This window comes from Tepidicella xavieri (assembly GCF_004363315.1).
In the GTDB taxonomy this organism is placed as follows: domain Bacteria; phylum Pseudomonadota; class Gammaproteobacteria; order Burkholderiales; family Burkholderiaceae_C; genus Tepidicella; species Tepidicella xavieri.
The window spans coordinates 57,672-173,014 of the sequence record NZ_SNYL01000006.1; the positions used below are offsets into that span (position 1 = coordinate 57,672).

Sequence of the window (115,343 nt, forward strand, 5' to 3'; positions counted from 1 at the left end):
CCATGTCGATGTCGCTCGGCCGGCTGGCAATGCCTTCCTCCAGAATGTGCGCCGCCTCGTTGACCAGCGCATACACCAGGCGCTGCACGATTTCCTCGTCTGCAATCTGACGCGGGGTGATGCCCAGCGCCTGGCGATGCCGCTCGATCATCTCGACCACCACCGGGCTGGGAATGGCATCGCGCTTGCCGGGGGCGTAGTCGTACCAGCCGGCGCCGGTTTTCTGCCCAAAACGCCCCATCTCGCACAGCAAATCGGCCGTCTTGCTGTAGCGCAGATGGGGTTTTTCCACATAGCGGCGCTTGCGAATGGCCCAGCCAATGTCGTTGCCGGCCAGGTCGCCCATGCGGAATGGCCCCATGGCAAAGCCGAACTTCTCGATCGCCTGATCGACTTGCTGAGGCGTACACCCCTCTTCCAGCAAAAACCCGGCTTGGCGGCTGTACTGCTCGATCATGCGGTTGCCGATGAAGCCATCGCACACCCCAGCGACCACGCAAGTCTTCTTGATCTTCTTGCCGATGGCCATCACGGTGGCCAGCACATCCTTGGCGGTTTTCTCGCCACGCACCACTTCCAGCAGCTTCATCACATTGGCCGGGCTGAAGAAGTGCATCCCCACCACGTCCTGCGGGCGCTGGGTGAATGCGGCAATCTTGTTCACATCCAGCGTGGAGGTGTTGGTGGCCAGGATGGCGCCGGGCTTGATCACCGCATCGAGTTGCCTGAACACCTGCTCTTTCACCCCTATCTCCTCAAACACCGCTTCGATCACCAGGTCGGCGTCGGCAATGTCCTGATACTTCAAGGTGGTGGAGAGCAGCGCCATGCGCTGCTCGTAGATGTCCTGCTTGAGCTTGCCTTTGGCCACCTGGGCTTCGTAGTTCTTGCGGATGGTGGCCAGCCCGCGGTCCAACGCCTCCTGCTTCATTTCCAGGATCGTGACCGGAATGCCCGCATTGAGGAAGTTCATGCTGATGCCGCCACCCATGGTGCCAGCACCGATGACGGCCACCTTCGCCACCGTGCGTTGCGGGGTGTCGGCCGGCACATCCGGGATTTTGCTGGCCGCCCGCTCGGCCACGAACAGGTGGCGCAGCGCCATGCACTCCGGGGTCATCATCAGGTTGACGAAGGTCTCGCGCTCATAGGCCATGCCCTCATCAAACTTTTTCTTCGTGGCGGCTTCCACCGCGTCCACGCATTTGACCGGCGCCGGAAAGTGCTTCGCCATGCCGCGAACCATGTTGCGGGCAAACTGGAAGTAGCCGTCGCCCTGGGGGTGCTTGCAGGGCAGGTCGCGCAACCGCGGCAGCGGCTCGCCTGCGGCGTGCTTGGCCGCCGCCTCCCGGGCCAGCGCCAGGGCCTCATCCATCAGGCTGTCGGCGCTGGCCGCCAGCTTGTCAAAGAGCTTTTGGCCGGGAATCTGGGCCAGCAACTCGCTTTTCACCGGCTCACCGCTGACGATGAGGTTGAGCGCCGGCTCCACGCCAATGGCGCGGGGCAGCCGCTGCGTCCCACCCGCGCCCGGAATCAAGCCGAGCTTGACCTCCGGCAGGGCCACGCTGGCGCCGGGCGCGGTAATCCGGTAATGGCACCCCAGCGACAGTTCCAGCCCTCCCCCCATCACCACGGTGTGCAACGCGGCCACGACAGGCTTGGGCGAGGCTTCCAGCGCGTTGATCACGCTGATGAGGTTGGGGTCCTGATAGGCTTTGGGGGAGCCGAACTCCTTGATGTCGGCGCCGCTGGAAAACGCCTTGCCGGCCCCGGTGATCACGATGGCCCGCACGGCGGCGTCTTCGATGGCTTGCTCCAGCGCCCGCGCAATCCCCTGGCGGGTGCTCAGCCCCAGACCGTTCATGGGCGGGTTGTCGAGGGTGATGACGGCCACGTCGCCGTGGACCTGGTAATGCGCGGTCATGCGGTCTCCTTGTCTGACTGAAAGCCAATGAACGGCCACAAAAAGAACGACCGTTCGTGTTATTGCATTGTAGGAAGTCTGCCGCGCATGAGCCCGGCCGTCTGTCACCTGTTTGTCTCGGGGCAGCGGCTTGCGCGCGCCGGGTCAGACCTCCAGCCACTCCTTGCGCACATAGGGGTTGGCTTTGAGCGCGGCGGGGGTGTCGTCGAACACGATGCTGCCGTGCCCCATCACCAGCGCGCGGTCTGAGATGTTCAGAGCAATCGTGAGCTTTTGCTCGATCAGCAGCACCGAGACGCCCTTTTCTTTGAGCTTCTGCAGAAAATCGGCCACCTGCTCGACGATCTTCGGCGCCAGCCCTTCCGTGGGCTCATCGATAATGATGAGCTCCGGGTCGCCCATGAGGGTGCGGCAAAGGGTCAGCATCTGCTGCTCCCCCCCCGACATGACGCCAGCCTCGGTATGCTGGCGCTCCTTGAGGCGGGGAAACATGGCATACATGTCGTCAAAACTCCAGCGGCTGCCTTTGCCCCGCCCTTTCTGCCCCAGCATCAGGTTCTGGTGCACCGTCAGCTTGGGGAAGATTTCCCGGTTTTCCGGCACATAGCCGATGCCCAGATGGGCGATCTCGAAAGGCTTCATGCCGCGAATCGGCCGGCCTTTCCAACGAATCTCGCCTTCCGAATCGACCAACCCCATGATGGCTTTGGCCGTGGTGGAGCGCCCCGATCCGTTGCGCCCGAGCAAAGCCACGATTTCGCCTTGGGCCACCTTGAAGTGCACCCCGTGCAGGACGTGGCTCTTGCCGTAGTAGGCGTGCAGGTTGTTGATGTCCAGCATGTCTGTCGTCCGTTTTCGTTCAATGCGCCGCACCCGCTGCCTGCTCCTCGGCCAGCACCGAGCCCAGGTAGGCTTCCTGCACGCGCTGGTTCGCCCGCACGGCTTCGGGGGTGTCGTAGGCAATCACCTCGCCATAGACCACGACGGCGATCTTGTCGGCCAAGCCAAACACCACCCCCATGTCGTGTTCCACCGTCAACAGCGTCTTGCCCACCGTCACTTCACGGATGAGCTCGATAAACCGCTTGGTCTCGCTCTTGCTCATGCCGGCGGTGGGTTCATCCAGCAGCACCACATTGGCCCCGCCTGCAATGGTGATGCCAATTTCCAGCGCCCGCTGTTCGGCATAGGTCAGGTTCATGGCCAGCGTGTCACGCTTCTTGTCCAGCCGGATCATCTCCAGCAGCTCTTCGGCCCGCTCATTGGCGTCGTCCAGATCGGCCAGAAATTTGAAAAAGGTGTACTTGTAGCCCAGACTCCACAGCACCCCGCAGCGCAGATTCTCGAACACGCTGAGCTTGGGGAAGATGTTGGTGATCTGGAAGCTGCGCGACAACCCCAGCCGGTTGATCTCGAACGGCTTCTTGCCATCGATGCGCTGGCCGTTGAGCCACACTTCGCCGGAAGTTGGCGCAAAGCGCCCGCTGATGAGGTTGAACAGCGTGGACTTGCCCGCCCCATTGGGGCCGATGATGGCCACTCGCTCGCCGGCCTGAACCGCCAGATTGGCTCCCCGGATGATCTCCGTCTTGCCAAAGCTCTTGCGCAGGTCCTTGAGTTCCAGAACGTAAGGCGTGCTCATCAGGTGGTCTCCCGGCGTTTGATCTCTTTTTCGATATAGGTCTGGATCTCGGCCCACTGGCGGCGGAAATGGTGCCGCGTCAGCTCGAACAACCCCAGGCCCGTCAGCGCCACGAACACCGAGCCGAACCAGCTCGACGTCTCACGGGCATTGAGCGTCACGCCCAGGAACCGCACCTCATCGCCCAGCGCCGTATTGAGCTGCAGGTGGTACACCATCTCGATCATGGCCCCAGCGCCCACGAGGAAGACCAGCGCCGTGGTGCCCAACGCCAGATAGCTCACCCACAACTCCCGCAGGCGGCCAAACATGGCCACGCGCAGGTTCATCATGATCAGGCTGGCAATGCCGCCTGGGGCATACATCACCATGAACAAGAAGATCAAGCCCAGATACAGCAGCCAGGCTTTGGTGATTTCCGAAAACAGGACGAAGGCCAGCACCATCAGCACCCCGCCGATGATGGGGCCGAAGAAGAACGTGGCCCCGCCCAGGAACGTGAACAGCAGGTAGCCACCGGAGCGGATCGGCCCGACCACTTCGGCCGTCACGATCTCGAACTGAATGGCAGCCAGTCCCCCGGCGATGCCGGCAAAGAACCCGGCAATCATGAACACCAGATAACGCACCATCTGCGTGTTGTAGCCAATGAACTCCACCCGCTCCGGGTTATCGCGCACGGCATTGATGATGCGCCCCAGCGGCGTGCGGGTGAAGGCATACATCAGCGCCACCGAGATGAAGGTGTACACCGCAATCAGGTAGTACACCTGGATGTTGGGCCCGTACGTGATGCCCAGGAAAGGCTCTCCCACCACCCGGTCGGCCGAAATGCCCGCCTCCCCCCCAAAGAAGTCGGAGAACATCAGCGACATGGCAAACACCAACTCGCCGATCCCCAAGGTGATCATCGCGAAGGGGGTGCCGGCCTTCTTCGTCGTCACATAGCCAAACAACATGGCAAAAAACAGCCCGGCCAGCCCACCCACGAGCGGAATCAGGCTCACCGGCAAGGACATCAGGCCGTCAGAGACGCGCAGCAGCGTGTGAATGGCCACGTAGGAGCCCAGCCCGGTATAGACCGCATGCCCGAAGCTCAGCATCCCCCCTTGGCCGAGCAGCATGTTGTACGACAGGCAGGCGATGATGGCGATGCCCATCTGCGCCAACATGCTGATGGACAAATTGCTGTCGAACACCTGAGGCGCGAAGATCAGCACCAACGCGAACAGCGACCAGATGATCCAGCGCCCGACGTTGTACGGCTTGAAACTGTAGTAAGCGGTAGTCATAGGTGTGCAGCCTCAGGTTTCACGGTTGCCCAGCAGCCCCCTGGGGCGGAAAATCAGGATCAGCACGAGGAACAGATACGGCAGGATGGGCGCGACCTGGGAAATCGTCAGGCGCAACAGATCGTTCTGCCGCGCCGCATCCGACAGCTCGATGCCCATGTTCGAGAGCACGCTGGCCAGTGAGTGGTCCAGCACCACCGCGAAGGTCTGCACCACGCCAATGATGAGCGAAGCCAGGAAAGCGCCCGACAAAGAACCCAATCCGCCCACCACCACCACCACGAAAATCAGCGAACCCAGCGTCAGCGCCATCGCCGGTTCCGTGACGAACGTGCTGCCGCCAATCACTCCGGCCAGCCCCGCCAGGGCCGTGCCCGCGCCAAACACCAGCATGAACACGCGCGGCACGTTGTGGCCCAGCGCCTCCACCATTTCAGGGTGCGTGAGCGCCGCCTGGATCACCATCCCCACCCGCGTGCGGGTGATGAGCAACCACAAGCTGACCAGCATCACCACCGCCACCAGCATCATGAATGCGCGAGTGGCGGGAAAGTAGGAGCACACGGTGCCGGTGGCCGCGCTGCACAAATCGGCCGGCGCGCGGCCCCACATGAAGCCCATGGTGTCATCGGCGTAATGCAGCAGGGTGAACGCCGAGCCCTGCAGGATCTCCGCAGGCCGGAATTCCACAGCCGAACGCCCCCAGATGAGCTGCACCAATTCCAGGATGATGTAAGACAGGCCAAAGGTGATCAGCAGTTCCGGCACGTGCCCGTACTTGTGCACCTTGCGCAGGCTGGTGCGCTCGAATGCCGCCCCCATCAGACCGACCAGGATGGGCGCCACGAGCAGGGCCACCCAGAAGCCGGCCACCTGGGCAATCGAATACCCCAGGTACGCCCCCACCATGTAGAAGCTGGCGTGGGCGAAGTTCAGCACACCCATCATGCTGAAGATGAGCGTGAGGCCCGAACTGAGCATGAACAGCAGCAGGCCGTAACTCAGCCCGTTCAGCATGGAGATGATGAAAAATTCCAGCGTCACATCGTTTCTGGCCAAAGCCAGCCTCTTGAGACAACAGTCCAGCCCCGCCAGCCATTAGATGGCACCGCGATCAGGGGCTGGGTTGAAAAACCGGGGCCCGGCACGCATAGGGCCCCGGTGTGTCAGGGTCGCGCAGGCAGCGTCAGCCCGGGCGCCGCATCTGGCAGCTGGTCGGCGTGCTGGCCACGTAGGCAGGGAATTCACGCACCGGCACCAGGGTCATCCCGGTGTTCTCCGGGCTGTACGGGTGTTTGGCGTCCACTTTCTGCCAGCGGGTCAGGTACAGGGGTTGCTGCAATTGGTGATCCGTGCGGCGCATTTCCACTTCGCCGTTGTAGCCCTGGAACTTCAAGCCGGAAAGGGCATGCGCCACCTTCACCGGATCGGTGCTCTTGGCGTTGGCCATGGCCTGCGCAAGCCCCTTGTAGATGTTCACCACGGACCCAGTGTAGAAGTCATCGTTGAAGCGCTGCTTGAACTCGGCCATCCATTTGTCCATCTGGCCGCCCATGTTGTAGTGGTTGTAACCCACCTGGTACACCCGGCCTTCGGCCTGGGTACCCAGCGCGGTCGGGGTACCCGTCACGCCCGCGTAGTAAGTGAAGAAGCGCACATTCAAACCGGCCTCATTGGCGGCACGCACCAGCAGGGAGAGGTCGGAGCCCCAGTTGCCAGTGATCACCGTATCAGCACCCGAGGCGCGAATCTTGGCGACATAGGGCGCAAAATCACGAACTTGGGCCAGCGGATGCAGGTCTTCGCCCACGATCTCGATGTCGGGGCGCTTGCGCTTGAGGCTTTCCTTGGCGTACTTTGCCACCTGATGGCCATGGGAGTAGTTCTGGTTGATCAGGAACACCTTCTTGATGGTCGGATCGTCCTTCATGAAGGCGGTCATTGCTTCGATCTTCATGGAGGTGTCGGCATCGAAGCGGAAGTGCCAGAAGCTGCATTTGCTGTTGGTGAAGTCAGGGTCCACAGCAGAATGGTTCAGGAACACCACCTCCTTGCCAGGGTTGCGGCTGTTGTGGCGGTTGAGCGCGTCGATCAGGGCACCGGCCACCGAAGAGCCGTTGCCCTGCGTGATGTAGCGAACACCCTGATCGATCGCGGCCTGCAGAGCCGTGAGGCTTTCGGCGGGACTGAGCTTGTTGTCGAAGCCTATCACCTCGAACTTGACTCCAGCGGGGTTGGCATCGCCACTCAATTTTTCTGCGAAGAACTGGAAACTGCGCAGCTGGTTGGTGCCCACCGGGGCCATGAGGCCCGACAGTGGGTCGATCCAGGCAATCTTCACCGTTTCGCCCTTCTGGGCGAACGCCGTGAAGGCGCAGGTCAGCATGGCAGCACCGGTCAGGGCTTTGATCATGAGTTTCATCGGTTTGTCTCCTTGGGGTGGTGGAACGTACAAAGCTTACTGGGGACTTGCAAACACGCTCTCAGGGATAGCCCTAGCCCCTATCGCCTGAGTGACTGCGCGGCCCGGCATCACAGCCCCGGCAGCCGGTAATCGGCCAGCTGCTCACGCAGCTTGACCTTCTGCATCTTGCCAGTGGCGCCCAGCGGAATGGATTCCACGAACACCACGTCATCTGGAATCTGCCACTTGGCGATCTTGCCTTCATAGAAAGCCAGCAATTCCTCGCGGGTCACCTCCTGGCCGGGTTTCTTGACCACGACCACGATGGGGCGTTCATCCCACTTGGGGTGCTTCACCCCAATACAGGCCGCCATCAACACGGCGGGATGCGCCATGGCGATGTTCTCCACGTCGATGGAACTGATCCACTCCCCACCGGACTTGATCACGTCCTTGCTGCGGTCGGTGATCTGCATGAAGCCGTCGGCATCGATGGTGGCGACGTCGCCCGTCGGGAACCAGCCATCGATCAGCGGCGGCTTGCCCTCGCCCTTGTAGTAGTCGCGAATGATCCAGGGGCCCTTGACCAGCAAATCCCCCGAAGACTTGCCGTCCCAGGGCAGCTCCCGCCCTTCGGCATCCACCACCTTCATGTCGATGCCGAAGATCGCACGCCCCTGCTTGAGGCGGATTTTCATCTGCTCCTCGGGCGGCAGCAGCAAGTGCTTGTTCTTCAATGTGCACAGCGTGCCCAGCGGGCTCATCTCGGTCATGCCCCAGGCGTGGAGCACTTCCACGTCATACTGTTCGCGGAAGGCCGTGATCATGGCCGGCGGGCACGCGGAGCCGCCGATCACGGTGCGCGTCAGATGCGGCAGCTTCAGCCCGTTTTGCGCCATGTGGGTCAGCAGCATCTGCCACACCGTGGGCACGCCGGCCGCGAAGGTCACGCGCTCGCCATCCAGCAGTTCGTAGATGGACTTGCCGTCCATGGCCGGGCCGGGGAACACCAGCTTGCACCCCACCGCGCAGGCCGAATAGGGAATGCCCCAGGCATTGACATGGAACATCGGCACCACAGGCAGCACGCAATCGCGCGCGCTCAGGCACATCACGTCCGGCAGCGCCGCGGCATAGGCATGCAGAATGGTGGATTTGTGGCTGTACAGCGCGGCCTTGGGGTTGCCGGTGGTGCCGCTGGTGTAGCACATGCTGGAGGCAGTTTCGTCGTCGAACCGGGGCCAGGCATAGGTGGCGGAATGCTTGCCAATGAGCGACTCGTAACTCACCAATCCGGCCAGCGTCTGGCCGTCGGTCACTTTGGCCAGGTGGGCATCGTCACACAGCGCCACCCAGTGCTTGACCGTGGGGCATTTGTCATGGATGGCCTTGACGATGGGCCAGAACGTCATATCAAAAAACAGGGCCTGGTCCTCGGCATGGTTCATGATCCAGGCGATCTGCTCTGGGATGAGCCGCGGGTTGATGGTGTGCAGCACACGGCCCGAGCCGCTGACGCCGAAGTACATTTCGAAATGGCGGTAGCCGTTCCACGCCAGCGAAGCCACCCGGTCGCCTTGGACCAATCCCATCGCGTCGAGCGCATGGGCCAACTGCCGGGCTCGGTTGGCCGCCTGCCGGTAGGTGGTGCGGTGAATATCGCCTTCGACGCGCCGCGACACGATTTCCACATCCCCATGGTGGCGGGCAGCGTGTTCGATGAGGTCTGAAATCAGCAAGGGCTGATCCTGCATCAAGCCGAGCATGAATAGTCTCCGTGGGTGGTTTTCAATCACTGGTCAACGCCCAACTATCTGGCGTTCCTGCATCTCTGGCATCATGGGAAACCCCGAAAGCGTGTTTGAATCTGTCGCAGAGCCGACATCTGTTTTCGCCGAGATCGATTGCCCATGCTGTTAGAGCCCCGTACGCCCGCCAGTGTGTTTCTGCACGCCCAGCCCTGGTTCGCTTGTATGTCCGCCGAGGAAAAAAACGAACTGCTCGACGCCATGGTGCTGCGCAAAGCCACCAAGGGAGAAATTCTGTTGGCCGAGGGGGAACCCATCGACGGCTGGTACGGCGTGCTCTCGGGCATGGCCAAGCTCCAGACCAAGGCCCCCGACGGGCGGCTCTCGGCCTTTCTGGGCGTGCCGGCCGGGGAATGGTTCGGCGAAGGCTCGGTGCTCAAAGAACCGGCCTGGCGCTACGACGTCATTGCCCTGCGCGACACCACGCTCATCGGCATGCCTTTGGCGCACTTCCAGCGCCTGTACCGGCACAGCCTGCCCTTTGCCCACTTCCTGATCGAGCGCCTGAACATGCGGCTGGGGCAAGCCATGACGGTCATCGAGTCCGGCCGCTTGCGCAGCCCGGACGAGCGCGTGGCCCAGTACCTGACGCACTTCTGCTGGTCCGGCGTGCGCAAGATCACGCTGTCGCAGGAAGACCTCGGCCATTTGGCCGGCCTGTCGCGGCAGACCATCAACCGCGTCCTCAAGCAGTTCGAGGCCCAAGGCTGGGTGTCGCTGGAGTTTGGGCGGGTGGAAATCCTGCAACCCCAGGCGCTGGAGCAACTGGCCAACCCTGTGGGGAACAGGGGCAACGATTCCGGATCACAATCCCACGAAGGATGAGGCGGGCACCAGACGGCTTGCCGTCCACGGCTTCTTGAGATTGTGCAGTGACGTTCCCTATCCAGAAAACAGACGCCGAATGGCGCGCCCTGCTGGCCACCAAAGGGGCCGAGCCCATGGCATATGAGGTCACGCGCCATGCCTACACCGAGCGGCCCTACACCGGCCGCTACGAGCAGGTCTGGGCCGACGGCAGCTACCACTGCATTTGCTGCGGCAACCGGCTGTTTGACAGCCAGACCAAGTTCGATGCCGGCTGCGGCTGGCCCAGCTTCTACGACGCCGCACCCGGCGCCATCGTCGAGCGCACCGACACCAGCCACGGCATGCGACGCGTCGAGACGCTGTGCAGCCAGTGCGGTGCCCACCTGGGGCACGTTTTCGACGACGGCCCCCAGCCCACCGGACTGCGTTACTGCACCAATTCCGCCGCCCTGGAGCTCAAGCCGCGATAATCCGGGGATGCGCCTTCTCATCGACTTCTTTCCCATCGCCCTGTTCGTCGTGGCCTATAAGATGCACGACATCTACGCCGCCACGGCCGTACTCATGGGCGCGACCGTGGTGCAAACGGGGCTGATCTACGCCATCGACCGTCGGCTGCAAACGCTGCAAAAAGTTACCCTGCTGCTGGTGCTCATCTTCGGCACGCTGACCCTGCTGTTGCAAGACGAGCGCTTCATCAAATGGAAGCCCACCGTCATGTACGCCAGCATGGCGCTGGTGCTGGGCGCGGCGTTGTGGATCTGGAAGAAAAACTTCCTGCAAATGTTGCTGAGCAGCCAGCTCAAGCTGCCCGATGGCGTCTGGGCGCGGCTGACCGTGGCGTGGGTGCTCTACTTCCTGTTCATGGCCGGCATCAATGCCTATGTGGCCGCCTATTTTTCCACCGAAGCCTGGGTCAACTTCAAACTGTGGGGCTACATCTTTCCCGTGATGTTCCTGATTGGCCAAGGCATTTACGTGGCCAAGCACCTCAAGGACGACCCCTCCACCGAAAAACCGTGACTGCCACCCCGCCCACCGCTGAAGCCCTCGAAGCCGCTTTGCGCCAGCGGCTGGCCCCCACCCGGCTCACCGTGCTGGACGAAAGCGCCGCCCACGCCGGTCATGCCGGCGCCAACGGGCTGGGCTATGGCACCCACTTCCGGGTGCGCATCGCCTCACCCCGTTTTGCCGGCCTGAGCCGGCTGGCCGCTCACCGGCTTGTGTATGATGCGCTGCAGGCGCACATCGATGCGGGGCTGCACGCCTTGGCCATCGAAATCGAACGCTGATTGGTCTTTTTCACACACCTCCCCATGAAACACCTGCTCACCGCCGTGGCCTTGGCCACCACCCTGGCTCTGCCCGCCTTCGCCCAAAACGTCGCCATCGTCAATGGCAAGCCCGTGCCCACCGCGCGGTTAGACAATCTGGTGCAACAGCTCGAACGCTCCGGCCGCCCGGTCGATGCCCAGATGCGCGAACAACTCAAGGAGGAGGTCATCCTGCGCGAAATCTTTGCCCAGGAAGCCGAAAAGCGCGGCATCAAAGCCTCCCCGGAATACCACTCCCAAGTGGAATTCGCCACCCAGACGATTCTGATTCGCGAGTTGTTCAACGACTATCAGCGCAAAAACCCCGTCACCGCCGCCGAGGTGAAGGCCGAGTACGACAAGTTCGTGGCCGCCAACAGCGGCCAGGAATACCGCTCTCGGCACATTCTCGTGGCCACCGAAGACGAGGCCAAAGCCATCATCGCCGACATCAAGCGCGGCGCCCGCTTTGAAGAATTGGCACGCACACGCTCCATCGACACCGGCTCCGGCCAGGCCGGCGGCGACCTGGACTGGGCCACCGCCGACGTGTTTGTGCCCGAGTTCTCTGAGGCCATGATCAAACTGGCCAAAGGCCAGATGACCGAGGCGCCCGTGCGCAGCCAGTTCGGCTGGCACATCATCCGCGTGGACGACATTCGCCAAGCCCAATTGCCGAGCCTGGAAGAACTGCGCCCGCAAATCGAGCAAACCTTGCAGCAGCAAAAACTGCTGGATTTCCAGGAAAACCTGCGCGCCAAGGCGCGGATTCAATAATTCAGCCGCCCCTGCTCCGCCCCTCGCCCTGAGGGGTTTGGAGCCAACAAAAAAGCCCAAGCGGATCGCTTGGGCTTTTGGCGTATCTGGTGGGTGATACATGGATCGAACATGTGACCCCTGCCGTGTGAAGGCAGTGCTCTACCGCTGAGCTAATCACCCGAAAGACTCTGATTATACACTGGAAACTCACCCCGGCGCCACCGCCCGCCACACCGTTTTGCCTTTGCTCGCTTTGTCCAGATCGGCCAGCACGGCTTCATGGGCCTGCAACTCCTGCTCGCTGGGCTTGAGCACCGGCAGCTCGAAGCGCGACACATCCACCGTGCGAAGCTCGGCCTGGGGCGTGCCAGGCGCATCCAGCTCGATGACCAGGGCGTCCTGCCCCCGGGTCATGTGGATGTAAACCTCGGCCAGCAGTTCGGCATCGAGCAAGGCGCCGTGCAAGGTGCGGCTGGAGTTGTCCACGCCCAGGCGATCGCACAGCGCGTCGAGCCCGTTGCGCTTGCCGGGGAACATCTCCTTGGCCATGACCAAGGTGTCGATCACGCCGCTGACGAGATCGCGCGTCTTGCCGTGCCCGAGCCGGCGGAACTCTTCGTCCAGAAAGCCCAGGTCGAACGGCGCGTTGTGAATGATGAGCTCGGCGCCGGCCAAATAGTCCAGCAAGTCGTTGGCCACATCGGCAAACTTGGGCTTGTCGGCCAGGAATTCGAGGGTGATGCCGTGCACCCGCAAGGCATCTTCGTGAATGTCGCGCTCGGGGTTGAGGTAGTAGTGCCGGTTGTTGCCCGTGAGCTTGCGGTTGAGCAGTTCCACACAACCGATCTCGATGATCCGGTCGCCATCCTGCGCAGACAGGCCCGTGGTCTCGGTATCCAGAACGATTTGACGCATGGCGTGAGCGGAATCAGTGATGCTCGCGGGCGTGGTTGATGGTGTAGCGCGGGATTTCGATGGTCAAGTCGGTGCTGCCCAGTCGCACCTGGCAGCTCAGCCGCGACTGCGGCTCCAGCCCCCAGGCTTTGTCGAGCAGGTCCTCCTCCTCTTCGCTGGCTTCGTTCAAGGTTTCGAAGCCTTGGCGCACGATCACGTGACAGGTGGTGCAGGCACAGCTCATGTCGCAGGCGTGCTCGATGTCGATGTCGTTGTCCAGCAGGGCCTCGCACAGGCTGGTGCCTGGCAGCGCTTGGATCTGGGCGCCTTCGGGGCAATACTCGGGATGCGGCAGGATGCGGATGGTGGGCATGGGCGGCTCAAAGCTCGTCGATATTGTGCCCGGCCAGGGCCCGGGCGATGCTGCGGTTCATGCGTCGGGCGGCGAATTCCTCCGCGCCTTTGGCCAGGGCTTGGGTGGCGGCTTCGATGGCCGCGGCATCCTCGCTGCCTTGGGTGTGCAGCACGGCTTCGATGAGGCCCTCGATGTCTGCGCGCTCGTCCGGGGAAAGCAGGTCGCCATCGGCTTGCAGGGCGGCTCGGGTGGCATCGGCCATGCGCTCGGCCTCGACCCGGGCTTCGACCAGGGCACGGGCCTGCATGTCTTGCGCGGCAGTGGCAAAGCTGTCTTGCAGCATGGCAGCGATCTGCTCATCGCTGAGGCCGTACGACGGCTTGACATCGATGCGGGCCTCCACCCCGGTGGTCTGTTCGCGCGCGCTGACGGTCAACAGTCCATCGGCATCGACGGTGAAAGTTACGCGGATGCGGGCCGCGCCCGCGGCCATCGGCGGAATGCCGCGCAGCTCGAAACGGGCCAGGCTGCGGCAATCGGCCACCAAATCGCGCTCGCCCTGCACCACGTGCAAGGCGAGCGCGGTCTGCCCGTCTTTGAACGTGGTGAAATCTTGCGCCATGGCGGTGGGGATGGTGGTGTTGCGCGGCACGATGCGCTCGACCAGCCCGCCCATGGTCTCGATGCCCAACGACAGCGGGATGACGTCGAGCAGCAGCAAGTCCCCCTCGGGGTTGTTGCCGGCCAGCTGGTTCGCCTGGATGGCCGCCCCCAGCGCCACCACCTCGTCCGGATTCAGGTTGACCAGCGGCGGCTGGCCGAACAACGCTTCGACGGCTCGCCGCACCACCGGCATGCGGGTAGAGCCCCCCACCAGCACCACCCCTTTGACATCGGCAGGCTGCAGCCGCGCATCGCGCAGCACCCGGCGCACGACGGCCACGGTGCGGTCGGTCAAAGCAGCTGTGGCCGCGGCGAAATCCGCACCGCTCACAGACCACTTCAGCAAGCGGCCCTGCACCTCGGCCTCAAACGGCACAGCGCCCTCTTCGGGCTGGGCAGACAGGGCCTCTTTGACGCGCCGCGCCTCGGCCAGCACCGCAGCCCGTTGCGTGGCAGGCAGTTCGGCCGCCTGCACCGGCCAGCCGGCGCGAGCAAGCAGCGCATCGGCCAAGGCGCGGTCGTAGTCGTCACCGCCCAGCGCCGAGTCGCCCCCGGTGGCCAGGACCTCGAAAACACCGCGGGTCAGCCGCAAGATGGACACGTCGAAAGTGCCACCGCCCAGGTCGTACACGGCATACACGCCTTCGGCGGCCTGATCCAGCCCGTAGGCGATGGCCGCCGCCGTGGGTTCGTTGATCAGGCGCAGCACATTCAACCCGGCCATCTGGGCGGCGTCTTTGGTGGCCTGGCGTTGGGCATCGTCGAAATAGGCCGGCACGGTGATGACCGCTCCATACACTTCGCTGTCAAAAGTGTCTTCGGCACGCTGGCGCAACACCGCCAGGATTTCGGCGCTGACCTCCACCGGCGACTTGTCGCCCGCCACCGTCCGCACGGCGGCCATGCCCGGCCCATCGACCACTTGATAGGGCAGCTTGTCGAGCACGCCTTGGGCGTCCAGGTCCTCGCGCTTGCGGCCCATCAAGCGCTTGACCGAGCTGATGGTGTTGAGCGGGTCATCGACCTGCGCGGCCAAGGCCTCATGGCCAATCTGGCGGCTGGGGCGAGCGCCCGGCGGCAAATAGCGCACCACGCTGGGCAGAATGACCCGGCCCTGGGCATCGGGCAGACATTCTGGCGAGCCGTGGCGCACAGCGGCCACGAGCGAGTGGGTGGTGCCCAAATCGATGCCGATGGCAATGCGCCGCTGATGCGGATCGGGGCTTTGGCCGGGTTCGGAAATTTGGAGTAGTGCCATGTATCGGGTTCAGAGCCGTTCCAGGCGATGGTACAGGTCTTCGGCAAAGCGCTCGACGAACATGAGGGCACGCACGTGGCTGACCGCGGCCTGGGCGTCTTGGCGCTGGTCGATGGCTTGGGCCAGGTCGGCCAGCAGCCGGTCACGGGTTTGACGCACATCGTCCAGCAGGGCTTGCACAGCGGCTTCGTCCGAGGCCTCGTCCAGCGCTTCGCGCCACTGCATTTGCTGCATGAGGAAGTCGGGCGGCATGGCGGTGTTGCTGTCGGCTCGCACCGGCACGCCATGCAGTTCGCACCAATAGGCGGCCCGCTTGATCGGGTCTTTGAGGCGGGCGTAAGCCTCGTTGACGCGCACCGACCATTGCATGGCCACCCGCTGGGCGGCTGCGCCCTGGGTGGCGAAGCGGTCGGGGTGCGTCTGGCGCTGAAGCTGCTTCCAGCGCTCGTCCAACGTGGCTCGGTCCAGCGCGAACCGCCGCGGCAGCCCCAGCAGGGCAAAATCGTCGGCTTGCAAAGACGGCACCGGCGATGCCACCGATGGCCCCGCCGCGGCCTCAGACACGGAAGGATTCGCCACAGCCGCAACGGTCGCGTTCGTTGGGGTTGTTGAACTTGAAGCCCTCATTGAGCCCTTCACGCACGAAGTCAAGCTGCGTGCCGTCCAGATAAGGCATGCTCTTGGGATCGACCAGGATCTTGATGCCGTGATCCTCGAAAACCAGGTCCTCGGGGGCCACTTCGTCCGCGTATTCGAGCTTGTAGGCCAAGCCCGAGCAGCCGGTGGTCTTGACCCCCAGGCGCACCCCTACCCCCTTGCCACGGCGGGCCAGGTATTTGCTGACGTGCTTGGCAGCGGCTTCGGTCACAGTGACGGGCATGGCGCTCACCTTGTGTCGATCTTCTCTGCCGCCTCAGTGCGCATGCTTGCGGCGGTAGTCTTCCACCGCTGCCTTGATGGCGTCTTCGGCCAGGATGGAGCAATGGATTTTCACGGGCGGCAGAGCCAGTTCTTCGGCAATCTGGCTGTTCTTGATCTGCGTGGCTTCATCCAGCGTCTTGCCCTTGACCCATTCCGTGACCAGGGAGCTCGATGCGATGGCCGAGCCACAGCCATAGGTCTTGAAGCGGGCATCTTCGATCAGCCCGGTTTCGGGGTTGACCTTGATTTGCAGCTTCATCACGTCGCCGCAAGCCGGCGCTCCCACCATGCCGGTGCCGACGGTGTCGTCGCCTTTGTCGAAGCTGCCGACGTTGCGGGGGTTTTCGTAGTGGTCGATGACTTTGTCGCTGTATGCCATGTCAGTACTCCTGTTCAGTGCGCCGCCCACTGGATGGTGGACAGATCGATGCCGTCTTTGTACATCTCCCACAAGGGCGAGAGTTCGCGCAGCTTGGCCACGTTGGCGCGGATCGATTCGATGGCGAAATCGATCTCCTGCTCGGTGGTCCATCGGCCGATCGTCATGCGCAAGCTGCTGTGGGCGAGTTCGTCGCTGCGCCCCAGGGCTCGCAGCACATAGCTGGGCTCCAGGCTGGCCGAGGTGCAGGCCGAACCACTGGAGACCGCCACCCCTTTGATGCCCATGATGAGCGATTCGCCTTCGACGAAATTGAAGCTCATGTTCAGGTTGTGAGGCACGCGACGGGTGGGATGCCCGTTGATGAACGACTGCTCGATGCTGGACAGCCCCGCCACCAAACGGTCGTGCAGCGCCTGAATGCGTGGCAATTCGGTGTGCATTTCGGCCTTCGCGATGGCATAGGCTTCCCCCATGCCCACGATTTGGTGGGTCGGCAGCGTGCCCGACCGCATCCCCCGTTCATGCCCGCCACCGTGCATTTGGGCCTCGATCCGCACCCGAGGCTTGCGCCGCACATACAGCGCGCCAATGCCTTTGGGGCCGTAGGTTTTGTGGCTGGTCAGGCTCATCAGATCCACCGGCAGTTGGCGCAAATCGATATCGACCCGCCCCGTGGCCTGGGCAGCGTCCACGTGGAAGATCACGCCCTTCTCGCGGCAGATGGCGCCAATGGCGGCAATGTCCTGGATGACGCCGATTTCATTGTTGACGAACATGACGCTGGCCAAAATCGTGTCGGGCCGGATGGCGTCGCGGAAAGCGTCGAGGTCCAACAGGCCATCGGGCTGCACATCCAGGTACGTCACCTCGAAGCCTTCGCGTTCCAGGTGGCGACAGGTATCGAGCACGGCCTTGTGCTCCGTTTTGACCGTGATGATGTGCTTGCCTTTGCCCTGGTAAAAATGGGCTGCGCCTTTGAGGGCCAGGTTGTCGGACTCGGTGGCCCCGCTGGTCCAGACGATCTCACGCGGATCGGCGCCGATGAGGTCAGCCACCTGCTCGCGCGCATGTTCCACGGCCTTTTCGGCCTCCCAGCCCCAGGCATGGCTGCGCGAGGCCGGATTGCCGAAATGCTCATAGAGCCACGGCACCATCTTTTCCACGACCCGGGGGTCGCAGGGGTTGGTGGCGCTGTAGTCCATGTAGATGGGGAAATGCGGGGTCATGGTCATGTCCGTTTCTCGTCTGGCATCAGGCCGTTGGCCGGCCGGGGATCATTTGGAATTGGCAACCGCGCCCAGCGCGAACACCGAATTGGGCGCATTCACCCGGATGGGCTTGACCACCGGCGTCGAGGAAATGGCCCGCTTGATGGTGGGCGCATTCTCCACCACCACCCCTTTGGCCAATTGCTCGTCCACCAGTTTCTGCAGCGTGATGGAATCCAGGAAATCCACCATTTTCGCGTTCAAAGCCGCCCACAACTCGTGGGTCATGCAGCGGGCGCCCTCGCCATGGCAATTCTCCTTGCCGCCACACTGGGTGGCATCGATGGGCTCATCCACCGACACGATGATGTCAGCCACGGTGATCTCCGAAGCCTTGCGGCTGAGGGTGTAGCCGCCACCCGGCCCACGGGTGGATTCCACCAGATCATGGCGGCGTAACTTGCCGAACAACTGCTCCAGGTACGACAGCGAAATGTGCTGCCGCTGGCTGATGGCCGCCAGCGTCACGGGGCCGCTGGACTGGCGCAACGCCAGATCAATCATTGCGGTGACGGCAAACCGTCCTTTGGTCGTGAGGCGCATCTCAAGCTCCTTCCAGGAATGATCAACATCGGACCCCGCCACGCAGGCCGCCCGGGACCACTCACCAGCACGGTCAATAACCAACTGTTTCAGTCGAGTATACCAAAAAACCGACTTTTCCAGTCAACCATGCCGGCCTTCAGTTTGTCCATGACAAATCAACGCGGCGCTTCCAACCCGGTTGAGGCCCAGTCAGGCTCGGCCGGGTGTTGCGTTGGAAACTTGAACTCTACGCCAGTTCCAGGATTGTTGGTGTAAAAGCGAATGTGGGCACCCAGTTTGGCCGCCCTCACCCGCAGATTGCCCAGACCACGTCCTTTATTTCCCCTTTCACCATCAGGGGTAAACCCGATGCCGTTGTCTTCGACATTTAAATAAACCGCCTGATCATCGGCGGCCGTCCGCACCACCACCTCTGTGGCCCGGGCGTGTTTGACCACGTTGGCAAAGATTTCCTGCATGCAGCGAAACAAGTGCATGATGCCGCGGGAATCCAGGGCGCTGAGGGCTGGCACTTCCTGCACGTCCCACACGAGTTGGATGCCAGCCGACTCCAGCGCCGGGGCAATCCGCTGCCGGAAAGTCCCCAAAATGGTGGGCAAGTCGCCTTCCATCGGCTCCAGGGAGTCCAGCGTCATGCGAAGCTCTTCCAGGGCGTGATGGATCATCGCCTCGACGGACTGGGCGTCCAGCGCCCCCCGGTGACTGCGCACCATGTTGAGGGTTTGCACCAGCTGACTGCCGAGGCCATCGTGCATGTCGCGCATCAGGCGACGACGCTCGCCTTCGACGGCGCGCTGCTGCTCGGAGACCCGCAGCTGCTCGAAGGCCTGGCGCAATTCGGCTTCGCGGCGCGCCACGATTTCGGCCAGCGACTGGTTGAGCCGGTGCACCTCCCGCGTGGACGCCGTCGCCCGCTGCACCAGCACCCAGCCCAAGGTGAACATCAGCGCAAGGCTGCCGATCGACATCCAACGAATGTCAGCGTCCCCGGGAAAGTTCAGCTGCAGGACCAGAAAGTCACGCACACCGGTGATGAGAGTGAACAGCGCCACAACGAGCACCAAGGTCTGATCCTGATTGAGGCGCCTTCCCCAACCGGTGCGCACCACCAGCATAGCGAGGCTCACCGCAGCCAGCAGGGCCAGCCCACCGGCCCAGATACGCGCAAAGGTGTAGTTTTCGGTGTAAAGCGCAGCCAGCAGCCACAGCGGCCCCGACACCAACAGAAAGTAAGCCAGCCAGCGCACCATTCGCATGCGCAGCCCGAACAGTTCTTCGATGAACAGGCAAAAAAAGGCGACATAGACATTGAATGCCACCCGATACACAAAGAAGTGCCAGGAGGGCGACAGGGGGGACTCCAGCATGAGCAGCAGCAGCAGCAGCCGCACCACATGCGCCAGCGAAGCCGCCGCCATGAGCAGAAACAGTCGCTCGCGCAACGCCCGCCACAGGAACACCGACATCAGCCCCATGAACACGGAGGCTATGGCCATCATCCAGCCGCCCATGACCTGCCAGACTTCGAGCACGCGATAGCGGTCGAACAGGCGGTCGTGGTCCCCGATCTGGAAGGGTGACAGGCCGCTGCGCTCCAGCGGCATGCCTTGCACTTCGATGATGAGCTCGTTGTCCTGTGGGCGGTCAGCCAGTAGGCCCGCGGGCAGCGGGATGTGGTAGGGGAACAGCCCCGACAGGATGGTGCGGTGCGGCGCAGCATACCAGCCCACGCTGTAGACCTCCTGCTGATTGAGCAGCACCCGGAACCGGGCATCCACACGGGGAAGCAGCAGGGCCAGACGCTGACCGTCACGGCGGTCATAGTCCAGCGCGGCGGGCCAGTCGAGCCGATAGGCCACGCGATGGCGCCACAAGTCCTCTTCGTCGTCGAGCACATGGGGCAAGCGGACCGTCTTGGGCGGAATGTCGGGCTGCCCCAGCACCGACACCTCAATTTCACCGATATTGACCGCTCCCGGCACGGCCGCCGGTCGCGAGACCCAGTACAGCGCCGCCAGCAGCGCCAACAGCAACAGCCCGACCCACACGTAATGGGGCCAATCTCGCCAGGCGGTGGGCCAACGCAGCGGCAGACCGGGCATCAGATCAGCCCTCGCTCCTGGGCCACCCGAACCACCTGCACCCGGGTATGGACAGCCAACTTCCGATAAAGATTCTTGATATGGGTGCTGACGGTGGCCGTGCCGATGCCCAGGCGATTGGCAATTTCCTTGTTCACATACCCCTGGGCCACGAGCTTGAGCACATCGGTTTCACGGTCCGACAGGGCAGGCAATTCGGTGGGTGGCAGCCCGGCCGAAGGGGTGCCGCCCCCCGCGCGGAACTGCTTGAGCAACAGGCGGGCAAGCAGCGGCGAAATGGGGGCGCCGCCCTCCTGAATTTGCTCGATGGCTTCGATCAACTCGGTTTCGCTGCACCCCTTGAGCACGTAGCCCGTGGCACCGGACTGCAGGGCATTGATCAAGCGCGACTCGTCACCAAAGACGGTGAACACCAGCAGTTCGGCATCTGGCCGGGTCACGGCGAGTTGGCGCAGCATGTCTTCGCCCCGGCCATCGGGCAGGCCCAGATCGACCAGAAACACGTCGGCGGTGCTCAGCGGCGCAGAAACCCGGGCATGGGAAAAGGTGTCGGAATGCCCGACGAGCCGCCAGTCGGGGCGCAGCCGCAGGGCACTTTCCACGAAGTGGAGAATGCTGCGATCGTCTTCAATGAGGTAAATGCGCGTGGGAACGGCCATGCGCGGATTTTCCGTCAAGCAGCCCCCTCGGCAACTCCCCCGAATGGGGGAGGCGGGTCACGCCGCCGGGCGCAGCGGAATCACGTTGTCGCCGCCATGCGCCCCCAGTACCCGGTCTTTGAGGCGGGCCAGTTGGTCGCGCACCCGGGCCGCCTGCTCGAATTCCAGGTTGCGCGCGTGCTCCAGCATCTGTTTTTCCAGGCGCTTGATTTCCCGCGCCAGGTCTTTTTCGCTCATGTCTTCCACTTCGGCCTGATGCTGACGCGCCAGTTCGAGGGTGCGGGCTTCGTCGCTGGCTTTTTCGCTGTACACGCCGTCGATCAGGTCCTTGATGCGCTTGACCACGCCTTTGGGCGTGATGCCATGGGCTTGGTTGAAGGCCAACTGCTTGGCGCGGCGCCGCTCGGTCTCGTCGATGGCTTTGCGCATGGAATCGGTGATGCGGTCGGCATAGAGGATGGCCATGCCGTTGAGGTTGCGGGCGGCGCGGCCGATGGTCTGGATCAGGCTGCGCTCGGCGCGCAAAAAGCCTTCCTTGTCGGCGTCCAGAATGGCCACCAGCGACACTTCCGGGATGTCCAGCCCTTCGCGCAGCAGGTTGATGCCCACCAACACGTCGAACGCGCCCAGGCGCAGGTCACGGATGATCTCGACCCGCTCCACGGTGTCCACGTCCGAGTGGAGGTAACGCACCTTCACGCCGTTTTCGCTCAGGTAGTCGGTCAGCTGCTCGGCCATGCGCTTGGTCAACACGGTGATGAGGACACGCTCCTGCCGCTGCACGCGCAGATGGATTTCCTGCAGCACATCGTCCACCTGATGGGTGGCGGGACGCACCTCGACCACCGGGTCCACCAGGCCAGTGGGGCGCACCACCTGCTCGACCACCTGCCCGGAGTGCTGCAATTCGTAGTCGCCCGGCGTGGCCGACACAAAGATGACCTGTCGCATCCGCTGCTCGAACTCCTCGAACTTCAGCGGCCGGTTGTCCAGCGCGCTGGGCAAGCGAAAGCCGTATTCGACCAGGGTGGTCTTGCGCTGGCGGTCGCCGTTGTACATGCCGCCCAACTGCCCGATCATCACGTGGCTTTCGTCGAGGAACATCAGTGCATCGCGCGGCAGGTAGTCGGTCAGCGTGCTGGGGGGCTCGCCCGGCGCGGCACCGCTCAAGTGGCGGCTGTAGTTTTCGATGCCCTTGCAGTGCCCCACTTCGGCGAGCATTTCCAGGTCGAAGCGGGTGCGCTGCTCCAGCCGCTGCGCTTCGACCAGCTTGCCCATGCCCACCAGTTCCTTGAGGCGCTGCTCCAGCTCCAGCTTGATGCTCTCGATGGCGTTGAGCACCTGCTCCCGGGGCGTCACGTAGTGGCTGCTGGGATACACGGTAAAGCGCGGAATCTTCTGCCGGATGCGCCCCGTCAGCGGGTCGAACAGCTGCAGGGATTCGACCTCGTCGTCGAACAGCTCGATGCGGATGGCCAGCTCCGAATGCTCGGCGGGGAACACATCGATCGTGTCGCCGCGCACGCGAAACTTGCCGCGCGAGAAGTCCTGCTCATTGCGCTGGTACTGCATGCGCACGAGCTGCGCGATGATGTCGCGCTGGCCCAGCCGGTCGCCCACGCGCAGCGTCATGATCATCTGGTGATAGCTCTCGGGCTTGCCGATGCCGTAGATGGCCGAGACGGTGGCCACGATCACCACGTCGCGCCGCTCCAGCAGGCTCTTGGTGCAGGACAGGCGCATTTGCTCGATGTGCTCGTTGATGGCGCTGTCTTTTTCGATGAACAAGTCGCGCTGCGGCACGTAGGCTTCGGGCTGGTAGTAGTCGTAGTAGCTGACGAAATACTCCACCGCGTTTCTCGGGAAAAATTCGCGAAACTCGGCGTACAACTGCGCCGCCAGCGTTTTGTTAGGCGCAAACACGATGGCCGGCCGGCCCAGGCGGGCGATCACATTGGCCATGGTGAAGGTTTTGCCCGAGCCGGTCACCCCCAGCAGGGTCTGGAACACCTCGCCCTGGTTCACCCCATCGACCAGTTGGGCAATGGCCTGTGGCTGATCACCCGCCGGCGGGTAGGGCTCGAACAGCTCGAACGGCGAGCCAGGGAAGGAAACGAATCGGCCAGGGTTTTCGGACATGGCGCTGATTGTGCCACCGGGCGCCCAGACGGGTTGGGGTCGGCCACCCCACTACAATGCCCGTGAGAACCCGCCTGGAGGAAGGCGGGCGCCCTATCCAATCCCTGGGCCGATCACCGAGGATGCCGTTCCACCTGCCGCTGACCGACGGACTGCCCCGCGCCCTGCCCCTGCACGCAGGAGGCCGGGCATGAGCGCGCTCCAGGCATTCTGGCACCAGCTGCTGCACGCGTTCCGCAATCTGTTGCCCATCGTTCTGGTGGTGGCGTTCTTTCAGTCGGCCATCATCCGCGAGGTGCCCGATGGGCTGCTGTCGATGGCCGCTGGCTTGCTCATCGTGGCCGTGGGGGTGGCGGTATTCCTCCAAGGGCTGGAGTTGGGCATCTTCCCGATTGGCAAGAACCTCTCTAACGAATTCGCCAAGAAGGGATCGCTCCTGTGGCTGATGGTGTTTGGCTTTGCGCTGGGCTTCTCGGCCGTGATTGCCGAGCCCGCGCTGATTGCCGTGGCCACCCAGGCCGACGCCATCAGCGAAGGACGCATCGATGGTTTCGTGCTGCGGCTGCTGGTGGCGCTGTCGGTGGGCACCGTGGTGGCCATCGGCATCGTGCGAACGATTCTGGGGCATTCGCTGCACTGGTACATGATCGTGGGTTATGTGCTGGTGAGCGTGGTGACATTCTTCGCGCCGGAGGAAATCGTCGGGCTGGCCTATGACTCGGGCGGCGTGACCACCAACATCGTCACGGTGCCGCTGATTGCCGCCCTGGGCATCGGCCTGGCGCTGTCGATCCGCGGGCGCAATCCGCTGGCACACGGCTTTGGCTTGGTGGCTCTGGCGGTGATGGTCCCGATGATCACGGTGCAGCTCTATGGCATCTATGTGTATCGGTTTGCCCCCGCGCCTGCGCAGGCGGCCGCGGCGCACGCCTTACCCGGCGCCGACCTGGAGCCCGCATCGGCCGAGACGACGCACGGGCTCCTGAGCATGGCGATCGACCTGCTGACGATGTTCCGCGATGTCCTGCCCATCATCGCAGTGATCCTGTTATTTCAATACCTGGTGATCCGCAAGCCGATTGCGCACCTGCACAAGGTGGCAGGCGGCTTCGTGCTGGTGATCGTGGGGCTGTATGCCTTCGTGGTCGGGCTCAAGCTGGGGTTGTTTCCGATTGGCCGCAGCATGGCGGCGCAGCTCATTGCCCTGGATGCGGTGCACTTCATCTACCTCTTTGCCTTTGCCATTGGCTTTGCCACCACGATGGCGGAACCGGCGCTGATTGCCATCGGCCAGCAGGCCGAGGAAGCCGGCAAGGGCAAGCTGGTGGGCCATCAGATCCGCGTCCTCGTGGCATTGGGCGTGGCCATCGGCCTGACGGTGGGGGTGCACCGCATCATTTCGGGCGCCTCCATCCACCACTACATCATGGGCGGCTATGCCCTGGTGATCCTGCTGACCTGGCTGGCGCCCAAATACATCGTGCCGCTGGCCTATGACCTGGGCGGGGTCACCACGTCAGAGGTGACGGTGCCGCTGGTGACGGCGCTGGGCATCGGCCTGGCGAGTAACATCGAAGGGCGCAATGTGCTGATCGACGGCTTCGGCCTGATCGCCTTCGCCTCGATCTTCCCGATCGTGACGGTGATGCTCTACGCCATTTATGTCGAATGGGCCAAGCCCCAAGGAGAGGTGTCGTGAAGTTTTCGGTTCTGGTGGCCATTTTGGCCGAGGATTTGGAGGAGCGCGCGATCGAGGTGGCCCGCCGCAGCGGGGCGGCTGGCGTGACGATTCTGGGTGGCCGCGGCATCGGCGCCACCGAAAAAAAGACGTTTTTTGGCCTGACCTATGAGGGCAGCCAGTCGGTGCTGGTGTTCGTGCTGGAGAAGAAGCTGTCACTGACCGTGCTGAAAAACCTCTGTCGGGAATTGGACCTGCGCAACCACTCGCGCGGGGTGATTTTCACCATCCCGCTGGAGCACATCGCCGGCATCGACATGAAGCAGATCCAGCAGTTCGAAGCCCACATCAAGCAAGATATCTGAGAGGAGAGGACCATGCTCGTCAAAGACATCATGGTGCGCGACGTGGCCACCATCCCGGCGCTGGCCACCATTCGCGAAGCGATGCAGGCCATGCGCCAGCGCGGCGTCAAGTCGCTGGTGGTGCAGCGGCGCGACGCACACGACGCCTACGGGATCATCACCTACACCAACATCCTCAAAACCATCGTGGCCGAGGATGGCGACATCGACCTGATCAACGTGTACGACATCTGCGCCAAGCCTGCGGTCACCATTTCCGCCGAACTGGATGTGAAACACGCCGCCCGGCTCATGGTGAACATGCGCTTGCGCCGCCTGCTGGTGACCAGCGGCAATGACCTGGCCGGCATCATCACCATGAACGACATCGTGGGCTCCATCTTGCAGATGGCCGAGCCAGAGGCCTGAGCCTCGGGGTTCTTGACCCACATCAAAAACCCTGCATTTTTCTGCGCCCGCAACGGCTCAGAAGCTTTGTGCACACAGGATGGGCTCGCGGATCGGAACTACACTGCCAGGTCGTTTCCCTATGATCGGCTTTCCCGAGCCCTGCGGCGCCTATGCACAACATCGAGCTTTACGATGCCCACGACCACCGTTTCGTCTTGCTGAATGAAAGCGAGCCCGGTGAGGAAGACGGCGTCCGATCCAATCAGTACCTGGTGCAGCATGGCGAAGAAGGCGTGCTGCTGGACCCGGGCGGCTTTGGCGTGATGCCACGGGTACTGACGGAGCTTCTGCGTCACCTGTCGCCCGACAAGATCAAGGCTATCGTCTTGTCCCACCAGGACCCGGACATCGTCGGCGGCATCAGCACCTGGCTGGAGCTCACACAAGCGCCGGTGTACATCTCGCATATCTGGACGCGCTTCGTGCCGCATTACGGGATCGAGGACATGCATCGTTTCGAACCCGTCCCCGATACCGGGATGCGATTGCGCATATCCCCCGGCTTTGAGCTGGAGCTGGTGCCCGCCCATTTTCTGCATTCGGAGGGGCAGATCAATGTGTACGATCCGGTGTCGAAAATCCTGTTCACCGGCGACATCGGCGCGGCGATGATGCCGGGCGATGTGGATATCCCTTATGTGGACGACTTCGACGCCCATCTGCCCAATATCGTGGGCTTTCATCGGCGTTACATGTGCGGCAACCGGGCCGCGCGAGCCTGGGTGGAACGGGTCTCGAAACTGGACATCGCGATGCTGGCCCCCCAGCACGGACCGGTGTACCGGGGCGCTGCCGTACCGGCCTTTTTGAACTGGTTTCGGGAACTGCAGTGCGGCATGGACCTGCTGCCCGACATCGTACCGGAGCGCTCTGCATGAACGCCGCTGGCCTGCCGGCCCAGCCCCAAAGCATCGCCGACCTGCGTCTGCACATGGTGCAGCGTTTTGCACAGTTGCTCGAAAACCAACTGCGCAACCAACGCTTTGCCAATGCCATCTCGACCATGGTCTCAGACGTGCACGACGATGTGATGAGGCACCTGGACCGGGCTTTGCACAGCCTGCAGCGTATGGATCTGCCCGCCCCCGAGCGGCAGATGCTGCTCGACGGGCTGCAACACGCCCTGCAACGCTGCAAACATCTGCAAGCCGCACTGCCCCTGCTGGTGGAAACGCGCAAACTGCGCGCCCTGGCCAACCGCACCGATCTGCGCAGCATGATGCTGCGCTTCGACGACACCGCCCAGAAGCTCGCCGGGACCCTGGTGCAAAAGGAACTGCTGGAGCGACAGAGTGCCGTGCTGGAACAGATCATCCTGTCGCACGAAAAAGTCACCCAGTGGAAGACTTTCGTGCAGGAAATCCTGAACAGCTTTCAGGAAGTCTTTCCGTTTCAGTTCTTCTTCATCGCCTTTGGCGAAGCCCACGGTCTGTCGCTCAACCTGTATTACGTCGGCCACCCGACGGAAGAGAACAAGCGTCTGGCCCGCCACCGGCTGGCGCGCCAGTTACTGCGCGAGTTGCATCTGCCCGAAGACGCGCCGCTGGACATTGAAGAATTCGAGATCGACAGCCATCACCACCAGGGCCCCATCGATGACGTGGAGATGATCATGGTCTCGGTGCCCGAGATCGAAAACGTCAACCTGGCCGGCCTGCTGGGGGTGGCGTACGCCAGCACGCGCCGCCCTGGCGTGCAGGAAATCGCCATCATCCGCTCCATCCTGGCGGTGATGGTGATGGTGGTCGGTTCCAGCAAGGCCCTCGGCCGCACCCTGTCAGAACTGGAGTATTACTCCACGCACGATCCGCTGACGGGGCTGCACAACCGGCGCTACTTCAACGAAATGCTGGAATACGAAGTGGGCCGATCCAAGCGGCACGGGCACGAGTTTTCCCTGCTCATGCTCGACCTGGACGATTTCAAGGACGTCAACGACACCTGGGGCCATCCCTGCGGCGACATGGTGCTGCGCCGCATCGCCGAGACCTTGCAGGCCGAAACCCGCAAGGGCGATTTGTCGGCCCGGCTGGGCGGTGACGAGTTCATCCTGATGCTAACCGAAACCGGCCGCGACGGTGCCCAGGTGGTGGCCGAAAAGCTGCGCCGCCGGCTCAAGGAGCAGCACTACCTCTCGCCCGACGGCAAACGTTTCCACGTCACCACTTCGATTGGCATCGTCAGCTATCCGCGCGACGCCGACACCGTCTCGGACCTGATGGCCGGCGTGGACATGGGGCTGTACCGGGCCAAGGAGCGGGGGAAGGACACGATCGCCACGCTCGAATCGGTGGGCACGCAGTTGCGCAACAACCGGCTCACGCGCGATCTGGTGGAAAAACTCCGGCTGGCCTTGCGGGAGAACCGTGTCATCCCCTTCTTCCAGCCGATCTACGACTGCCGCAGCGGCGAACTCTGCGCCTACGAGACGCTTGCCCGTGTCCGGGAACCTGACGGCAACACCCTGTCGGCTGCTTCGTTCATCGAAACGATCGAGCGCTACGGCTTGGGGCGAGAATTGGACCGGGCTGTCGTGGGCCACGCCCTGCAAGCGCTGCGCCAGCGGCTCGACGATGGCAAACCACCGGTCAAGCTGTTCATCAACCTGTCGGTTCAGGAGTTGCAAGGCCGTGGCGTGATCGGTTTCGCGGAACATCTCTGCACGCGCCTGGGCATCCCCCCGAATACGGTGGTCTTTGAAATCCTGGAGCGCGACGCCATTGGCGACATGACGCACACCCGCAGCTTTCTGTCGACCCTGCGCGAGAAGGGGTTCCTGTTCGCGCTGGACGACTTTGGCAGCGGCTACAACTCCTTCCACTACCTGCGTGAGCTATCCTTCGATTTTGTCAAGATCGATGGGGCTTTCGTGCGCAACATCCTCAACTCGAAAATCGACCACTCGCTGGTTCGCAACCTCACCCACCTGTGCCAAGACATCGGCATTCAGGTGGTGGCCGAATTCGTGGAGTCCCCCGAACTGTGGGAGGCGCTGCAGGGCATGGGCTGCGATTACGCCCAAGGCTACCACCTCGGCCTGCCCTCCCCATCCATGCCCTGAGCCGGCTGCCGCCTGAAAAGGAGCGTCCATGACGCACGTGGACTGGGGCGTATTGGCGGTTTTTCTGCTGGTGTACCTGGGCATGTTCCTGGGCGGGTGGCCGCGGCTGAAGCTGGACCGCTCCGGCGTGGCTTTGTTGGGGGCGATCGCAGTGATTGCGCTCACGGGCATGCCGATCGAGACGGCCGCGCAGGCGGTGGATGTGCCCACCATCGTGCTGCTGTTTGCCTTCATGGTGATTTCGGCCCAGATGCGCCTGGGCGGCTTCTATACCGAAGTCACGCGCCGGGTGGCGGCCCGCCCGCTGTCACCGCCGGCCTTGTTGGCGGCGCTCATCGGGGTGGCCGGCGCGCTGTCGGCCGTGTTTTCCAACGATGTGGTGTGTCTGGCCATGACGCCCGTGGTGGTGCGGCTGTGCCTGCAGCGCGGCTTGCCGCCGCTGCCCTTCCTGATCGGGCTGGCCTGCGCGTCCAACATCGGCTCGGCGGCCACGCTGATCGGCAACCCGCAAAACATGCTCATCGGCTCGGTCTTGTCCATTCCCTTCGGGGGCTATCTGTGGCAGGCGTTGCCGCCCGTGTTGCTCAGCCTGCTGATCCTGTGGGGATGGTTGTATGTGTTCCAGTTGCGGCCGGCTGGCAGGCCTGCTGGCCGCCCATCGACGCACCCAGACGTCCGCACCGAGGCATGGCTGCCCGAAAGCGCCCCGCCCTTCAACCGCTGGCAGACCACCAAAGGGCTGTTCGTCGCTGGGGCGCTGATGGTCATCTTTCTGTTCACCGACTGGCCCCACGAAGTGGCCGCACTCGTGGGCGCGGGCGTGCTGCTGCTGAGCCGGCGCTTGCATTCGGCCGATGTGATCGGTTTGGTGGACTGGTCGCTGCTGCTCTTGTTCATCGGCCTGTTTGTGGTCAATGCGGCCATGCAGCACACGGGCATGGCCAGCGAGGCGGTCCGCTGGCTGGGGCAGCACGGCATCGAACTCACCGACCCCGGGGTGCTGCTGGTGCTGGGCACGGCCTTGTCCAACCTCGTCTCCAATGTGCCGGCGGTGATGCTGCTGCTGCCCCACCTGGGGGGCCATGCCGAGCAGGCTGGGATCATGCTGGCGCTGGTCAGCACATTTGCCGGCAACCTGTTGCTGGTGGGCTCGATTGCCAACCTGATCGTGGCGGATCTGGCCGCCCGCCAGGGGGTGCGTCTGGACTGGCGAGCGCACGCGGCCGTGGGCCTGCCGGTGACGCTGCTCACCCTGGCCGTGGTGTGGATGTTCAAAGGGTGAGCCGGCTCTGGCGGCGTGGGGTATTCAGTCCTGCGGCTGGCGACGGTCCGCCATGACGTGCCGAATCAGCGACAGCAGAGAGCCTCCCGTGAACATCCCCAGCACATACACGCCAATGACCAGCAGCGACACCGGCAGGGTGATGGAGGCCGTGAGGAAAGCCACCGTCACCGATTGAATGTTTTGCAAGGTGAACACCAGCACCACCGCGGTGAACAGCACGATCACGGCCGTCTTGAACCATTTCGCCATCGTTTTGCCTCCTTCAAGAACGAACACGCCCCTATGCTAATGGCTAATGCCACAGCGCCGACAGGGGCGTCTGCGGCGAGAAACGGTGGGCCACCTGGGCCTGGAACAGTTCTGCCGTGGCCAGGGCATCGGTCAACGCATGGTGCAAGCGGTAGCGGGGCAAGCCATAGCGCTGGCGGCTGGGTGACAGGCGAATGGAGACTGGGGTTTCTTGCGGCCGCCCCCACCAGCGCCGCCACCAAGGAACAGGCCGCCGGTGCAGGCGGGCCTCCAGTTCCATGGTGTCGATGACGGCAAATTCGATCCCTTGCCCCAGGCGTTGCCGCACGGCTTTGTCCAGGAACAGGCGCTCAATGTCGCGGCAATGCACCACCAGCACCCGCCCAGCCATCTGGGCGAGCACCTCGTCGAGCACGTCGTCCAGATCCGGGGCGCGGCGCACTTGTTGGTCAGTGATGTGGTGCAGGGCAACGGCCTCGGCCCCGAGAGGCGCTCGAGGACGCAGCACCCAGTGCCGTGCTTCACTGGCCCGGATGCGGTCCAGCCCCAAGGGCACGGTGCCGATGCTGACCACTTCGTCCCGCGCCAGATCCAGCCCGGTGGTCTCGACATCCAGCGCCAGCAAAGGGACCTGGGCCAGCGGTGTGTGGCCGTCGGGAACGCCGGCGTGGTAATACGCCCTCAACCGGGCGTCGGTGGCGCTGGCGGCCAGCACACGAAAACGCTCGGGCCAGTCATCCCGGTCGCCAGGGACGGACTCGGCAGCCCCCGGTGGATGCTTGAGCAACCCGGCGTGAAACATGGCCCTCAGGCTCCGTAACGGTATTTGAGGTAGTCCTGGGCGCGGCTGAGCACGGTGAAGGCATCACGCAGGCTTTTGCGCTCGAACTCCGAAAGCCGGTCGGGTTCGATGCTGTTGCCCGGCTCGCGGCCGGCGCGCACGTCATCGGCCTGATTGCGCAAGCGCACATCGAGCAAAAATTCGAGCGCGTTGCGCAAATCCTCCCCCCGACCTGGCGGCAGGATGCCAGCCCGGATCACGTCGTCGAGCCGCTCGTGGGAATTGACCGCCCCCGAGCCAGCGGCCAGCGCATGCACGCGGATCAGGTCGGTCAGGGGCGCCGTGCCGCGCCGCTTCAGGTTGATGGCCGCAGTGTGACGGCCATCGGGCTCCAGCACGAAATCTTTGAAAAACCCCAAAGGCGGCGTGCGCTGCAAGGCATTGCGGGCCATGCTGGCCAAAAAGCGTGGGTGCTCGCGGGCCATGCGCGCTACCCGTCGGCGTATGCCCTCCACCCAGACGGTGCGGCCATGCACGCCGTCCAGGTCGAAAAAAATGCTGCTGTGCAACAAGCCCTCGGGGGTCGGCTGCTCGATCCAGTCCTGAAAATACCGCTGCCACTGACGCAAGGGCTGGCGCCAGCGGGGCGTCGTGGCCATGATGCCGCCGCTGCAATAAGGGTAGCCGCAGCGGGCCAAACCGTCGCTGACGTCTTGGGCCAATTGCGCGAAATACGCGTCGTGGCGCTGCGGATCAAAGCGGTCATCCAGCATCAGGGCGTTGTCCTGATCGGTCACCCACCCCTGCTCTTGCCGCGCCATCGAGCCCAGGGCCAACAAGCAATAGGGCACGGGTGGCGGCCCGAGCCGCTGCTCGGCCAACTCCAGCAGCCGCTGCTTGAAGGCCCGGCCAATCGCCGACAGCGTGCCAGTGACGATGCGCGCCCCCATCCCCTCGCCCACCATGCGGACAAACCCGGCCTGCACCTCGGGCACCAGGGCGGCCAGCTCGTCCACCGACTGGGCGCGGCCAATGCGGCCAACGACGAACAGGCTGTGGTGCGACTCGTGCCGGATGATGTCGGACAAAGCCAGCACCCCCACCGGCCTGCCCTGCCGCAGCACGGGCAAATGGTGCACGTTGTGGCGCAGCATCAGCCCCATGGCCTCGAAGACGGGGCGCCCCGCTTCGATGGTGACCACGTCCCGGGTGGCGATCTGGGCCACCGGCGTGTCCAACGGCAGCCCCCGGGCCAACAGCCGGGTGCGCAAATCGCGATCCGTCAGGATACCGCTGAGGGCGGGCGCCGGATCGTCGCCGCTGTGCGTCACCAGCAGCAGGGATGAGACGCCGGCCTCGGTCATGTGGCGCGCGGCCTCTTGGGCGCTGGCACCGTCGGCCAGGCAGACCGGCTCGCGCTGGAGCAGTCGGTCCACGTTGGCCGACAGCAGCGGATTGTCCGCTTCCTGCCGCGCCACCACTTTTTGGAGCCGGGTGCGGTCTTCGATCTCCACGTGATCGGCAAACGCCTCGTGGTTTTCGAACAATTCGGTGAACACCGGCTCGGGCAGCAGATACAACAGGGTGTCTTCCTTGGCCCGCGCCGGGAACCGCACCTTCTTGCGATGCAGCAGCCCGAACTCGCCGAAATAGCCGCCTTCGGTCAGGCGGTTGTAGAGCGTGCCATCGCGGCGAAACACCTCCACCACGCCGCTGCGCACGATGTGCCAGTACAGCGCATCCTGCCCGAACGCGACGATCTGCGTGCCGGCCTTGCAGTAACGCACATCGATGGCCGCGGCAATGCGTTCGAGCGTGGCCTCGTCCAATTCCCTGAACGGCGCATGCTGCCGCAGGAAGCCGACGATCTCGTGGCGCTCGTCTTCCATCAGCGCGGCCGGGGTTCGGAAGCCAGTCCTTTGACCACCGCCAGTGCCGCGACGAGCAGCACCACGGCAAACGGAAAGCCCGTGGAGACGGCCATGGCCTGCAGCGCCACCAGCCCACCGCCCAAAATCAGGGCAATGGCCACCAGCCCCTCAAAGGTGCACCAGAACACGCGCTGCGGCGTGGGCGCATTGATCTTGCCGCCGGCGGAAATCACGTCGATCACCAGCGAACCGGAATCCGAGGACGTGACGAAAAACACCACCACCAGCACGATGGCCAGGAACGAGGTGATTTGCGCCAGAGGCAGCGCCTGCAACATCAGGAACAGTTGCAAAGGCAGATCGGCGCTGGCCACCGCCTCATAGCCATCGTTGACGAGTTGGCTGATTGCCGTGCCACCAAAGACGGTCATCCACAACACACAAGCCAACGACGGCACGATGAGCACCGAAAAGATGAATTCCCGCACCGAACGGCCGCGCGAGACGCGGGCAATGAACATGCCCACGAACGGCGACCAGGAGATCCACCAGGCCCAGTAGAAGGCGGTCCACCCTTGGGCGAAATTGGCATCTTCCCGCCCAAACGGGTTGGCCAGCGCCGGCAAGTACTGCAGATAGGCCGCCAGATTGCCCAACACGCCCGTCACGATGGCCAGCGTCGGCCCCACCACGATGACGAACAGCACCAACAACAGCGCCAGCACCATATTGATCTCTGACAGGCGCTTGACCCCCGCGTCCAGGCCGGCGAGCACCGACACCAACGCCACCGCCGTGATGCCGATGACCAGCAGCACCTGCGTCGTCTCACCCAGTGGCACGCCAAACAGATGGTTCAGCCCGGCCGCCGCTTGCGCCGCCCCCAGCCCCAGCGACGTGGCCAGGCCGAACATCGTCGCCAGCACCGCCAGGATGTCGATCACATGGCCGGGCCAACCCCACACCCGTTCACCCAGCAAGGGATAAAACACGGAGCGTATCGTCAGCGGCAACCCCTTGTTGAACGAAAACAGCGCCAGCCCCAGCGCCAAAATGGCATAGATCGCCCAAGGATGCAGCCCCCAGTGGTAAATCGTGGCCGCCATGGCCAGCCGCTGGGCGGCCACGGGGTCGTCCGCCGCGCCGCTGAGGGGCGCCCAGTCGGTACGCGCCCCGCCTTCGGCCGCCGTGCCTGCCAAAGCGCTGCCAAAGTGCGACAGCGGCTCCGAGACGCCATAAAACATCAGCCCAATGCCCATCCCGGCGGCAAACAACATCGAAAACCAGCCGAGATAGCTGTAGTCGGGCTTGGCCTCGGTGCCTCCCAGGCGCACCCGCCCCAGGGGAGAGAGTGCCACGCCCAGGCACACCAGCACGAACACATTGCCCGCGAGCAGGAAAAACCAGTCCAGGCGGGAAGTCAGCCAGCCGCGCAGGCCGGCAAACAGCGGCTCGGCCGACGCCTGAAACAGCAGCGTCAATGCCACGAAAGCGATGACGGCCAAGCCCGAGACGGCAAACACCCGGTTGTGGATATCCAACCCGAAGGGGCCGACCTTGACCACGATGTTGTCCTGACCGACCTTGTAATCGGTATGGATGGGATTGACCTCGCCGTCTGGGCGCATGGGGTCGTGAGGGGGTGATGACATGGAAACCTCCTGCAATCAGTCAGGCCACGGAAGCGGAGCCAGCGGCCCTGACGGACCGGGGCCCCGGGTGACCTGGGGGTTCTTGTAATGCGTGCATGCCGGTGATGAATCGCGCGAACGGCGCACCAGCATGGCATTCAGTGTAACGGCAACGTCAATCCAGGGGAATGCCGAGGGTCTTGCAGAGCTCGGTCAAGTCGGCGCAGACGGGCACCGCGGCGGCATGAGCTGCCGGCATCGGAGCGGCCGGTTGGCGGGCCACCCACACCGCCTGCATGCCCGCCCCCAGCGCGCCGAGCACGTCCAGTTCGAAGTCATCGCCCACGTGGACCACGGCCTCGGGCGGCACGCCGGCCACGGCCGCGGCCCGGTGAAAAATGCGCGGGTCCGGCTTTTTGCACCCAGCTTCGCGGGCGCTGACCGTCCCGACGAAATGCGCATCCAGCCCGATGCGGCGCAAATCGGCATTGCCGTTGGACAGCGACACCACCGGGAAGCGGCGGCTGAGCCGTTGCAAGGCAGGCAGCGCATCGGGATACAGCGCCACCTGCTGCCGCGCCGCGAAAAACACCTCGAATGCCGGCTCGGCCAGCTCGGTGGCGTCGCCGGCGGCGGCCAAAGCGCGACGGATCGACTCCCGACGCAAGAAAGTCAGGTCATGGGCCAGATGCGGGAACTCGGCATGCACCTGCTCACGCACGGCGCGGCGACGCTGCGGGTCGCTCAGCCAGGCGGCCGTGGCCGGGGCATGCTCGCTCAGCCAGTGCTGCAAAACGCCCTCGGCACGCTCGATGGTGGGCCAGACCGGCCACAGCGTGTCGTCCAAATCCAGGGCAATGGCCCGTATGCGCGACAGGTTCCACATAGGTAAGCGAGAATAGCTCATGGCGTTTGCGAAAGAACCCCCTCACACCCATGGCCAGCCCCAGCGCACGGGGATTTTGCTGTGCAATCTGGGCACCCCGGAAGCCCCCACGCCAGCCGCTTTGCGGCGCTACCTGGGGCAATTTCTTTCCGACCCCCGGGTGGTCGAAATCCCCAAAGCCCTCTGGTGGCTGATCCTGCACGGCTTCATCCTGCGCAGGCGCCCCAAAGCCTCTGCGGCCAAATACGCCAGCATCTGGAGGCCCGAAGGCTCCCCCCTCAAAGTCTGGACGGCCAAGCAAGCCGTGCTGCTGCGGGGCTACCTGGGCGAACGCGGCCACGCCGTCGAGGTGCGCTATGCCATGCGCTACGGCCAGCCCGCCATCGCCGATCAGCTCGACGCGCTGAAAGCCGCCGGCTGCACACGCATTCTCGTGCTGCCCGCTTATCCGCAATACTGCGCCGCCACCACCGCCAGCGTGTACGACATGGTGTTCCAGTGGGGCCAGAAAACCCGCACCCTGCCCGAGTTCCGCTTCATCAACCACTACCACGACGACCCCGGATACATCGAGGCGCTCAAAACCGCGGTGCTCAAGCACTGGAGCACCCACGGCCGCCCCGACCGGCTGGTCATGAGCTTTCATGGCATGCCCGAACGCACCCTGCACCTGGGCGACCCCTACCACTGCGAATGCCACAAAACCGGGCGTCTGCTTGCCGAGGCCCTGGGCCTCGAAAAAGCGCAATACCTGGTCACCTTCCAGTCCCGCTTTGGCCGGGCCAAATGGCTGGAGCCCTACACCGAGCCCAGCCTGATCGCCCTGGCACGGCAGGGCGTGGAACGGGTGGACGTGATCTGCCCCGGCTTCAGCAGCGACTGCATCGAGACACTGGAGGAAATCGACCAAGAAGCCCGCCAAGCCTTTCTGGACGCAGGTGGCAAGGTGTTCCACTACATCCCCTGCCTCAACGACAGCGCCGAAGGCATGCGCGCGCTGGCCGACCTGTGCGAGCGGCACCTGGCCGGCTGGCCCACCCGCACGCCGCCCGACGCCGATGCGGGCCAGCGAACCCGTGAGCGGGCCCTGGCCATGGGAGCCACCGTCTGAACGTGCACCATGGCGCGCATGAGCAGCCCTCCTCCATCGCCTGAACGCGTCCGCCTCGACAAATGGCTGTGGGCGGCACGCTTTTTCAAGACCCGCAGCCTGGCCGCCGAGGAAATCGACAAGGGCCGGGTTCGGATCAACGGCCAGGTGGCCAAGGCTTCCCGAGAGCCCAAGCCTGGCGATGAAATCGAGTTCAAAAGCGGCTATGCCACACGCACCGTGGTGGTCAAAGCCCTGAGCGCGGTGCGCGGGCCGGCGCCACAAGCCGCGCTGCTGTACGAGGAAACGGCCGCCTCCATCGAAGCGCGCGAGCGCGCCGCCGAATGGCGCCGCCTGGCCCCCGAGCCGGCCCACGCCATCGATCAAGGGCGCCCCACCAAGCGCGACCGGCGCCAACTCGATGACTTTCGCGGCGGCGCCAGCCGCCAGCGCTGGAACGACCGCTGGAGCGCGTCGCTCGACGAATGAGCATCCCCACGCCAACCCCGCAGAGGAGACCTCTCTTGAACACATCCCGCTATCCCTTCCCCGACCTCAACACCCTGCCCGAAGACATTCGCGCCCGCATCCTGGAAGTTCAGGAAAAAGCCGGTTTCATTCCCAACGTCTTTCTGGCGTTTGCGCGCCGGCCAGCGGAATGGCGCGCCTTTTTCGCTTACCACGACGCGCTCATGGCCCCAGAAACCGTCGGGCGCGAAAGCGGCCTGAGCAAAGGGGAGCGGGAGATGATCGTCACCGCCACCAGCGCGGCCAACCAGTGCCTGTATTGCGTGGTGGCGCACGGCGCCATCTTGCGCATCTACGAGAAAAAGCCCCTGATCGCCGACCAGGTGGCCGTCAACTACCGCAAGGCCGACATCACCCCGCGCCAGCGCGCCATGCTGGACTTTGCGATGAAGGTCTGCCTGCGCTCGCACGAGATCGACGAAGCGGACTTTGCCGCTCTCCACGCCCACGGCTTCAGCGACGAGGACGCCTGGGACATCGCCGCCATCACCGCCTTCTTCGGGCTGAGCAACCGCATGGCCTCGTTCGCCGGCATGCAGCCCAACCCGGAGTTCTACCTCATGGGCCGCGTGCCCAAGAGCAAAACCTGATCAGGCCACAAGCGCCCGCAAGCGCTCGGGCAGTGGCACCGACTTTTGGTTCGGGAAATCCACCCAGACAACGGTTGCCCCGCCATTGGCATAGACGGTTTGCGGGTCGTCGGCGCGGCTCATGACGTGGTAGCTGTCGAAAGACGTGCGCCCCACCGCGCCGACGTAGGTGCGCACCAGCACCTCACCCGGATACTCCAACTGCCGGATGAAATTGCAAAACGCATTGACGATCACCGGCCCCTCGCCATGCGGGTTGGCAGGCAGCGCGGCTTCAAACATCCACTGCAGCCGCGCGATTTCCATGTAGCGGAAATACAGCGTGTTGTTCACATGGCCCATGGCATCCATGTCGCCCCAGCGGATTGGGATCGTCATGGTATGAACCCATTTTTTGTCTTCTGGAACGTCAATGCGCATCCGGTCTCCTGCCAAGGTCTGAAGCGAGTCGCCCGCACCGACAAGCGGCCGCAAAGCCACGGGAATGTCGTGCCGCGGACAAGGATTGTGCCTCCTGGCCCTCTACAATGCGTCGCGAGCACGACAGCTTAGCGTAAGCTTGGGCTTTCGGCCTTCCATCACGCGAGCGAGACAACACCATGAAAACACCCTCCCCCCTCCTCGAACAGTTCGGCCCGCGCGAGGCCATGGAATACGACGTGGTCATCGTCGGCGGCGGCCCGGCCGGCCTGTCCACGGCCATCCGCCTGAAGCAGTTGGCCAGCGAAAAAGGCGTCGAAGTCAGCGTGTGCGTGCTCGAAAAAGGCTCCGAACCCGGGGCGCACATCCTGTCGGGCGCCGTGATGGATCCGCGGGCCATCACCGAACTGTTCCCCGACTGGAAAACACGCGGCGCCCCGCTGAACCAGCCCGTGACCGGGGATGACGTGCTTTTCCTCAAAGAAGGCGGCGCCACCCGCACCCCCGACTGGCTCATTCCCAACAACTTCCATAACGAAGGCTGCTACGTCATCAGCCTGGGCGCCGTCACCAAATGGCTCGGCGAGCAGGCCGAAGCGCTGGGCGTGGAGATCTTTCCCGGCTTCACCGCCGCCGAAGTGCTCTACCACGACGACGGCCCGCTCAAAGGCGCGGTCAAAGGCGTGGCCACGGGCCACATGGGCCTGGGCAAAGACGGGCAGCCCACCGACGCCTTTCAATTGGGCATGGAGCTGCACGCCAAGTACACCGTGTTCGCCGAAGGCGCGCGCGGACACCTGGGCAAGGAACTGATCGCCCGCTTCAAGCTGGACGAAGGCAAAGACCCGCAGACTTACGGCATCGGCATCAAAGAGCTGTGGGAAATCCCGGCTGACCGGGCCAAGCCCGGCTTGGTGGTGCACACCGCCGGCTGGCCGCTGGACAACGCCACCTACGGCGGCGGCTTCCTCTACCACCTGGAGGGCAACAAGGTCACCCTCGGCTTCGTGGTGGGACTGGACTACAGCAACCCCTGGCTCAGCCCGTTCGAGGAGATGCAGCGCTGGAAAACCCATCCGGCCATCCGCGCCCACATCGAGGGCGGCAAGCGCATCGGCTACGGGGCCCGGGCCATTGCCGCTGGCGGCCTGCTGAGCCTGCCCAAGACCGTGTTCCCTGGCGGGGCGCTGGTCGGGTGTGACGCGGGCTACCTGAATGCCGCCCGCATCAAGGGCAGCCATGCCGCCATCAAAAGCGGCATGCTGTGCGCCGAAGCCGCCTTCGATGCCCTGCAAGCCGGCCGCGCGGGCGACGAGCTCAGCGCTTACCCGGCCGCCTTCGAGCAAAGCTGGCTGTACCAAGAATTGGATGCCGCGCGCAATTTCAAGAGCTGGTTCAAGAAAGGCAACACCGTGGGGGCCTTGATGACCGGAGTCGAACACTGGCTGCTGCCCAAGCTGGGCATGAAGCGTCCGCCGTGGACCATCCATCGCACGGCGGCCGATCACACATTCCTGCGCCCCGCGGCCGAATGCCCCCCCATCAGCTACCCCAAGCCCGATGGCAAGCTGACGTTCGACCGCCTCTCCAGCGTCTTTCTGTCCAACACCAATCACGAAGAAAACCAGCCCGCACACCTCACGCTCAAAGACGCGGCGGTGCCGGTGCAGGTGAACCTGGCCCGCTTTGCCGGGCCGGAAAGCCGCTACTGCCCTGCGGGGGTGTACGAGTTCATCCATAAGGACGGGGCCGACCAGTTGGTCATCAACGCGCAAAACTGCGTGCATTGCAAGACCTGCGACATCAAGGACCCGACCCAGAACATCGTCTGGGTCACGCCGGAAGGCGGTGGCGGGCCCAACTACGCCGGGATGTGAGACAATTTCGTCCAGCCAGGAGAGAGCCCTGACCCAGGTCGGGGCCGCCGAAGGCGCAGGAGGCCAACCCAGACCCCATCTGGGCGCCCTGAACGCTCAGGCAAAAGGACTGGCAAACGTCGGGTTGGCGCCGCACTTTGCGCGTGCGCAGACCCATCGTCACCCCCTGGAGAGAGGCCGCCCGGCGAGGCGGTCCACCGAAGGAGCAAGCGCCGCATCGCCGGGGCGAATCTCTCAGGTAAAGCGGACAGGCGGGCAGTTGCTGCATGCGGGCCGTGCATGGCACAGGCACGCTGCGGTTGTCGCCCTGGGATGGGCTGCTGCCTCGATTTGTCTGAGCCATGTCCGATACCGCCGCTTTACTGACCACCCCGCTGCATGCGCTGCACCAGGAACTCGGTGCCCGCATGGTGCCTTTCGCCGGCTACACCATGCCGGTGCAATACCCCAGCGGCCTGATGGCCGAGCATCAACACACCCGCGCCGCCGCCGGCCTGTTCGACGTCTCGCACATGGGCCAGTTGCGTCTGGTGGGCCCAGACGCCGCAGCCGCTTTCGAGACCTTGATGCCCGTGGACGTGCTGGGCCTGGGCCTGCACAAGCAACGCTACGGCCTGCTGCTCAATGACGACGGCGGCATTCTGGACGACCTGATGTTCGTCAACCGCGGGCAGGACTTGTTCGTGGTGGTCAACGGCGCCTGCAAGGCGCAAGACATTGCCCACATTCAGGCGCGCATCGGGCAGCGCTGCCAGGTTCTGCCCATGCCCGAACAGGCGCTGTTGGCCCTCCAGGGCCCGCAGGCCGTCTCCGCGTTGCAGCGCCTGGTGCCCGGGGTCGAGCAGTTGGTGTTCATGACCGGCATGGCCGCCAGCTGGCAAGGCGCAGAACTCTACATCACCCGCAGCGGCTACACCGGCGAAGACGGCTTCGAAATTTCCGTGCCCGCCACCCATGCCGAAGCCTTGGCACGCGCGCTGCTGGCGCAACCCGAGGTGCGTCCCATTGGCCTGGGCGCCCGCAATTCCTTGCGTCTGGAGGCCGGCTTGTGCCTCTACGGCAACGACATCGACACCACCACCACCCCGGTCGAAGCCGCCTTGACCTGGGCGATCCAGAAAGTACGCCGCCGCGGTGGCGAGCGCGCCGGCGGCTTCCCGGGCGCCGAACGGGTGCTGGACCAGTTGGACGGGCAACTGCCGGTCACACGCAAGCGCGTGGGCCTGATGGCCAAGGAACGCGTGCCCGTGCGCGAACACACCGCGCTGATCGACGACAGCGGGCAGCCCATTGGCACCGTGACCAGCGGCCTGCTGGGGCCCAGCGTCAACCAGCCGATTGCCATGGGCTACGTGCAAACCCGTTATGCTGCACTGGGCACGTCCGTGCAGGCGCTGGTCCGCGGCAAGGCGGTGCCGATGGAAGTCGTCGCCCTGCCCTTCGTGCCCCCCCGCTACCACCGCGGCTGATGCCGCGCTGGGCATCGCACCGTTTGTTTCATTGTCTTGGAGCCCGTCTCATGAACCTGAAGTACACCCCTGACCACGAATGGGTCCGCGTCGATGGCGACATCGCCACTGTCGGCATCACCCACCATGCGCAAGACGCGCTGGGCGATGTGGTATTCGTCGAACTGCCCGAAGTGGGCAAGGCCATGAACCAGAAGGATGTGGCTGGCGTGGTGGAGTCGGTCAAGGCCGCGGCCGATGTGTACATGCCGGTCAGTGGCGAAGTGGTCGAGGTCAATGAAGCGCTGCGCAACGATCCGGCCCTGGCCAACAGCGATCCGTTGGGCGCGGGCTGGTTCTTCAAGGTCAAGTTGAGCCAGCCTGCCGAACTCGATGCGCTGCTGGATGAGACCGCCTACGGCGCCTTGACCCAGTAAAGCCCGCCCCCACGCCCTGCCCTGGAGCCCGCCATGCTCATGCCCACTGCCCGCCCCCTGGCCGATTTGGAGCACGCCCACGAGTTCGTGGCCCGCCACATCGGCATCACCCCAGCCGACGAGCAGCACATGCTGTCGGTCATTGGCGAAGCCTCGCGCCGCGCCTTGATCGAGTCCATCGTGCCGCGCAGCATCGCCCGCGCGCAGCCCATGCGGCTGCCAACGGCCATCACGGAAGCCGCGGCCCTGGCCGAACTCAAGGCGATGGCCTCGCGCAACCAGGTGTTCAAGAGCTTCATCGGGCAGGGCTACTACGGCACCCATACGCCAGCGGTCATTCTGCGCAACATCCTGGAAAACCCGGCGTGGTACACCGCTTACACGCCCTACCAGGCCGAAATTTCGCAGGGGCGCATGGAAGCGCTGGTCAATTTCCAGACCATGGTGACCGACCTGACGGGCATGGCCATCGCCAACGCCTCGATGCTGGATGAGGCCACCGCCGCTGCCGAAGCCATGACGCTGGCCAAGCGATCGGTCAAGGCGCCAGGCAACGTCATCGTGGTGGCTGGCGACTGCCACCCGCAAACCCTCGAAGTGGTGCAGACCCGGGCCAAGCCGCTCGGCCTGGTGGTGAAGGTCACCCACAGCCCCGAGGACTGGCAAGCCGCCTTGGCCCGCGACGACTACTTTGCCGTGCTGGCCCAGTACCCCAGCACCAACGGGCTCATCCGCGATCTGCGCCAGGACGTGCCGACCGTGCACGCGCGACAGGCCGCCTTCATCGTGGCCACCGATTTGCTGGCCCTGACTCTGCTGACGCCGCCGGGCGAGTGGGGCGCCGACATCGTGGTCGGCACCACCCAGCGCTTTGGCATGCCAATGGGCGCGGGCGGCCCGCATGCGGCCTTCATGGCCTGCCGCGATGAATACAAGCGCTCCTTGCCCGGCCGCCTGGTGGGCGTGAGCGTGGATGCCCACGGCCAACCGGCTTACCGGCTGGCGCTGCAAACCCGCGAGCAGCACATTCGGCGCGAAAAGGCCACCTCCAACATCTGCACCGCTCAGGTACTACCGGCCGTGGTGGCCAGCATGTACGCGGTGTATCACGGCCCGCAAGGCCTCAAGCGCATCGCCCAGCGGGTGGCGGCCTACACCGCCATCCTGGCGGCTGGGCTGCGGCAACTGGGTTGGACGCTGGCGGCCGAAACGGCATTCGACACCCTGACCGTGCGCGCCGCTGGACCGGCCCAGGCCCAGGCCATCCTCGAACGGGCCCGCCAGCGCCGCGTCAATCTGCGCCCGCTGGGGGCAGACGGCATCGGCATCGCGCTGGACGAAACCACCACGCGCGCCGACATCTCTCTGCTCTGGGAGGTATTCGCCCAGGACGGGCAAAGCCTGCCCTCGATGGCAGCGTTTGAAAAAGGGGTGGAGCCGCTGATCCCGGCCGAGCTGCGCCGCGACAGCGACTTCCTGACCCATCCGGTGTTCAACACCCACCACAGCGAAACCGGCATGCTGCGCTACATCCGCAGCCTGTCCGACAAAGACCTCGCGCTGGACCGCAGCATGATCCCGCTGGGCTCCTGCACCATGAAGCTCAACGCCACCAGCGAGATGATCCCCATCACCTGGCCGGAATTCGCGCAAGTCCACCCCTTTGCCCCCGCCGAGCAGTTGGCCGGCTATGCCGAGCTGGACCGTCAACTGCGCGCCTGGCTGTGCGAGGCCACGGGCTATGCGGGCATCAGCTTGCAGCCCAATGCCGGCTCCCAAGGCGAGTACGCCGGGCTGCTGGCCATCCAGGCCTGGCACGCTTCGCGCGGCGAAGGCCACCGCAACGTCTGCCTGATCCCCCAATCGGCCCATGGCACCAACCCTGCCAGCGCCCAAATGGTGGGCATGCAGGTGGTGGTGACCCGCTGCGACGAGCGGGGCAACGTGGACATGGCCGATTTGCAAGCCAAATGCGAGCAATACAGCGATCGACTGGCCGCGGTCATGATCACCTACCCCAGCACGCATGGCGTGTTTGAGACCACGGTCAAAGACCTGTGCGCCCTCGTGCACCGCCATGGTGGCCGGGTGTATGTGGATGGCGCCAACATGAACGCGCTGGTGGGCGTGGCAGCCCCGGGTGAGTTCGGTGGCGACGTGAGTCACCTGAACCTGCACAAGACCTTCTGCATCCCCCACGGGGGCGGCGGACCGGGCGTTGGGCCGGTGTGCGTGGTCGAGGATCTGGTGCCCTTCCTGCCCGGCCACGCCACGGCGCAAGCCCAGGGCGCGGCCCTGGGCGCGGCTCCGCGCGATGCGGCCGTGGGCGCGGTGTCGGCCGCCCCGTTTGGCAATGCCGCCGTCTTGCCCATTTCCTGGATGTACATCCGCATGATGGGCGCCGAGGGACTGCAACGCGCCACCGAAACCGCCATCCTCAGCGCCAACTACATCAGCGCCCGACTCAAAGACCACTACCCCACCCTGTACGCGAGCGCCAACGGCCATGTGGCGCACGAATGCATTCTGGATCTGCGCCACTTCAAAGACAGCTGCGGCGTCATGGCCGAAGACGTGGCCAAGCGCTTGATGGACTACGGCTTCCATGCCCCCACCCTGTCCTTCCCTGTGGCCAACACACTCATGGTCGAGCCCACCGAGAGCGAGACGCTGGAGGAACTGGATCGTTTCATCGACGCGATGATCGCCATCCGGGAAGAAATCCGCCTGGTCGAAAACGGGACTTGGCCGCGGGACGACAACCCCCTGAAGAACGCTCCGCACACAGCGGCCAGCGTCCTGCAGGCCGACTGGCCCCACCCCTACAGCCGCGAAGTGGCTGCCGCCGCCACCCACCAGGCGGTCAACACCAAGTACTGGCCGTCGGTGGGTCGCATCGACAACGTCTATGGCGACCGCCATCTGTTTTGCAGTTGCGTGCCGGTCGGGGAACCCGACGGCCACCCGGCTCACGCCTGACCCTGGAGAACCTTCATGACCGTGCCGACCCCGCCCACCCAGCAATTTGCCAGCGACAACTACGCCGGCATGTGCCCGGAGGCCACGCACTGGTTCATGCAGGCCAATGCCAGCGGCCATCAGCCAGGGTACGGGGAAGACATCTGGACCCAACGTTCCACCGACGCCATACGCGAGCTGTTCCAGACCGATTGCGACGTCTATTTCGTGTTCAACGGCACGGCCGCCAACTCCCTGGCGCTGGCGGCCATGTGCCAGAGCTACCACTCGGTCATCTGCACCCCGGTGGCGCACATCGAAACCGACGAATGCGGCGGCCCGGAGTTCTTCTCCAACGGCTCCAAGCTGCTCATCACCGAGGCCGACAGCCCCGCGGCGCGGTTGGGCAAGCTCACGCCCGATGCGGTCGAGCAGCTCGTCACCAAGCGCAGCGATATCCACTATCCCAAGCCTAAGGTCGTCAGCATCACCCAGGCCACGGAACTGGGCACCGTCTACAGCGTGGAGGAAGTGCGGGCCATCGCGGCCATCGCCAAACGGCGCAAGCTCAAGGTGCATATGGATGGCGCCCGGTTTGCCAATGCCGTGGCCCATCTGGGCTGCCATCCGAGCGAGATCACCTGGCGAGCCGGGGTCGATGTGCTGTGCTTCGGTGGCACGAAAAACGGCCTGCCCATCGGCGAAGCGGTGGTCTTTTTCGACCGGGCGCTGTCCGAAGATTTCGCCTACCGGGTGAAACAGGCCGGCCAACTGGCTTCCAAGATGCGATTTATCTCCGCCCCCTGGGTCGGCTTGCTGGAAAACGATGTCTGGCTGCGCAACGCCCGACACGCCAACGCCATGGCGCAGCGCCTGTATGGGGCTTTGCGCGATGTGCCGGGCCTGCGCGTGCTGCACGCCCCGCAGGCCAACTCGGTGTTTGCCCAGTTGCAGCCCCAGGCCATCGAAGCGCTTTATGCCAAGGGCTGGAAGTTCTACCAGTTCATCGCCGGCGGCGGGTGCCGCTTCATGTGCGCCTGGGACACCACCCCTGAAGCCGTGGACGCCTTCGCCGCCGACGTGCGCGCCGCCCACGGCGGCTGACCCTGCCGACCTGCCTCCGCACCCGCCATGGCCGTCTCTGCATTCGACTTGTTCAAAATCGGCATCGGCCCCAGCAGCTCCCATACCGTGGGGCCGATGCGGGCCGCTCGCCTGTTTGCGCTGCATCTGCACGGCCAAGGCCAGCTGGCACAGACCCAGCGGGTGCGCTGCGCGCTGTACGGCTCGCTGGGGGCGACCGGCAAGGGGCACGGCAGCGACAAGGCCGTGCTGCTGGGCCTGTGCGGTTTCGAACCCGAGACCGTCCCCATCGAACAGATCGAACCCACGATCGCCGCCATCCGTGCCGAGCAGCGGCTGACCTTGCTGGGGCAGCACCCCATCGCGTGGCACGACAAAGAAGACCTGCTGTTCTACCGCAGCCAAACCTTGCCTTTTCATGCCAACGGCATGCGCCTGTCGGCCTGGGACGTGCACGGCCAGATGTTGACCGAACGGACCTACTACTCGGTCGGCGGGGGCTTTGTGGTAAGCGAAGCGGTGGCCGCCGACGGGCAGCGGCAGAAAATCATCGCCCCGGACGCCACCCAGCTGCCCATCCCTTTTCGCAGCGGCAACGAACTGTTGCTGCGCTGCCGCGAGCATGGCTTGTCGATCGCGGGGGTCATGCGCGTCAATGAGCGCCACTGGCGCAGTGATGCCGACATCGATGCCGGGCTCCTGCACATCTGGCAGGTGATGCAAGACTGCGTGGCCCGTGGCTGTCGCACCGAAGGCGTGTTGCCCGGCGGCTTCAAAGTCAAGCGCCGCGCCCCCGAATTGCACCGGGCCCTGACCCGCCATCCCGAACAGGCCCTGACAGACCCTTTGCAGGTGCTGGACTGGGTCAACCTCTATGCGCTGGCCGTCAACGAAGAAAACGCCGCGGGTGGCCGGGTGGTCACCGCCCCCACCAACGGCGCAGCCGGCATCGTGCCGGCGGTGTTGCACTACTACCGGCGCTTCGTGCCCGGCGCCAGCGACCGCGGCGTGATCGACTTTCTGCTCACCGCCGCCGCCATCGGCATCTTGTACAAAGAAAACGCCAGCATCAGCGGGGCAGAAGTCGGCTGCCAGGGCGAAGTGGGCGTGGCCTGCTCCATGGCTGCCGGCGCCCTGTGCGCGGTGCTGGGGGGCTCGCCCGAGCAAGTGGAAAACGCTGCCGAAATCGGCATGGAACATCACCTGGGCCTCACTTGCGACCCCGTTGGCGGACTGGTGCAGATTCCCTGCATCGAACGCAATGCGATTGCGGCCGTCAAAGCCATCAACGCCGCCCGCATGGCATTGCGCGGGGACGGCACCCACTTCGTCAGCCTGGACAAAGTGATCAAGACCATGCGTGAGACCGGGGCGGACATGAAAGTGAAATACAAAGAAACCTCCCGCGGCGGTCTGGCGGTCAATATCGTGGAGTGCTGAGCTCTTGTCCTCTCTCTGAATTGGGTTGCCCGCATCAGCCGGCAGGTTTACACTGACCAGCAGGCACTCAATCTGCTGAATCTTCCCCCTCATCTTTGAGGAACCTGACATGGACGCGACGCCCGAACCCCTGTCTGCACGCGCCGAACACTATCTGCGGCACACAGAAGGGGGCTCGTTCCCCCTCGCCCTGACTCGCCAATTTCCTCGCATTGCCAACCGTCTTGTCGAGCTCAAAGATGACAAAGAGGCTCTGCGCACCTATTTCGACGAGCTCACGCACGACCGGCGCGGAGACCGGCACGGCTTCCCATTTGATGTCCTGATGGACATCCATGCATTGCGTGAAGCCATGCTTGGCGACCTCACAGGCTTTACCCTTGACGACGAAAACAAATGGGTGTCTTGAGCCGAGGTATCAACCCAGCGCAAACGCATCCATCGACAGAAACCGGTACGTCACTTCCCGGCTGATGTACTCAGGCAACGGGCCGTCGGCTTGCCCCCAACCGGCCGCCCCGAGCGCAAAGAACATAGGCAGGAAGTGCTCGTCCGTGGGGTGGGCCCGGACGGCATCCGGGGCGTATCGCCGGTAGTCGAACAACCGCGCTCGGTCGCCTTCCCGCAGGGCGTTTTCCACCCACTGACTGAACGCCACCACATAAGGCGCTGGTGATGCGCCGTGCGCCGGGCGGCCACCGAAGAATTCGCCCAGATTGTGGGTCATGCTGCCCGAGCCGATGAGCACGACGCCTTGCTGTCGCAGATCGCCAAGCGCTTGCCCCAGGTCGTACACCTCAGCCGGTGAGGCACTGGCCGGCAACGAGAGCTGCACCACCGGCACATCGGCCTGAGGAAACAAAAAGCTCAAGGGCACCCAGGCGCCGTGGTCGAAGGGGCGCCGTTCGTCGGTTTTCGCGGTCCAGCCTGCCGTGGACAGACGGTGCCGCACCGCTTCGGCCAATACCGGCGATCCAGGCGCCGGATACTGCAGGCGATAGAGAGCGTCAGGGAAGCCCCCGAAGTCGTGCCAGGTCTGCGGCGCGGGATGGGTCATCACCGTCGGCACGTCGGACATCCAATGCGGCGACATGATCACCACGGCGCGGGCTCCTTGCGCCTGGAGGCGCTGGCCCCAGGCCGTCAGGGCCGGGCCGGTGCTTCCCGGCTCGATGGCCAGCATGGGCGAACCATGAGAAACGAAAAGCGCGGGCAACATGGACGTCGTGTTCATGGCTGCACTGTACGGCAGACGGGGCACTGCATCATTCAATCTTTTGCAGCACGGTGTTCAAAGATCCTTCGGTCGATCAGCGACAATTGCCCGTTGATCGCTCGCCGCCTTGACCCTTGCCCAGGCTTCGCATGACTGCCACAACCATCGACCGCTATGCCGTGATTGGCCACCCGATCGGCCACAGCAAATCGCCAGCCATTCACCGGGCTTTTGCCCAAGCTACCGGCCAGGCCCTCGAATATGACGCCATCGACAGCCCACCCGATGCCTTTGTGGCCACGGTAGACCGCTTTCGGGCTAGCGGCGGCCGTGGCGTGAACGTGACCGTTCCGTTCAAGCTACAGGCCTGCGCCTACGCCACCGATGTATCGCCCGCCGCGCGTGCTGCCGGCGCCGCCAATGCCCTGAAGTTCGACGGCCAACGCTGCTGGGCCGAGAATTTCGATGGCTGCGGCCTGGTGCGAGACATTCGCGACAACCTGGGGCAGCGCCTGCGCGGACGGCGCGTGCTGCTGCTCGGCGCCGGCGGGGCCACCCGGGGGGCCATCCTGCCCTTGCTGGAAGAGCGCCCGGCCTGCCTCTTCGTGGCCAACCGGACGGTGAGCAAGGCCACCGCGCTGGTGGCCGAATTCCATGCCGCCGGCGCCCCGAACAGCCTACAAGGCGGCGGCTACGACGACCTGGGGCGCGGCGACCGTTTCGACATCGTCATCAATGCCACCTCGGCCAGCCTGACGGCCGAACCACTGCCCTTGCCCGCTTCGGCCCTGCACCCGGACGGCCTGGCTTACGACATGGTCTATGGCAAAGGTCTAACCCCCTTCCTGCGGCAGGCACAGGCCGCGGGCATGCGGCAACTGGCCGACGGCATCGGCATGCTCGTCGAACAGGCGGCAGAGGCCTTTGCCTGGTGGCGGGGCGTGCGCCCGGCCACGGCCGACTTGATCCGGCGCCTGTCCACCCCGCTGACCTGATCCCTTCATCCCCCACACCACCATGAACCAGCTCGAAGCCCTCAAGCAGCACACCACCGTGGTGGCCGATACCGGCGACTTCCTGCAACTCGCCCGCTTTCAGCCGCAAGACGCCACCACCAACCCATCGCTGATTCTCAAATCGGCCCAGAAGCCCGAATACGCCCACCTGCTGCGTGACACCCTACAGCAGCATGGCCACCGCACCATGGACGAACGCGTGGACCGGCTGCTGGTGCGTTTCGGCTGCGAGATTCTGTCTGTCATTCCGGGCCGCGTATCCACGGAAATCGATGCCCGCCTGAGCTTTGACACCGAGGCCACCGTGCAGCGCGCGCAGCGGTTGATGGCGCTGTATCGGGCCGAAGGCGTGTCGCCCCAGCGGGTGCTCATCAAGATCGCCGCCACCTGGGAAGGCATTCAAGCCGCTGCCCGCCTGGAGGCGGAGGGCATCCACACCAATCTCACCCTGCTGTTCGCTTTCTGCCAGGCGGTGGCCTGCGGCCAGGCCGGCGTGCGGTTGATCTCGCCGTTCGTGGGGCGGATTTACGACTGGCACAAAAACCGCGCCGGCGCGTCTTGGGATGAAGCGGCTCACCAAGGCCCGAACGATCCGGGTGTGCAGTCGGTGCGCCGCATCTTCGAGTACTACAAGCGTTTTGGCATCCGCACCGAGATCATGGGCGCGAGCTTTCGCCATGTCGGCCAGATCGTGGCGCTGGCCGGCTGCGACCTGCTCACCATCAGCCCCGAACTGCTGGCCCAGCTGGCAGCCAGCGAAGCGCCCGTGCCACGCGCGCTCGACGCCGAACGGGCGCGTCAGCTCGACCTGCCCCCGGTCCGCTATGACGAAGCGGCATTCCGCCTCGCCCTCAACGACGATGCCATGGCCACGGAAAAGCTGGCCGAGGGCATACGCGCTTTCTGCGCCGACACCGTCAAGCTCGAAGCCTTGTTACAGGCTGCCTGAATCCGCATTCCATTGGCCATGCCCCACCCCTTCGTTCCGCCCCACAAGCGCCCCGCCTGGCACCGCTTGGAGCGACTCGCCCGTGAGCCACTGCCCCATCTGCGCGACCTGTTGACCCAGGCCGATCCGGCCCGGCAGGCCCGCCTGACCCTGGAAGCCGCCGGCTTGCGGCTGGATGCCACGCGCCAGGCCGTCACACTGTCCGTGCTGGATGCCCTCGTCGATCTGGCGCGGGAAAGCGGCGTGCGGGAACAGGCCGACGCACAACGACGGGGGGAGCCGGTCAACACCACCGAGGGCCGTGCCGCCCTGCACGTGGCGCTGCGCGGCGCAGACATGGCCGATGCGCCCTGGGGCACGGAGATTTCGACACAGGTGCGCCGCGAGCGGGAGCGTTTCCTGGTCGCCGCCCAGCGGCTGCACGACGGTCTGTGGCTGGGCCATACCGGCGCGCCGATTGCTCACGTAGTCAACCTGGGCATTGGCGGCTCGGATCTGGGGCCACGCATGGTCAGCGAAGCCCTGGCCGCCTCGCACGGGCCCCATGTGCGGGTGCATTTCGTCTCCAACCCCGACGCCTGGTCCCTGTACGACACCCTGCGCCACTTGCCCGCGGACCGGACACTGTTCGTGGTGCAAAGCAAATCTTTCACCACGCAGGAAACGATGACACTGGCGGCCTCGGCACGCCGCTGGCTGGCCGATCATGGCTGCCAAGGGGCCGCCCAGGCAGCCCATCTGGTAGCGGTGACGGCGCGACCCGACCTCTCGGCCCGTGAAGGCTATGCCCCGGCGCACACCTTTGGCTTCTGGGACTGGGTGGGTGGACGCTACTCCGTGTGGTCTGCCATCGGGTTTGCGCTCGCCGTGGCCATCGGCGCCGACGCGTTTCGCGCCTTTCTGGCTGGGGGACATGCCATGGACCGGCATTTCTGGGAAGCCCCTGATCAGGCCAACATGCCCCTGCTCATGGCGCTGCTTGGGGTGTGGAACCGCTCCTTTCTGGGCTGCCCCACCCAGGCCATCGCCCCTTATGCCAGCCGACTCGTCCATTTCGCGCCATTCGTCCGCCAGATGGACATGGAATCCAACGGCAAGCGCGTCCATCACGACGGCAGCCCGGTCGAGGTACTGACCGGTCCCATCCTTTGGGGAGGATTGGGGATCGAGGGACAACACGCCTTCTTTCAGTTGCTGCATCAAGGCACCCACCGCGTGCCGGTGGATTTCATTGGCGTGGAGAGTGAAGACACGCCCTTGCCCCTGGCTCAGGAACACCACCGCGTGGTCACGCTGAACATGCGCGCCCAGGCCCAAGCCCTGGCCATCGGGCGCGATGAGCAGGCCACCATCGGCCAACTGCGCGCCGAAGGGCTGGATGAAGCCCGCATGGCCGCCCTCGCCCCCCACCGCATCTTCTCGGGCAATGTGCCCAGCAACTGCCTGTGGCTGCCCGCGCTCACTCCCCACGCGCTTGGCGCCTTGGTGGCGCTGTACGAACACAAGGTCTTCTGCCAAGCCGCCATCTGGGGAATCAACCCTTTCGACCAATGGGGCGTAGAGCTCGGCAAGACCCTGGCCCGCGCCTTGGAGCGAGAGGCCATGCCGGATTCCTAACCATCCTCGACCACCATCATGCCCCGACCCAGCTCCGCCTCCCACAAGGACCAGCCCCTCATCGACGACATACGACTTCTGGGCCGCCTGCTCGGTGACGTGATCCGCGAGCACGAAGGCGCGCAAACTTTCGAACTGATCGAGCAAATCCGTCAACTCTCGGTCGCCTATCGCCGCCAAGCCGATCACGCCGCCGACCGCCAGCTCAAAAAACTGCTGCGAGGCCTCAGTGATGACCAGGCCGTCAGCGTCATCCGGGCATTCACCTATTTCAGCCACCTGGCCAACCTGGCCGAAGACCGGCATCACATTCGCCGCCGTGCCGTGCACGAACAGGCTGGCCATGTGCAGCAAGGCAGCCTGGCCCATACCTGGCAGCGCATGCGCGGCGCCGGGGTAGATGCAGACGTCATCGCCCGCTCGTTGGCCACCGCGCACGTCTCGCCTGTGCTCACCGCCCACCCCACCGAAGTGCAGCGCAAGAGCATCCTAGACGCCGAGCGTGACATCGCGCGCCTGCTGGCCGAGCGCGACAGCCTGCGCCTGCCTCGCGAACAGGCCGCCAACGAGGCACAGATGCGCGCCCGCATCCTGCAGCTCTGGCATACCCGATTGCTGCGCTTCACGAAGCTCACCGTGGCCGACGAGATCGAAAACGCCCTGAGCTACTATCACAGCACTTTTCTACCGGAAATCCCGCGCCTGTACCGGGCCATTGAGGACGCACTGGAACATCGCCGCGTTGCGCCCTTTTTCCGCATGGGCCAGTGGATTGGCGGTGACCGTGATGGCAACCCCAACGTCACGGCGGACACCTTGCGCTTGGCCCTACAGCGACAGGCCGACGTGGCCCTGCGGCACCACCTCACAGAAGTGCACCGGCTCGGGGCTGAGCTGTCGCTATCGGCCATGCTGCTGCCGGTGGGAGCCGAGATGCAGGCCCTGGCCAACCGTTCCCCGGATCGCAACGCGCACCGCCAGGACGAGCCCTATCGCCGCGCCCTCACCGGCATGTATGCCCGCCTGGCCGCCACGCTGCATGCCCTCACTGGCGGCGAAGCCCATCGCCATGCCGTCGCACCGCAAGACCCCTACCCCCATGCAGAGGCGTTTCTGGCCGATCTGCGCATCATCGAGCGGTCGCTGGTTGAACAAGGCTGCATGGCGCTGGCCGAGCACCGCCTACGCCCGCTGATCCGCGCGGTGGAGGTGTTTGGCTTCCATCTGGCCACGGTGGACCTGCGCCAGAGTTCCGACCAGCACGAACTTGCCGTGGCCGATCTGCTCGCCCAGGCACGGATCGAACCGGACTACAGCGCGCTGGATGAGGATGCCAAACAGCGGTTGCTGCTGCGCCAACTGAATGACGCCCGGCCGCTGCGCATCCCCGAAGCGCCGTACCAGCCCCACACCCTCAGCGAACTGGCCATCTTCCAGACCGCGCGCGAGATGCGCGAACGCTTTGGTGCCGCCGCCATCCGGCATGCCATCATCAGCCACACCGAAACCGTGAGCGACCTGCTCGAAGTCTTGCTGCTGCAAAAGGAAGTCGGCTTGATGCATGGCACGCTCGACCACGACGCACGGGCCGACCTGATCGTGGTGCCGCTGTTCGAAACCATCGAGGACCTGCGCCAGGCCCCAAGCATCATGGAGGCCTTCTACCGGCTACCCGGCATCTCGGCCATGGTGCGGCGCGGCGGCCCGCTGCAATACCACGAACAAGACGTGATGCTGGGCTACTCCGACAGCAACAAAGACGGCGGCATCTTCACCAGCAACTGGGAGCTGTACCGGGCCGAAACCGCCTTGGCCGACCTGTTCGACCGCTTGTCTGAGGAGTTGGGTCAGCCGCTGCGCTTGCGCCTGTTCCATGGCCGAGGCGGCACCGTGGGCCGTGGAGGCGGCCCCAGCTATCAGGCCATTCTGGCGCAACCGGCGGGCACCGTGCGTGGCCAGATTCGCCTGACCGAACAGGGCGAGGTGATCGGCTCCAAGTACGCCAACCCCGACATCGGTCGCCGCAATCTGGAAACGCTGGTGGCCGCGACGCTGGAGGCCACCCTGCTGCCCCCCACTCAGCCCGTGTCCAAGCGTTACCTGGAGGCGGCCGAGCGACTGTCCCAGGCCAGCATGGCGGCCTATCGCGAACTGGTCTATCAGACGCCAGGCTTCACCGACTACTTCTTCCAGGCCACGCCTATCCGGGAAATCGCCGAGCTCCACATCGGTTCACGCCCGGCTTCGCGCAAACCCTCGCAACGCATCGAGGATCTGCGCGCCATCCCCTGGGGCTTCAGCTGGGGCCAGTGCCGCCTGACGCTGCCGGGCTGGTTCGGTTTCGGCAGTGCGGTGCAAGCGCTGCGCGAACACATGGGCCCGGCCGAAGCGGACCGACTGCTGCAACAAATGGCCCGCAAGTGGCCTTTCTTCAACACGCTGCTGTCCAACATGGACATGGTGCTGGCCAAAAGCGACCTGTCGCTGGCGCGCCGCTACGCCGAGCTCGTCCCCGACGCCCGCCTGCGCAAACGCATCTTCAGCCGCATCGAAGCCGAATGGCACCGCACTCAAGAAGCGCTCAACACCATCACTGGCCAGAGCCAGCGCCTGGCCAACAACCCTGCCCTGGCGCGCTCCATCGAGCACCGATTCCCCTACATCGACCCCTTGCACCATTTGCAAGTCGAGTTGATCGGCCGCTACCGCGCCGGCAGCCAGGCCGAAAAGGTCAAGCGCGGCATTCACCTTTCCATCAACGGCATCGCCGCCGGGCTGCGCAACACGGGATAACGCCATCATGGACACCGACACGCTGATCGTTCATCACCTCGAAACGTCGCGCTCGCAGCGGGTGCTGTGGCTGCTCGAAGAACTGGGGGTGGACTATGAATTGCGCACTTACCGGCGCGACCCCAAAACCCGCCTCGCCCCACCAGCGCTCAAGGCGGTGCATCCGCTGGGCAAGTCGCCGGTCATCACCCACGGCCAGACCGTGGTGGCCGAGTCTGGCGCCATCCTCGAGTACCTGGCCGACGTCTTTGCGGATCGCGCCCAGGGCGAACTGGCGCACCTCGTGCCCGCCTCGGGCACGCCCGAGCATCGGCGCTGCCGCTTCTGGATGCACTACGCCGAAGGCTCGTTGATGAACTGGTTGCTGATGAAGTTTGTCTTTCAGCGCATCCCGCAGCAGCCCATGCCGTTTTTCGTGCGACCCATCGCCCGCGGCCTCTGCGAGCAAGTGCAGAAAAAACTCATCGACCCCAACCTGGCCACCGCCTTGCCCTTCATCGACAACGAGCTCGCTCAGCGCCCCTGGTTCGCAGGCGATCACCTGACGCTGGCCGACTTCCAGATGAGTTTTGCGGTGGAAGCTGCCCTGTCCCGGGCCGAAGCCGCTGCACGCCTGCCCAACCTTCAGGGCTGGATGCGCAAGGTACAGCAGCGCCCCTCCTACCAGCGCGCCATCCAAAAAGGCGGCCCGGTGATCATGTCGAACTGAAACGGCTCGCCAGCGCGCCCACCCTGTCGCGGGAACCCAGCGCCTCAGGCGGACTCGGACTGTCATGCTGCCTGTCCGTCAACCCTTCCGCGCCCCCCTGCTTGTCGGGCTGACCATCGCCCTGCTGAGTACGCTGCTGCCTGGCTTGGCCCGTGCCTGGTCACCTTGCCCCGGCTATGCCGCCGACGACCCCTCCCAAACGCGATCGATCTTTCTGTCGCCCTACACCCACCACTGGCGCCATTCCGACGACCATCAACCGGTTTTCTTGCTGGGAGCGCAACGCCACTTGCCCAACGATCGTCTGTGCGGAATCAGCGTGTTCAGCAACTCGTTCGGTCAGCCCTCGCTGTACGCCTTCACGGGCTGGCACTGGCCGCAGGTGTCGCAGCGCCACCCACGTCTGTATGCCTCACTCACCGCTGGCGTCCTGTATGGCTACGTGGGGGAGCATCAGGACAAAGTGCCCCTCAACGTCAAGGGCTTTTCCCCGGCCCTCATTCCCGCCATGGGCTGGCGGCTCAACGGAGACGCCACCGTGGAGGTGCATGTCCTGGGAACCGCCGCGCTGATGTTTGGCCTCTCACGCCCGTTCTGAAGGCGCCAGGCTCGACTGCCGCTGCCGGTAGCGCTCCTCTTCCTGCAGCCGCAGAACGCGCCGCTGCACCTTGCCGGTGGTGGTCATGGGCAAGGCATCGATGAACTCGATCTCCTTGGGGTATTCGTAAGGCGCCAAGCGCCCTTTCACATGCGCCTGCAACTCGGCCACCAGAGGGGCATCAAACTCGCGGGCCGGGTCCACACACAAGGCGCGGCGCTGGGCATGGTCCGGCGCCAACACCACGTAAGCCTTGACCAGCGCGCCGCGCTGCTCATCGGGTTTCGGCACCACGGCCGCGTTGGCCACAGCCGGATGCTTGACCAGGCAATTTTCGATCTCGCTCGGCCCAATCCGATAACCCGCGGCCTTGAACACGTCATCGGCCCGCCCTTGGTACCAGAGGTAGCCGTCCTCATCCCGCACGGCCATGTCGCCGGTGCGGCACCAGCTGTCGAGCGGATCGCCGGTGAACTTGGCCCGCGTGGCCGCCTCGTTGTTCCAGTACCCGAGAAAGAAAATGGGGTCGAGATCGCCATGCACATCGCGCCGGTGCACGGCCACTTCCCCCGGCACGCCCACCGGGCATTCCTGGCCGGCTTCGTCGATCACCGCCACCCGATGCCCCGGATAGGCTTTGCCCATGCTCCCCGGCTTGGCAGGCCACATGAGCGCGCAGTTGCCCACCACGTAATTGATTTCGGTCTGGCCAAACATCTCGTTGACCGTCACCCCGAGTTGCTGGCGGCAGTAGTCAAACACCGCATCGCCCACGGCCTCACCCGCGCTCATGATGGCGCGCAGCCGCAGCCGGTAATGCCGGCGCGGCTCGGGAAAGGCTTTCATCATCGCCTTGAGGGCGGTGGGAAACAAAAAGGTGTGGGTCACGCCGTGGCGCTGCATGAGCTCGAAGGCCACTTCCGGCGCAAATCGACCGCTCCAAGCCACGATGGGCCGCCCAAAATAGAGGGTGGGCAGCAGCGCATCCATCAGCCCGCCCGTCCAAGCCCAGTCGGCCGGGCTCCAGAACACCGCGTCCGAGCCACTCTGGGGACGCTCAGGATCGAAGCCAAACCAGTTCTGGCTACAGACAAAGCCCGTGAGGTTGCCGATCAACGCCCGGTGAGGAATCAGCGCGCCCTTGGGGTTGCCCGTGGTGCCGCTGGTGTAGATGAGCACCGCCGGGTCATCGGCCAAGGTATGGACCAGCTCGAACTGCTTGCGCATGCCGGGCCGGGCATGTGGCCAGTCCACCACGTCGGTGTCGAATGCGCCGGTCAAGCCCACCACATGCCGCAACGCCGGGCAGCGGCCTCGCACCTGTAGCACGGCAGGCCCGGTCGCCTCATCCACCAGCGCCACCACGGCCGCGCTGTCTTGCAGACGGTACTCCAGGGCCTCCGGCCCGAACAGCTGTGACAGCGGCATGGCCACCGCCCCCATTTGCAGCACCGCCATGTAGGCCACGGCCGTCTCGAAGCGCTGCGGCAGCACGATCGCCACGCGATCACCGCGGCGCACCCCCAACAGCCGCAACGCATGGGAAAGCCGGCAAGCCTCCTCGGCCAAGGTGCCGTAGCTGTATGCCCGCGGCGGGCGGCCCGGCCCGTCCTCGATCACGGCCGTCTGCGTGGCGCAGCGCCTGCGCGCGGCCCAGCGCCGGCAACAGGCTTCGGCCATGTTGAACGACGTAGGCACCCGCCAACCGAATGACGCATGCAGCGCTTCGTAAGCGTCTCTGGCTTGACTGACTTTCACGGTTTGTCTCCTCAATAATGCCGAGAATGTACCAAGCCCGCATCCCCTCCCGCAGCGAATACCTCCCCATTCGCTCGTATCGCTACCATCTGCGCCGCTGGGGGCCCGCCACCCCAGGGGAAGCGCCGCTCATCCTGCTTCACGGCTGGATGGATGTGGCCGCCTCCTGGCAGTTCGTGGTGGACGCGCTGGCCGACACGGCACTGGGTCAACGCCACCTCGTGGCCCCCGACTGGCGCGGCTTTGGCCTGACACGCTCATGCCACGCGAATGACGAGCACCCCAGCCACTACGGCGACGCCGACCACTACACCTTCGCCGACTATCTGGCCGATCTGGATCTGCTGATTGCCCGGATCAACGAAGGGCTGAACCGCGCCCCCGATGCCCCGGTGGATCTGGTGGGGCACAGCATGGGCGGCAACGTGGCCATGCTCTACAGCGGCATCCGGCCCCAGCGCGTTCGGCGGCTGGTCAACCTCGAAGGCTTTGGCATGCCCGCCAGCCGGCCCAGCCAAGCCCCAGGGCGCTATGCCAAATGGCTGGACGCGCTCCAGGGTTTGCGCCAGGGCGAACTGGCACTCAAGACCTACGCCGACGTGCATGGCGTGGCGCGACGCCTCATGAAAACCAACCCCCGACTGCCAGCCGGCCATGCCCTGTGGCTGGCGCACCACTGGGCAGCGCCCAATGCCCAAGGACAGTGGGAAATTCTGGGCGACCCGGCCCACAAAGTCATCAGCGCCCAGTTGTACCGGGCAGACGAAACGCTGGAAATCTGGAAGCGCATCACCGCGCCGGTGCTTGCCGTGGAAGCGACCGACGACAGCCTGGCGCAATGGTTCAAGCAAGGCGAATACTCATTGGCCGAATACCACGAGCGGCTGCGCGTCGTGCCCAACCACCGCATCGAAGTGATCCAGGACGCGGGCCACATGCTCCATCACGACCAGCCACAAGCGCTGGCACGGCTGCTGGAAACCTTTTTGTGCCAGTAGAGCCCTGACCATGCGAAAATCAGAAGTTTTTCAAAAGAAACCCAAGATTTGACCATGGAAGCCGAACGCCTCAACGCCCTCTCCGCCCGACTCAAGGACCTCAGCGAGCGCGTGGTCGAGTTACGGAGGTATCTTTGACTACGATGCCAAAGCCCTCAAACTGAGCGAAGTCAATGCCGCGCTGGAGGACCCGACCGTCTGGGACAACCCCAAGCGCGCCCAAGAGCTCGGCAAAGAAAAACGCTCCCTGGAAGACGTGGTGCTCGTGCTCGACCGGCTGAGCGCCGAACTGGCCGACAACACCGAACTGTTCGAAATGTCGGCGGCCGATGACGACGACGCCGGACTGGAGACCATCGAAGCGGAGGCCGAAAAGCTCGCCGCCGAAGTGGAAAAGCTCGAATTCCGCCGCATGTTCAACCAGCCGGCCGACCCCAACAACTGCTTCGTGGACATCCAGGCCGGCGCCGGCGGTACCGAAGCTTGCGACTGGGCCAGCATGTTGTTGCGTCAGTACCTGCGCTACGCCGAGCGGCAAGGCTTCAAGGCCACCGTGGAAGACGAAACCCCTGGGGATACCGCCGGCATCAAAAGCGCCACCATCAAAATCGAGGGCGATTACGCCTATGGCCTGCTGCGCACCGAAACCGGCGTGCATCGCCTGGTGCGCAAGTCGCCGTTCGACAGCTCGGGCGGGCGCCACACCTCGTTCGCGTCGGTGTTCGTGTACCCCGAAATCGACGACTCGGTCGAGATCAACATCAACCCCGCCGATGTGCGCGTGGACACCTACCGTGCCAGCGGCGCTGGCGGCCAGCACATCAACAAGACCGACTCGGCCGTCCGCCTGACGCACATCCCCACGGGCATCGTCGTGCAATGCCAGGACAGCCGCAGCCAGCACAGCAACCGCGACATGGCCTGGCAACGGCTGCGCGCCAAGCTCTACGACCTGGAAATGCGCAAGCGCATGGAAACCCAGCAACAATTGGAGGCCACCAAGACGGATGTCGGCTGGGGCCACCAGATCCGCAGCTACGTGCTGGACCAAAGCCGCATCAAAGACTTGCGCACCAATGTCGAAATCTCCAACACCCAGAAAGTGCTCGACGGCGACCTGGACGCCTTCATCGAAGCCTCTCTGAAACAGGGCGTCTGAACCCCGCCCGCCTCGAAACGGACCAGCCCATGAGCTCTATGCGTGAAGGCACACACACCGTCATCCGCCGCGAAGACTACGCCCCACCGGCCTATCTCATCGACACGGTGGATCTGACCTTCGACCTCGACCCCGCCAAGACCCGGGTGCTCAACCGCATGCGGGTGCGCCGCAACCCCGAAGCCCCCGTCCAGCCTCTGCGGCTCGATGGCGAGGAGCTCAACCTGGCGCGGGTGCTGGTCAACGGCGCGGGCACCAGCTTCAAGATGGATGGGGGCCAGCTCGTGCTGGAAAGCCTGCCCGACGGCGCCGACCCCTTCGAGCTGGAAATCTTTTCCACGTGCGCACCGGCCAAGAACACCCAGCTCATGGGTCTGTACGTCAGCCAGGGCACCTTCTTCACCCAGTGCGAAGCCGAAGGCTTTCGGCGCATCACCTACTTCCTGGACCGCCCGGACGTCATGGCCACCTACACCGTGACCCTGCGCGCCGACAAGCGCCAATATCCGGTGCTGCTGTCCAACGGCAACCTGGTGGAAAGCGGCGACCTGGAAGCCGGACGCCACTACGCCAAATGGGTGGACCCGCACCGCAAGCCCTGCTACCTGTTCGCGCTGGTCGCCGGCAACCTGGTGCATCGGGAGCAGAAAATCATCAGCCGCAGCGGCACCGAGCACACCCTGCAAATCTATGTGCGCCGCGGCGACCTGGACAAAACCGAGCACGCCATGAACGCCCTGATGGCCTCCATCGCCTGGGACGAGACGCGCTTCGGCCTGCCGCTGGACCTCGAACGCTTCATGATCGTCGCCACCAGCGACTTCAACATGGGGGCGATGGAAAACAAGGGCCTCAACATCTTCAACACCAAGTACGTGCTGGCCAGCCCCGCCACCGCCACCGACACCGACTTCGCCAACGTGGAGAGCGTGGTGGCCCACGAGTACTTCCACAACTGGACGGGCAACCGCGTCACCTGCCGCGACTGGTTCCAGCTCAGCCTCAAAGAAGGGCTGACCGTTTTCCGCGACCAGGAATTCAGCATGGACATGGCCGGCAGCCCGTCGGCCCGCGCGGTCAAGCGGATCGAAGACGTGCGCGTGCTGCGCACCGCCCAGTTCCCGGAAGACGCCGGCCCCATGGCCCATCCGGTGCGGCCCGACCAGTACGTCGAAATCAACAACTTCTACACCGTCACCGTCTATGAAAAAGGGGCGGAAGTGGTGCGCATGATGCAAACCCTGGTCGGCCGCGAAGGCTTTGCCCGGGGCCTGAAACGGTATTTCGAGCGCCACGACGGCCAGGCCGTCACCTGCGACGACTTCGCCCAGGCCATGGCCGACGCCAACCCCGACAGCGAACTGGCCCGCCTGCTTGCCGAGTTCAAACGCTGGTATTCCCAGGCCGGCACCCCGCGCGTGCACGCCAGCGGCCAGCACGACGCCGCAACCCGCACCTACACGCTCACGCTGAGCCAGAGCTGCCCCCCGACGCCGGGCCAGCCGGTCAAGGAACCTTTCGTCATTCCCGTGACCATGGGCCTGCTGGGCGCCGATGGGCGCGAACTGCCCTTGCAACTGGAGGGCGAAGCCCAGCACGCCGGCACCCACCGAACACTGGTGCTGACGCAGCCCAGCCAACGCTTTACCTTCGTCGGCATCGAGCAGCCACCTGTGCCCTCGCTGCTGCGCGGTTTCAGCGCCCCGGTCATCCTGGAGCAAGACGACAGCGACGCGAACCTGCTGACTCTGCTGGCACACGACAGCGACCCGTTCAACCGCTGGGAAGCGGCACAACGCCTGACGCTGCGCCGCGCCCTCGCAGCCGTGCGGGCGCCTGGCCCGGTCCAGGCCGACGTGCTCGACACCGCCTGCCTGGACGCGCTGCGCAGCGTATTGCGCCACCCCGAACTGGACGCCGCCTTCAAAGAGCTGGTGCTGACGCTGCCCTCGGAAACCTACATCGCCGAACAGCTCGACGAGGTGGAACCGCAACGCATCCATGCCGTGCGCGAGGCCATGCGCAGCCAGCTGGCCCACGCCCTGCACGAAGACTGGGTCTGGGCCTACGAGCAGCACAAAGACACCGGCGCCTACCGGCCCGACCCGGTCAACGCCGGCCGCCGTGCCCTGGCTGGCCTGGCGCTGTACATGCTCTGCTTGGCAGCCCGCGACAATGGCAACCCGGTGTGGCCCGGCAAGACCTACCAGCGCTTCAAAGACGCCGGCAACATGACCGACCGCTTCCAGGCACTGCAGGCCCTGGTTGGCAGCGGCCATGCCCTGGCCCAGGAAGCCCTGCAACGCTTCCACGCCCAGTTCCAGCACGATGACCTGGTGCTGGACAAATGGTTCGCCCTGCAGGCCGGCCAGCCCGACCGTGGCGGCCATGTGCTGCCATTGGTCAAGCAACTGATGCAGCACCCCGATTTTCACCTCCGCAACCCGAACCGGGCCCGCAGCGTCATCAGCACCTACTGCCACAGCAACCCTGGTGCTTTCCACCGCAGCGACGCGGCGGGCTATGTGTTCTGGAGCGAACGGGTCATCGAGATCGACGCCTTCAACCCCCAAGTGGCCGCCCGCCTGGCCCGGGCGCTGGACCGCTGGAAAAAGCTGGCCGAGCCTTACCGCAGCGCCGCCCGCGAAGCCATTGCCCGGGTGGCCGCGCACGAGCCCTTGAGCAATGACGTGCGCGAAGTCGTCACGCGCGCCCTGGCCGACGGCGCCACCGATGCCAAGGAGCCGACATGAACGCCCGCCCTTCCCTCACCCGCTATCTGGTCGAACAACAGCGCGTCCACGGCCTCATTCCGCCCGAACTGCGCCTGCTCATCGAGGTGGTGGCGCGCGCCTGCAAGCGCATCGCCATCAGCGTGAACAAAGGCGCGCTGGGCGAAGTGCTGGGCTCGGCGGGCAGCGAGAACGTGCAAGGCGAAGTCCAGAAAAAACTCGACATCATCGCCAACGAGGTGCTCATCGACGCCAACGAATGGGGCGGCCACCTCGCCGCCATGGCCAGCGAGGAGATGGAGGGCATTTACGTCGTGCCCAACCGCTATCCCCAAGGCGAATACCTGCTGCTGTTCGACCCCCTGGATGGCTCCAGCAACATCGACGTCAACGTCAGCATCGGCACCATCTTCTCGGTGCTGCGCCGGCGCAACGAAGACCCGACCCGCGTCGATCCGGTGTGCGTAAGCGACTTCCTGCAACCCGGCCACCAACAGGTGGCCGCTGGCTACTGCATCTACGGTCCGCAGACGGTGCTGGTGCTCACCGTGGGCAATGGCGTGGCCATGTTCACCCTCGATCGCGAGCAGGGTTCTTGGATACTGACGCAGGAAAACGTGCGAATTCCGCCCGACACCAAGGAATTTGCCATCAACATGAGCAACATGCGCCACTGGGATGCCCCGGTGCGCCGTTACGTGGACGAATGCCTGGCCGGCAAAGAAGGCCCGCGCGGCAAGGACTTCAACATGCGCTGGATCGCCTCCATGGTGGCCGACGTGCACCGCATCCTCAGCCGCGGGGGGATTTTCATGTACCCCTGGGACAAACGCGAACCCGAAAAGCCGGGCAAGCTGCGCCTCATGTACGAGGCCAATCCCATGGGCTGGTTGGTGGAACAAGCCGGTGGAGCCGCCACCAATGGCCGCCAGCGCATCCTCGACGTGGTGCCCACCCATCTGCATGAGCGCGTCAGCGTCATTCTGGGCTCCAAAAACGAGGTCGAGCGCGTGACCGCTTACCACCTCGAAGCCGACGCCGCACGGTAAGCCAGCCTCCGAACAGACCGCCTCAGCCACGCTATAATTCTGGTTTTCGCCGGCATAGCTCAGTTGGTAGAGCAGCGCATTCGTAATGCGAAGGTCGGGGGTTCGACTCCTCTTGCCGGCACCACACACCACCCTCAGTCCGCGCGGCCTGAGGGTTTTTTCATGGGCTTTTCATGGGCGCCCCGGGTGCACCAGAATCCGGGCCTTGACCCTAGGCCGGTTAAAATGAAAGGCTTTTCGCACCGTCTGCGTATGCGCCATACGCCGCTGTCCCGTTGTTCTTCCCACTTCAGGTAACTCGACATGTCCATGTTCTCTGCCGTCGAAATGGCCCCGCGCGACCCCATTCTGGGTCTGAATGAACAGTTCGCCGCCGACACCAACCCCCACAAGGTCAACCTCGGCGTCGGGGTCTATTACGACGACAACGGCAAGCTGCCCCTGCTGCAATGCGTGCAATTGGCAGAAAAAGCCATGATGGACAAACCCGCGGCCCGCGGCTACCTGCCCATCGACGGCATCGCCGCCTACGACAGCGCCGTCAAAAACCTGGTCTTCGGGGCGGAGAGCGAGCCGGTCAAAAGCGGCCGCGTGGCCACCGTGCAGGCCTTGGGCGGCACCGGCGGCCTGAAGATCGGCGCCGACTTTCTCAAGAAGCTCACGCCCCACGCGAAGGTGCTGATTTCCGACCCGAGTTGGGAAAACCACCGCGCCCTGTTCAGCAACGCCGGCTTTGCGGTGGAGACCTACGCCTACTACGACGCGGCCAAGCGCGGCGTGAACTTCGAAGGCATGCTCGCCAGCCTCAACGCGGCCGCGCCCGGCACCATCGTGGTGTTGCACGCCTGCTGCCACAACCCCACCGGCTACGACCTCACGCCCGCGCAGTGGGACCAGGTGATTGCCGCCATCCGGGCCAAGGGCCTGACCGCATTCCTGGACATGGCCTATCAAGGCTTTGGCCATGGCATTGCCGAAGACGGCGCCGTGATCCAGAAGTTCGTGGCCGCGGGGCTGACCTTCTTCGTCGCCACCAGCTTCTCCAAGAGCTTCAGCCTGTACGGCGAGCGCGTGGGGGCCCTGAGCGTGCTGTGCGACAGCAAAGACGAGGCCGACCGGGTGTTGAGCCAGCTTAAGATTGTCATTCGCACCAACTATTCCAACCCACCCACCCACGGCGGCGCCGTGGTGGCCGCCGTCCTGAACAATCCCGAGCTGCGCGCCCTGTGGGAAAAGGAACTGGGTGAGATGCGCACCCGCATCAAAGCCATGCGGCAAGCCCTGGTCGATGGGCTCAAGGCCGCCGGCGTCCAGCAAGACATGAGCTTCATCACCACCCAGATCGGCATGTTCAGCTACTCTGGCCTGAGCAAGGAGCAGATGGTGCGCCTGCGCAGCGAATTCGGCGTCTATGGCACCGACACGGGCCGCATGTGCGTGGCCGCGCTCAACAGCAAGAACATCGATCACGTCTGCAAAGCGATTGCCGCTGTGCTCTGACCGTCTGTCGGCGGCGGGCCAGCCCCGTCGCCAAGGTGCCACGACAAAATCAGCGGTTCCTGATATATTCTTGCTGCACTGCAACATCGTCAAGGGGTAGTCCATGCTGTACCAGATCTACGAGACCCAGCGCTCGCTGATGGAGCCGTTCTCGGACTTCGCGCAGATGACGGCCAAGCTGTTCGCCAACCCCTTGACGCCGCTGGGCCAACTGCCCATGGCGCAGCGCATCGCCGCCGCCTACGATTTGCTGCATCGGCTGGGCAAGGACTACGAAAAGCCCGAATTCGGCATCCGAAGCGTCAGCATCAACGGCCAGCATGTCGCCATCCATGAACGGGTGGAAATCGACAAGCCCTTCTGTGAGCTGCGCCGCTTCAAGCGCTACACCGACGACCCGCAGACCCTCCTGCAGCTCAAACAACAGCCGGTGGTGCTCATCGTGGCCCCCTTGTCCGGCCACTACGCCACCTTGCTGCGCGACACCGTGCGCAGCATGTTGCAAGACCACAAGGTCTATATCACCGACTGGAAAAACGCCCGCCTCGTGCCCCTGAGCGAAGGCGAATTCCACCTGGACGACTACGTCAACTACGTGCAGGAGTTCATCCGCTACCTGCAACGGCAATATGGCAACTGCCATGTGATGAGCGTGTGCCAGCCCACGGTCCCGGTATTGGCGGCGGTGTCTCTCATGGCCACCCGAGGCGAGACGGTGCCCCTGTCCATGACGATGATGGGCGGCCCCATCGATGCGCGCCGCTCCCCCACCGCCGTGAACAACCTGGCCATGCAGCGCAGCTACGAGTGGTTTGAGAACAATGTGATCTACCGCGTGCCCTCGACCTTTCCGGGTGCCGGGCGCAGGGTCTATCCGGGGTTCCTGCAGCATGCTGGCTTCATCGCCATGAACCCGGATCGGCACGCCAGCAGCCACTACGACTATTTCATGGACCTGGTCAAGGGCGACAACGAAAGCGCCGAAGCCCACCGCAAGTTCTACGATGAGTACAACGCGGTGCTCGACATGGACGCCGACTACTATCTGGAAACCATCAACACGGTGTTCCAGGAATTCAAGCTCGTCAACGGCACTTGGGATGTGCGCAACGAGCAGGGCCAACTCGAACGGGTCCGCCCTCAGGACATCCGCAACACCGGCCTGCTGACGGTCGAGGGGGAACTGGACGACATTTCGGGCTGCGGCCAGACCCGCGCCGCGCACGACCTGTGCACCGGCATCGCATCGCCGGAGCAGCGGCATTTCGAGGTCAAAGGGGCCGGCCACTACGGGATTTTCAGCGGACGGCGCTGGCGCGAGCAGGTGTATCCGGTGGTGCGCGATTTCATTGCCGAGCATCAACCCGCCACCGCAGGCTCGGCCCCACGCGCTGGCCGTCGTGCTTCCCGAGGGGCCGCCAGCGCAGCCTCCGGCCAAGGTGACTGAGCGCCGCCCTTCGGCTGGGCCGGCTACCCCTCCTCTGACCGGACTGGCCGCCCGCATCGACGCGGCCTTGCCACAAACCCAGTGCACGCGCTGCGGCTATCCGGATTGCGCCGCATATGCCCGGGCCATTGCCGACGGGCTGGCCGAGATCAACCAATGCCCACCGGGTGGGCAAGCCGGGGTGCAGCGTCTGGCCGAGATCACTGGCCGCCCAGCCCTGCCGCTGAATCCGGCGCATGGCCGTGAAGGGCCTTTGGCCGTGGCGGTGATCGATGAAGACTGGTGCATCGGATGCACGCTCTGCCTCAAAGCCTGCCCCACGGACGCCATCGTGGGCACGAACAAACGCATGCACACGGTCATCGAGCCCTACTGCACGGGGTGCGAGCTGTGTGTGCCGGCGTGCCCGGTCGATTGCATCCGCATGGAGCCGGTCAGCGGCCAAGCCACGGACTGGGCAGCCTGGTCCGCGGCCCAGGCCGAGCAAGCCCGCCAGCGGTATGCGGCGCGGCAATCGCGACTGCAGCGCGAAAGCCGTGCGCATCAGGACAGGCAAATCCAGAAAGCCGAAGACAAATTGGCGAATCTGGAAGCGCACTCCAAGCACACCGACGCCGCCACGTTGGAGCGCAAACGCGCGCTCATCGAAGCGGCCCTGGCCCGCGCCCGGGCTGCCCGCCAGCGCCAGCCAGATTGAGCCAGCGGCTAAAAACGGCTGCTAGGCCACCGTCAGTGGCAGGTATTGCCAACCCCGGTACAGCGGATTGCCGTTGCGCCTAGGCTCTCCAGCCAGACGCAGACCGGGCCAATGCTGGGCCAGCAGGCGCAGCACGGTCTGCCCCTCCAACTGAGTGAGCCAAGCACCCAGGCACACGTGGGGGCCGCTGCCGAACGACAGGGCGCCGGGCTGTGGGCGCTCGATGTCGAGCCGGTCCGGGCAGGCGTGGCGTTCGGGATCGCGGTTGGCCGAGCCGATCAAGGGCAAGACCAAATCCCCCCTCTCTATCGTCTGCCCGTGCCAGTGCAGCGTGCAGGTGGCGCGGCGGCCGGTCCATTGCACCGGGCTGTCGTAACGCAACAGTTCGCGCACCGCCGAGGCGGCCAGATCGGGGCGTTCACACAGGCGCTGCCACTGCTCGGGATGGCTCAACAGCGCGTGGACGGCGTTGCCCAGGAGATTCCGGGTGGTCTCGTACCCGGCAAACAGCAACATGGCGCATTGGGCCAGGAGTTCTGCGCCGGCGGCCACATCGCCGCGGGCTTCGGCTTGAAGCAGCAGGCTGGCCAGATCGTTTTGCGGATGGCGGCGGCGCTGGGGCAGGAGATCGCGCTCGAAGTAGTCGCACATTTGCAACAGGCTGCGCTGCGCAGGGCGGATGTGGTGCGGCTGCGGGGCATGGGCGCCGATGAACACGGCCAAGTCCTCACACCAGCGCATGAAATCGTCGCTCATGGAATCGGGGGCACCCAACAGCCGGGTGATGACGCGGGCGGGCACGGGGCGGGCCACGGCGGCCATGAAGTCGAACGTTCCGGCATCCGCGTGGGCCTGCATGTGGGCACGCAACAGGCTTTCGAGCCAAGGTTGCAAGGGGGCCAATGCCTCGGGCCGAAAGGCCGCCTGCAGCACACGGCGCAGCCGGGTGTGATCGGGCGCATCCAGAAACAGCATGGCCCGGGCGAACAGGCGCTGGAAAGGCAGGAATTCGCTGCGCTGCCCTTCGGCAGCCGCCATCACCCAGCCGCCGGTCCGCTGGGCGGAGAGGCGGGGATCGCGCAAGGCCGCTTCCACGTCGGCATGGCGGGTCAGCAGCCAGGCCCCGCCGAAGAAAGCGTCGCTCCACAGCAGTGGCCCTTGCGAGCGCCACAAGGCGTAAGTGGGATAGGGGTGCTCGGCAAAGTCTGGCCGCAAAGCGGCAGCCTGCGCCACGCGGGGCGGCGCTTCCAGGGTGGCGCTCATGCCGTCTGGGCAGGGGGCACGGACTGCACGGCAGGCTGCTCGCCCTGGGGCTTGAGGCCGAGGCGCTGGAACAGGCGCTGATCGCGCTGGGCTTGCGGGTTGGCGGTGGTCAACAGGCGGTCGCCGTAAAAAATGGAATTGGCGCCGGCCATGAAGCACAGGACTTGCAAGGCTTCGTCCATCTGCTCGCGCCCGGCCGACAGGCGCACCATGGTGGTGGGCATGGTGATTCGGGCCACCGCGATGGTGCGCACGAATTCGAAGGGGTCGATCGGCTCGGCGTCGGCCAGCGGCGTGCCGGGCACCGCCACCAAATGGTTGATGGGGACCGACTCGGGATAGGGGTCCAGATTGGCCAACTGAGCGATCAAGGCAGCGCGCTGCGTGCGCGTCTCACCCATGCCGACGATGCCTCCGCAGCACACGTGGATACCCGCCTGACGCACGTGCTGCAAGGTGTCGAGACGGTCTTGGTAGGTGCGGGTGCTGATGATGGCGCCGTAGTGATCGGGCGACGTGTCCAGATTGTGGTTGTAGTAGTCCAACCCGGCCTGCTTGAGCTGCTGGGCTTGCTCGGCATCCAGCATGCCCAGCGTCATGCAGGTTTCCAGCCCCAGGGCACGCACCCCCTCGATCATGGCGGTGATGTGCGGCATGTCGCGCTCCTTGGGGCTGCGCCAGGCCGCCCCCATGCAAAAACGGGTGGCGCCTTGCGCTTTGGCGGCCCGGGCGGCTTCGAGCACCTCGTCCACCGCCATCAGCTTGCTGGCCGGCAGGCCGGTGTCGAAATGGGCCGATTGGGGGCAGTACCCACAGTCTTCGGCACACCCGCCGGTTTTGATGGACAGCAGGGTGGACAGTTGCACTTCATTGGCATCGAAGTGCGCCCGATGCACCTGCTGGGCGCGATAGAGCAGGTCCATGAAGGGCAGTTCGTACAGGGCCTCGACGGCCGCCGTGGTCCAGCGGGTTTCGGGCACCCCCACGTTGGCGCGGCGCAGTTGGTCCAGAGGAATGGAGGCGACAGTGGTCATGACACAGTACGGGTAAAAGGTTGAGACAGGCCGGACATGGCCCACAGGCCGGCGAGCACCTCGCTGTCCAGATGCGGGGCCACGGCCTGCGCGGTGGCCTCGGGCAGCCGGGGCACCACGCCCAGGCACGGAACCCTGAAGCGGCGCTGGAACTCGTGCTCCAGCGTGGCGATATTGTCGGACAAATGCAGCATGGCCGGATCGACGGTATTGCCCACCCAGGCCGCCAGGCGCAACCCCCGGGCGGCCATGGCCTCGGCCGTCAGGATGGCGTGGTTGATGCACCCCAGCCTCAGCCCCACGACGAGCACCATGGGCAATCCCAGGTCGCGCATCAGGTCGGCGCTGTCCCAGTCTTCGCCCAAGGGCACGCACAGGCCACCAGCGCCTTCGGCCACGATCCAGTCGGCCTGCTGGGCCAGGTCCAGCGCCCCTTGGCGCAAGGCCGCGCGATCGATAGAGCGCCCCTCGGCCCGCGCGGCCAGATGGGGCGCGCAGGCTTGGCGCAATTGACAGGGCCCCACCTGCTGCGGGCTCACAGTCGCGGAACTGGCGGCCCACAGGGTCTGCACGTCGTCGTTGACCCATTGGCCATCGATCCACTCCATGCCCGATGCCACGGGTTTGTAGCCCGCCACCCGCCAGCCGGCCTGGGCCGTGCGGTGCAACAGGCCCGCGGCTATGCGGGTCTTGCCGATTTCGGTATCGGTACCGGTGACGAAACAACCTTTCATGCGGATGCGCTTTCTGCGGATAAGGTATGACTGGCCTGCTGCAATGCGTCGAGTAAGCGCTGGACATCGCCCGGCCCATGGGCTGCGCTGAAGGTCACGCGCAGACGCGCCGTGCCCGGTGGCACGGTCGGCGGCCGAATGGCGCCCACGTAACAGCCCTGCGCCTGCAAGGCGGCCTGCCAGGCCAGCGCCTGGGCATTGTCTCCCACGATCAGCGGCTGAATGGGGGTGCTCGATGGCACCGGGCGCGGCGCTGGGGTCCCCCATTCGATGGCGTCCAGTCCACGGCGCCATTGGGTGAGCAACGCCTGCACATGCAAGCGGCGGCGCTGCCCCTCCTCGCCCTCGGTCAGGCGCAGCGCCACCTCCAGCGCATGGGCCAAGGCCGGCGGCATGGCCGTGGTGTAGATGTAGGGCCGCGCGGTTTGCAACAGCCACTCCACCACCAAAGGCGGCGCCGCCACGAATGCCCCGCCCACCCCCACGGCCTTGCCCAGGGTGCCCATGTAAATCAAGCGCGTGCTGCGCAAGCCAAAATGCGCCAGACTGCCATGGCCTTGCGGCCCCAGCACCCCCAGCCCATGGGCGTCATCCACGACCAGATAGGCATCGTGGCGTTCGGCCAGCCGCAGCAGGGCCGGCAGATCGGCGATGTCGCCGTCCATGCTGAACACCGCGTCGGTGACGATGAGCTTGATGGGCGACTCGCACGCCGCCAGCAGGCGCTCCAAGGCGTCCAGCCGCCCGTGGGGATAGCGCTGCCAGCGTGCTCGGGACTTGGCTTGGGCCAGCCACGCGCCATCGATGAGCGAAGCGTGATTGAGCTTGTCGAGCAACAAGGTCGTGTGCTCGTTCGCCAAGGCGCTCATCAAGGCCAGATTGGCGCTGTAGCCGCTGGAAAACAGCAACGCCTGGGCATCCGGGATGTGGGGCTCAAACCAGCGCGCGAGCAGGGCTTCGACGCTGGCATGCGCCGCGCTGTGCCCACTGACCAGGTGCGAGGCGCCACTGCCCACCCCCCAGCGCTGCGCCCCTTCTGCCAGGGCGCGGATCAGATCCGGGTGACTGGCCAGGCCCAGGTAGTCATTGCTGCAAAAGCCCAACAGTTCGCCCTGCCCCTGCCAATCTTGCGCTGGCTGGCAAGGGGTGAGCACGGTGCGGCGGCGCCGGCGCTGGGCCGTCGCATCCAGCTCATGCAAACGCTGGCGGATGTGCTCGATCAGCATCGCGGTGGTGCAGGGTTTCGGTCAACGTGGCCGTGAGGGCCTGGGCGAGCCAGCGGGACAGGGCTTCGTCCAGCAGATATGGCGGCATCAGGTACACGGTGCGGCCAATCGGACGAATCAGCAATTCATGCCGCCGCCCGATGTGGTGAAACGTCTCGGCAAAGCGGCTGCCCACGGCGTCGGCGCGCACGTCAAACGCCCAAATCATGCCGCAACGGCGAGGATGCTCCACCACCGGATGCCGCATCAGCGGGGCCAGTGCGGCGTCCAGCCGCTCGGCCTCGATGTCGTTGCGCGTCAGCACATCGGCTTGGGCAAAACGGTCCAGCACGGCCAGGGCAGCCCGGCAGGCCAGCGCATTGCCGGTGTACGAGTGGGAGTGCAAGAAACCCCAGGCCACGTCTTCGCTCAGGAAGGCGCGGTACACCTCGTCACGGCACAGCACCAGCGACAGGGGCAAAAAGCCGCCCGTGATCCCTTTGGACAGACAGAGAAAGTCGGGCCAGATGCCCGCATGCTCGCTGGCCAAAAAACGCCCGGTCCGGCCACAGCCGACGGCGATTTCGTCGGCGATGAGATGCACGCCGAATTGGTCGCACAGGCTGCGGGCACGCCGCAGGTAGTGCGGATGGTGCATCGCCATGCCCGCTGCGCATTGCACCAGCGGCTCGACGATGACGGCCGCCACCTCCCGATGGTGCTGCGCCAACAGCGCATGGAGATCGGCCGCGGCGGCTTCGGCAGCCACTTCGGCGGCGGCTTGGCCCTCTGGCCCGGCTGGGGCCTGTCGGGCATCAGGGCTGGCGGCCCACAACACGTCTTGCAGCAGCGGCGCATAGGCTTGGCGGAAGATGGGCACGTCCGTGACCGACAGCGCACCCAGGGTTTCGCCGTGGTAGCTCTGGCGCAGGCACACGAAGCGGCGCTTGTCGGGTTGACCGTGGTTGCGCCAGTAATGGACGCTCATCTTCAGGGCAATTTCGACCGCGCTGGCCCCGTCGCTGGCGTAGAACGCATGGCCCAGTTCGCCGCCCGTCAGGGCGCTGAGCCGCTCGGCCAGCTCGATGGCGGGGGCATGCGTGCAACCGGCCAACATCACATGGGGCAGTTCGTCGAGCTGCTGCTTGATGGCCGCGGCAATGGCCGGATCGGCATGGCCGAACAGGTTGACCCACCAACTGCTGATGGCGTCGAAATAGCGGCGCCCCTCCTGGTCGTAAAGCCACGGCCCCTGGGCGCGGGCAATGGGCAGCGGCGGCACTTGGGCGGCCCGCTGCATCTGGGTGCATGGGTGCCAGACACTGGCGAGGCTGCGGCGCTGCCACTGGGCGTTGGCGCCGGAAGATGGCATGGATGGCATGGTATGGTATGGGTATGCAAGGCGTCGGCCTGGGCCAGGCCCATCAAGACAAAGCGGCGATGACTTCAGGCGGGGCCTGCACCAGTTCGATCAGCACTCCCTCGCCTGCAATCGGAAACTCCTCACTGGCCTTGGGATGGAGAAAGCAGATATCGTAACCCGCCGCCCCTGGGCGGATGCCGCCGGGGGCAAAGCGCACGCCCTGCGTCGTGAGCCATTCGACCGCCTTGGGCAAGTCGTCCACCCACAGGCCGATGTGGTTCAGCGGCGTGGCATGCACCGCGGGTTTTTTCTCCGGGTCCAGCGGCTGCATCAGGTCCACCTCCACCTTGTGCGGCCCGTGACCGATGGCGCAGATGTCCTCATCGACGTTTTCGCGCTCGCTGCGGAATGTGCCCGTGACTTGCAGCCCCAGCATGTCCACCCACAACTGGCGCAGCCGCATTTTGTCCGCCCCGCCGATGGCGATTTGCTGGACACCCAGGACTTTGAACGGTCGCACGCGGCTTGTCATTGCTCGAACTCCACGATGGGCTGGTCCACGACCAGCGACTCGCCTTTGCTGGCCAGCACCTTGGCCACCACGCCGTCGGCGCTGGCAAAGAGCACGTTCTCCATTTTCATGGCCTCGATCACGGCCACCCGCTCGCCAGCCTGCACGCGCTGGCCGGGCTGCACGGCCACGTCCACCAACAGGCCCGGCATGGGCGAGAGCACGTAGCGGCTCATGTCCGGCGGGGCCTTGAAGGGCATGAGGCGATGCAGTTCCGCCATGCGGGGCGAAACGACCATGGCCTCCAGCCGGGTGCCGTTGTGTTGGACCACCAGCGCCAGCGGATTCTTGGCCGAGCCGCGCTCCATCTGGGCGGTGAAGGGCTGGCCGTTGACTTCGCCGGTGATGACGATGTCGTTCAGGCGCGACGCAGAGGTGATCTTGTAGCGCCGCGCCGCCTCGCCCTGCCCCACCAGCACGCTGGCGTAACCGGTTTCTCCCACGAATTCATCCACATGCACCGGGGTGTAGCGGTGCTGGCCATCGGCCGCCAGGGCAATGACGGTGTAGTCCTTGCCCACCTTGACGCCGTAGCCGGGCAACTGGCCGCTGAGGCCCGTGGCGCGCTCGCGGCTCTTGCGGCGCACGAAGGCGGCCAGGGCGATCAGGAAGTCGGGATCGTCGTGGGGCACGTCCTCGGGCCGGAAACCGCTGCCATAGTGCTGCGCGATGAACCCAGTGTTGAACTGGCCCGAGACAAAATCAGGATGCGCCAGCAGCGCCGACTGGAAGGGAATGTTGCTGTGAATGCCGCGGATGACGAAGCCGTTGAGCGCCTCGCGCATCTTGGCAATCGCGTCCAGGCGGTCCTTGCCGTGCACGATGAGCTTGGCGATCATCGAGTCGTAGTACATCGGGATCTCGCCGCCCTCGAACACCCCGGTGTCGACCCGCACGCCGTAGCGGTGCGCGGTATCCGCCTGCCACATGGTCTCGGTCGGCGGCTTGAAGTGCACCAACCGGCCCGTGGAGGGCAAAAAGTTGCGCAGCGGGTCTTCGGCGTTGATGCGGCACTCGATGGCCCAGCCTTCGCGCTTGACGTCGGCTTGCGTCAGGGGCAGCTTTTCGCCAGCGGCCACGCGGATCATGAGCTCCACCAGGTCCAGCCCCGTGATGCATTCGGTAACCGGGTGCTCCACCTGCAGCCGGGTGTTCATTTCCAGGAAATAGAAATCCTGGTTTTTGCCGACGACGAACTCCACCGTGCCGGCGCTCTGGTACTGCACCGCTTTGGCCAAGGCCACGGCCTGCTCGCCCATCGCCTTGCGGGTGGCCTCGCTGATGAAGGGGCTGGGCGCCTCCTCGATCACCTTTTGGTGGCGGCGCTGGATGGAGCATTCGCGTTCGTTGAGGTAGATGACGTTGCCATGCGCGTCGCCCAGCACCTGGATTTCGATGTGGCGCGGCTGCTCGACGAACTTCTCGATGAAGACGCGGTCGTCGCCGAAGCTGTTGCGCGCCTCGTTGCGGCAGGAGGTGAAGCCCTCCAGCGCCTCCTTGTCGTTGAAGGCCACGCGCAGGCCCTTGCCGCCGCCGCCGGCGCTGGCCTTGATCATCACGGGGTAGCCGATGCCGCGCGCAATCTCCACCGCCTGCTCGGCCGACTCGATCGGGTCGTTCCAGCCGGGGATGGTGCTCACGCCGGCCTCTTTGGCGAGCTTCTTGGAGGCGATCTTGTCGCCCATGGCCGCGATGCTGTGGTGCTTCGGGCCGATGAAGACGAGGCCCTCGGCCTCGACACGGCGGGCAAAGTCCTCGTTCTCGGACAGGAAGCCGTAACCGGGGTGAATGGCCTCGGCGCCAGTGGCCTTGGCCGCGGCGAGGATCTTGTCGGCCACGAGGTAGCTCTCGCGGCTGGGCGCGGGGCCCAGCAGCACCGCCTCGTCGGCCAGGCGCACGTGGCGCGCCTCGCGGTCGGCCTCGGAATAGACGGCCACGGTGGCAATGCCCATCTTGCGGGCGGTGGCGATGACGCGGCAGGCGATTTCACCCCGATTCGCGATCAATATCTTTTTAAACATAAATCTTCTCCATCGGGGTGCAATCGCCTGCGCACGCTGCGCGTGCCATGCCATTTAGCTTCGCTGCTGCGCCGCTATGCGGCTGGTCACCGCGGTTGGCAATCAGGATTTTCTTGAACATGTGGAACTCCTGGGACGCGGATTACAGAGGAATGTTGCCGTGCTTGCGCCACGGGTTTTCGATCTTTTTGTCCTTGAGCATGACCAGGCTGCGGCAGATGCGCTTGCGCGTTTCGTGCGGCAGGATGACGTCGTCGATGAAGCCGCGGGCGCCGGCCACGAAGGGGTTGGCAAAGCGCGCCTTGTATTCGGCTTCGCGCTGGGCCAGCTTGGCCGGATCTTTCTTTTCTTCGCGGAAGATGATCTCCACCGCGCCTTTGGCGCCCATCACCGCGATTTCGGCATTGGGCCAGGCAAAGTTCACGTCACCGCGCAGGTGCTTGGAAGCCATCACGTCGTACGCACCGCCATAGGCCTTGCGGGTAATGACCGTGATCTTGGGCACCGTGCACTCGGCGTAGGCGTAGAGCAGCTTGGCGCCGTGCTTGATGATGCCGCCGTACTCCTGGCTGGTGCCAGGCATGAAGCCGGGCACATCGACGAAGGTGATGACCGGGATGTTGAAGGCATCGCAGAAACGCACGAAGCGTGCGGCTTTGATGCTGCTTTTGATGTCGAGGCACCCCGCCAGTACCAGCGGCTGGTTGGCCACGATGCCCACGGTCTGCCCGTCCATGCGGGCAAAGCCCACGATGATGTTCTTGGCGTAGTCGGGCTGGATCTCGAAGAAGTCGCCGTCATCCACCGTCTTGAGGATGAGCTCCTTCATGTCGTAGGGCTTGTTGGGGTTGTCGGGCACCAACGTGTCCAGGCTCAGCTCGGCGCGGTCGATCGGGTCGCCGCTGGGGCGCACCGGCGCTTTTTCGCGGTTGTTCAGCGGCAGATAGTTGAACAAGCGGCGCAGCATGAGCAACGCTTCCACGTCGTTGTCGAACGCGCCATCGGCCACGCCGCTTTTGGTGGTGTGGGTGATGGCGCCGCCCAGTTCTTCGGCGGTGACCTCCTCGTGCGTCACGGTCTTGACCACCTCCGGGCCGGTGACGAACATGTAGGAGCTGTCCTTGACCATGAAGATGAAGTCCGTCATGGCCGGCGAATACACCGCGCCACCTGCGCATGGCCCCATGATGAGGCTGATTTGCGGAATCACCCCGCTGGCCATGACGTTGCGCTGAAACACCTCGGCATAGCCGCCCAGCGACGCCACGCCCTCCTGGATGCGCGCGCCACCGGAGTCGTTCAGGCCAATGACCGGCGCGCCCACCTTCATCGCCTGGTCCATGATCTTGCAGATCTTCTCGGCATGCGCTTCGGAGAGCGCGCCGCCGAACACCGTGAAGTCCTGGCTGAAGACGAACACCAGGCGGCCGTTGATCATGCCGTAGCCGGTGACCACGCCGTCGCCCGGGATTTTGTTGTCGGCCATGCCGAAGTCGGTGCAGCGGTGCTCGACGAACATGTCCCATTCCTCGAAGGTGCCCTCGTCGAGCAGCACCTCGATGCGCTCGCGCGCGGTGAGCTTGCCCTTGGCGTGCTGGGCGTCGATGCGCTTGGGGCCGCCGCCCAGACGCGCGGCGGCGCGCTTTTGTTCGAGCTGTTGAAGGATTTCTTGCATGAAGGCTCTCCGGTGTTTAAGCGTGACGAAGTCGGTAACGGTGCAGGTGTAGGGCGGCGGCGCGAATGCTGATGCCATCGCGCCCCCAGAGCTTGCGGTTGTTGGAGAGGTGGCGCAGCCAGGCCAGCCGGCTCGTGGCCACGGCCAGCGCGCGTTGCACCTCGGGGCTTTCCTGGGGTAGCAAAGCGTCGAGTTGCTCGTCGATCCAACGATGCGGGACGTCGAGCAACCACAGCGAAGACTGAAAAAAAGCGAGCCAGTCCCGGGCCTGGGCGTCGGTGAGGCTCATCACCTCCAGCGGGTCGTCCTCGAAATCGATGGCCCCGACGCCCTGTGGCAGCACGATCAGATTGCGGGCGAAGCACTGGCTGAAATACGCCCCGGCCCGGTGGGCATCCAGCAAGTACTGCGCGCAGCGCCACCAGGCGCGTCGGGCCGCTTCGCCGCCCTGGCCCATCTGGCGGACCAGATTGTCGCTGCCCAGGTCCTCCATGACGAAGTAGTCTTCGGCCACGTGCAGCACCTGCGGCACCCGCACGCCAGCGGCGGCCAGATCGCGCAAGCGCCGCACCTCCACCGCCTGGGCCAAGTGCCCGCCATGAACCGGCACCGCCTTCAGGCAGGGCACCCCAGCCAAGGTGGCCAGCCCATTGAGCACGCGATGCGCCCACGGCCCACGCAGAGGGCGCTGCCCCTTGACCACCACCGGCCCCTCGGGCAAATCGAAATGTTCGACCCGGTTGCGGCGCCAGCCTGCCGACGACTCGATGACCTCCAACGATCGCGCGCTCAGCATGCCTGCTCCTGAGCGCGGAGAAACACCGCCAGCAATTCCCGCGCAGCCGCCGAAGGCACTTGCCGCCCCTGCAACACGGCATCGGAAAGCGCGGGCAGCTTTTGGCGCACGGCCGCGTGCTGGCGGAAGGCCTCGCGCAGCCCGGCATCGATGCGCTCCCACATCCAGGCCCGCGCCTGCTGCTGGCGCTTGTGCTGCCAGCGCCCGCTGTCTTGTTGCAAGCGCGAGAAAGTCTGCACCTGGGCCCAGAAATCCGCCACGCCCTGCCCGCGCAAGGCGCTGATGCGGATCACTTGCGGGTGCCAGATGCGCTCGTCATGGTGCATGTGCTCCGGATGGCCATGCAGGCCCAGCAAGCGCAGGCTCGACGTGATCTGGGCCTGAGCGCGGGTCGCTGCATCGGGGTCCAGGTCGGCCTTGTTGATGACCACCAGATCGGCCAGTTCCATCACCCCTTTTTTGATGGCCTGCAAATCGTCCCCGGCATTGGGCAGTTGCAGCAGGCAAAACATGTCGGTCATGCCGTGAACGGCCGTCTCGCTCTGGCCCACGCCCACGGTCTCGACGATCACCACATCGTAGCCGGCGGCCTCGCACACCAGCATGGCTTCGCGGGTTTTCTCGGCCACGCCGCCCAGGGTGCCGCTGCTGGGGCTGGGGCGAATGTAGGCGCGCTCGTGCACCGAGAGCCGCTCCATGCGCGTCTTGTCGCCCAGAATGGAGCCGCCCGAGACGCTGCTGGACGGGTCCACCGCCAGCACCGCCACCCGGTGGCCCTGCCCGATCAGGTACAGGCCCAGCGCCTCGATGAAGGTGCTTTTGCCCACGCCCGGCACGCCGCTGATGCCCAGCCGCAGCGCCCGGCCGGTGTGGGGCAACAGCGCCGTCAGCAGCTCGTCGGCCTGGGCCCGGTGATCGGCCCGGGTGGATTCGAGCAGCGTGATGGCCTTGGCCATGGCACGCCGCTGGGCCATGGCCTGCCCATCGACGATGCCTTGCGCGAGCGCCTGCGGACTCAAGCGACGACCTTCCTGATCTGCTCCAGCACATCCTTGGCGCTGGCCGGGATGGGGGTGCCGGGGCCGTAGATGCCCTTGACGCCGGCTTCATACAGGAACTCGTAGTCCTGCCGGGGGATCACGCCGCCGACGAAGACGATGATGTCGTCGGCGCCCTGTTTTTTCAGTTCTTCGATGATGGCGGGCACCAGGGTTTTGTGGCCCGCTGCCAGCGTGGAGATGCCCACGGCATGCACGTCGTTTTCAATCGCTTGGCGGGCGCATTCTTCCGGCGTCTGAAACAGCGGCCCGATGTCCACGTCGAAACCCAGGTCGGCAAACGCGGTGGCCACCACCTTGGCGCCGCGGTCATGGCCGTCCTGGCCGAGCTTGGCGATCATCACGCGCGGGCGGCGGCCCTGCGCTTCGGCAAAGGCCGCGATTTCTTGCTTGAGTTTGTCCCAGCCTTCGGCGGAATCGTAAGCGGCAGCGTACACGCCCGTCACCTTTTGCGTATCGGCGCGGTGGCGCCCGAACACCTTTTCCAGCGCATCCGACACCTCGCCCACGGTGGCCCGCAAGCGAATGGCGCGAATGCTCAAATCCAACAGGTTACCACTGCCGCTTTCGGCGGCGGCGGTCAGGGCATCCAGGGCCTGCTGCACGGCGGCGGCATCCCGGCTGCTCCGGATCGCCTGCAAGCGGGCAATCTGCTGCTCGCGCACCTTGTGGTTGTCCACTTCCAGAATCTCGACCGGGTCCTCCTTGGCCAGCCGGTATTTGTTCACGCCGACGATGACATCCTTGCCGCTGTCGATGCGTGCCTGCTTCTCGGCGGCGCTGGCCTCGATCTTGAGCTTGGCCCAGCCGGAATCCACCGCCCGGGTCATGCCGCCCATGGCTTCCACCTCATCCAGGATGGCCTGGGCCTTGTCGGCCATGTCCTGCGTGAGCTTCTCCATCATGTAGCTGCCGGCCCAGGGGTCGATCACGTTGCAGATGTGGGTCTCTTCCTGGATGATGAGCTGCGTGTTGCGCGCGATGCGGGCGCTGAACTCGGTGGGCAGCGCAATGGCCTCGTCGAAGCTGTTGGTGTGCAGGCTCTGCGTGCCGCCAAACACGGCCGCCATGGCCTCGATGGTGGTGCGCACGATGTTGTTGTACGGGTCCTGCTCGGTGAGCGACCAGCCGCTGGTCTGGCAGTGGGTGCGCAGCATCAGGCTCTTGGGGTTCTTGGCGCCAAAGCCTTTCATGATGCGGGCCCACAGCAGCCGCGCGGCGCGCATCTTGGCGATTTCCAGGTAAAAGTTCATCCCGATCGCCCAGAAAAAGCTCAGCCGCCCGGCGAACTCATCCACGTCCAGACCCTTGGCCAGCGCCGTTTTCACGTACTCCTTGCCATCGGCCAGCGTGAAAGCCAGCTCCAGCGCCTGGTTGGCGCCGGCCTCCTGCATGTGGTAGCCGGAGATGCTGATCGAGTTGAACTTCGGCATGTGCCGCGCCGTGTACTCAATGATGTCGCCGATGATGCGCATGCTCGGCTCGGGCGGATAGATGTAGGTGTTGCGGACCATGAACTCCTTGAGGATGTCGTTCTGGATGGTGCCGCTGAGTTGGTCCTGGCGCACGCCCTGCTCTTCGGCGGCCACCACGTAGCCGGCCAGCACCGGCAACACCGCGCCGTTCATCGTCATGGAGACGCTGACCTTGTCCAGCGGGATGCCGTCGAACAGGATTTTCATGTCCTCCACGCTGTCGATGGCCACGCCGGCCTTGCCCACGTCGCCAAACACGCGGGGGTGGTCGCTGTCGTAGCCGCGGTGGGTGGCCAGGTCGAAGGCCACGCTGACCCCTTGAGCGCCAGCGGCCAGCGCCTTGCGGTAGAAGGCGTTGGACTCCTCCGCCGTGGAAAAGCCCGCGTACTGGCGGATGGTCCAGGGCCGCACCGCGTACATCGTGGCCTGCGGGCCGCGGATGAAGGGCTCGAAGCCCGGCAGCGTGTTGGTATAGGGCAGGCCCTGCAAGTCCTCGGCCGTGTACAGCGGCTTGACCACGATGCCTTCGGGGGTGTGCCAGTTCAGACTCTCCAGCGGGCGGTCTTTGAGCGATTTGGCGGCGGCTTGCTCCCAGTCGGCAAGGGTGGCGGGCTTGAACTCGGACGTCATGGAAACACCTGTGAGGGAATGGTTGGCCGGGATTCTACATCATTCATAATTATTGATGCAAAATGCAGCAAATCCTGCTTTGGGTTAACATTGCGCCCCATCATCTCGCCAAAACCGACCGCCGTCCACCATGCCCCTGACTCCGCGCGCCTTGTACGAAGAAGTGGCCGAATTGCTTCGGCAGCGCATCTTCAACCGCGAGCTGGCGCCGGGCAGTTGGATCGACGAGCTCAAAATCGCCGAAGAACTGGGGATCAGCCGCACCCCGCTGCGTGAAGCGCTGAAGGTGCTGGCCGCAGAAGGGCTGGTGACCATGAAGGTGCGCCGCGGCGCTTATGTGACCGAAGTCTCGGAGCAAGACCTGCGCGAGGTGTACGAGCTGCTGTCGCTGCTGGAGTCTGACGCGGCCGCCGTGGTGTGCGAACGCGCCAGCGATGCCGAATTGCGCGAATTGCAGGCCTTGCACCAGGAACTGGAGCAAGCCGCCGCTCCTGGCACCGGCTCGCGCGAGCGTTTCTTCGCCCTGAACGAAGCCTTCCATCTGCGCCTGCTGGACCTCGCCGGCAACCGGTGGCGCAAGCAGATGGTGACGGATCTGCGCAAGGTCATGAAGCTCAACCGCCACAGCTCGCTGTTCAAATCGGGCCGCATCGAGGAATCGCTGCGCGAGCACCGCGCCATTCTGGCCGCGCTGAGCGCGCGCCGCGCCCAAGAGGCCCGCGAAGCGGTGAAAACCCACTTCGCCAACGGGCTCGAAGCCGCGGCCTGATTGGGGCTAACCCTAGGGGGCTGGGCCGTTACCGGGCTCCTACAATGGGCCGCCGTAGGCCCATGATGACGACCACCCCGCCCCAGAGGACCACGCCCTCGACCCCGACCGCCAAACCTTGCTGGAATACCAAGCCATCCTGGAAAACGCTTGGGTGGGTATCCTTTTCACGCGCAACCAGCGCGTGCTGCACTGCAACCCCCGTTGCTCCGAAATATTCGGCTGGCCGCATGGCGAGCTCGTGGGGCAACACGGCTCGGTGTTTTACCTGAGCCAGGAAGATTACGCCAACGTGGGCCGCGCAGCCTCTCCCGTTCTGGCCCGTGGGGAACCGTTTGACCAAGAACTGCCCATGCGCCGCAAAGACGGTAGCACGGTGTTCTGCCACGTGCGGGCCAAGGCCATCAACCCCCACGACACCACGGCGGGCACCATCTGGATCGCCGAAGACATTGGCGAACGCCGACGGGCCGAAGCCGAGCTGCAAAGCCTGCTGCTGCGTCAGGAAGCGATTCTGGAAAACGCCTCCGTCGGCATCCTGTTCACGCGCAACGGGGTCATCGTGCACTGCAACCCGCGCATGGAGCAGATTTACGGCTGGCCATCGGGCAGTCTGATCGGCCGCACCAGCGACGTGTTTTTCCGCGACGCGGCCGACCGACAGGCCTTTGCCGAACGGGTGGCGCCGCTGCTGAGCCGTGGCGAGCTGGTGGATATCGAGTGGCGCAACGTGCGCCGTGATGGCTCCCCCCTGTGGAGCCGGATACTGGCCAAGGCCATCACCCCTGCAGATGGCTCGCAAGGCGCCATCTGGATCAGCGAAGACATCACCGAACGCAAAGCCGTCGAGGAGCGCCTGGCGCTGTCGCAGCGTTTGCTGGAGCAGCGGGTGCAGGAGCGCACGGCCGAGCTGGAAAAAGCCCACCAGCAGCTCGACGCCATGATCCAGTGCGCGCCGCTGGCCATCTACACGCGGGACACGCGCAACATCGTCACGAGTTGGAACCCGGCAGCCGAACGGATGTTTGGCTGGTCGGCCGCCGAAATCGTGGGGCGACAGATCCCATCGGTGCCGCCAGACCAGCTCCAGAACCACGAACAACTGCTGCGCCGGGTCTTGGGCGGCGAGACCATCATGCGTACCGAAGTCGTCCGCCAACGCCGCGATGGCCGGCGCATCTACCTCGACATGACGCTGGCGCCGATGCGCGACCGTGCCGGCTGCATCACCGGCTATCTCACCATCGCGGCCGACATCAGCGAGCGCAAAGAGGCCGAGCAACGCATCGAATTCCTGGCCTATCACGACGTGCTCACCGGACTGCCCAACCGGCTGCTGCTGCGCGACCGCGTCGATCGGGCCCTGACCCATGCCGAACGCCATGGGCAGCGGCTGGCCTTGCTGTTCATGGATCTGGACAACTTCAAGCAGGTCAACGACACCCTGGGGCACGACACGGGCGACCAGTTGCTGCAAGCCGTCACCCAGCGCATCCAGCAATGCCTGCGCGAGACCGACACCCTCAGCCGCCAAGGCGGCGACGAGTTCGTCATCCTGCTGCGCGACCTGGCCGACGAGCAAGCCGCCGTGCCGGTGCTCGACAAGCTGCTGGCGCAGATGCAGCGCCCCTTCCTGCTCGACGGGCACGAGTTGACGACGTCCGTCTCCATCGGCGTGGCACTCTACCCCGAGGACGGACGCAGCTTCGATGTCCTCATGAAAAAGGCCGACATGGCCATGTACCAGGCCAAGGAAAATGGGCGGGCCACCTACCATTTTTTCAACGAGACCATGAGCCATCGGGCCAGCGAGCACCTGGCCCTGCGCAATGGGTTGCGTCGCGCGCTCGACGCGGGCGAATTCGAGCTGCATTACCAGCCCCAGGTGGAATTGGCCAGTGGCCGCGTCATCGGGGCGGAGGCCCTGCTGCGCTGGAACGCGCCGGGCGAAGGGCTCATCATGCCCGGGCGCTTCATCCCCGTGGCCGAGGAAAGCGGCCTCATCGTCCCCATCGGTGAATGGGTGCTGATGGAAGCCTGCCGTCAGGCTCGGGCCTGGCAACAGGCCGGCTTGGCCGAGGTGTGCGTCGCCGTCAACCTGTCGGCCGTGCAGTTTCGCCGCGGCAACGTGGAGCAGTCGGTCCTGCGGGCGCTGGAGGCCACCGGGCTGCCACCCCATGCGCTGGAACTGGAGCTGACCGAATCCTTGATGATCCAGAACGTCGAGCAGGTACTGGCCACCGTGCGGCGGCTCAAGCTGCTGGGCGTCAAGCTGTCCATCGACGATTTCGGCACGGGCTACTCCAGCCTGTCATACCTCAAGCGGTTCGATGTGGACAAGCTCAAGATCGACCAGTCTTTCGTGCGCGACCTGGCCTCCGACCCCGACGATGCCGCCATCGTCCGTGCCATCGTGCAAATGGCACGCAGCCTCAATCTGAAAACGATCGCCGAAGGCGTGGAAACCGAGGACATGCGCCACATGCTGCGCGTCTTCCAGTGCGACGAGGCACAGGGCTACCTGTTCGCGCGCCCGCTGCCTGCCGACGAATTTGCCCGATTCCTCAGCGCCCAGCAGGCCCGTTGATGCCCTGCGCGACGCCCCCGCGGGCCAGGGCCGCGCGGGCCATGCGCATCACCTCACGGGGTGGCAGTGGCTTGAGGCGATGATCGCTCCAGACCTGTCGCCACAAGCGCCCGCCGCGCTGGCCGTGGTAGAGGCCCAGCATATGGCGGGCAATTGCATACCAGGGCGTGCCGTCCTCGCGGGCCTCCTGCTCCATGTACGCCACCATCGCCTCCTCCACCGCTTCGCGGGTCAGGGGCTGTGGCGGCTCGCCATAAAAGTCGGCATCCCAGGTCGTCATCGGCCAAGGATCGTAATAGGCCTGCCGGCCCAGCATCGCCCCGTCCACATGCCCCAAGTGCGTGACGATGGCCGCATGCGTCTGAATCCCGCCGTTGATGACGATGGTCAGATGGGGAAAGTCTTGCTTGAGGCGGTACACCAACTCGTAGCGCAGCGGGGGCACCTCGCGGTTTTCCTTGGGCGACAAGCCCTGGAGCCAGGCATTGCGCGCATGCACGATGAACACGCTGCAACCCGCTTCGCTGACGCAGCCCACGAAGTCGCGCACGAAATCGTAGCTCTCCACCCGGTCGATGCCGATGCGGTGCTTGACGGTCACGGGGATGCGTACCGCATCCCGCATGGCTTTGACGCCATCGGCCACCAGGTTCGGCTCGGCCATCAGGCAGGCGCCGAAAGCGCCGCGTTGCACCCGCTCGCTGGGGCAGCCACAGTTGAGGTTGATCTCGTCATAGCCCCAGGCTTCCCCCAGCCGGGCCGCCACCGCCAGCTCGCGCGGCTCGCTTCCCCCCAGTTGCAGCGCCACGGGGTGCTCCTGCGCATCCATCCGCAGATGCCGACGCACCGACCCATGCATCAACGCGCCCGTGGTCACCATCTCGGTGTACAAACGGGCGCGTCGCGTCAGCAGACGGTGGAAGTAACGGCAATGCTTGTCCGTCCAATCCAACATCGGCGCCACCGACAGGCGCCAGCCGCTGGACGGCTGGTTGTATTCTCCGATCATGGGGCGAGATTATCCCAGCCCCGATCGGCCCATGCGCGCATCAGCCCATGTGCAAGCCGCCGTTGCAGGAGAAGTCCGCGCCGGTCGTGAAGCCGGCATCGTCGCTGGCCAGCCAGGCCACGATGGAGCCGATTTCTTCCGGCCGCCCCAGGCGCTTGACGGGGATGGTGGCGATGATTTTCTCCAGAATGTCCGGGCGGATGGCGCGCACCATGTCGGTACCGATGTAGCCCGGACTGACGGTGTTGACCGTCACCCCTTTGGCCGCGAGTTCCTGCGCCAGCGCCATGGTGAAGCCGTGCATGCCCGCCTTGGCCGCCGAGTAGTTGGTTTGCCCGGCTTGGCCTTTTTCGCCATTGACGGAGGAAATCTGAATGATGCGGCCCCACCCACGCTCCACCATGTCGGGCACGACCTGCTTGGTCACGTTGAACATGGAGGTGAGGTTGGTGTTGATCACGGCGTCCCAGTCCTCACGGGTCATCTTGAGAAACATGCGGTCGCGCGTGATCCCGGCGTTGTTGACCAGCACGTCGATGGGGCCGTGCTCCTCCTTGGCTTTGGCGAATGCCGCCACGGTGGAATCCCAGTCGGCCACGTTGCCTACGCTGGCGTAGAAGGTGTAGCCCAAAGCTTTCTGCTCGTCCAGCCACTTCTGATAGTCCCGCGTCGGGCCGCAGCCGGCGATGACCTTGAAGCCGGCATTGGCCAAGCGGTGGCAGATCGCGGTACCGATACCGCCCATGCCGCCGGTGACGTAAGCAACTTTCTGACTCATGCTTCTCTCCTCTGGTGTGATGAGTGGGTGACAGACTGGGAAAAACTCAACGCTCGACGGTCAGGGACACGCCCATGCCGCCGCCGATGCACAAAGCCGCCAAGCCTTTTTTGGCGTCGCGGCGCTGCATCTCGTGCAACAGCGTGACCAGGATGCGGCAACCCGAAGCGCCGATGGGGTGGCCAATGGCGATGGCGCCACCATTGACATTGACCTTGGCCGGGTCCACCCCCAGCCCCAGGTTGACGGCGCAAGCCTGAGCGGCAAAGGCTTCGTTGAGCTCGAACAAGTCCACGTCGGCCACGCGCCAGCCGGCACGCGCCAGCGCCTTTTGGGAAGCCGGCACCGGCCCCATGCCCATGGTGGCCGGATCCAGCCCGCTGGTGGCAAAGCTGCGGATGGTGGCCAGCGGCTTGAGGCCCAACTGTGCGGCCTTGCTCGCCTTCATCACCATCACGGCGGCCGCCCCGTCGTTGATGCCGCTGGCATTGCCCGCCGTGACGGTGCCGGCCTTGTCGAAGGCCGGGCGCAAGCCGGCCAGCGCCTCGGCATTGGTCTTGCGGTTGATGTACTCGTCGCTGTCAAAGACGATGGGGTCGCCCTTCTTCTGGGGAATCACCACGGGCACGATCTCGTCCTTGAACTTGCCCGCATCCTGGGCTGCGGCGGCCTTTTGTTGGCTGGCCAATGCGAGGGCGTCCTGCTGCTCGCGGCTGATGCCATGGGCCTTGGCCACGTTTTCGGCGGTGATGCCCATGTGGTACTGGTTGTACACGTCCCACAGGCCATCGACGATCATCGAGTCCACCATCTTCCAGTCGCCCATGCGCTGGCCATCGCGGCTGCCAAGCAGCACATGGGGGCTGGCGCTCATGTTTTCCTGGCCGCCAGCGATGACGATTTCGCTGTCGCCCCAAGCCACCGCCTGGGCGGCCAACATGACGGCCTTGAGGCCGGAACCGCACACGGCGTTGATGGTCAGCGCCGGGGTTTCTTTCGGAATACCGGCTTTCATCATGGCCTGCCGGGCGGGGTTCTGCCCCACACCGGCTGCCAGCACCTGGCCCATGATCACTTCACCGATCTGATCGGCCGGCACGCCGGTGCGCTCCAGCAACCCCTGGATGACGACGGCGCCCAGCTCGGGCGCGGGGATCTTGGCCAGGCTGCCGCCAAACTTGCCGACGGCGGTGCGGGCTGCGCCCACGATGACGATGTCTTCCATGCTCACTCCTTGGTGTGTGTGTCGAAGGTGTCGTTGAAAGGTCCCGCCCATTCAGGCCTTGGCCTTGACGTAGCGGCCCGGGGCCGGCTCGATGGGTTTGTACTTGCGGTTGCCATAACTCTTGGGCGCGGCGATCAGCTTGCCGGCATGGCCCTTGAGCCAGTCTGACCAATCGGTCCACCAACTGCCAGGATGCTCGGTGGCACTGGCCAGCCAGTCCTCGAATCGGGGGGGGAAATCGTCGTCGCGGCCAATCCAATGGCTGCGCTTGCCCTTGCTGGCCGGGTTGATGACGCCAGCGATGTGGCCCGAGGCCCCCATGACGAAACGCTTGGGGCCAGGCAGGTGCTGGGTGCTGGCATAGGCGCCACCGATCGGGACGATGTGGTCCTCGCGCGAGCCGTAGATGTACACCGGCAGATCGACCTTGCGCAAGTCGATGGGCTGGCCGCAGACGATGGCCGCCCCGGGTTTGACCAGCCGGTTCTCCAAATAGGTGTTGCGCAGATACCAGGCGTAAAAAGGCCCCGGCAGATTGGTGCTGTCGGAATTCCAGTACAACAGGTCGAACGGGGGCGGCGTCTCGCCCTTGAGATAGTTGCCCACCACGTAGTTCCACACCAAATCGTTGGGTCGCAGGAAGATGAAGGTGGTGGCCAGATCCCGCCCAGGCATGAGGCCGCCGTTGGCAAACTGCATTTCCCGAAAGCGCACGAACGCCTCGTCGATGAACACATCCAGGATGCCGGTGTCGGAAAAGTCGAGGAAGGTGGTGAGAAAGGTGGCGCTGTGCACCGGCTTTTCTCCGCGGGCGGCGAGCACCGCCAGCGCCGTGCCGAGCATGGTGCCCCCCACGCAGAAGCCCAGCGCATTGATGTCCTCAGCGCCGGTGATCTCGCGCACCACCGCAATCGCCTTGATCACGGCGTGCTCGATGTAGTCGTCCCACGTCTTGTGCGCGCACGACTGATCGGGGTTGCGCCAGCTCACCACGAAGGTGCGCATCCCCTGCTCCACCGCGTAGCGGATGAGGGAGTTGTCGGGTTGCAGGTCCAGGATGTAGAACTTGTTGATGCAGGGCGGCACCAGCAGGAATGGGCGCTCGTACACCTTGGCCGTCAGGGGCTTGTACTGGATGAGCTGAAAGAGCTCGTTTTCATACACCACCTGCCCTTCGGTGGTGGCCACGTTCCTGCCGACTTCGAAGGCGCTTTCATCGGTCATGGACACGTGGCCCTGCTTCATGTCGTGCAGCAGGTTCTGGATGCCCTTGGCGATGCTTTCGCCATGGGTATCGATGGCTTTTTTCTGGGCCTCGGCATTGAAGGCCATGAAGTTGCTGGGGGCGCTGGCATCGATCCACTGCTGCACAGCGAAATGGATGCGGGCGCGGGTCTTGGGGTCGGCCTCGACCGCATCGGCCAGCGACATGAGTGTGCGCGCATTGAGCAGATAGACGGCGGCCGTGAAAGCGGCCATCGGGTTCTGCGACCAGGCTTCGGCCGCGAACCGGCGGTCTTTCGGGGGCTTGACGTTGAGCCCTTGGTTCCACAACTGGGCCAGTTCCTTGACGTAGCTCTGCTGGATATCGAGCAGGCGGGACGGCTCGATCTTCACGGGCTGGCCGGTGATCTTGGCAAACAGCTCACTCAGGTTGGCGTCGCTCGGCAGGCCGAAACCGGGGCTGGGCACGCCGCTGGGCTGGCTGGCCTGCAACATCTGGGTCCACTGCTGCAGGGCCGCCTGCTGGAATTGCTGCACGGACTGGAGCCAGGGGTTCTCGGTGGTCATGCGGGTCTCCGGGTGTGGGGTTGTGAGGCGGCGGGAAACGAATGACGGGCGACAGGCTTTACAGTGTGGGCGTGCGAGCTTCCAGGTGCCTGACAGGTCGTCGGGCGACAGAGGCCGCGTTCACGAAACGTACGCATGTATCTGGTCGTCATTGCCTGGCTCTATGTGGCGCTGCTCATGGCGGTGACCGAAGCCACCAGCCACACGGGCACCGTCTTCGGAGCCATTATCACCTTCTTTCTTTACGGTTTATTGCCCGTCGGCCTCATGGTTTACCTGATGGGCACGCCGCTGCGGCGCAAGGCGCGGCAAGCCCAGGAACGGCAAGCACAGGCAGAGGCTGCGTCGAGCGCTGGGCGCGCCGGGCCGATAGGCAGCCCGGGGCCGTCAGACGCTGCGCCAGATGAGGGCCGCCATGCGGCCGCTGCCACCGAGGCGAGCGGTATCGCGCCGGTGCGAGAAAAACCGTGAAGGCTGGCTGACGGTGCACCACGCCGGGCCGCCATCGTTGCCCGTCACGCGCTCGAACCCCAGGCGTTGCAGGCGACGCCGGGCCAGCGCTGGCAAATCGGCCCAGTGGCGCTGGGTGCCATCGGCGGCAGGCACCCCTGGCCGGAAGCAGGCGGCGGCCCCCTCGTCTGCCGCGACGAAGGCCTGATGCACCTCCTGCCCCACCTCGAAATGCTGCGGGCCAATGCACGGCCCCAGCCACACCGTCATGGCCGCCCGATCGGCACGGTCGTGCGCCGCAGGCCATTGAGCGCACAGCGCTTCCAGGATGCCTTGCCCGTCATGCCCCGCCAGCCCCCGCCAGCCGGCATGGGCCGCCGCCACGCTGCGCCCGTCGGCACTGGCCAGCAGCACGGGCAAGCAGTCCGCCACCATGACGGTGCATGCCAGGCCGGGCACATCGGTCCAGCACGCATCGGCCACCGTGCCATCGGGAGTCTGCGCCAGCAAGCGGCACACCGACAGGCCGTGCACCTGCTTCAGAAACACCGGGCGCACGCCCAGCGATTGCGCCAACCAGCGCCGGTTGGCCGCCACGGCCAGCGGATCGTCCCCCACGTGGTCACCCAGATTGAGCCCTTCCCACGGCCCTCTCGAATGCCCGCCTGCGCGTTCGGTGCAAACGGCCTGCACGCCGGCGGGCCAATCGGCCTGGGCGGGCGGGCAGGCGGGCAGAAGGCGCTCAGCGCTCGGCATCGGGGCAGCGGTCGGGCATGGCACGCTGGAAGGCGTCGAGCCGCATGCAGGCGTCGAACGCGGCCAGCGTCAGCGGAATGTCCAGATCGGCATAGTCCAACCCAAACCGGCGCCCATTGACGACTTGTGGCACGAGGCAGCAGTCGGCCAACGTGGGCGTGTCGCCATAGGAATAGACCGACGGCGGCAAGCCCCGGGCCGCTCGCTCGGCCTGCAGGTCGCGCAGGCGTCGCTCATAGGCGAGCAGCCCTTCACGCACCCAATGGTTGTACCACTCGGCCCGCTGGGCTTCGCTGAGCCCCAGCGGCCCACCCAGGTACTTCAGGATGCGCAGGTTGTTGATGGGGTGGATTTCGCAGGCCACCGTCTGGGCCAGAGCCCGGACGCGGGCCCGCCCCAGGGCGTCGGCCGGCAAGAGGGGGGGCTCGGGGTGGGTTTCGTCGAGGTACTCGATGATGGCCATCGACTGGCTCAGCAAAGCCTCGTCCGGGTTGCCGGCCACATCCAGCACAGGCACCAGGCCATCCGGGCTGATGGCCCGGTACGCCGCGCCGTGCTGCTCGCCCCGGGCCAGATGGACGGGCAAGTACTCATAGTTGAGCCCCTTCAAATTCAGCGCAATGCGCACGCGAAACGAGGTGCCGGAGCGGAAATAGTTGTAGAGCTTCATGAGCAATCGAATGGCAGGATGAACAGGGCGTTACTGAGGATCAGCCCCCATTGTCACACTGGCGCATGTACACCTTGCGCAATAACCGCAAAAGCTCGCCGCGCTCGTGGGGTTCCAGTGGCGCCATCAGGCGCGCTTGCGAGCGGGCAATCGGTTCCATCAGGGCGGCCACCACGGCACGTCCGGCCTCGGTCACCCACAGCAGTCGTCGCCGGCGGTCTGCCGCATCCCGTTCGCGCCGGATCCAGCCCTTGGCCTCCAACCGGCCGATGACCGAGCCCGATGTGGCCGCATCCAGCGCCACCGCCTGCGAGAGTGTCACCTGATCCAGCCCTGGCCGGTCGATCAAAGCATTGAGGATGGCGAATTGCACCTGTGTCACGTCATGGGCGACCGCCTCCTGCATGAACAAGGCCACGGACACCTGATGCGCGCGGCGGATCAGGTGCCCGGGGGCGTTGGCAAAATCGTAACTCGCAGGCGGGTCTGAAGGCGCATTCATGGGCAAAGCGTTGCCGGGCGAATCCCCCTGATGTCAACATGGGGAATTCACCTAGTCGAAATCGGCGAACGACACGGATATTGACACATTTTTTGCCGTAAAGTGTGGGTGACTTGTGTCGGGAACTGCAGCGCCGCGCTGTGGGTCTGAATCCGTGCCGTCAACCACCCCTTGGGTTTCGTCGTTAGAGGAGATATTGCCATGATTCAACGCAGAACGCTGCTCAAGTCCGGCGCAGCCGTCGCGCTCGGGGCTCCCGCCCTGGTCGGACTGGCGCAGCAAACCGTGACGCTGAAGTTCCACACCTTCATGTCGCCCACGTCCAATGTGTGGCTGAACATGCACCGCGCCTGGATGGAAAAGGTCGAGCGCGACTCGGGCGGCCGCATCAAGTTCGAGGCCTACCCGGCCATGCAGTTGGGCGGCTCGCCAGTGCAACTGTTCGATCAAGCCAAGGATGGCGTGGTGGACGTGGTCTGGACCCTGCCAGGCAACACGCCCGGGCGCTTTCCGCGTTCCGAAGTGTTCGAACTGCCATTCATGATGACCAACGCCGAGGCCACCTCCAAGGCGTTTTGGGAATATGTGCAGACCAAAGCGGCCGACGAATTCCGCGAGGTCAAGCCGATCGCTTTCCAGGTTCACGGCCCTGGCATGTTCCACATCAAGAACAAAGCCATCAATTCGCCCGACGACCTGCGCGGGCTGAAGATGCGCGGCCCCACGCGTCAGATCACCAAGATGCTGGGCTACCTGGGTGCCACCCCGGTAGGGATGCCGCTGCCACAAATCCCGGATGCTTTGTCCAAGGGCGTGATCGACGGCTGCGTGATTCCGTGGGAAGTGGTCCCCTCCATCCGGGTGCACGAACTGACGCAGTTCCACAGCGAGTTCGACCCGGCCGGCGGCGCCCTCTACACCACCACTTTCATCATGGGCATGAACCAGCGCCGTTACGATTCGCTGCCGCCCGATTTGAAGAAGGTGATCGACGACAACTCGGGCATCGAGGCCTCGGCCTTCCTGGGCCGGACCCAGCAAGCCGGTGACGCACCCGCCCGCCGCCAAGCGGTGGAGCGGGGCAACACCATCAATACCATTGGCATGGCCGAGGCGCAGGAATTCCGCCGCCGCGCCCGTCAGGTGGAAGTGGAATGGGTGCAGGACATGGATCGCCGCGGCTTCAACGGCCGTGATCTGCTGGAGAGCGCTCGCAAGCTCATCGAGAAGCACACCAAGAAAGCCTGAAGCGGCTGCGCATCCATCCCACCACCGGCTTCGCGAGAGGCCGGTTTTTTTGTGGCTGAAGCTCAGACGCCAGGGATGTGCGAGGGGCTTTGCCGGCCCACTACACTTGGGGCATGTGGCCCTCCAAAATCAAACACTGCCGCGAGTGCGGCACCGCCGTGGAACATCGCCTGCCCGGGGACGGCGACACCAAGGTTCGCGCCATTTGCCCCCGGTGCGGAACCATCCATTACGAAAATCCGCTCAACGTGGTGGGGACGGTGCCGTTTTGGGGGCCGCAGGGCGAACAGGTGCTGCTGTGCAAGCGCAATATCGAACCGCGCTGGGGCAAGTGGACGTTGCCAGCGGGTTTCATGGAACTGGGTGAAAGCACGGCGCAAGGGGCGGTGCGCGAGACCCAGGAAGAAGCCGGCGCAGACATCGAAATCCTGGACCTGTTCACGGTGCTCAACGTCGTGCGTGTGGGTCAGGTGCATCTGTACTATCGGGCACGGCTGCTGAGTGACGTTTTCCAGCCGGGGCACGAAACCCAGGAAGCCCGCCTGTTCCGCGAGGAGGACATTCCCTGGGAAGACCTGGCCTTCCGCACGGTCCGGGAAACGCTGCGGTGCTATTTCGCCGATCGGCGCAAGGGGCAATTCGGCGTGCACACGGGTGACATCAGCTAAGCCTCAGGCCACGCCTGCCTTTTTCAGCTGAACAGCCGCCGTGTCAACGGGGCACCAGCCGGCAGGCCGCGCGCCTCCAGGGCATCGTACAGAGCCTCCAGATCGGCGCCGATGCGGTCCATGGCGTCACTGTTCAGGGGCTGGCCGGCGTCGTCGGTCACCACGCCCTCCATGGATGCCGCCAAGGCCTGCGCGGATTCGCGCAGGCGCACGAAAGGCCGTTCGGCCCGCGGCACGTGGGGCACGTCGAGGGTGAGGGAAAATTCTCTGAGCGCCGCCTGATCGGGGTCTTCCGACAAGGCGGCCTGCGTCTCGTACTGCAGCACCAGCACGGGCGCGGCACCCGGCTGGGAGGCCGGCAGCACCATCCGGCCCGGCAACGCGCCGGCCACGAAGCCCAGGCGCGCGGCATGCTGGGTCAGGTAGCCAGGGCTCCAGGCCGCGCGGCTGGCGCGCAGCGTGAAAGACAACTGGGCATCGTGCGCGCCGGCAAACTGATCGAGCTCGCGCGCACGGGCCACTTCCTGCATCATGTCCGGGAAATCGGCCGCCAGTTGCAGGGCATCGGCAAAGGCTTGCATCTTGACGACGAATTCAGAGAACTCGATCTCGTTGAGCGCCCCGACGCGGTTGGCGAGTTGGATGCCGCAGCGCAGCTCGGTGTAGCGCTGCCCGGCCTTCGGGAATTCCCAGTCCTGGGTATCGACAGGGCGGCCCTCGATGAAAAAGGGCTTGCTGCCGATGCGCCGGGTGCCGGGCAAAGCGGCCAGAACAGCGTCGCCGGAGACCACGCCGTCGGCCGTGAGTTGGACGATGGCGTCGAACTGGGCATCGAGCAAGGGCGTGGCCAGCGGCGTTGGTGGCCGAGGGGCTGCCGGTGCCTCCCCGGGCTCGGCGCCGGGGGCCTGGTGCAGCACAGGCTCCAGTCGTTCGTCCAGCACCGGATCTTCGGCACCTGGCATGCCACCCTCTTCAGGCGCCGGTCGGGCGCGTCGTGGCTGCAGACGCGCGGTGATCCAGCGGTTGTACAGCACGACAGCGGCCACCACCGCTACCCCCAGCGCGATCAAGCCCCATTGCAAGGCAGAAAACACGATTCAGGCCTCCATCATGCCGGCAGCGGTTTCCATGTCCACCGCCACGATGCGCGAGACGCCCTGCTCCTGCATGGTCACGCCGATGAGTTGTTGCGCCATTTCCATCGCGATTTTGTTGTGGCTGATGAAGAGGAACTGGGTTTCGGAGCTCATCCGAGTCACGAGTTTCGCATAACGTTCCGTATTGGCATCATCCAGAGGGGCATCGACCTCGTCGAGCAGGCAGAACGGGGCCGGATTGAGCTGGAAGATGGCAAAAACGAGCGCGATGGCGGTGAGCGCCTTCTCGCCGCCCGAGAGCAGGTGAATGGTCTGGTTTTTCTTGCCCGGCGGCTGCGCCATGACCTGCACGCCCGCATCCAGAATCTCTTCGCCGGTCATCACCAGCTTGGCCTGACCGCCGCCGAACAACTCGGGGAACATTTTGCCGAAGTGGGCATTGACCGTCTCGAAGGTACTGCCCAGGAGTTCGCGGGTTTCGGCGTCGATCTTGCGGATCGCGTCCTCCAGCGTGCGGATGGCTTCGTGCAAGTCGTGCGACTGCGCGTCGAGGAACTGCTTGCGCTCGCGCGCGCTGCCCAGTTCATCAAGAGCGGCCAGGTTGACGGCGCCCAGCGCCGTGATTTCTCGCTGGCAGCGGTCGATTTCGCCTTGCAATCCATAGAGCTTGACGCCTTCGGCCTCGATGCCTTGGGCCAGTGCGTCGAGATCGGCCCCGGCTTCAGCCAGCCACTGCGTGTACTGATCCAGCCCCATGCGGGCGGCCTGCTCTTTGAGCTGAAATTCCGTGATGCGCGCGCGCAAGGGGTCGAGCTCGCGCTCCAGTTGCAAGCGGCGCTCGTCGCTGGCGCGAAGCCTTGCGGTGAGCTCGTCATACCGGCTGCGCTGGGCGGCGAGTTCCTGCTCGCGCTGGAGTTTGGTGTCGAGGGCCTGTTGCAGGCCGCCCTGCGCCGCCGCATCGGACAAACGCTCCAGCTCGGCCTGCGCCCGCTGCAACTCGTCGGCCAAGGCCGCCGATTGCTGGCGGGCGGTTTCGATGGCCCGTTGCAGTTCGGCGCGTCGGGCCTCCAGGCTGCGCTGGGAGAAGCTGGCTTCCTGCGCCTGCCGCTCCAGCGTCCGCCATTGCTCACGGGCTTGGTGGAGGCGTCGCTCGGCCTCGATCACTGCGTCTTCGAGTTGGGCATGGCGCTCCTGACCATCGGCCAACTGCATGTCGAGCTCCTCGAAACGGGCTTCGGCCATGACGCGCCGTTCTTGCAGGGCTTCGAGCTGCTCGTCCACTTCTGCCAAGTCGCTGCCGATCTGGTCGCGTCGGGCACGGGCCTGCTCGGCCAGCTGAGACAGCCGCAACGCTTCGACCTGCAGTTCATGCACGCGCGCTTGCAGCTCGCTGGCTTCGCGGCGGGCAGGCAGCAAGCGCTGAGACACATCGCCGTATGCGGCCTCTGCCCGGTTGAGGGCGACGCGTGCCTCATCAGCGATGAGGGACTGGGCGCGCCACTGCTTGTCGAGGTTGTCGATTTCCTGCGCCCGCGCCAGCAATCCCGCCTGTTCGCTGTCCGGGGCGTAAAAGCCCACATGATGCGGGGTGACGACATGCCCTTGCGGGGTATAGAGCATGGCGCCGGCCGGCAACCGGGCACGGTCGGCCAACGCGGCCTCCAGCGTCTCGGCCCCGTAGCAGCCGTGCAGCCATTGCTGCAGCAGGGCTTGCAGGGTGGCATCGTGCAAGCGCAGCCGCTGGGCCAACGGTGTGAGTCCGGCCAGGGCGGCGTCGGCCTCTGCGGCAGGCAGCGGCGGCGTGAAGAAGGCCAGCCGGGCCGGCGGCGCATCGCTGGCGAAGGCGCGCACCATCTCCAGACGGGAAACTTCCAACGCGCCCATGCGCTCGCGCAGGGCCGCCTCGATGGCCGCCTCCCACCCAGGCTGTACTTGCAAACGGCTCCACAGCGGCGCCAGACCATCGAGCCCATGCTTGGCCAGCCAGGGCCGCAGCTTGCCGTCGGTCTTGAGCTTGTCTTGCAAAGCCCGCAGCGCTTCGAGCCGGGCCGCCAGCTCGGCCAGGGCGCGGCTCTCGGCGTTGGCCGCTTGCTGGGCCTGCCGACGCTCCTCGTCCAGCCGAGGCAGCAGTTCCTGCAGCTCTTGCGACCGGGCCTCGGCTTGCGCCTGCGCCTGCTGAGCCTCGCCCAGCTGGTCTTGCACGAGTTGCAGCCTGGCCTCGTCAGGCACGGCCAGGGCGCTGCGGTCGGCCTGCAACCGCTCGCGACGCTGCTGCAACTGGCGCGTCTGCTCCTCGATGCCTCGCTGCTCGGCGGCCAACACCTGTATGGCCTGCTGCACCTGCGTGACGGCCTGGCGCTGCGTGGCCGATCGCCCCTGGGCCTGCCGCAGCGCTTCTTCCAGCGTCGGGAGTTGCTGCGCCTGCTCTTCGAGCCGGGCCGCCAGCACCTCGCTGTGTTCGGCCGCCGATTCGTTCTGCTCGGCCAGGGCCTCGATTTCGACCTCGGCCGCCTCCTGGCGCTGCGTCCATTGCGCGATTTGCTCCTGCAGCTGCGCCAGCCGCTGCTGCACGCGCTGACGGCCTTCGACCACGTAGCGGATCTCGGCCTCCAGCCGCGCCACTTCAGCGCCGGCTTCGTACAAACGCCCCTGCGCCTGGTTGAGCTGGTCCCCCGCTTCATAGTGGGCTTGCCGGATCGCCTCCAGATCGGCCTCCACCCGGCGCAGATCGGCCATGCGGCCTTCGAGCTGATTGACGGCTTGCAGCCCATCGGCCTGCACCCGAGCCAGCTCTGCTTCGGCTTCGCGCCGCTTCAGAAACCACAGCTGCTGCTGGCGCAGCGTCACCTGGGCTTGCAGGGCGTGGTAGCGCTGGGCCACTTCGGCCTGTTTTTCCAGTTTCTCCAAATTCGCGTTGAGCTCACGCAGAATGTCTTCGACGCGGGTGAGGTTCTCTCGCGTGTCGGCCAGTCGGTTGGCGGTTTCGCGGCGGCGCTCTTTGTATTTGGACACCCCCGCGGCCTCTTCCAAAAACAGGCGCAACTCCTCAGGCTTGGATTCGATGATCCGGCTGATGGTGCCCTGCCCAATGATGGCGTAAGCCCTGGGCCCCAGCCCGGTGCCCATGAAGACGTCCTGCACGTCGCGCCGGCGCACGGGCTGCTGATTGATGTAGTAACTGCTGGTGCCGTCGCGGGTGAGCACCCGCTTGACGGCAATTTCCGCAAACTGTCCCCACTGGCCGCCTGCGCGATGGTCGCTGTTGTCAAACACCAGTTCCACACTGGCACGGCTGGCAGGCTTGCGCGTGGTGGTGCCATTGAAAATGACGTCCTGCATGGACTCGCCACGCAACTCGCTGGCCTTGCTCTCGCCCAGGACCCATCGCACCGCGTCCATGATGTTGGACTTGCCGCAGCCGTTGGGACCCACCACACCCACGAGCTGCCCGGGCAGATGGAAGGTGGTGGGTTCGGCAAACGACTTGAAGCCGGAGAGTTTGATCGTGTGAAGGCGCACGGGTGGTGAGGGGCGAAACGCATCGGTCGGACGACACCCTGGAGTTTAGTCGTTCCCTGACGGCTGCCCAGCCAGTCCGTGCATCGGCCTAGGGTCTCCCCGCCTTGCGTATGGCAGATTCAATATGCTTTAATGGCCTGTTTTGGCGATTCTGATATCGGAAAAATCATATGCAGCTGATCTGGCTCTCGGGGCCCACGGCGCGCGTCGTCACGCTTTCGATCACACGCAAAACCGTGCTGCTCGGCATAGCGTGCTTCGCTGCCCTTCTGCTGATGCTAGGCGCCTTGTTGCAATTCTTGGGTCTTCGGGTGGCCATCGAGCTTCGACCAGACTTGGCACGCACGCTGGGCGCAGTCACCACCACCAGCGAGCAACAACGCATCGAGCAACATTACCAGGAGCAACTGGCTGCGCTCGAAGCCCAGATTCAGAGCCTGACGCGCGAGTTGGGGACCCTGGAAAAAACGAAGCGCCAGCTCGTGGAACTGGTACCTGTGCGCTCTACCCGTACCGGGCCTGGCGGCCAGGGCGGCCCCAGTCTGCCCTTGCTCAACGAATTTCAATGGTTTGCCCCCAAGGCGACCGAGCGCATCGGTAAGCTGCACGAAGACGCTTGGCGGCTCGAACACCAAGTCCACATCCTCAAGCACGCCTGGACGCTGGAAAAAAGCTGGCTGTCCCGACTCCCCCTGCAACACCCGATCGCAGAACCGCATCATGTCTCTAGCGGTTTCGGGCTGCGCCGCGACCCGTTCACCCGTGCGCTCAGCCGCCATGAGGGCATTGATTTCGTCGCCCCCACGGGAACCCCTATCCTTGCCACCGCGCCTGGCCGTGTGCGCCTGGCCCGAGATTGGGGCCCATACGGCCTGACGGTGGATATCGAGCACGAATGGGGATTCACCACGCGTTATGCCCACCTCAGCCGCATTCTGGTCCAGGAAGACGAATGGGTAGAAACGGGGCACACCGTCGGCCTACTGGGCAACACAGGCCGCTCTACAGGCCCACACTTGCACTATGAAGTGCGCTTCCATGACCGTGCCATCAACCCACAAGCTGAGCAGGTCATGCGCACCGCGCGACAGCACATGGTCTTTCCGACCATCCAATTGGCCAAGTTCTGAGGGGCTCACCATGTTCCGATCCAAAGCCAAGCGCCACCCCAGCGCACTCGCCCAGGAAAAGTTCGACACCATCCTCGGCCCCCAGACGGAGATTCAGGGAGACATCCGCGTGTCGGAAAGCGTCCGCATCGATGGACGCCTGACCGGCAACGTATGTGCAGAAACCAACGGCCATGTCACGGTGGTGGTGGGTGCGCATGGCGTCGTCGTGGGCAATGTGCGCGCACGGCGCGTGGCTGTGGCCGGCAAAGTGCAAGGCAGCATCGAGGCGCTGGAAGAGGTGGAACTGCACAGCGGCTCCGTGGTCGAGGGCGACGTGGCCTGCGCCTCGCTGTCGGTCGCCCATGGCGCCCGCGTGATGGGGCGGGTGACGGCCTCTCACGAACGTCCTTTGATGAACACGACGGAAGCCCCTGCGGTTCCCGTGCAGACAAGTAAGAAAAAGGTCGAACTCGTGGCCTGAGCCGGCAAGACTTGGCCGCCACGCTACCATATGGCGGGTATGAATCCCCTGCTCTCCCGCCTACAACCCTACCCTTTCGAACGCCTGCGCCAGCTGTTTGCCGGCGTGCAGCCGAATCCGGCGTACGCGCCGATCAGCCTCGGCATTGGCGAGCCTCGTCATCCGACGCCGGCCTTCCTGAAGGATACCTTGTGCCAAGCCATCCAATCGCCTGACGGCGGCCTGGCCAACTATCCGGCCACCGGCGGCACGCCAGCGCTGAAACAGGCTTGCGCCACCTGGCTTGCCCGCCGCTACGGGCTGGAGGTGGATGCCAACTCGCAGATTCTGCCGGTCAATGGCTCGCGGGAAGCGCTGTTTGCGCTGGCGCAGGTGGTGGTCGATCCGCGGGCCTTTGCCCAGGGCGAGGAGCCCGTGGTGGTCTGCCCCAACCCGTTCTACCAGATCTACGAAGGCGCGGCCTACCTGTCGGGCGCGCAGCCCTGGTTCGCGCCCAGCGACCCGCAGCGCAACTTTGCCACCGACTGGGCCAGCGTGCCCCATGAGATTTGGGCGCGCACGCAGCTCGTCTACACCTGCTCCCCAGGCAACCCCACGGGCGCGGTCATGCCGCTGGAGGAATGGGCGCAATTGTTCGAGCTCAGCGACCGGTATGGCTTTGTCATCGCTTCGGACGAGTGCTACAGCGAAATCTACTTCCGCGACGAGCCGCCACTGGGCGGGCTGCAAGCCGCGCACCGGCTGGGCCGCACCGACTTCCGGCGGCTCATCAGCCTGACCAGCCTGTCCAAGCGCAGCAACGTCCCGGGCCTGCGCAGCGGTTTCGTGGCTGGCGACGCCGCGCTGATCCGCGACTTCCTGCTGTATCGCACCTACCACGGCAGCGCCATGAGCACCACGGTCCAGGCCGCCAGCGCCGCCGCCTGGCTGGATGAAGATCACGTGCGCGACAACCGTGAGCAATACCGGGCCAAGTTCGCCGCCGTCACCCCCATGCTGGCGACAGTGATGGACGTGCGCCTGCCCGATGCCGGCTTTTACCTCTGGGCCGGGGTGCCGGCACACTTCGGCGGCCAGGACCACAGCGGCCATCCGCAGCGCGACACCGTGTTCGCCCGCGAGCTGTACGCCCAATACAATGTCACCGTTTTGCCCGGCAGCTACCTGGCCCGTGAGGCCCAAGGCCACAACCCGGGCCGACACCGGGTGCGCATGGCCCTGGTGGCCGAGACCGCCGAATGCGTGGAGGCCGCGCGCCGCATCGTTCGATTCATCCAATCCGCCTGACCCTTCTCGACCATGACCCTGCCTTTGCAACAGATCATCGAAAACGCCTGGGACAACCGCACCCAGCTTTCTCCCGCCACCGCACCGCAGGAGGTGCAGGACGCGGTGGAGGAAGTCATCAGCCAGCTCAACAACGGCAAACTGCGCGTGGCCACCCGCGAAGGCGTGGGGCAGTGGACGGTGCACCAGTGGATCAAAAAGGCGGTGCTGCTGAGCTTCCGCCTCAAGGACAACGAGATCATGCAGGCCGGCGATCTGGCCTTCTACGACAAGGTCCCGACCAAGTTTGCCCACCTCAGCCCCCAGGAGATGGCTGCCACCGGCGTGCGCGTGGTGCCGCCCGCCGTGGCCCGGCGTGGCAGCTTCATCGCCAAGGGCGCCATCCTCATGCCCTCGTATGTGAACATCGGCGCCTACGTCGATGAAGGCACCATGGTGGACACCTGGGCCACGGTGGGCTCCTGCGCCCAGATCGGCAAGAACGTCCACCTCTCGGGCGGCGTGGGCATTGGCGGGGTGCTGGAGCCGTTGCAGGCCAACCCCACCATCATCGAAGACAACTGCTTCATCGGCGCACGCTCCGAGATCGTCGAAGGCGTGATCGTGGAGGAAAACTCCGTCATCTCCATGGGGGTCTACATCGGCCAGAGCACGCCGATCTACGACCGCGCCACGGGTGAAGTCAGCTACGGCCGAGTGCCGGCCGGCTCGGTCGTCATCAGTGGCAGCCTGCCCAAGGAAGGCGGAAAATACAGCCTGTATGCCGCAGTGATCGTCAAACGGGTGGATGCGCAAACCCGCGCCAAGACCAGCCTCAACGACCTGCTGCGCGACTGATTCAACAGCCAAGAGGGCCGACATGGGAACGATGGAGCGAATTCTGCGCCTGATGGGGGAAAAAAAAGCCTCCGACGTGTACATGTCTGCCGCCTCGCCGGTCCTCATCAAGATCAACGGGGTCTGCACCCCGATGAACGCACAGCCCCTGCCAGTGGATGGCCCGCTGCAACTGCTCGCCGAAATCATCTCCCCGGAGCAAATGGCGCTTTTCCAGTCCACCAGCGAACTCAACATCGCGGTGCCACTGCCGGGCGTGGGGCGCTTTCGCGTCAGCGCCATGAAACAGCGCGGCAGCTGCGCGGTCGTGATCCGTTTCATCAGCAGTGAAATCCCCAGCATCGAGTCGCTCAACATCCCTCCCGTGCTGGCCGACATGATTCTGGCCAAACGCGGCCTGATGCTGGTGGTCGGCGCCACCGGTTCGGGCAAGAGCACCACGCTGGCCGCCCTGCTGGACCATCGCAACGCCAATCTGTCAGGCCACATCCTGACGATCGAAGACCCGGTCGAGTACCTGTTCCGCAACAAAAAAAGCATCGTCAACCAGCGCGAAGTCGGCACCGACACCGAATCGCTCCAGGTGGCTCTGAAAAACGCCCTGCGCCAGGCCCCGGACGTGATCCTCATCGGTGAAATCCGCGACCGCGAGACGATGTCGCAGGCCATTGCCTACTCGCAGTCCGGCCACTTGGTGCTGGCCACCCTGCACGCCAACAACAGCTACCAGGCGCTCAACCGCATCCTGAACTTCTATCCCGTGGAAGTGCGCCCTGCCATGCTCAACGACCTGGCCTCGGCGCTCAAAGCCATCGTCTCCCAGCGATTGCTGCGCACGGTCGATGGCGGTCGCGTGCCCGCCGTGGAAGTGATGGTCAACACCCGCTTGATGAGCGAGTTGATCGAGAAAGGCGACTTCTTCGGCGTGCGCGAAGCGCTGGAAAAATCCATGGCCGAAGAGTCACAAACTTTCGAAGAAGACATTGCCCGGCTCATCATGGAAGGCAAGGTGGACCGCAAGGAAGGGCTGGCCTACGCCGATTCGCCCACCAACCTGATGTGGCGGCTGCAAAATCAACCCCATGCCTCCCGTGGCCAGGCACCGGCTTCTGCGGCGCCTCAAACGCCTGTCGGCGAAGCGGCCGGCCCCTCGTTTTCCGATTTCACTTTCGATGTCAATCACTGACATCGCTGCCTTTTGCCCATCATGACCGACACCCTGCGCCTGATCGAGGCACTGATCGCTCGCGCCTCCGTCACCCCAGACGACGCCGGCTGCCAGGCTCTGCTGGCCGAACGGCTGCGCCCCCTGGGCTTCGCGTGCGAGACGCTGGACAGTGGCCCCGCGGACTTTCGTGTCACGAATCTGTGGGCCCTGCGCACCGTGGCCGCGGATGCGCCGACGCTGGTGTTTGCCGGGCATACCGACGTGGTGCCCACCGGCCCGCTGGCACAGTGGCACAGCGATCCTTTCACCCCCACTTACCGCGATGGCCGGCTCTACGGGCGCGGCGCCAGCGACATGAAAACCTCGCTGGCCGCGATGGTGGTGGCTTGCGAGGAATTCATTGCCCAACGCCCCGACGCGCCCTTGAACATCGCGTTTTTGCTGACCAGCGACGAGGAAGGCCCCGCCCGCGACGGCACGGTGATCGTCTGCCAAGAACTTCAGCGCCGTGGGCAGCGGCTGGACTGGTGCATCGTGGGCGAACCCACCTCGGTGGAACGCACCGGCGACATGATCAAAAACGGCCGGCGCGGCACCATGAGCGGGCGGCTCACCGTCAAGGGCATTCAGGGCCATATCGCCTACCCTCATCTGGCCCGCAACCCCATTCACCTGCTGGCCCCTGCCCTGGCCGAACTGGTGGCCACCCGCTGGGACGAGGGCAACGAACACTTTCCCCCCACCACCTGGCAGGTCAGCAACATCCACGCCGGCACGGGGGCCAGCAACGTCATTCCCGGCACCGTGGAGGTGGATTTCAACTTCCGCTTCAGCACCGAAAGCACGGCGGAAGGCTTGCAGCAGCGCGTGACCGACATTCTGGCCCGCTTCGGCTTGCAGGCCGGGCAAGACTACGAACTGCATTGGACCGTGGGCGGGCAGCCGTTTCTCACCCGCCCGGGCCCTCTGGTCGATGCGGTCTGCGCCGCCATCGAGGCAGAGACCGGGCTGCGCCCACAACTCTCCACCACGGGCGGCACCAGCGATGGCCGTTTCATTGCCCAGATCTGCCCCCAAGTCATCGAACTCGGCCCACCGAACGCCACCATCCACAAAATCGACGAATCCGTGGCGCTGGCCGACGTGGAACCGCTCAAAAACATCTATCGACGGGTGCTGGAAAACCTGGCTTCGCACGCTGGCTGACATCCGCCTTCGCGCCCCATCCTCATGCAACTGCGCACCCTCATCGACCACAGCGCCGCTGCCCTGCAGGCCGCCGATTTGAGTTACGGCCACGGCACCACCAACGCCTACGACGAAGCCGTCTGGCTGGTGCTGTGGCGCCTGGGCCTGCCGCTGGACAGCGACTTGCATGCCCTGGGCCCGAACAACCTGTCGCCCGAGCAGGTGCAGGCCGTGCAGGCCCTCATCGAGCAGCGCATCCGCACCCGTCAGCCGGCGGCATACCTCACGCGCGAGGCGTGGCTGCAAGGGGTGCCGTTTTACGTGGACGAGCGCGTCATCGTGCCGCGCAGCTTCATTGCCGAGCTGATCGCCGATGCCGAAGGCGCCGAATGCCTGGACCCCTGGCTGGGGGAGCACACCCGGCGCGTGCTGGACCTGTGTACCGGCAACGGCAGCCTCGCGGTGCTGGCGGCGCTGGCCTGGCCCGAGGTCAGCGTGGATGCGTCGGACATATCGGCCGATGCCTTGGCGGTGGCACGCATCAACCTCGAACGCCACGGACTGACGCAACGGGTGCGCCTGATTCAGTCCGACGGCTGGACCGGCATCGACGGACGCTACGACCTGATTCTGTGCAATCCGCCCTACGTCAGCCGCGCCAGCATGCAGGCCCTGCCCGATGAGTACCGCGCAGAACCGCAGATTGCCCTGGACGGCGGCTTGCAGGGTGGCGAAGACGGCATGGACTTCGTGCGCCACCTGCTGCGACACGCCTTGGCGCACATGAACGACGACGCGGTGCTGGTGCTGGAGATCGGCAACGAGCGGGCGCATTTCGAACGGGCCTTCCCCGGTCTGCTGGCCTACTGGCCCCCAACCACTTCGGGCGAAGGGCCGGTGCTCATCCTGACGCAACAGGCCCTGCTGGACTGGCAGGCACAACGACACGCCGGCCCACAGACCGCTGGCCAGCAACAGCCATGATCGTGTTGCGCGACGTGGTGCTGCGCCGTGGCAGCAAAGTGGTGCTCGACGGCGCCAGCGCCACCCTCAATCCCGGTGAAAAGGTGGGCTTGGTGGGCCGCAACGGGGCGGGCAAATCCAGCCTGTTTGCCTTGCTGCAAGGCCACTTGCACGAGGACAGCGGCCACGCCGAACGGCCACGCCATTGGCGCGTCGCCCAGGTGGCGCAGGAGATGCCCGAAACCGCGCAGAGCGCCACCGATTTCGTCATCGGCGGCGACACGCGCCTCAGCGAAGCCCAGGCCGAGGTGCGCGCGGCCGAAGCCAGCGGCGACGGCGAGCGCATGGCACACGCCTACACCGCCTTGCACGACGCCGGCGCCCACGATGCCACGGCCCGCGCCCAGGCGCTGCTGCTGGGGCTGGGGTTTCAAATGCACGAGTTGCAGCGGCCGGTCAACAGTTTTTCGGGCGGCTGGCGCATGCGCCTGCAACTGGCCCGCGCCCTGATGTGCCCCAGCGATCTGCTCATGCTCGACGAGCCCACCAACCACTTGGACCTGGATGCCCTGGTCTGGCTGGAGGGCTGGCTCAAGCGCTACGAAGGCACGCTGCTGGTCATCAGCCATGACCGCGAATTCCTGGACGCCGTCACCCAAGTCACCCTGCACCTCGAAGGCGGACGCCTGAGCCGCTACAGCGGCAACTACAGCCGCTTCGAGGCCATGCGGGCCGAACAGATCAGCCAGCAGCAAGCGGCCTACGCCCGGCAGCAGGAACGCATGGCCCGCCTGCAGCGCTTCATCGACCGCTTCAAGGCCAAAGCCACCAAGGCCCGGCAGGCGCAAAGCCGCATCAAAGCGCTGGAACGCATGGAAAAAATCGCCCCGGTGCTGGCCGAGGCCGAATTCCATTTCCAATTCGATGAGCCCGGACAATGCCCCAACCCGATGCTGAGCTTGCGCGACGCCTGCTTCGGCTACCGCCGGCCCGATGGGCAGCCCTGGCCCATCGTGCGCGGTGTCACGCGCTCGGTGCTCGCGGGGCAGCGGCTGGGCATTCTCGGCGCCAACGGGCAAGGCAAGTCCACCGTGGTCAAAACGGTGGCCGGCGCCTTGCCCCTGCTGGACGGCGCCCTGACGGCCGGCAAAGGGCTGCGAATCGGCTATTTTGCCCAGCAGGAACTGGATGTGCTGCGCCCCGACGACACGCCGCTGGCGCACATGATCCGCCTGGCCCGCGACACCGAGGCCGCGGGACTGCTCGATGGGCAATCCACCCGCGAGCAGGATTTGCGCAACTTTCTGGGCCGCTTCCAGTTCAGTGGCGACGCCGTGCTGCAACCCGTGGGCACCATGAGCGGGGGCGAAAAAGCCCGCCTGGTGCTGTGCATGATCGTGTGGCAGCGCCCGAATCTGCTGCTGCTCGACGAGCCCACCAACCACCTGGATCTGGCCACACGCGAAGCGCTGGCGGTGGCCCTCAACGAATTCGAGGGCACGGTGATGCTGGTCAGCCACGATCGGGCGCTGTTGCGTGCCGTTTGCGACGAATTCTGGCTGGTGGCCGAAGGCGGCATCCGGCCATTCGACGGTGATCTGGACGACTACCAGCGTTACCTGCTCGAGGTGGCCAAGCAAAAGCGCGAGGCCCTGGATGCGGCCGCCTCCGCAGCGGCCAACCATCGCGATGGCCAGCGCGAAGACGCTGCCCATGCCGCAAATGGCCCGCGCCTGACGCCAGCCGAGCAGCGCCGCCAGCAGGCCCAGCGTCGCCAGCAGCTCAACGAGCAACTCAAGCCCCACAAGCAGCGCCGCGACGCGCTGGAGCGGCAACTCCTGGCGCTGCAAACGGAGCAGGCCGAGTTGCACGCCCGGCTGCAACAACCGCTGCCCCCCGCCGAGCTGGCCGAAGCGGGCCGGCGGCTCAAGCAGGTGGACGAGGCCATCGCCCAAACCGAGGAACAGTGGCTGGACGTGGCCGAGCAGATCGAACGCATCGAGCAAGCCGCCCAAGCATGAACACGCCCGCCCCGCCCTCCGGCGCCACCTCGACATGGCCTCCATTGCCCGCGGCCTTCGTGGCGCTGCTCGATGCGGTCATCCCCGCCGACCGCCGGGCCTCCGTGGAGCGCAGCTACATCGAGCCCAAGGCCGTCGCCTTCCGCCTGAACCCGCTGCGTGGCCACCCTGAGGCCACCTGGGCGGCATTGTGCGCCGACACCGACACCCCGCCCCAGCCCTTGCCTGGCGTGCCCGGCGTGTTCACCGTGGGGCCATCGCAACGCCCTTGGCTGACGCACCATCCCGCCGCCGGGGACGGGCGTCTGTACATCCAAGGCCTGTCGAGCATGGCCGCCGTCTGGGCGCTGGACCCGCAGCCCGGCGAGGAAATCCTGGACCTTGCCGCCGCCCCTGGCGGCAAAACCAGCTATGTGGCCGCCCTCATGCAAGGCCAGGGCCGGCTGGCTGCGGTGGAACCCGTCAAGGCGCGCTTTCATCGCCTCAAGGCCAATCTGCAACGGCTCGGCGCCGGGCATGTGCACACCTACCTCAAAGACGGGACCGTGGTGGGCAAGCTCACCCCCGAGCGTTTCGACCGCGTGCTGCTGGACGCGCCCTGCTCGTCCGAGGCCCAGTTCACCCGGCTGGATCCCGAATCGTGGGCCCACTGGAGCCCCAAGAAGGTCAAAGACAGCGCCCGCCTGCAGGCACGGCTCATCCGCTCGGCGTGGGCGGCGCTGAAGCCTGGGGGACGGCTGGTGTACAGCACCTGCTCCCTGTCGCCCGAAGAAAACGAACTCACCGTGCAGGGCCTGCTGGCGCAACAGCCCGATGCGACGGTCGAGGCCATCACGCTGCCCACCCCTCCGGGCATCCTGCCCACCCTGCCGGGGCTGACCGAATGGCAAGGCCAGGCGCTGGACCCTCGTCTGGCGTGGTCGCTGCGCGTCCTGCCCAGCGACCACACCGACGCGTTTTACGTCTGCTGCCTGCGCAAGGCGGCCTGACGGATTGCGTCCAGCGTCCCGCGCGTGGTGATGACCTGCGGGTCCAGCGGCATCTCGATCAGCGTGCCGGTGGGGGCGTCCAAAGCCCGACGCAGCGCGGGCTCCCAATCGGCCGTGCGGGTGACGCGCTCGGCCGCGTAACCGTAGGCCCGGGCCAGGGCGCAGAAGTCGGGGTTGTGCAACGACGAGCCCACCACATGGGCCGGGTACTCGCGCTCCTGGTGCATGCGGATGGTGCCGTACATGCCATTGTTGAGCAGCAACACGATGGACTTGGCGCCGTACTGCGTGGCCGTGGCCAGTTCCTGCCCATTCATGAGGAAGTCGCCATCCCCCGCGATGGTGAACACGGTACGCCCAGTAGTGATCGCCGCAGCCACCCCCGCCGGCACGCCATAGCCCATCGCGCCATTGGTCGGTGCGAGCTGGGTTTTCAGGCCCCTCGCCAGCCCCGGATACCGGTAGAAGCGGTGCAGCCAGCTCGCAAAATTGCCCGCGCCGTTGGTCAGCACCGCATCGGCCGGCAGCAGGCGCTGCAGGGTGTGGATGACCTGGGGCAGATCGATCTCGCCGGGCAATTGCACGCCGCCGTTGGCCGGGTCGATATTGGCCAGGTAGTCTGCGTGGCAACCTTGCGCCCAGTCGGCCCACGGCACTTGCGGCGGAGCGGTCAGCACCTCCAGACTGCGGGCTGCGGCCGACAGGCTCGCACAGATGGCGAGATCGGCCTGATAAACCCGGTTCAACTCCTCCGCGCTGCTGTGGATGTGCACGAGCTTCTGCCGGGGGCGCGGCGCTTCGATCAGGGTGTAGCCGCCGGTGGTGGCCTCGCCGAGCCGGGGGCCGATGGCGATCAGCAGATCCGCCTGCTGGATGCGCTTCGCCAAGGCGGGATTGATGCCCAGCCCCACGTCACCGGCGTACAGCGGATGGTGGTTGTCGAACGTGTCCTGGAAGCGGAAGGTGTTGCACACCGGCAGTTGCCAGTTCTCGGCGAAACGCGCCAGCGCCTGGGCGGCCTGCGGCGTCCAGCCGCCACCACCGGCCAGCACCAGCGGGCGCTGCGCCTGCAACAGCAGTTCGCGCAACTGCCGCAGCGCGCCGGGGTCGCTCCAGGCTTCCACCGCCTCCACGCGCGGCAAAGGCGCCGCCTCCACCGGGTGGGTGAGCATGTCTTCGGGCAGCACCAGCACCACCGGGCCGGGCCGTCCGTTCAGAGCGGTGGCGAAGGCGCGGGCCACGTATTCGGGAATGCGGCGGGCGTCGTCGATGCGCTCCACCCGCTTGGCCAGCGGCCCGAAGAAGCGGAAGAAGTCCACCTCCTGGAAGGCCTCGCGGTCGCGGCAATCGCTGGCCACATCGCCCACGAACAGCACCATGGGCGTGGAATCCTGAAACGCCGTGTGCACGCCAATCGACGCATTGGTGGCACCCGGCCCGCGGGTGACGAAACACACGCCCGGCCGCCCGGTCAGCTTGCCATGGGCCTCGGCCATGAAGGCGGCCCCGCCCTCCTGCCGGTTGATGACGAAACGGATGCGATCGGCATGGCGATGAAAGCCATCCAGCACCGCCAGATAGCTCTCGCCCGGCACCCCGAAGGCATGGGTCACACCCTGCTCGATCAGGCATTCGACCAGCAGATGCCCGGCAAGGCGCGGCGTGTTCATGGTGGACACATTCATGGCCGAGCCTCCGCCGTGCGACGCCCCACGCCCAGCGCCGCATACACCGACAGCAGCAGCACGACCGCCGCGCCCGCCAGCGTGACGCCGTACCAGCCCCGATCCATGAAAGCCCCAAAGATCAGCGGCGAAATGGCAAAGCCCACATCCAGCCCGGAATACACCGTGCCGTACACCCGGCCAGTGGCCCCCTTGGGCGTGGCGCGGCGAATCATCATGTCGCGGCTCGGGCCGGCGATGCCCACGGCAAAACCGGTGGCCGCCAGCACGATCATGGTGCCCAATCCGCCCAGCCAGCCGGTGGCAGCCAACAGCATCAGCCCTGCCCCCACCGCCATGCAGCCGCCGACCACGCGATCGGTGTGCGCCGCCTTGCCGGCCACGAAGCCACCCACGGCCATGCCCACGGCACCGCACAGCATATAAGCCGTCAGCGTGAAGGTGGCGGCTTGCAGGCTGACCGCGTGCACCGCCTTGAGGATGGAGGCGGAATAGGTCTGGACGACGGCCAGCGTCATGGTGGACAGGAGGAAAAACGCAAAACACCACCAGACCACGGGCAGCTTCATGAAGGCCAGATCACTGCCGCGGGTGGCGCCGGCAGGCCGAACCACCACCTCGGTCTTGAGTTGTTCGCGCTGCCACACCAGCAAGGCCAGCACCCCCAGGTACATCACGGCCGCCGCCAGATAGGCCGTGCGCCAGTCGGCCATGGCCGCGATGCCGACCAGAAACACCGGCGCTGCCGCCCAGCCCAGGTTGCCCGTCAGCCCGTGAACGCTGAACGCGTGGCCCAGCCGCGGCGTGGAGACGCGCTGGTTCAGGATGGAAAAATCCACTGGGTGAAACGGGGCATTGCCCAGGCCGGCCAGCACCGAAACCAGCATCAGCCAGGCATAGCCATCGGCCATCGATGCCACCAGCGCGGCAGCCGTGAACAGCAGCATGGAGCCAAACAACACCGGCCGCGCGCCCAGTCGATCCACGACAAAGCCCGCGCTGGCCTGCCCGAGCCCGGAGATGACGAAAAACACACTCATGAGGAGGCCCACCTGCGAGAACGACAGATCGAACTCGCTCATGAGCACCGGAAAAAGCGGCGGCAACAACAAGTGGGTGAAATGCGAAGTGCCATGGGCCAGCCCCACGAGGGCCATGACCCGAGCATCATCGCGCAGAGGAACGGTTGGCGGTGACGTCGAGGCGTCCAGAGAAATGCTTGACATGTGACGAATCGTAAGCGAAACCCCGCAAACGTGCTGTCATGACACATCCGCGGACAGGCACAGCGCCAGACACGGGCACAATAGCCGCATGAACATCGTGATCCTTGACGACTACCAGGACGCCGTGCGCAAGCTGGCCTGCGCGGCGAAGCTCGAACCCTACCCGGCCAAGGTGTTCACCAACAACGTCAAGGGCGTGGGCCAGCTCTCGGTGCGACTGCGTGACGCCGAGATCGTGGTACTGATCCGCGAGCGCACCCAGATCACCCGGCAGTTGATCGAGAAGCTGCCCAAGCTGCGGCTGATCTCCCAAACCGGTGCCGTGGGCCGGCACATCGATGTGGCCGCCTGTACGGAACACGGCGTGGCGGTGGCCGAAGGCGTGGGCTCGCCCATCGCGCCGGCCGAACTGACCTGGGCCCTGATCATGGCGGCGATGCGCCGCATCCCCCAGTACGTGGCCAATCTCAAGCACGGCGCCTGGCAACAATCGGGGCTCAAAGCCGCCGCCATGCCACCGAATTTCGGCATCGGCATGGTCTTGCGCGGCAAGACGCTGGGCATCTGGAGCTACGGCAAGATTGGCCAGTTGGTGGCCGGGTACGGGCGTGCCTTCGGCATGCGGGTGATCGTCTGGGGCGGCGAAGCCAGCTGCCAGCGTGCTGCCGCCGACGGCTATGAAATCGCGCCCAGCAAGGCGGCGCTGTTTCAGGAATCCGACGTGCTGAGCCTGCACCTGCGCCTGGGAGACAGCAACGTGGGCTGCGTGACGCTGGATGACCTGAACCTGATGAAGCCGACCTCGCTGTTGGTCAACACCTCGCGCGCCGAGCTGATCCAGCCCGACGCCTTGGTCGCTGGCCTCAACCGGGGCCGCCCCGGCATGGCAGCGGTGGACGTGTTCGAGTCTGAGCCCATATTGCAGGGCCACGCGCTGCTGCGCCTGGAAAACTGCATCTGCACGCCGCACATTGGCTTCGTGGAGCAGGAAAGCTACGAAAAGTACTTTTCTGCGGCGTTTGACAACGTGGTCAACTACATCAAAGGCACGCCCACCAACATCGTCAACCCGGGGGCCTTGCAATACCATCGCTAGGCGGCACGGCCACCCGCGCCAACGCCATCAGGTCTGGGGCTTGTCGCCATCATCGCTCGACGGGGGCGCCGCCTTGGGCGCCAGCTCCCAGTCGCTGAGATCGAAGTCCAGCATGTAATCGTCCGCGGCTGGCGAAGGAGCCGCAGAAGGCGCGGCGACTGGCGCAGCGGCGGGCTCAGGCACGGCAGGGAATTCGAAGTCCAGCAGCGGCGCAGCAGCGGCCGCACCGGCCATGCCTGCCGCGGAGCGGGCAGCGAGATCGTTGACCGATTTCCATCCCGCAGGGTCCATCGGTCCGGGCTGCCCTGGGGTATCGGTGCAGGCATCCTGGAGGTCGAGCACCCCTTTGAGCATCAACAGATCGTCAAAGGCCGCCAGTGTGCGAACCCGCATGAGCCCGTCTGGAGCACCCGGCTGAGACGCCAAGGCCTGACACACCAGATCCAGGGCGGCCGTGGTCGGCCAGACGCGGACGATTGACGGCATGAGCGTGGCGTCGTCATCGAGATGGCGCGGCGCGGCCACATCATGCCCTGCGGGGGCGAGGCGCTGATAATGAGATTCATAAAAGCGCTGCGCCAAGGCCTGATCGGACTCGGTGCCATGGGTGGCTGCCAGGTGCAACCACAGCACATAAGGCGCTTCGCTGGCACGCGGATGCGCCGTGACGAATTCGTTGAGCAGTGCCATGGCTTCGGCATATTGACCGATCGACTCGCAAAAGCGCGCACGCTGCCAGAGATCCTCCAACGCCTCCACATTCAGCGGCGTGATGGGCACTTCGTGAAACATGGACTCCCGCGCATCGGTGACCTCCAGCCCATCTACCGACCCGGTGGGCAGCCAACTGGGCTGGGCGGCATGGGGAGCCGGCTTGGGCGCAGGTGCAGCCGAGACCTCCGCTTGCACGGGCACAGCCACTGCGGCGGCGACAGCGCGGTCGGCGGTCTGGGCAGCGGAAGCAGAAGACGAGACAACGGCAGGCTCACTGGTGGGCTGGGAATTGGCGGGTAATGAAGACTCCCACCAAGGCGCCGTCGGCGCGGCAGCGGCCGCCGCTTGCCGGCGCATGCGCAGCGCATACCACAGCCCCCCCAGGAGCAACAGTGACAACCCGCCCAGACCGTAAACCAGTGTCGGGGAAGCCGAGGCTCGCTGCGCCGCATGCAGTTGCGCGTTGACACTCTCCAGCGCGAGCCTGAGCCGTTCCTGCTCCGCACGCAGAGCTTCGACCTCCTGCTGCAGCGCCCGAGTCTGCTCGGCCGCGGCATCGTCAGCAGCAGCGGCAACATCGCCCTGCCCCGCCACTGTCCCCCCACCGTCATCGGCCCCTGAGCCGGCAGGGTTCAGAGGGTTGGCCGCCGAAGGCAGTTCCACCGGGTCAAGCTGCAAGCGTGAGCCGCCCGTGGGAGCCTCTGTCACCGGGGAGGCTGCGCCGTTGGCGGGTTGGGAAGCGTCCTCCGCGGCAGCGGCGGCCATGGCCACGGGCAACGGCCGGGTTTTGGAAAGCATGCGCGTGACCGCGGCCGGCCGAGGCGCCGGGGCTGATAGGCGTATCGGCGTTTGCGGCCCGAGATCCGGCGCATCGGTTGTGCGCGGGGTGGCAGGCGCAGCAGGCATCACCGCTCGGGCAGGCGGCGGCAGCACCAAGGGGGCTGCAGGCGGGGTGACAGGGGCAGCCACCGAGGTGGCCGCAGACGCGGAAGGTTGCGCCAGGGCAGGCCCGGGCGCGGAGGAAACTGCGCGCGGCGGCTCCACATCGGCCAGCAAGGTGTAGCTGCGGCGAAAAGGTGTCTGACAACCGGCCTGGAGAACCAGGGTCACGATCGGCTCATTCACCGGCTCGGAGGTCTGCACGCGCAGGGCGCCTGTCCCATCCGCACCGATTCTGTGAATGGCCGCAGACACCGCGGTGGGTGGCACGCGCACGTCGCCGTAGATCACCTCCGCCTGAAGGCACAGGCCTGTGGCGGCGTCGGACGCATCGATGCGGCTCTGTACCAAAATATCCAGCGGGCGGCCGATGATCACACTGCCCTGCGTGGCGCCGAGAGAGACCGCCACAACCTGGGTGGCTGTCACGAACAGCGCACTTCCCACCGCCAGCTTGAGCATGTTCATGTCCTCGTACCGCGAGAGTTGGTATCGTTATACACGCTACATTCTGGCACAAGCACCCCCACCAGCATCCAGCCACGAGACCCGAGAGACTTCCCAAAATGCCTGCCACCCTCAAAACCCACAGCACTGGGGCCACCCTGGTGCTGACACTGAGCAATCCTGAACAGCGCAACGCCCTGAGCCCAGACATCTACGCGGCCGGCGTTGAAGCCTTCAATGCCGCCGAACGCAACCCCGATGTGCGCAGCGTCATCCTCACGGGCGAAGGGGCGCACTTCTGCGCCGGCGGCCATTTGCAACGGCTGCTGGCCAACCGCCAGCAACCCCCTGCGGTGCAGGCCGAAAGCATCGAAGAGCTGCACGGCTGGATCGAGGTGCTGCGCAGCTTCTCCAAGCCGGTGGTGGCCGCCGTGGAAGGCGCCTGCGCCGGCGCCGGTTTTTCGCTGGCGCTGGCCTGCGACTTCATCGTGGCCGCGCGCAACAGCGTGTTCGTGATGGCTTATGCCAACGTGGCGCTGTCGCCCGATGGCGGCGGCAGCTGGCAATTGGCGCGTCAGCTGCCGCGGGCCACGGCCATGCAGTTGCTCATGCTGGGCGAGCGCGCCAGCGCCGATCGGCTGCAGCAGCTCGGCTTGATCAATCAGCTCACCGATCCCGGCCAGGCCCTGGACAGCGCGGTGGCGCTGTGCGAGCGGCTCAATGCCCAGGCCCCCAATGCGCTGGCCAGCATCAAGGAACTGGTCAACGACGCCCCCCAGCAAGCGCTGAGC

The 115,343-nt window shown here is 65.2% G+C and carries 100 protein-coding genes, 2 tRNA genes and 2 riboswitches (2 of these 104 cut by a window edge); of the genes, 51 read left to right on the plus strand and 51 right to left on the minus strand.

Going from position 1 to position 115,343, the window contains the following annotated elements; all coding sequences use genetic code 11:
* The 7 genes from DFR43_RS06455 to DFR43_RS06485 all read right to left on the minus strand — a co-directional run.
* Positions 1–1,924 carry the 5' portion of a 3-hydroxyacyl-CoA dehydrogenase NAD-binding domain-containing protein gene (locus tag DFR43_RS06455; protein WP_133596829.1) on the minus strand. 200 nt of this gene lie to the left of the window's left edge, so only the first 1,924 of its 2,124 coding nucleotides appear in the window; the start codon lies at positions 1,922–1,924; the stop codon falls past the left edge of the window.
* A 144-nt stretch (positions 1,925–2,068) separates the two neighbouring features.
* The gene (locus DFR43_RS06460) at positions 2,069–2,764 is read right to left on the minus strand and encodes an ABC transporter ATP-binding protein (RefSeq protein ID WP_133596831.1); all 696 of its coding nucleotides are present in this window, start codon (positions 2,762–2,764) and stop codon (positions 2,069–2,071) included.
* A gap of 19 nt (positions 2,765–2,783) precedes the next feature.
* Entirely contained in the window at positions 2,784–3,566 is a 783-nt protein-coding gene (locus DFR43_RS06465; protein ID WP_133596833.1) for an ABC transporter ATP-binding protein, read from the minus strand.
* Positions 3,566–4,858, minus strand: coding sequence for a branched-chain amino acid ABC transporter permease (locus DFR43_RS06470; RefSeq protein WP_133596835.1), 1,293 nt, complete (start codon positions 4,856–4,858; stop codon positions 3,566–3,568). Before DFR43_RS06470 ends, DFR43_RS06465 begins: the two co-directional genes overlap by 1 nt.
* 12 nt (positions 4,859–4,870) lie before the next feature.
* Positions 4,871–5,896, minus strand: a complete 1,026-nt coding sequence (locus DFR43_RS06475) for a branched-chain amino acid ABC transporter permease (RefSeq protein WP_133597050.1) — start codon at positions 5,894–5,896, stop codon at positions 4,871–4,873.
* A 148-nt stretch (positions 5,897–6,044) separates the two neighbouring features.
* Positions 6,045–7,280 carry a branched-chain amino acid ABC transporter substrate-binding protein gene (locus DFR43_RS06480; protein ID WP_133596837.1) on the minus strand — a complete coding sequence of 412 codons (1,236 nt, stop codon included), beginning with the start codon at positions 7,278–7,280 and terminating at the stop codon, positions 6,045–6,047.
* Between the two features lie 110 nt (positions 7,281–7,390).
* A complete protein-coding gene (locus DFR43_RS06485) occupies positions 7,391–9,028 on the minus strand; it encodes a 3-(methylthio)propionyl-CoA ligase (protein ID WP_133596839.1) in 1,638 nt (545 codons plus the stop codon).
* 207 nt (positions 9,029–9,235) lie between these two features.
* Here DFR43_RS06485 and DFR43_RS06490 point away from each other — a divergent pair, with 207 nt between their 5' ends.
* Genes DFR43_RS06490 through DFR43_RS06510 form a run of 5 tightly spaced genes read left to right on the plus strand, consistent with a single transcriptional unit; the run spans position 9,236 to position 11,970 of the window.
* A complete protein-coding gene (locus tag DFR43_RS06490; RefSeq protein WP_245988852.1) occupies positions 9,236–9,895 on the plus strand; it encodes a Crp/Fnr family transcriptional regulator in 660 nt (219 codons plus the stop codon).
* A 47-nt stretch (positions 9,896–9,942) separates the two neighbouring features.
* A complete protein-coding gene (msrB, locus tag DFR43_RS06495; RefSeq protein WP_133596843.1) occupies positions 9,943–10,350 on the plus strand; it encodes a peptide-methionine (R)-S-oxide reductase MsrB in 408 nt (135 codons plus the stop codon).
* 7 nt (positions 10,351–10,357) lie between these two features.
* Positions 10,358–10,903 (plus strand): septation protein A, encoded by a 546-nt coding sequence (locus tag DFR43_RS06500; RefSeq protein ID WP_133596846.1) that lies wholly within the window; start codon positions 10,358–10,360, stop codon positions 10,901–10,903.
* Complete coding sequence (locus DFR43_RS06505; RefSeq protein ID WP_133596848.1) at positions 10,900–11,172, plus strand: BolA family protein; 273 nt, start codon at positions 10,900–10,902, stop codon at positions 11,170–11,172. Before DFR43_RS06500 ends, DFR43_RS06505 begins: the two co-directional genes overlap by 4 nt.
* A gap of 24 nt (positions 11,173–11,196) precedes the next feature.
* Positions 11,197–11,970, plus strand: coding sequence for a foldase protein PrsA (locus DFR43_RS06510; RefSeq protein WP_133596850.1), 774 nt, complete (start codon positions 11,197–11,199; stop codon positions 11,968–11,970).
* 87 nt (positions 11,971–12,057) lie between these two features.
* Here the strand turns inward: DFR43_RS06510 and DFR43_RS06515 are convergent.
* The 12 genes from DFR43_RS06515 to uvrB all read right to left on the minus strand — a co-directional run bounded on the left by DFR43_RS06515 (position 12,058) and on the right by uvrB (position 23,139).
* Positions 12,058–12,132 (minus strand) — tRNA-Val (locus tag DFR43_RS06515).
* 27 nt (positions 12,133–12,159) lie between these two features.
* Positions 12,160–12,867: a DNA polymerase III subunit epsilon gene (gene dnaQ, locus DFR43_RS06520; protein ID WP_133596852.1), complete on the minus strand. Its 708-nt coding sequence runs from the start codon at positions 12,865–12,867 to the stop codon at positions 12,160–12,162.
* 13 nt (positions 12,868–12,880) lie between these two features.
* Positions 12,881–13,219, minus strand: a complete 339-nt coding sequence (gene fdx / locus DFR43_RS06525; protein ID WP_133596854.1) for an ISC system 2Fe-2S type ferredoxin — start codon at positions 13,217–13,219, stop codon at positions 12,881–12,883.
* 7 nt (positions 13,220–13,226) lie between these two features.
* The gene (hscA, locus tag DFR43_RS06530; RefSeq protein WP_133596857.1) at positions 13,227–15,122 is read right to left on the minus strand and encodes a Fe-S protein assembly chaperone HscA; all 1,896 of its coding nucleotides are present in this window, start codon (positions 15,120–15,122) and stop codon (positions 13,227–13,229) included.
* A gap of 9 nt (positions 15,123–15,131) precedes the next feature.
* Positions 15,132–15,686 (minus strand): Fe-S protein assembly co-chaperone HscB, encoded by a 555-nt coding sequence (gene hscB, locus DFR43_RS06535; protein ID WP_245988853.1) that lies wholly within the window; start codon positions 15,684–15,686, stop codon positions 15,132–15,134.
* Positions 15,679–16,002, minus strand: coding sequence for an iron-sulfur cluster assembly protein IscA (gene iscA, locus DFR43_RS06540; RefSeq protein WP_133596861.1), 324 nt, complete (start codon positions 16,000–16,002; stop codon positions 15,679–15,681). The genes hscB and iscA overlap by 8 nt, the downstream gene beginning before the upstream one ends.
* Positions 16,003–16,035: 33 nt before the next feature.
* A complete protein-coding gene (iscU, locus tag DFR43_RS06545; protein ID WP_133596863.1) occupies positions 16,036–16,422 on the minus strand; it encodes a Fe-S cluster assembly scaffold IscU in 387 nt (128 codons plus the stop codon).
* Between the two features lie 14 nt (positions 16,423–16,436).
* A complete protein-coding gene (locus DFR43_RS06550) occupies positions 16,437–17,657 on the minus strand; it encodes an IscS subfamily cysteine desulfurase (RefSeq protein WP_133596865.1) in 1,221 nt (406 codons plus the stop codon).
* A 42-nt stretch (positions 17,658–17,699) separates the two neighbouring features.
* Positions 17,700–18,236 (minus strand): Fe-S cluster assembly transcriptional regulator IscR, encoded by a 537-nt coding sequence (gene iscR, locus DFR43_RS06555; protein WP_133596867.1) that lies wholly within the window; start codon positions 18,234–18,236, stop codon positions 17,700–17,702.
* 158 nt (positions 18,237–18,394) lie between these two features.
* The gene (locus tag DFR43_RS06560) at positions 18,395–20,341 is read right to left on the minus strand and encodes a sensor histidine kinase (protein WP_133596869.1); all 1,947 of its coding nucleotides are present in this window, start codon (positions 20,339–20,341) and stop codon (positions 18,395–18,397) included.
* Positions 20,341–21,000: a LuxR C-terminal-related transcriptional regulator gene (locus DFR43_RS06565; protein ID WP_133596871.1), complete on the minus strand. Its 660-nt coding sequence runs from the start codon at positions 20,998–21,000 to the stop codon at positions 20,341–20,343. The genes DFR43_RS06560 and DFR43_RS06565 overlap by 1 nt, the downstream gene beginning before the upstream one ends.
* A gap of 57 nt (positions 21,001–21,057) precedes the next feature.
* Positions 21,058–23,139: an excinuclease ABC subunit UvrB gene (gene uvrB / locus DFR43_RS06570; RefSeq protein WP_133596873.1), complete on the minus strand. Its 2,082-nt coding sequence runs from the start codon at positions 23,137–23,139 to the stop codon at positions 21,058–21,060.
* Positions 23,140–23,329: 190 nt separating this feature from the next.
* Between uvrB and DFR43_RS06575 the strand changes: the two genes are divergently transcribed.
* The 6 genes from DFR43_RS06575 to DFR43_RS06600 all read left to right on the plus strand — a co-directional run bounded on the left by DFR43_RS06575 (position 23,330) and on the right by DFR43_RS06600 (position 29,975).
* Positions 23,330–24,838: a DUF1538 domain-containing protein gene (locus DFR43_RS06575; protein ID WP_133596875.1), complete on the plus strand. Its 1,509-nt coding sequence runs from the start codon at positions 23,330–23,332 to the stop codon at positions 24,836–24,838.
* On the plus strand, positions 24,835–25,182 hold the full coding sequence (locus DFR43_RS06580) for a P-II family nitrogen regulator (RefSeq protein WP_133596878.1): 348 nt from the start codon (positions 24,835–24,837) through the stop codon (positions 25,180–25,182). Before DFR43_RS06575 ends, DFR43_RS06580 begins: the two co-directional genes overlap by 4 nt.
* Positions 25,183–25,194: 12 nt before the next feature.
* A complete protein-coding gene (locus DFR43_RS06585) occupies positions 25,195–25,590 on the plus strand; it encodes a CBS domain-containing protein (protein WP_133596880.1) in 396 nt (131 codons plus the stop codon).
* Between the two features lie 152 nt (positions 25,591–25,742).
* Positions 25,743–26,510: an oxygen-binding di-iron domain-containing protein gene (locus tag DFR43_RS06590; protein WP_133596882.1), complete on the plus strand. Its 768-nt coding sequence runs from the start codon at positions 25,743–25,745 to the stop codon at positions 26,508–26,510.
* On the plus strand, positions 26,507–28,693 hold the full coding sequence (locus tag DFR43_RS06595) for a putative bifunctional diguanylate cyclase/phosphodiesterase (protein WP_133596884.1): 2,187 nt from the start codon (positions 26,507–26,509) through the stop codon (positions 28,691–28,693). The genes DFR43_RS06590 and DFR43_RS06595 overlap by 4 nt, the downstream gene beginning before the upstream one ends.
* Positions 28,694–28,721: 28 nt before the next feature.
* Complete coding sequence (locus tag DFR43_RS06600; RefSeq protein ID WP_133596886.1) at positions 28,722–29,975, plus strand: anion transporter; 1,254 nt, start codon at positions 28,722–28,724, stop codon at positions 29,973–29,975.
* A gap of 24 nt (positions 29,976–29,999) precedes the next feature.
* Here DFR43_RS06600 and DFR43_RS06605 read toward each other — a convergent pair whose 3' ends face one another.
* The 5 genes from DFR43_RS06605 to DFR43_RS06625 form a co-directional block, all read right to left on the minus strand.
* Entirely contained in the window at positions 30,000–30,227 is a 228-nt protein-coding gene (locus DFR43_RS06605) for a lipopolysaccharide assembly protein LapA domain-containing protein (protein WP_133596888.1), read from the minus strand.
* Positions 30,228–30,270: 43 nt separating this feature from the next.
* The gene (locus tag DFR43_RS06610) at positions 30,271–31,029 is read right to left on the minus strand and encodes a 3'-5' exonuclease (RefSeq protein ID WP_133596890.1); all 759 of its coding nucleotides are present in this window, start codon (positions 31,027–31,029) and stop codon (positions 30,271–30,273) included.
* 5 nt (positions 31,030–31,034) lie between these two features.
* The gene (locus tag DFR43_RS06615) at positions 31,035–32,897 is read right to left on the minus strand and encodes a DUF294 nucleotidyltransferase-like domain-containing protein (protein WP_133596892.1); all 1,863 of its coding nucleotides are present in this window, start codon (positions 32,895–32,897) and stop codon (positions 31,035–31,037) included.
* Positions 32,897–34,531 (minus strand): BCCT family transporter, encoded by a 1,635-nt coding sequence (locus tag DFR43_RS06620; protein ID WP_133596894.1) that lies wholly within the window; start codon positions 34,529–34,531, stop codon positions 32,897–32,899. Before DFR43_RS06620 ends, DFR43_RS06615 begins: the two co-directional genes overlap by 1 nt.
* A gap of 154 nt (positions 34,532–34,685) precedes the next feature.
* Positions 34,686–35,417 carry an HAD family hydrolase gene (locus DFR43_RS06625; RefSeq protein WP_245988854.1) on the minus strand — a complete coding sequence of 244 codons (732 nt, stop codon included), beginning with the start codon at positions 35,415–35,417 and terminating at the stop codon, positions 34,686–34,688.
* Between DFR43_RS06625 and hemH the strand changes: the two genes are divergently transcribed.
* The 3 genes from hemH to DFR43_RS06640 are packed head-to-tail and all read left to right on the plus strand — an operon-like array spanning position 35,416 to position 37,604.
* On the plus strand, positions 35,416–36,507 hold the full coding sequence (gene hemH / locus DFR43_RS06630) for a ferrochelatase (RefSeq protein ID WP_133596896.1): 1,092 nt from the start codon (positions 35,416–35,418) through the stop codon (positions 36,505–36,507). The two genes, DFR43_RS06625 and hemH, sit on opposite strands and share 2 nt — an antisense overlap.
* A gap of 18 nt (positions 36,508–36,525) precedes the next feature.
* Positions 36,526–36,975 (plus strand): RNA-binding S4 domain-containing protein, encoded by a 450-nt coding sequence (locus DFR43_RS06635; RefSeq protein WP_133596898.1) that lies wholly within the window; start codon positions 36,526–36,528, stop codon positions 36,973–36,975.
* Positions 36,972–37,604, plus strand: coding sequence for a peroxidase-related enzyme (locus tag DFR43_RS06640; RefSeq protein WP_133596900.1), 633 nt, complete (start codon positions 36,972–36,974; stop codon positions 37,602–37,604). Before DFR43_RS06635 ends, DFR43_RS06640 begins: the two co-directional genes overlap by 4 nt.
* Here DFR43_RS06640 and DFR43_RS06645 read toward each other — a convergent pair whose 3' ends face one another.
* Entirely contained in the window at positions 37,605–38,024 is a 420-nt protein-coding gene (locus DFR43_RS06645) for an acyl-CoA thioesterase (protein WP_133597055.1), read from the minus strand.
* 179 nt (positions 38,025–38,203) lie between these two features.
* Here DFR43_RS06645 and DFR43_RS06650 point away from each other — a divergent pair, with 179 nt between their 5' ends.
* The 7 genes from DFR43_RS06650 to DFR43_RS06680 all read left to right on the plus strand — a co-directional run bounded on the left by DFR43_RS06650 (position 38,204) and on the right by DFR43_RS06680 (position 47,676).
* Entirely contained in the window at positions 38,204–39,901 is a 1,698-nt protein-coding gene (locus DFR43_RS06650) for an electron transfer flavoprotein-ubiquinone oxidoreductase (protein ID WP_133596902.1), read from the plus strand.
* Between the two features lie 6 nt (positions 39,902–39,907).
* Positions 39,908–40,023: riboswitch (glycine riboswitch) on the plus strand.
* Positions 40,024–40,057: 34 nt separating this feature from the next.
* Positions 40,058–40,162, plus strand: a riboswitch (glycine riboswitch).
* An 80-nt stretch (positions 40,163–40,242) separates the two neighbouring features.
* On the plus strand, positions 40,243–41,370 hold the full coding sequence (gene gcvT, locus DFR43_RS06655; protein ID WP_133596904.1) for a glycine cleavage system aminomethyltransferase GcvT: 1,128 nt from the start codon (positions 40,243–40,245) through the stop codon (positions 41,368–41,370).
* Positions 41,371–41,420: 50 nt separating this feature from the next.
* Positions 41,421–41,786 carry a glycine cleavage system protein GcvH gene (gene gcvH / locus DFR43_RS06660; protein WP_133596906.1) on the plus strand — a complete coding sequence of 122 codons (366 nt, stop codon included), beginning with the start codon at positions 41,421–41,423 and terminating at the stop codon, positions 41,784–41,786.
* Between the two features lie 33 nt (positions 41,787–41,819).
* A complete protein-coding gene (gene gcvP, locus DFR43_RS06665) occupies positions 41,820–44,765 on the plus strand; it encodes an aminomethyl-transferring glycine dehydrogenase (protein ID WP_133596908.1) in 2,946 nt (981 codons plus the stop codon).
* Between the two features lie 15 nt (positions 44,766–44,780).
* Positions 44,781–45,848 (plus strand): threonine aldolase family protein, encoded by a 1,068-nt coding sequence (locus DFR43_RS06670; protein ID WP_133596909.1) that lies wholly within the window; start codon positions 44,781–44,783, stop codon positions 45,846–45,848.
* Positions 45,849–45,875: 27 nt separating this feature from the next.
* Positions 45,876–47,267, plus strand: a complete 1,392-nt coding sequence (locus tag DFR43_RS06675; protein WP_133596911.1) for an L-serine ammonia-lyase — start codon at positions 45,876–45,878, stop codon at positions 47,265–47,267.
* Between the two features lie 109 nt (positions 47,268–47,376).
* On the plus strand, positions 47,377–47,676 hold the full coding sequence (locus tag DFR43_RS06680; RefSeq protein WP_133596914.1) for a hypothetical protein: 300 nt from the start codon (positions 47,377–47,379) through the stop codon (positions 47,674–47,676).
* 9 nt (positions 47,677–47,685) lie between these two features.
* On the opposite strand, the gene DFR43_RS06685 is transcribed toward DFR43_RS06680, so the two are convergent.
* Positions 47,686–48,501, minus strand: a complete 816-nt coding sequence (locus DFR43_RS06685) for a dioxygenase family protein (RefSeq protein WP_133596916.1) — start codon at positions 48,499–48,501, stop codon at positions 47,686–47,688.
* A 131-nt stretch (positions 48,502–48,632) separates the two neighbouring features.
* On the opposite strand from DFR43_RS06685, the gene aroE reads away from it, so the two are divergent.
* From aroE to DFR43_RS06715, 6 genes are all read left to right on the plus strand, one after another.
* Positions 48,633–49,478: a shikimate dehydrogenase gene (aroE, locus tag DFR43_RS06690; protein ID WP_133596918.1), complete on the plus strand. Its 846-nt coding sequence runs from the start codon at positions 48,633–48,635 to the stop codon at positions 49,476–49,478.
* 22 nt (positions 49,479–49,500) lie between these two features.
* Complete coding sequence (gene tal / locus DFR43_RS06695; protein WP_133596920.1) at positions 49,501–50,448, plus strand: transaldolase; 948 nt, start codon at positions 49,501–49,503, stop codon at positions 50,446–50,448.
* Positions 50,449–50,466: 18 nt separating this feature from the next.
* A complete protein-coding gene (gene pgi, locus DFR43_RS06700) occupies positions 50,467–52,065 on the plus strand; it encodes a glucose-6-phosphate isomerase (protein ID WP_133596922.1) in 1,599 nt (532 codons plus the stop codon).
* 18 nt (positions 52,066–52,083) lie between these two features.
* On the plus strand, positions 52,084–54,858 hold the full coding sequence (gene ppc / locus DFR43_RS06705) for a phosphoenolpyruvate carboxylase (protein ID WP_133596924.1): 2,775 nt from the start codon (positions 52,084–52,086) through the stop codon (positions 54,856–54,858).
* Between the two features lie 7 nt (positions 54,859–54,865).
* Positions 54,866–55,567, plus strand: coding sequence for a glutathione S-transferase family protein (locus DFR43_RS06710; RefSeq protein WP_133596926.1), 702 nt, complete (start codon positions 54,866–54,868; stop codon positions 55,565–55,567).
* Positions 55,568–55,631: 64 nt separating this feature from the next.
* Positions 55,632–56,165 carry a hypothetical protein gene (locus DFR43_RS06715; RefSeq protein ID WP_133596929.1) on the plus strand — a complete coding sequence of 178 codons (534 nt, stop codon included), beginning with the start codon at positions 55,632–55,634 and terminating at the stop codon, positions 56,163–56,165.
* Here the strand turns inward: DFR43_RS06715 and DFR43_RS06720 are convergent.
* Positions 56,151–57,845: an acetate--CoA ligase gene (locus DFR43_RS06720; protein ID WP_133597057.1), complete on the minus strand. Its 1,695-nt coding sequence runs from the start codon at positions 57,843–57,845 to the stop codon at positions 56,151–56,153. The genes DFR43_RS06715 and DFR43_RS06720 overlap by 15 nt on opposite strands.
* 104 nt (positions 57,846–57,949) lie before the next feature.
* On the opposite strand from DFR43_RS06720, the gene DFR43_RS06725 reads away from it, so the two are divergent.
* From DFR43_RS06725 to rsxB, 8 genes are all read left to right on the plus strand, one after another.
* Complete coding sequence (locus tag DFR43_RS06725) at positions 57,950–58,921, plus strand: alpha/beta fold hydrolase (RefSeq protein WP_133596931.1); 972 nt, start codon at positions 57,950–57,952, stop codon at positions 58,919–58,921.
* Positions 58,922–58,975: 54 nt separating this feature from the next.
* Positions 58,976–60,080, plus strand: a protein-coding gene (prfB, locus tag DFR43_RS06730; protein ID WP_133596933.1) for a peptide chain release factor 2 whose coding sequence is annotated in 2 segments (ribosomal slippage) — positions 58,976–59,056 and positions 59,058–60,080 — 1,104 coding nt in all. Because the reading frame shifts where the segments join, the coding sequence is not laid out codon by codon here.
* Positions 60,081–60,118: 38 nt separating this feature from the next.
* Complete coding sequence (gene pepN, locus DFR43_RS06735; RefSeq protein WP_425471078.1) at positions 60,119–62,833, plus strand: aminopeptidase N; 2,715 nt, start codon at positions 60,119–60,121, stop codon at positions 62,831–62,833.
* A complete protein-coding gene (locus DFR43_RS06740) occupies positions 62,830–63,861 on the plus strand; it encodes a class 1 fructose-bisphosphatase (RefSeq protein ID WP_133596937.1) in 1,032 nt (343 codons plus the stop codon). Before pepN ends, DFR43_RS06740 begins: the two co-directional genes overlap by 4 nt.
* Before the next feature lie 48 nt (positions 63,862–63,909).
* Positions 63,910–63,985, plus strand: a tRNA-Thr gene (locus tag DFR43_RS06745).
* Positions 63,986–64,164: 179 nt separating this feature from the next.
* Positions 64,165–65,361, plus strand: a complete 1,197-nt coding sequence (locus tag DFR43_RS06750) for an amino acid aminotransferase (RefSeq protein ID WP_133596939.1) — start codon at positions 64,165–64,167, stop codon at positions 65,359–65,361.
* Between the two features lie 103 nt (positions 65,362–65,464).
* Positions 65,465–66,808, plus strand: coding sequence for a polyhydroxyalkanoate depolymerase (locus DFR43_RS06755; protein WP_133596941.1), 1,344 nt, complete (start codon positions 65,465–65,467; stop codon positions 66,806–66,808).
* Positions 66,801–67,505: an electron transport complex subunit RsxB gene (gene rsxB / locus DFR43_RS06760; protein WP_425471077.1), complete on the plus strand. Its 705-nt coding sequence runs from the start codon at positions 66,801–66,803 to the stop codon at positions 67,503–67,505. Before DFR43_RS06755 ends, rsxB begins: the two co-directional genes overlap by 8 nt.
* A 21-nt stretch (positions 67,506–67,526) precedes the next feature.
* Here rsxB and DFR43_RS06765 read toward each other — a convergent pair whose 3' ends face one another.
* Genes DFR43_RS06765 through scpA form a run of 12 tightly spaced genes read right to left on the minus strand, consistent with a single transcriptional unit; the run spans position 67,527 to position 81,330 of the window.
* Positions 67,527–68,768, minus strand: a complete 1,242-nt coding sequence (locus DFR43_RS06765) for a cytochrome P450 (protein WP_133596944.1) — start codon at positions 68,766–68,768, stop codon at positions 67,527–67,529.
* A complete protein-coding gene (gene bioB, locus DFR43_RS06770) occupies positions 68,765–69,802 on the minus strand; it encodes a biotin synthase BioB (protein WP_133596946.1) in 1,038 nt (345 codons plus the stop codon). The genes DFR43_RS06765 and bioB overlap by 4 nt, the downstream gene beginning before the upstream one ends.
* Positions 69,799–70,536 (minus strand): dethiobiotin synthase, encoded by a 738-nt coding sequence (gene bioD / locus DFR43_RS06775; protein WP_133596948.1) that lies wholly within the window; start codon positions 70,534–70,536, stop codon positions 69,799–69,801. The genes bioB and bioD overlap by 4 nt, the downstream gene beginning before the upstream one ends.
* Positions 70,533–71,762, minus strand: a complete 1,230-nt coding sequence (bioF, locus tag DFR43_RS06780; RefSeq protein WP_133596950.1) for an 8-amino-7-oxononanoate synthase — start codon at positions 71,760–71,762, stop codon at positions 70,533–70,535. Before bioF ends, bioD begins: the two co-directional genes overlap by 4 nt.
* Entirely contained in the window at positions 71,728–73,122 is a 1,395-nt protein-coding gene (bioA, locus tag DFR43_RS06785) for an adenosylmethionine--8-amino-7-oxononanoate transaminase (protein ID WP_133596952.1), read from the minus strand. The genes bioF and bioA overlap by 35 nt, the downstream gene beginning before the upstream one ends.
* 43 nt (positions 73,123–73,165) lie before the next feature.
* A complete protein-coding gene (locus tag DFR43_RS06790; protein ID WP_133596954.1) occupies positions 73,166–73,636 on the minus strand; it encodes a VOC family protein in 471 nt (156 codons plus the stop codon).
* Positions 73,633–75,696 carry an acetyl-CoA carboxylase biotin carboxylase subunit gene (gene accC / locus DFR43_RS06795; RefSeq protein ID WP_133596956.1) on the minus strand — a complete coding sequence of 688 codons (2,064 nt, stop codon included), beginning with the start codon at positions 75,694–75,696 and terminating at the stop codon, positions 73,633–73,635. Before accC ends, DFR43_RS06790 begins: the two co-directional genes overlap by 4 nt.
* A complete protein-coding gene (locus tag DFR43_RS13900) occupies positions 75,689–75,817 on the minus strand; it encodes a hypothetical protein (protein ID WP_281276425.1) in 129 nt (42 codons plus the stop codon). Before DFR43_RS13900 ends, accC begins: the two co-directional genes overlap by 8 nt.
* Positions 75,818–75,838: 21 nt before the next feature.
* Positions 75,839–77,371: an acyl-CoA carboxylase subunit beta gene (locus DFR43_RS06800; RefSeq protein WP_133596958.1), complete on the minus strand. Its 1,533-nt coding sequence runs from the start codon at positions 77,369–77,371 to the stop codon at positions 75,839–75,841.
* Positions 77,372–77,387: 16 nt separating this feature from the next.
* The gene (locus DFR43_RS06805; protein ID WP_133596960.1) at positions 77,388–78,167 is read right to left on the minus strand and encodes a BUD32 family EKC/KEOPS complex subunit; all 780 of its coding nucleotides are present in this window, start codon (positions 78,165–78,167) and stop codon (positions 77,388–77,390) included.
* Positions 78,161–79,186: a methylmalonyl Co-A mutase-associated GTPase MeaB gene (meaB, locus tag DFR43_RS06810; RefSeq protein WP_133596962.1), complete on the minus strand. Its 1,026-nt coding sequence runs from the start codon at positions 79,184–79,186 to the stop codon at positions 78,161–78,163. The genes DFR43_RS06805 and meaB overlap by 7 nt, the downstream gene beginning before the upstream one ends.
* Entirely contained in the window at positions 79,183–81,330 is a 2,148-nt protein-coding gene (scpA, locus tag DFR43_RS06815) for a methylmalonyl-CoA mutase (protein ID WP_133596964.1), read from the minus strand. The genes meaB and scpA overlap by 4 nt, the downstream gene beginning before the upstream one ends.
* A 130-nt stretch (positions 81,331–81,460) precedes the next feature.
* On the opposite strand from scpA, the gene DFR43_RS06820 reads away from it, so the two are divergent.
* The gene (locus tag DFR43_RS06820; protein WP_133596966.1) at positions 81,461–82,099 is read left to right on the plus strand and encodes a GntR family transcriptional regulator; all 639 of its coding nucleotides are present in this window, start codon (positions 81,461–81,463) and stop codon (positions 82,097–82,099) included.
* Between the two features lie 118 nt (positions 82,100–82,217).
* Positions 82,218–84,686, plus strand: a complete 2,469-nt coding sequence (locus DFR43_RS06825; protein ID WP_133596968.1) for a sensor domain-containing protein — start codon at positions 82,218–82,220, stop codon at positions 84,684–84,686.
* Here the strand turns inward: DFR43_RS06825 and dusA are convergent.
* Genes dusA through DFR43_RS06845 form a run of 4 tightly spaced genes read right to left on the minus strand, consistent with a single transcriptional unit; the run spans position 84,664 to position 89,489 of the window.
* Positions 84,664–85,695 (minus strand): tRNA dihydrouridine(20/20a) synthase DusA, encoded by a 1,032-nt coding sequence (gene dusA / locus DFR43_RS06830; protein ID WP_133596970.1) that lies wholly within the window; start codon positions 85,693–85,695, stop codon positions 84,664–84,666. The two genes, DFR43_RS06825 and dusA, sit on opposite strands and share 23 nt — an antisense overlap.
* A 40-nt stretch (positions 85,696–85,735) precedes the next feature.
* Entirely contained in the window at positions 85,736–86,473 is a 738-nt protein-coding gene (gene phbB / locus DFR43_RS06835) for an acetoacetyl-CoA reductase (RefSeq protein ID WP_133596973.1), read from the minus strand.
* Between the two features lie 46 nt (positions 86,474–86,519).
* Positions 86,520–87,698 (minus strand): acetyl-CoA C-acetyltransferase, encoded by a 1,179-nt coding sequence (locus DFR43_RS06840; protein ID WP_133596975.1) that lies wholly within the window; start codon positions 87,696–87,698, stop codon positions 86,520–86,522.
* A gap of 51 nt (positions 87,699–87,749) precedes the next feature.
* Positions 87,750–89,489 (minus strand): PHA/PHB synthase family protein, encoded by a 1,740-nt coding sequence (locus tag DFR43_RS06845; protein ID WP_133596978.1) that lies wholly within the window; start codon positions 89,487–89,489, stop codon positions 87,750–87,752.
* A gap of 135 nt (positions 89,490–89,624) precedes the next feature.
* On the opposite strand from DFR43_RS06845, the gene DFR43_RS06850 reads away from it, so the two are divergent.
* Complete coding sequence (locus DFR43_RS06850) at positions 89,625–89,960, plus strand: hypothetical protein (RefSeq protein ID WP_133596980.1); 336 nt, start codon at positions 89,625–89,627, stop codon at positions 89,958–89,960.
* Here the strand turns inward: DFR43_RS06850 and pgeF are convergent.
* From pgeF to DFR43_RS06865, 3 genes are read right to left on the minus strand one after another with little or no spacing between them, the layout of a single operon-like run.
* The gene (pgeF, locus tag DFR43_RS06855; protein ID WP_133596982.1) at positions 89,877–90,695 is read right to left on the minus strand and encodes a peptidoglycan editing factor PgeF; all 819 of its coding nucleotides are present in this window, start codon (positions 90,693–90,695) and stop codon (positions 89,877–89,879) included. The genes DFR43_RS06850 and pgeF overlap by 84 nt on opposite strands.
* Positions 90,682–91,365, minus strand: coding sequence for a maleylacetoacetate isomerase (gene maiA, locus DFR43_RS06860; RefSeq protein WP_133596984.1), 684 nt, complete (start codon positions 91,363–91,365; stop codon positions 90,682–90,684). The genes pgeF and maiA overlap by 14 nt, the downstream gene beginning before the upstream one ends.
* 40 nt (positions 91,366–91,405) lie before the next feature.
* Positions 91,406–91,867: a MarR family winged helix-turn-helix transcriptional regulator gene (locus tag DFR43_RS06865; protein ID WP_133596986.1), complete on the minus strand. Its 462-nt coding sequence runs from the start codon at positions 91,865–91,867 to the stop codon at positions 91,406–91,408.
* 201 nt (positions 91,868–92,068) lie between these two features.
* Between DFR43_RS06865 and DFR43_RS06870 the strand changes: the two genes are divergently transcribed.
* Together DFR43_RS06870 and DFR43_RS06875 are read left to right on the plus strand one after the other, a co-directional pair.
* Positions 92,069–93,115 (plus strand): TRAP transporter substrate-binding protein, encoded by a 1,047-nt coding sequence (locus DFR43_RS06870; RefSeq protein ID WP_133596988.1) that lies wholly within the window; start codon positions 92,069–92,071, stop codon positions 93,113–93,115.
* Between the two features lie 113 nt (positions 93,116–93,228).
* A complete protein-coding gene (locus tag DFR43_RS06875; RefSeq protein ID WP_133596990.1) occupies positions 93,229–93,783 on the plus strand; it encodes an NUDIX hydrolase in 555 nt (184 codons plus the stop codon).
* Positions 93,784–93,806: 23 nt separating this feature from the next.
* On the opposite strand, the gene DFR43_RS06880 is transcribed toward DFR43_RS06875, so the two are convergent.
* Positions 93,807–94,877, minus strand: a complete 1,071-nt coding sequence (locus DFR43_RS06880) for a cell division protein ZipA C-terminal FtsZ-binding domain-containing protein (protein WP_211338615.1) — start codon at positions 94,875–94,877, stop codon at positions 93,807–93,809.
* Between the two features lie 3 nt (positions 94,878–94,880).
* On the minus strand, positions 94,881–98,399 hold the full coding sequence (gene smc, locus DFR43_RS06885; protein WP_133596992.1) for a chromosome segregation protein SMC: 3,519 nt from the start codon (positions 98,397–98,399) through the stop codon (positions 94,881–94,883).
* Between the two features lie 275 nt (positions 98,400–98,674).
* On the opposite strand from smc, the gene DFR43_RS06890 reads away from it, so the two are divergent.
* Genes DFR43_RS06890 through DFR43_RS06930 form a run of 9 tightly spaced genes read left to right on the plus strand, consistent with a single transcriptional unit; the run spans position 98,675 to position 108,445 of the window.
* On the plus strand, positions 98,675–99,529 hold the full coding sequence (locus DFR43_RS06890; RefSeq protein WP_164499709.1) for a M23 family metallopeptidase: 855 nt from the start codon (positions 98,675–98,677) through the stop codon (positions 99,527–99,529).
* Positions 99,530–99,539: 10 nt separating this feature from the next.
* Positions 99,540–99,992 (plus strand): bactofilin family protein, encoded by a 453-nt coding sequence (locus tag DFR43_RS06895; RefSeq protein ID WP_164499710.1) that lies wholly within the window; start codon positions 99,540–99,542, stop codon positions 99,990–99,992.
* Positions 99,993–100,031: 39 nt separating this feature from the next.
* Complete coding sequence (gene dapC, locus DFR43_RS06900; protein ID WP_133596999.1) at positions 100,032–101,279, plus strand: succinyldiaminopimelate transaminase; 1,248 nt, start codon at positions 100,032–100,034, stop codon at positions 101,277–101,279.
* Positions 101,280–101,291: 12 nt separating this feature from the next.
* Positions 101,292–102,116 carry a 2,3,4,5-tetrahydropyridine-2,6-dicarboxylate N-succinyltransferase gene (gene dapD / locus DFR43_RS06905; RefSeq protein ID WP_133597001.1) on the plus strand — a complete coding sequence of 275 codons (825 nt, stop codon included), beginning with the start codon at positions 101,292–101,294 and terminating at the stop codon, positions 102,114–102,116.
* 22 nt (positions 102,117–102,138) lie between these two features.
* Complete coding sequence (locus DFR43_RS06910; RefSeq protein ID WP_133597003.1) at positions 102,139–103,302, plus strand: PilT/PilU family type 4a pilus ATPase; 1,164 nt, start codon at positions 102,139–102,141, stop codon at positions 103,300–103,302.
* A gap of 21 nt (positions 103,303–103,323) precedes the next feature.
* Complete coding sequence (gene dapE, locus DFR43_RS06915) at positions 103,324–104,490, plus strand: succinyl-diaminopimelate desuccinylase (protein WP_133597005.1); 1,167 nt, start codon at positions 103,324–103,326, stop codon at positions 104,488–104,490.
* 24 nt (positions 104,491–104,514) lie between these two features.
* Positions 104,515–105,456, plus strand: a complete 942-nt coding sequence (prmB, locus tag DFR43_RS06920) for a 50S ribosomal protein L3 N(5)-glutamine methyltransferase (protein WP_133597007.1) — start codon at positions 104,515–104,517, stop codon at positions 105,454–105,456.
* On the plus strand, positions 105,453–107,456 hold the full coding sequence (locus DFR43_RS06925; protein ID WP_133597009.1) for an ABC-F family ATP-binding cassette domain-containing protein: 2,004 nt from the start codon (positions 105,453–105,455) through the stop codon (positions 107,454–107,456). The genes prmB and DFR43_RS06925 overlap by 4 nt, the downstream gene beginning before the upstream one ends.
* Positions 107,453–108,445: an RsmB/NOP family class I SAM-dependent RNA methyltransferase gene (locus DFR43_RS06930; RefSeq protein ID WP_133597011.1), complete on the plus strand. Its 993-nt coding sequence runs from the start codon at positions 107,453–107,455 to the stop codon at positions 108,443–108,445. The genes DFR43_RS06925 and DFR43_RS06930 overlap by 4 nt, the downstream gene beginning before the upstream one ends.
* On the opposite strand, the gene DFR43_RS06935 is transcribed toward DFR43_RS06930, so the two are convergent.
* Both DFR43_RS06935 and DFR43_RS06940 read right to left on the minus strand, forming a co-directional pair.
* Positions 108,415–110,115 (minus strand): thiamine pyrophosphate-binding protein, encoded by a 1,701-nt coding sequence (locus tag DFR43_RS06935; protein ID WP_133597064.1) that lies wholly within the window; start codon positions 110,113–110,115, stop codon positions 108,415–108,417. The two genes, DFR43_RS06930 and DFR43_RS06935, sit on opposite strands and share 31 nt — an antisense overlap.
* Before the next feature lie 11 nt (positions 110,116–110,126).
* The gene (locus tag DFR43_RS06940) at positions 110,127–111,356 is read right to left on the minus strand and encodes an MFS transporter (RefSeq protein WP_133597013.1); all 1,230 of its coding nucleotides are present in this window, start codon (positions 111,354–111,356) and stop codon (positions 110,127–110,129) included.
* Between the two features lie 88 nt (positions 111,357–111,444).
* On the opposite strand from DFR43_RS06940, the gene DFR43_RS06945 reads away from it, so the two are divergent.
* A complete protein-coding gene (locus tag DFR43_RS06945; RefSeq protein WP_133597015.1) occupies positions 111,445–112,452 on the plus strand; it encodes a D-2-hydroxyacid dehydrogenase family protein in 1,008 nt (335 codons plus the stop codon).
* 27 nt (positions 112,453–112,479) lie between these two features.
* Here the strand turns inward: DFR43_RS06945 and DFR43_RS06950 are convergent, their stop codons facing one another.
* The gene (locus DFR43_RS06950; RefSeq protein ID WP_133597017.1) at positions 112,480–114,573 is read right to left on the minus strand and encodes a type IV pilus assembly protein FimV; all 2,094 of its coding nucleotides are present in this window, start codon (positions 114,571–114,573) and stop codon (positions 112,480–112,482) included.
* A 98-nt stretch (positions 114,574–114,671) separates the two neighbouring features.
* Between DFR43_RS06950 and DFR43_RS06955 the strand changes: the two genes are divergently transcribed.
* Positions 114,672–115,343, plus strand: partial view of an oxepin-CoA hydrolase, alternative type gene (locus DFR43_RS06955; RefSeq protein ID WP_133597019.1) — the 5' portion only. The gene runs 108 nt beyond the window's last position; 672 of the gene's 780 nt are visible here — the first part of the coding sequence; its start codon is at positions 114,672–114,674; its stop codon lies beyond the right edge, outside the window.

Excerpts from the sequence above, each read along its gene's own strand:
- DFR43_RS06460 (WP_133596831.1), bottom strand. The coding sequence starts at position 2,764 with ATGCTGGACATCAACAACCTGCACGCCTACTACGGCAAGAGCCACGTC.
- DFR43_RS06465 (WP_133596833.1), bottom strand. The coding sequence starts at position 3,566 with ATGAGCACGCCTTACGTTCTGGAACTCAAGGACCTGCGCAAGAGCTTT.
- DFR43_RS06470 (WP_133596835.1), bottom strand. The coding sequence starts at position 4,858 with ATGACTACCGCTTACTACAGTTTCAAGCCGTACAACGTCGGGCGCTGG.
- DFR43_RS06480 (WP_133596837.1), bottom strand. The coding sequence starts at position 7,280 with ATGAAACTCATGATCAAAGCCCTGACCGGTGCTGCCATGCTGACCTGC.
- DFR43_RS06485 (WP_133596839.1), bottom strand. The coding sequence starts at position 9,028 with ATGCTCGGCTTGATGCAGGATCAGCCCTTGCTGATTTCAGACCTCATC.
- DFR43_RS06490 (WP_245988852.1), top strand. The coding sequence starts at position 9,236 with ATGTCCGCCGAGGAAAAAAACGAACTGCTCGACGCCATGGTGCTGCGC.
- DFR43_RS06500 (WP_133596846.1), top strand. The coding sequence starts at position 10,358 with ATGCGCCTTCTCATCGACTTCTTTCCCATCGCCCTGTTCGTCGTGGCC.
- DFR43_RS06510 (WP_133596850.1), top strand. The coding sequence starts at position 11,197 with ATGAAACACCTGCTCACCGCCGTGGCCTTGGCCACCACCCTGGCTCTG.
- dnaQ (WP_133596852.1), bottom strand. The coding sequence starts at position 12,867 with ATGCGTCAAATCGTTCTGGATACCGAGACCACGGGCCTGTCTGCGCAG.
- fdx (WP_133596854.1), bottom strand. The coding sequence starts at position 13,219 with ATGCCCACCATCCGCATCCTGCCGCATCCCGAGTATTGCCCCGAAGGC.
- hscA (WP_133596857.1), bottom strand. The coding sequence starts at position 15,122 with ATGGCACTACTCCAAATTTCCGAACCCGGCCAAAGCCCCGATCCGCAT.
- iscA (WP_133596861.1), bottom strand. The coding sequence starts at position 16,002 with ATGCCCGTCACTGTGACCGAAGCCGCTGCCAAGCACGTCAGCAAATAC.
- iscU (WP_133596863.1), bottom strand. The coding sequence starts at position 16,422 with ATGGCATACAGCGACAAAGTCATCGACCACTACGAAAACCCCCGCAAC.
- DFR43_RS06550 (WP_133596865.1), bottom strand. The coding sequence starts at position 17,657 with ATGACCATGACCCCGCATTTCCCCATCTACATGGACTACAGCGCCACC.
- iscR (WP_133596867.1), bottom strand. The coding sequence starts at position 18,236 with ATGCGCCTCACGACCAAAGGACGGTTTGCCGTCACCGCAATGATTGAT.
- DFR43_RS06560 (WP_133596869.1), bottom strand. The coding sequence starts at position 20,341 with ATGCCCGGTCTGCCGCTGCGTTGGCCCACCGCCTGGCGAGATTGGCCC.
- DFR43_RS06565 (WP_133596871.1), bottom strand. The coding sequence starts at position 21,000 with ATGGCCGTTCCCACGCGCATTTACCTCATTGAAGACGATCGCAGCATT.
- uvrB (WP_133596873.1), bottom strand. The coding sequence starts at position 23,139 with ATGTCCGAAAACCCTGGCCGATTCGTTTCCTTCCCTGGCTCGCCGTTC.
- DFR43_RS06575 (WP_133596875.1), top strand. The coding sequence starts at position 23,330 with ATGAGCGCGCTCCAGGCATTCTGGCACCAGCTGCTGCACGCGTTCCGC.
- DFR43_RS06585 (WP_133596880.1), top strand. The coding sequence starts at position 25,195 with ATGCTCGTCAAAGACATCATGGTGCGCGACGTGGCCACCATCCCGGCG.
- DFR43_RS06590 (WP_133596882.1), top strand. The coding sequence starts at position 25,743 with ATGCACAACATCGAGCTTTACGATGCCCACGACCACCGTTTCGTCTTG.
- DFR43_RS06595 (WP_133596884.1), top strand. The coding sequence starts at position 26,507 with ATGAACGCCGCTGGCCTGCCGGCCCAGCCCCAAAGCATCGCCGACCTG.
- DFR43_RS06600 (WP_133596886.1), top strand. The coding sequence starts at position 28,722 with ATGACGCACGTGGACTGGGGCGTATTGGCGGTTTTTCTGCTGGTGTAC.
- DFR43_RS06605 (WP_133596888.1), bottom strand. The coding sequence starts at position 30,227 with ATGGCGAAATGGTTCAAGACGGCCGTGATCGTGCTGTTCACCGCGGTG.
- DFR43_RS06610 (WP_133596890.1), bottom strand. The coding sequence starts at position 31,029 with ATGTTTCACGCCGGGTTGCTCAAGCATCCACCGGGGGCTGCCGAGTCC.
- DFR43_RS06615 (WP_133596892.1), bottom strand. The coding sequence starts at position 32,897 with ATGGAAGACGAGCGCCACGAGATCGTCGGCTTCCTGCGGCAGCATGCG.
- DFR43_RS06620 (WP_133596894.1), bottom strand. The coding sequence starts at position 34,531 with ATGTCATCACCCCCTCACGACCCCATGCGCCCAGACGGCGAGGTCAAT.
- hemH (WP_133596896.1), top strand. The coding sequence starts at position 35,416 with ATGGCGTTTGCGAAAGAACCCCCTCACACCCATGGCCAGCCCCAGCGC.
- DFR43_RS06625 (WP_245988854.1), bottom strand. The coding sequence starts at position 35,417 with ATGAGCTATTCTCGCTTACCTATGTGGAACCTGTCGCGCATACGGGCC.
- DFR43_RS06635 (WP_133596898.1), top strand. The coding sequence starts at position 36,526 with ATGAGCAGCCCTCCTCCATCGCCTGAACGCGTCCGCCTCGACAAATGG.
- DFR43_RS06640 (WP_133596900.1), top strand. The coding sequence starts at position 36,972 with ATGAGCATCCCCACGCCAACCCCGCAGAGGAGACCTCTCTTGAACACA.
- DFR43_RS06645 (WP_133597055.1), bottom strand. The coding sequence starts at position 38,024 with ATGCGCATTGACGTTCCAGAAGACAAAAAATGGGTTCATACCATGACG.
- DFR43_RS06650 (WP_133596902.1), top strand. The coding sequence starts at position 38,204 with ATGAAAACACCCTCCCCCCTCCTCGAACAGTTCGGCCCGCGCGAGGCC.
- gcvT (WP_133596904.1), top strand. The coding sequence starts at position 40,243 with ATGTCCGATACCGCCGCTTTACTGACCACCCCGCTGCATGCGCTGCAC.
- gcvH (WP_133596906.1), top strand. The coding sequence starts at position 41,421 with ATGAACCTGAAGTACACCCCTGACCACGAATGGGTCCGCGTCGATGGC.
- gcvP (WP_133596908.1), top strand. The coding sequence starts at position 41,820 with ATGCTCATGCCCACTGCCCGCCCCCTGGCCGATTTGGAGCACGCCCAC.
- DFR43_RS06670 (WP_133596909.1), top strand. The coding sequence starts at position 44,781 with ATGACCGTGCCGACCCCGCCCACCCAGCAATTTGCCAGCGACAACTAC.
- DFR43_RS06675 (WP_133596911.1), top strand. The coding sequence starts at position 45,876 with ATGGCCGTCTCTGCATTCGACTTGTTCAAAATCGGCATCGGCCCCAGC.
- DFR43_RS06680 (WP_133596914.1), top strand. The coding sequence starts at position 47,377 with ATGGACGCGACGCCCGAACCCCTGTCTGCACGCGCCGAACACTATCTG.
- DFR43_RS06685 (WP_133596916.1), bottom strand. The coding sequence starts at position 48,501 with ATGAACACGACGTCCATGTTGCCCGCGCTTTTCGTTTCTCATGGTTCG.
- aroE (WP_133596918.1), top strand. The coding sequence starts at position 48,633 with ATGACTGCCACAACCATCGACCGCTATGCCGTGATTGGCCACCCGATC.
- tal (WP_133596920.1), top strand. The coding sequence starts at position 49,501 with ATGAACCAGCTCGAAGCCCTCAAGCAGCACACCACCGTGGTGGCCGAT.
- pgi (WP_133596922.1), top strand. The coding sequence starts at position 50,467 with ATGCCCCACCCCTTCGTTCCGCCCCACAAGCGCCCCGCCTGGCACCGC.
- ppc (WP_133596924.1), top strand. The coding sequence starts at position 52,084 with ATGCCCCGACCCAGCTCCGCCTCCCACAAGGACCAGCCCCTCATCGAC.
- DFR43_RS06710 (WP_133596926.1), top strand. The coding sequence starts at position 54,866 with ATGGACACCGACACGCTGATCGTTCATCACCTCGAAACGTCGCGCTCG.
- DFR43_RS06715 (WP_133596929.1), top strand. The coding sequence starts at position 55,632 with ATGCTGCCTGTCCGTCAACCCTTCCGCGCCCCCCTGCTTGTCGGGCTG.
- DFR43_RS06720 (WP_133597057.1), bottom strand. The coding sequence starts at position 57,845 with ATGGCCGAAGCCTGTTGCCGGCGCTGGGCCGCGCGCAGGCGCTGCGCC.
- DFR43_RS06725 (WP_133596931.1), top strand. The coding sequence starts at position 57,950 with ATGTACCAAGCCCGCATCCCCTCCCGCAGCGAATACCTCCCCATTCGC.
- pepN (WP_425471078.1), top strand. The coding sequence starts at position 60,119 with ATGCGTGAAGGCACACACACCGTCATCCGCCGCGAAGACTACGCCCCA.
- DFR43_RS06740 (WP_133596937.1), top strand. The coding sequence starts at position 62,830 with ATGAACGCCCGCCCTTCCCTCACCCGCTATCTGGTCGAACAACAGCGC.
- DFR43_RS06750 (WP_133596939.1), top strand. The coding sequence starts at position 64,165 with ATGTCCATGTTCTCTGCCGTCGAAATGGCCCCGCGCGACCCCATTCTG.
- DFR43_RS06755 (WP_133596941.1), top strand. The coding sequence starts at position 65,465 with ATGCTGTACCAGATCTACGAGACCCAGCGCTCGCTGATGGAGCCGTTC.
- DFR43_RS06765 (WP_133596944.1), bottom strand. The coding sequence starts at position 68,768 with ATGAGCGCCACCCTGGAAGCGCCGCCCCGCGTGGCGCAGGCTGCCGCT.
- bioB (WP_133596946.1), bottom strand. The coding sequence starts at position 69,802 with ATGACCACTGTCGCCTCCATTCCTCTGGACCAACTGCGCCGCGCCAAC.
- bioD (WP_133596948.1), bottom strand. The coding sequence starts at position 70,536 with ATGAAAGGTTGTTTCGTCACCGGTACCGATACCGAAATCGGCAAGACC.
- bioF (WP_133596950.1), bottom strand. The coding sequence starts at position 71,762 with ATGCTGATCGAGCACATCCGCCAGCGTTTGCATGAGCTGGATGCGACG.
- bioA (WP_133596952.1), bottom strand. The coding sequence starts at position 73,122 with ATGCCATCCATGCCATCTTCCGGCGCCAACGCCCAGTGGCAGCGCCGC.
- DFR43_RS06790 (WP_133596954.1), bottom strand. The coding sequence starts at position 73,636 with ATGACAAGCCGCGTGCGACCGTTCAAAGTCCTGGGTGTCCAGCAAATC.
- accC (WP_133596956.1), bottom strand. The coding sequence starts at position 75,696 with ATGTTTAAAAAGATATTGATCGCGAATCGGGGTGAAATCGCCTGCCGC.
- DFR43_RS13900 (WP_281276425.1), bottom strand. The coding sequence starts at position 75,817 with ATGTTCAAGAAAATCCTGATTGCCAACCGCGGTGACCAGCCGCATAGC.
- DFR43_RS06800 (WP_133596958.1), bottom strand. The coding sequence starts at position 77,371 with ATGCAAGAAATCCTTCAACAGCTCGAACAAAAGCGCGCCGCCGCGCGT.
- DFR43_RS06805 (WP_133596960.1), bottom strand. The coding sequence starts at position 78,167 with ATGCTGAGCGCGCGATCGTTGGAGGTCATCGAGTCGTCGGCAGGCTGG.
- scpA (WP_133596964.1), bottom strand. The coding sequence starts at position 81,330 with ATGACGTCCGAGTTCAAGCCCGCCACCCTTGCCGACTGGGAGCAAGCC.
- DFR43_RS06820 (WP_133596966.1), top strand. The coding sequence starts at position 81,461 with ATGCCCCTGACTCCGCGCGCCTTGTACGAAGAAGTGGCCGAATTGCTT.
- dusA (WP_133596970.1), bottom strand. The coding sequence starts at position 85,695 with ATGATCGGAGAATACAACCAGCCGTCCAGCGGCTGGCGCCTGTCGGTG.
- phbB (WP_133596973.1), bottom strand. The coding sequence starts at position 86,473 with ATGAGTCAGAAAGTTGCTTACGTCACCGGCGGCATGGGCGGTATCGGT.
- DFR43_RS06840 (WP_133596975.1), bottom strand. The coding sequence starts at position 87,698 with ATGGAAGACATCGTCATCGTGGGCGCAGCCCGCACCGCCGTCGGCAAG.
- DFR43_RS06845 (WP_133596978.1), bottom strand. The coding sequence starts at position 89,489 with ATGACCACCGAGAACCCCTGGCTCCAGTCCGTGCAGCAATTCCAGCAG.
- DFR43_RS06850 (WP_133596980.1), top strand. The coding sequence starts at position 89,625 with ATGTATCTGGTCGTCATTGCCTGGCTCTATGTGGCGCTGCTCATGGCG.
- pgeF (WP_133596982.1), bottom strand. The coding sequence starts at position 90,695 with ATGCCGAGCGCTGAGCGCCTTCTGCCCGCCTGCCCGCCCGCCCAGGCC.
- maiA (WP_133596984.1), bottom strand. The coding sequence starts at position 91,365 with ATGAAGCTCTACAACTATTTCCGCTCCGGCACCTCGTTTCGCGTGCGC.
- DFR43_RS06865 (WP_133596986.1), bottom strand. The coding sequence starts at position 91,867 with ATGAATGCGCCTTCAGACCCGCCTGCGAGTTACGATTTTGCCAACGCC.
- DFR43_RS06870 (WP_133596988.1), top strand. The coding sequence starts at position 92,069 with ATGATTCAACGCAGAACGCTGCTCAAGTCCGGCGCAGCCGTCGCGCTC.
- DFR43_RS06875 (WP_133596990.1), top strand. The coding sequence starts at position 93,229 with ATGTGGCCCTCCAAAATCAAACACTGCCGCGAGTGCGGCACCGCCGTG.
- DFR43_RS06890 (WP_164499709.1), top strand. The coding sequence starts at position 98,675 with ATGCTAGGCGCCTTGTTGCAATTCTTGGGTCTTCGGGTGGCCATCGAG.
- DFR43_RS06895 (WP_164499710.1), top strand. The coding sequence starts at position 99,540 with ATGTTCCGATCCAAAGCCAAGCGCCACCCCAGCGCACTCGCCCAGGAA.
- dapC (WP_133596999.1), top strand. The coding sequence starts at position 100,032 with ATGAATCCCCTGCTCTCCCGCCTACAACCCTACCCTTTCGAACGCCTG.
- dapD (WP_133597001.1), top strand. The coding sequence starts at position 101,292 with ATGACCCTGCCTTTGCAACAGATCATCGAAAACGCCTGGGACAACCGC.
- DFR43_RS06910 (WP_133597003.1), top strand. The coding sequence starts at position 102,139 with ATGGGAACGATGGAGCGAATTCTGCGCCTGATGGGGGAAAAAAAAGCC.
- dapE (WP_133597005.1), top strand. The coding sequence starts at position 103,324 with ATGACCGACACCCTGCGCCTGATCGAGGCACTGATCGCTCGCGCCTCC.
- prmB (WP_133597007.1), top strand. The coding sequence starts at position 104,515 with ATGCAACTGCGCACCCTCATCGACCACAGCGCCGCTGCCCTGCAGGCC.
- DFR43_RS06925 (WP_133597009.1), top strand. The coding sequence starts at position 105,453 with ATGATCGTGTTGCGCGACGTGGTGCTGCGCCGTGGCAGCAAAGTGGTG.
- DFR43_RS06930 (WP_133597011.1), top strand. The coding sequence starts at position 107,453 with ATGAACACGCCCGCCCCGCCCTCCGGCGCCACCTCGACATGGCCTCCA.
- DFR43_RS06935 (WP_133597064.1), bottom strand. The coding sequence starts at position 110,115 with ATGAACACGCCGCGCCTTGCCGGGCATCTGCTGGTCGAATGCCTGATC.
- DFR43_RS06940 (WP_133597013.1), bottom strand. The coding sequence starts at position 111,356 with ATGTCAAGCATTTCTCTGGACGCCTCGACGTCACCGCCAACCGTTCCT.
- DFR43_RS06945 (WP_133597015.1), top strand. The coding sequence starts at position 111,445 with ATGAACATCGTGATCCTTGACGACTACCAGGACGCCGTGCGCAAGCTG.
- DFR43_RS06950 (WP_133597017.1), bottom strand. The coding sequence starts at position 114,573 with ATGAACATGCTCAAGCTGGCGGTGGGAAGTGCGCTGTTCGTGACAGCC.